The following is a 115,343-nucleotide window of genomic DNA, read 5'->3' on the forward strand; positions in this document are numbered from 1 at the left end:
CCGCCTCCAGCATCTCGCGCGGCAGGTCCTTGACCTCGATGGTCTGCGCCGGCGCCATCACAGTCAGCCAGTTGCACAGGTTTTCGAGCTGGCGCACGTTGCCCGGGAACGGCAGCGTGCTGACATAGGACAGCGCCTCGTCGGACATGCGCTTGGGCTCGACGCCCAGTTCCTTGGCGCTCTTCTGCAGGAAATGGCGGGCCAGCAGCGTGATGTCCTCCGGCCGCTCGCGCAGCGGCGGCAAGCGCAGCCGGATCACGTTCAGGCGGTGGAACAAGTCCTCGCGGAACAGGCCCTCCTTGACGCGGACTTCCAGGTTCTGGTGCGTGGCGGCAATGACCCGCACATTGGCGCGCAATGGGTTATGGCCACCGACGCGATAGAAGTTGCCGTCGGAGAGCACGCGCAGCAACCGGGTCTGCAGGTCGAACGGCATGTCGCCGATTTCATCGAGGAACAGCGTGCCGCCCTCGGCCTGCTCGAAGCGGCCGCGCCGCATGGTCTGCGCGCCGGTGAAGGCGCCGCGCTCGTGGCCGAACAGTTCGGACTCGAGCAGGTCCTTCGGAATGGCCGCGGTGTTGAGCGCGATAAACGGACCGTTGGCGCGCGGGCTGTGCTTGTGCAGCGCGCGTGCAACCAGTTCCTTGCCGGTGCCGGACTCGCCGGTAATCATCACCGTGACGTTCGACTGCGACAGCCGGCCGATGGCGCGGAACACGTCCTGCATCGCCGGCGCCTGGCCGAGGATTTCGGGCGCGTCGACCAGCCGGTCGTCCATCTCCTCTTCGCGCAGGCTTTCTTCCAGCGCACGGCGGATCAGCTCGACCGCCTTGTCGACATCGAACGGCTTGGCCAGGTATTCAAAGGCACCGCCCTGAAACGCCGCCACGGCGCTATCCAGGTCCGAGTAGGCGGTCATCACGATGACCGGCAAACCCGGGTGCCGCGCCTTGAGGGCCTGCAGCAGGTCCAGCCCGGAGCCGCCGGGCATGCGGATATCGGAAATCAGCACCTGCGGCTGGTCTTCTTCCAGCGCGGCCAGCACGTCTCGCACATTGGTGAAGCTGCGCGAGAGCAGGCTTTCACGGGCAAGGGCCTTTTCCAGGACCCAGCGGATTGATTGATCGTCGTCGACTATCCAGATCGGCTTCATGTGCGTCGCTTGTCTGCTCGGTGTCATTTGGTCTTCCGCATGCCCGGCACTGCGGCGCGATCGCTCGCGGACAGCTAGTGCAACGGCAGCAGGATACGGAAGTCGGTACAGCCCGGCCGGCTCTCGCATTCGATCAAGCCCTCGTGCTGCTGCACGAAGGTTTGAGCGAGTGTGAGACCGAGACCGCTGCCGCCATCCCTACCCGATACCAGCGGATAGAAGATGCGCTCGCGAATGTCTTCGGGGATTCCCGGGCCGTTGTCGATCACATGCAAGTCCAATGCCAGCTTGAACAGTCGCTTGGCGATAGTGACCTGCCGCGCCACACGCGTGCGCAGCACGATCTGCGCATCGCCGCGCGCAACGCGATCGGCCAGCGCCTGCGCGGCGTTGTGCACGATGTTGAGCACGGCCTGGATCAACTGCTCCATATCACCCTGCAGCTCGGGCAGGCTGGCGTCGTAGTCGCGCACGATCTCCAGGCCGTTGGGAAACTCCGCCAGCACCACCGAGCGCACGCGCTCCAGCACCTCGTGGATATTCAGGCTCGACACGATGTGCGGATGGCGGTGCGGCTCCAGCAGCCGGTCCACCAGCGTCTGCAGCCGGTCCGACTCCTTGATGATGACCTGCGTGTATTCGCGCAGCGAGCGCTCCGGCAGCTCGAATTCCAGCAACTGCGCCGCGCCCCGGATGCCACCGAGCGGATTCTTGATCTCGTGCGCCAGGTTGCGGATCAGTTCCTTGTTGGCCGCGGTCAGGTCGAGGATGCGCTCCTCGCGGTCGCTGCGAACCTTCTGTTCGTTGGGGAGGATTTCCACCACCACGGTGTCGCCGGCCGCGTCCAAGGCAGCGATCACTACGTGCGCATGGATGGGTTCCTGGAGCGGCGGGTGCAGCACCAGGTCCTGGCGGCGCACGTCGAACTGGCGCGCGACCACGGTGTCGAGCATGCTGTGCAGTTCGTCCGAGCGGCCAAACAGGTCCGGCAGCGACAGCTCCACCATGCCCCGGCGCGACACGCCGAAGGTTGCCTCCGCGGCAGGGTTGGCGTAGACCACGCGCAGGCCGGGCTGCCGCACCAGCAGCACCGGGTTGGCGACCACGTCGAGGCCGGCGTGGAAGGCCACCACGCCCATGGGCAGCACCTGGGCGCTGCCGCCCGATGGCGCCAGGTCAGGCGCGGAGGACTCGCCACGGGCACTGTCGGCACTCCCGACCTTGCGTGACACACCGCGAATCAGGCGACGCATGAGACTTAGTCCTTCAGGTTGCCAAGCTCGCGCCGCAGCGATGCCGCATTGGCCTCGCTGCGCGCGATGTCGTCGCGCAGCGCCGCGGTGCGATCCAGGTATTTCTGATAATTGCGCTCGTTCCCCTGGCGCTCGGGCTGGCCGTTGTTGTACTCGGCGCGCAGCGCCTGCAGCTTGACCTCTTCGGCCTGCAGTTCCTGCGTGAGCACGGTGCGGCGCTCGCTGTCGCGGCTGCGCTGCGTGGCACTGTCCACGCGCGGGAAGCTGGTATTGCTCGCCGTGGGCGCACTGCCCTTGGCCGGTGCCGGCGCGACGCGCCCGCCGGGCACGGTCACCACGTCGGGCAGGTTCAGCTTCTTGCACCCTTTGCCGGCGTTGCCGTTGCGATATTCGGGTACGCCGTTGGGGCCGGTGCAAACGTAGACGTCGGAAGACGACTGCGCCTGCGACAGCCCGGCCCAGGCACCCAGCGTCAACGCCACGGCACTCACCAGAACAGGGAATCGAACACGAATATGGTGCGGCGACGCGGCCCGGCCGGCCTTGCGCGAAGAAGCGTCCATGGACATGGCGTTAGGTTTGAACAGGGATGGATCGGGATGGGATCGGATTCCCCATTCTAGCGAGCAAAGCAAAAAGGGACAGCCGAAGCCGCCCCTTTCTGGTGCCACTGTTGCCCGGTCACAACCTGCGTCATTCCCGGGCAAGGGCCGCTTACAGCGAGTAGTACATTTCGAACTCGACCGGGTGCGTGGTCATGCGGAAACGCGTGACTTCTTCCATCTTCAGTTCGATGTAGGCATCGATCATCGAATTCGAGAACACGCCGCCGCGGGTCAGGAACTCGCGGTCGTTGTCCAGGTACTCCAGCGACTGGTCGAGGCTCGAGCAGACGGTCGGGATCTTTGCGTCCTCTTCCGGCGGCAGGTCGTACAGGTTCTTGTCGGCGGCTTCGCCCGGGTGGATCTTGTTCATCACGCCGTCCAGGCCGGCCATCAGCAGCGCCGAGAAGCCCAGGTACGGGTTCATCAGCGGATCCGGGAAGCGGGTCTCGATGCGGCGGCCCTTCGGGTTGGCCACATACGGGATACGGATCGAAGCCGAACGGTTGCGGGCCGAGTAGGCCAGCTTGACCGGCGCTTCGAAGCCCGGCACCAGGCGCTTGTACGAGTTCGTGCCCGGGTTGGTGATGGCGTTCAGCGCGCGGGCGTGCTTGATGATGCCGCCGATGTAGTACAGCGCGAATTCCGACAGGCCGGCGTAGCCGTTGCCAGCGAACAGGTTCTGGCCGTCCTTCCACACGGACTGGTGCACGTGCATGCCCGAACCGTTGTCGCCAACGACCGGCTTCGGCATGAAGGTGGCGGTCTTGCCGTAGGTGTGCGCGACGTTCTGGATCACGTACTTCTGCAGCTGGGTCCAGTCGGCGCGCTGCACCAGCGTGCTGAAGCGGGTGCCGATTTCATTCTGGCCCTGGCCAGCCACTTCGTGGTGGTGGACTTCAACGGGAATGCCCAGCGATTCCAGGATCAGGCACATTTCCGAACGCATGTCCTGGAAGGTGTCGATCGGGGCAACCGGGAAATAGCCGCCCTTCTTGCCCGGACGGTGGCCGGCGTTGCCGTGCTCGAATTCCTTGCCCGACGACCACGGGGCTTCTTCGGAATGGATCTTCACGAAGCAGCCTTGCATGTCGACGTTCCAGGTCACGCCGTCGAAAATGAAGAACTCGGGTTCCGGACCGAAGAAGGCGGTGTCGCCCAGGCCGGTGCTCTTCAGGTAGGCTTCGGCGCGCTTGGCGATGGAACGCGGGTCGCGGTCATAGCCCTTGCCATCCGACGGCTCGATCACGTCGCACGACAGCACCAGCGTCGGCTCTTCATAGAACGGGTCGATGTGAGCCGTGTTCGAATCCGGCATCAGCAGCATGTCCGAAGCTTCGATACCCTTCCAGCCGGCGATCGACGAACCGTCGAAAGCGTGGCCGCTTTCGAACTTGTCTTCGTCAAAGTGCGACACGGGCACGGACACGTGTTGCTCCTTGCCTTTGGTATCGGTGAAACGGAAGTCGACGAACTTGACGTCGTTTTCCTTCACCAGCTTCATCACGTCTGCAACGCTGTGGGCCATGCCAATCTCCTGGGTATTCGGCAAATGTCTGAGAAAGCCAATTCTTGGGCCTGTCGCCGGCTGCGCCGCTGCATGTTGCCGCGCTTGCCGACCCCGCCACGAAAGGACGAGAAATGTTAGCAGAAAGCGTGCCAAGCAAACGCCCCTCTGCCCTCCCCGGCCCGAAAAATGTGCAACTCCGGCGAACCGCGCACCGTCGCGGGGTAGGCGCCCTGCGGATCGTCACACCTTGGCACGACCGGGTGGCGCACCATCGACATGCACGCTCGCGGAGCGTCCACCAATAAAACACCACAATGGTGCAATGAGCAAGTTATCGCACCGCATTAGTGCGGTGGCACCAAAATCGGTCATTGCGTGCCCGGTCGTGGCGCCATCGCGCCAGCGCAACGCGCGTTGCGGCCGCCGGATTGCCGCGGCGCTATAGAATACCGGGTTACGGCCTTCGTGCCTCTATTCCATCCATTTCATTTGTCACGCAGATGACCACCCGAGACGATCTCCTCCAGGCCGCCCAGCAGCGCCAGCAACAGAACCAGCTCCCGTACTTCGGCGCGCTGTCGCCGCAGGAAGCCTATGCCCTGCTGCAGAACGACCCCGCCGCGGTGCTGGTCGACGTGCGCACGCAGGCCGAGCTGGACTGGGTCGGCGGCGTTGACGTGCCGGACGCGCAGTTCGCCCATGTCGAGTGGATGTCCTACCCGGGCGGCGCGCAGAACGCCCGCTTTGTCGAGGAACTGAAGGCGCGCGTGCCGGCCGACGTGCCGGTGCTGTTCCTGTGCCGCAGCGCGGCCCGCTCCAAGCACGCCGCGCGCGTGGCGACCGAAGCCGGCTACCACTTCGCCATGGACGTGCTTGAAGGCTTCGAGGGCAACCGCGACGAGCATCACCACCGCAAGATGGTCGAAGGCTGGTGCGTGCGCGGCCTGCCGTGGCACGGCGCCTGAGCGCCTGCGCGCCAGCATGACGAAAGGGGCAGCCTGGCTGCCCCTTTTTGTCTGTTCCGCCGCCGCGGACGTTCAGGCCTGCGCGGATTCCCGCGCAGGCTGCTCGACGACTTCAAATCCCATCGCGCGCACCCCGTCCAGCAGCATGGCATAGGCGGGCGCCACCAGGTCGGCTGGCCCCTTGACCCCCAGGTCGATATGCCGGCGCGCGAAGCGGTCGCCGCGCTGCACGTCGCCGACCGACGGCAGGCTGAACACGCGGATGCCGGCAAAGGCGGCTTCGACTTTCTCCATCAGCGGTGTCAGCGTGGACTCCGGCGCCTCAAACACATAGAAGGCGCGTTCCTGGTGCTGCACCTGATGGAACAGGTGCGCGTACTCATGGCCGAGCACCCATTCCATCATCGGCCATGCCATCACCGGGAAGCCGGGCATGAAGTGGTGATTTCCTACCGAAAAGCCCGGGATGCGGTTGTAGCTGTTGGGAATGATGCGCGCGCCTTCGGGAAACTCGCCCATCTTGAATCGGTGCTGGTTCTCCGGCTGGTTCAGGTCGGCCTTGACGGGGTCGCCGCCGGCGGTCTCCGCAATGCGCAATGCGATCTGCTCACGCGCCTCGGGATGCAGTTGCAGCGGCACGCCCAGTGCCGCTGCCGCGCACTGGCGCGTATGGTCGTCTGGCGTTGCGCCGATGCCTCCGGTGCAGAACACCACGTCAGGCCCGGCAAAGGTGCGCTTGAGCGTGGCGGTGATGCGGTCGCGGTCGTCGCCAACATACTGCGCCCAGTCCAGCACCAGGCCGCGCGCGCCCAGCAGTTCGATGGTGCGGCGCAGGTGCTTGTCTTCGCGCCGCCCCGACAGAATCTCGTCGCCGATGATGATCAGGCCGAAACCCATGTTGCCCTCGCTTCAGGAATGTTCGATGCGCCGCACGTCAGAGGGCGCCAGGTCGATGATGTCGCCGCCCGCGGACGGGCCGGCGGGCTGCTGTGCCGGCGGCGGTGCGGCGCGTTCGGCGCGCAGCTGCGCGAGCGCGCGCAGGCAGAAGTGGCCGAACCACAGTGCCGAGAAGATAAAGATCAGCACGTACAGCCATAGCGTGCCGGCCAGCACGAACGGGAACAGGAAGATCACCGCCGCGGACGACACCCACAGCAGTGTCGGCGCCGAGCCCAGCAGACCTACCGCCACGCCGATCACCAGGAGCGGCGTGCGATGGCGCTGCATCAGCGTCTTGCGTTCTTCCGCACTGGCATGGTCGGACAGCGCGTCATAGGTCATCACCCGGTAAGTCAGCCAGCCCCACAACACCGGCGGGATCAGCGCGAAGAACGGCGGCACCAGCCACAGTGGCAGCGTCACCAGCACCAGCAGCAGGAACACGACGGTGCTGCCCAGCGACTGGAACACGCTGCCGAGCAGGCTGCCCCCGTGGGACTTGGCCAGGTCCGGGTAGCTGCGCTCCAGGTGGCGCACCACCGCCGGCACCGAGAACACGCCGATGAACATCAGCATCGATGCGATCACCAGCGGGACCGCCAGCGCGGCGACAAACAGCGGCGCCACCACGGCCCGCATCGATTGCAGGCTGAACCAGTCCAGTGCGCTGTAGATCCAGCTGGTCAGCACCGAGGTTTCGAGAAAACCGCGCGTGGCGGTCATGATGGGATCCCAGCCCCACCAGAGCAGCCCACCCCAGAAGAGCGTGGCCAGGACGAAAGGCAGCACGGTCAGCATCAGCATGCGGGGATGCAGCTGGCTGACGAGCGCGCGGCCAAACGAGCGAAAGATATCGTTCATGCAGCGTGGTTTCGAGCGTGGGCTCGGCGTTTATGCAATGGATGGCGGATAGCGGCCGGGAGCCCCCGCAGGAGCCGGCCGCAACCCGGAACACTAGCATACGCCACTTGCCGCCGCCGCGCGGACTGCGGCGTCAGCGGTAGAGGTGCGCTTCAGCGCAGCCGCAGCAGGCGCTTGATGCCGTACCACTGGTGGGCGAGGAAGCCCGTGCCGTAGTCGTGGCCCTTGCCCAGCGGCGGCGGCAGCTGGTCGCGGATACCGGTGGGGTGGTAGGTCTCGGTGTAGACCGCAGTGCCGAACAGCATGTCCCACCACGGAAAGATCACCCCGTAGTTGCAGCCGCCCAGCCGCGCCGGGGCGCCGTCGGCTTCATGGCCGATGCCAACCGCATGGTGGGTACGATGGAAGCGCGGCGAGATCAGCAGGCGCTCGCCGATCACGCCGAAATGCAGCCGCACATTGGCATGCTGCAAGCTCTGCAGAAGCTGCGACAGCGCCACCAGCAACACATATTGCGATGGCTCGACGCCGACGCCCAGTGCCACCAGCGCGAACACCAGGTCGCGCAGCATATCGTCGAGCAGGTGGTTGCGGTTGTCGCTCCACAGCGTCATCTGGCGCTGGCTGTGGTGCACCGCGTGCAGGTGCCACCACCATCGGAACGTATGCGACAGGCGGTGGTACCAGTAGTCGAGCAGGTCGAACAGCAGCAGGTAGACGAAGAAGCTGACCAGCGGCACGGAAGTCACGCCCGGCCACCAGTCCTCGACGTTGATCCGGTGCCAGCCCATCAGGCGCAGGTGCCCTTCGAGCGAGTCGGTCAGCGGCGCCAGCAGGAAGAACATGGCGAGCCGGAACAGCCCGAGGCGGTGGATCGCCGTGTAAAGCATGTCGGTGCGGATCGCAGCGCGGTCGGCCACCGGCTCGACCGGACGCCATTTTTCCAGCGGGCCCAGGATCAGGAACATCACGGCGATCTGCACCAGCCCTACCAGCAGCCACTCCGTGCCGGTGAAGGCCTCTTCGGCATAGCGGCCAAACCCGAGGTCATAGACCACCGGCAGCACCACGTCCTGGAACAGCGTGCCTTCGACCTGTCCGATCCAGCCGTTGAGCGACTCCCACATTACCGCCTGCCCTCCTGTTGTCCGATGGCATGCCGGGCGATCCAATCGCGGTAGGCCGGATGCTCGCGCAGCGTCGCGAAGCAAAAGCCCTTGCGTTCCAGCCCGGACAGCAGCGGCTCCAGCACGCCCGGCGCCCATGGATCCTTGCGCGACCAGATACCCAGGTGCGCCATGGCGATGTCGCCATCGCGCAGCTTGTCGAGCGCGCGCTCCAGCAGCATTGCATTCGGGTAGCGGTCCGACGCCAGCTCATCGCCCAGGAAGCCGGCCGGCGCCCAGCCGACGTGGCGGAAGCCGCACTGCTCGGCCCATTGCAGCGTCTGCGGCGCGGTGCGCCCGCCCGGGGCGCGCCAAAGCGGCATCATCTCGGCACCAACCATGTCGCGGAAGGCGTCCACGCTGCGGCGCAGTTCGCGGCAGAAACCAGCCGCGTCCATCACCATGTCCTTGCCAGCCTGCCCGCCAAACTGCGGCCGCATGGTCACCTGTCCGGCGCGCACGCCGCGCAGGTAGACGTGGTCGAACGTATGCGTGCCGAAGGCATGGCCGTCGGCGGCCAGCGACTTCCAGTACGGCGCCCAGGACGGGTCGAGCGAACTGTCCTGCCGCACCGTGGGTTCATTGGCCAGGAAGAAGGTTGCGCGGATCTTGTGGCGGCGCAGCGTGTCGGCGATCAGCTGTGCCTGGCTCATGCTGCCGGTATCGAAGGTCAGGTAGAGCGTGCCGGCCGGGCAGGCTTTTGCCGCGGCCCGGGTAGCATCCGCGGCCTGCAGCGCGGAGGGCAAGACGCAGGCAAGCGCCAGCACTGCCAGCAGCTTGCCGAATCGCTTGAAACGCGAAGTCCTGGTATCGCGCATGATCCTGCCCCGATTCCGATCAGTACAGCGGCGCGCGCGTACGGAAATAGATGCCGTGCGGCGAGCGGCCGACGCGCACGGTCTTGACCAGCTTGCGGCTCGGCACGTCGATCAGCCCGACCGAGCGCGCCCAGCGGAACGTCACCCACAGCGTCTTGCCGTCGGCGGTCAGTTCCATGTCGTCCGGTCCCGGCGGCAGGCCCGTGATGTCGCCGATCTTGGTCAGCGTCTGCTGGTCGATGATGCTGATGCTGCCGGTCACGCGATTGCTCAGGAACAGGTGGCGCTTGTCGCCCACCGCGCGGAAGTTATGCGCGCCCTTGCCGGTCTGGATCTGCTTGACCACGGTGCGGGTGCGCCAGTCGATCACGGCAATATAGTCCGCGCCGGTCATGCCGACCAGCAGGTATTTCTGGTCCGGCGTCACCCAGATGCCCGCCGGCGCCGAGCCGGTCTCCATGCGCCACAACACGTTCTGCGTAATGAGGTCGATCGCGGCAACCTCATTGGAATCCTGCAGCGTGATAAAGGCGATGCGGCTGTCGGCGGTAAAGGCGATATGGCTGGGCGTCTTGGCCAGCGGGTATTGCTTGGCCAGCTTCAGCGCCTTGCCGTCCCAGCGGTAGACATCGACGCGGTCGAGCCGGTTGCCGGTGGCGACAAACCACTTCTGGTCGGGCGAGAAGCCGATCTGGTATGGGTCGTCGATATTGGGAACGCGCTGCTGTACCTTGCCGGTCACCGGGTCCAGGAACACCAGGTCGTTGCCGACCGCGTTGGCGACGATCAGCGACTTGTCGTCCGGCGTCGCGATCAGGTGGTGAGGCTCCTTGCCAATCGGGAAGGTTTCCAGAATCTTCTGCGTGTCCTTGTCGATCAGCGTGACGGTTGCATCACCCGAGTTGAGGATCACCACCACTTCCGCCGCTGCCGGCGCAGCCATCAGGCCCAGCGCGAGCGCGCCCACCGTGATCCCACCAGCCACCCACCGACGCAATGCGAACATAAGACCCGCTACAAGAAGAACTGAATCGGCGATTCTAACGTTTGGGCGGCTAAATCCGCTGACGTCGCGACTGACGGCAGACAATAATTTGGCAGATTGTTGCGCCGGCACGACCATTTGCGGCCGTAACGGCGCCCTCGCGTCAGCGCTGCATCGATTCCCACACTTTCTGCAGCCGCTTTACCGACATCGGCACGGGGGTGCGCAGCTCCTGCGCGAACAGCGCAATGCGCAGTTCCTCCAGCATCCAGCGAAACTCTTCCAGCCGCGCGTCCTCGCCGCCCCGCCCTTGCGTGCGCAGCTGCTTTTCGGCGCGCTGCCATTGCTGCACCAGCGGCGCCATTTCCTGCATGCGCTGGGTATCGCGCGCCGGGTCGCCCTTGAGCTTGTCGATGCGCATGGCGATGCCCTTCAGGTAGCGCGGGAAGTGGACCAGCTGCGTGTATGGGGTCTCGTCGATAAAGCGCTTGCTCATCACCCGGCCAAGCTGGCCTTCCATGTCGGCGTAGGTGGTGGCGAACGGCTTGGCCTGCAGCAGCTTGCGCGGCAGCCCGGCGTATTCGGCAAGGATGGCGCCGGCCAGCCGTGCGATCTCCTGCGCCAACAGCGACAGCCGCGTGCGGCCTTCGTCCTTGCGGGCGTTGAACTCGGCCTCGTTGCGTGGCAGCGGCGACTGCATGCAGGCGCGCTCCAGCGCCAGCATCACGATCTGGTCGCGCAGCATTTCCTGCGTGCCCAGCGTCATGTACTGCATGGCCATCTGCTGGAGCCCGGGGATGTTCTTTTCGATGAACTTGACCTGCTCGCGCAACTGCAGCGCGAACAGCCGGCGCAGCCCCAGGTGGTGGATGCGCGCGGCTTCCTGCGGATCGTCGAAGACCTCGACGTCGCAGTGCGTGCCGCGGTCGACCAGCGCCGGGTAGCCGAACAGCGTCTGGCTGCCCTTGCGGATCTCCAGCAGCTCGGGCAGTTCGCCGAAGGTCCATGCCGTCAGGTTCTCGTACTGGCCCGGCTCGGCCGCCGGTAGTTGCGCGGCCTGATCCGGCGAGCCGGCTTGCGCTGCCGCCTGCGCGGCAACGCGCTGGAACGATTGCTGCGCCTGGCCGCCCAGCTCGGCGCGCAGCTGCGCCAGGTTGCGGCCCATGTCGAGCTGGCGGCCGTGCTCGTCGATGACCTTGAAGTTCATCGTATGGTGCGCCGGCAGCGTCTCCAGCTTGAAGTCGGCGCGCTTTACCATGGTGCCGGTCTGTTCGCGGATATCGGCGATCAGCACGTCCAGCAACTCACCCTCGCCAAACGGCTGGCGCGAGACAAAGCCGGCGGCAAAGTCCGGCAGCGGTACGCAATGGCGGCGCAGCTTCTGCGGCAGCGACTTCAGCAGCAGGTGGACCTTTTCCTTGATCATGCCGGGCACCAGCCAGTCGGCACGCTCCTGCCGCACCTGGTTGAGCGCGTACAGCGGCACGGTCAGCGTCACGCCGTCGCGGTGGCTGCCCGGCTCGAAGTGGTACGTCAGCCCCATGTCCACCCCGGCCACGTTCATGGCCTTGGGGAACAGGTCGGTGGTGATGCCGGCCGCCTCGTGCCGCATCAGCTCGTCGCGGTTCAGGTAGAGCAGCTTGCGGTCCCTGGCGCTTTCGGCCTGATACCACTGCTCGAATGTCGTTTGCTGGTTGATCTCCGCCGGGATGGCGCGATCGTAGAAGGCATAGATCAGCTCGTCATCGACCAGCACGTCCTGCCGGCGCGACTTGTGCTCCAGGTTTTCGATCTCGCGCACCAGGCGCTGGTTGTGCGCGAAGAACGGCAGGCGCGTATCGAATTCGCCCTCGACCAGCGCGCGGCGGATAAAGAGCTCGCGCGCTTCCTGCGGGTTCATCGGCCCGTAGTGGACGCGGCGATGCTGGTAGACCACCAGCCCATACAGCGTGGCCCGCTCCAGCGCCAGCACCTGGCCGGCCTTCTTTTCCCAGTGCGGATCGCTCCAGCTCACCTTGAGCAGGTGGCCGCCGATCTGCTCCAGCCACTCCGGCTCGATCCGCGCCAGCGTGCGCGCGAACAGGCGGCTGGTCTCGACCAGCTCGGCCGCCACGATCCAGCGGCCGACCTTGCGCGCGATCAGCGAGCCCGGCCACAGGTGGAACTTGATGCCACGCGCGCCCAGGTACTCGCGGCCCTTGCCGTCGCCATCCTCGATGCGCACGCCGACATTGCCGAGCAGGCCGGTCAGCAGCGCCTTGTGCACCTGCTCGTAGGTCGGCTCGCTCTCGTTCAGGCGCCAGCCCTGCTCGGCCACCGTGGTCAGCAGTTGGGAATGGACGTCGCGCCATTCGCGCAGGCGCAGGTGCGACAGGAAGCTGGCACGGCACTGGTCCTGCAGCTGGCGGTTGGACTTCTTGTGCGCGACCGCGTCCTCGAACCACTTCCACAGCTTGACCCAGCCCAGGAACTCCGACTTCTCGTCCATGAACTTGCGGTGCGCCTGGTCGGCGGCTTCCTGTGCTTCCTGCGGGCGGTCGCGCGGATCCTGCACCGACAGCGCGCTGGCGATGACCAGCACCTCGCGCAGGCACTGGTGCTCGCGCGCGGCCAGGATCATGCGGCCCACGCGCGGATCGAGCGGCAGCTTCGCCAGCTGTCGCCCGGTCGGCGTGAGCTGGTTGGCGTCGTCGACCGCGCCCAGCTCCTGCAGCAGCTGGTAGCCATCGGCGACGGCGCGGCCCAGCGGCGGCTCGATGAACGGGAACGATTCGATATCGGTCAGCCGCAGCGCCTTCATGCGCAGGATCACCGCCGCCAGCGACGAGCGCAGGATTTCGGGATCGGTAAAGCGCGGGCGGCCGGTGAAATCCGACTCTTCATACAGCCGGATGCAGACACCATCGGCCACGCGGCCGCAGCGGCCGGCGCGCTGGTTGGCGGCGGCCTGCGCGATCGACTCGACCTGCAGCTGCTCGACCTTGTTGCGGTACGAGTAGCGCTTGACGCGCGCCATCCCGGTATCGACCACGTAGCGGATGCCCGGCACCGTCAGCGAGGTCTCGGCGACGTTGGTCGCCAGCACGATGCGACGCGCGTTGGACGGCTTGAACACCCGCTCCTGCTCCTGCACCGAAAGCCGCGCGAACAGCGGCAGGATCTCGGTATGCGGCGGATGGTGCTTGCGCAGCGCCTCGGCGGCCTCGCGGATCTCGCGCTCGCCGGGCAGGAACACCAGCACGTCACCCGGGCCGACGCGGCACAGTTCATCGACGGCATCGACGATGCCGTCGTAGAGGTCGCGCTCGCGCGCCTGCGCGCTGCGCGGCGCGGCCCCCGGCGGCGCGTCGTCGGTGATCGGGCGGTAGCGCACTTCCACCGGGTACAGCCGGCCGCTGACCTCGATCACCGGCGCGGGCCTGCCGTTGAGCGTGAAATGCTCGGCAAAGCGCTGCGCATCGATGGTGGCCGAGGTGATGATCACCTTCAGGTCGGGCCGCTTCGGCAGGATCTGGCGCAGGTAGCCGATCAGGAAGTCGATGTTCAGGCTACGCTCGTGCGCCTCGTCGATGATGAGGGTGTCATACGCGCGCAGCAGCGGATCGTTCTGCGTCTCGGCCAGCAGGATGCCGTCGGTCATCAGCTTGACCGAGGCCCCGGCCGACATGGTGTCGTTGAAGCGCACCTGGTAGCCGACATGCTCGCCCACCGGCGACCCCAGCTCCTGCGCGATGCGCTTGGCGGTAGAGGTGGCGGCGATGCGGCGCGGCTGGGTGTGGCCGATCAGTCCCCCGCCCTCTCGCCCCGGCCCGCGCCCGATCGACAGGCAGATCTTGGGCAGCTGCGTGGTCTTGCCCGAGCCGGTCTCGCCGGACACGATCACCACCTGGTTGGCCAGCAGCGCCGCGGCGATCTCATCGCGGCGGGCCGAGACCGGCAGGGCCTCGGGGAATGTGATCGGCGGCAGCGGGTTGACCGCCCGTGGTGGCCTTGGCGGCCGCGGCGGGCGCTCCTCGCGCGGGCCGCGCGGCGGACGCTGGCCGGGTTCGCTGGCCGGACGGGCGGCAGCGGGTTCCGGACGGCCGGACGGCGGCCGAGCCTGGCCCGTGGGCGGCCCTTTTGGTGGTCGGGGCGGTCGGGGCGGCCGGGACGGATTGGATGGCGTGGACTGGCCGGCACCGGCCGGCGTCTGCGGCGCGGCGTGTTGACCTGGCCTGGCAGGCTTTGCAGCCTTGAAGGGGCGTTGTTCTGACATTGGCCGGGATTATAATCCGCGGGATGAACGCAAGAACCGATACGCCGCAGCCGGCGACCTCGACCGACACCGCAGCCGCCACGGCGGCGGAGCCGCCCGCCACGGCCGAGCTCCCCCCGCCTGCCCCGCCTTCCACCGAGCCCGCCACCGCACCGGTGCCGGCGGGCGCCGACGCCATCGAGCGCGGCGGCCCCGACCACCAGCAGTTCGTCGACTGGCTGCGCATGGTGGCGCCGTATATCCATGCCTTCCGCGGCAGGACCTTCGTGATCGCCTTCGCGGGCGAACTGGTCAAGTCGGGCGTGCTCAACGCACTGGTCAACGACGTGGCGCTGCTGCATGCAATGGGCATGCAGATCGTGCTGGTGCACGGTTCGCGTCCGCAGGTGGAAGAACAACTGGCGCTGCGCCATGTCGAGTCGCAATTCGTTGACGGCGTGCGCATCACCGATAACGCCGCGCTCGAATGCGCCAAGGAAGCCGCCGGCGAGCTGCGCCTGGACATCGAGGCCGCATTCAGCCAGGGCTTGCCCAATACGCCGATGGCCGGCGCGCAGCTGTCGGTGATTTCCGGCAACTTCGTCACCGCGCGCCCGGTCGGCATCGTCAACGGCACCGACTACCAGCACACCGGGCTGGTGCGCAAGATCGACGCCGAGTCGGTGCGCATGTCGCTGTCGCACGGCAAGGTGGTGCTGCTGTCGCCGCTGGGCTTCTCGCCGACCGGCCAGGCCTTCAACCTCTCGATGGAAGACGTGGCCAGCGCCACCGCCACCGCGCTCAAGGCCGACAAGCTGATCTTCATTACCGAGGTGCCGGGCGTGCCCGACGCGGTCGGCAAGCTGATGCCGGAAATGTCGCTGCGCACGGCCGTGGAGCGCCTGCAGAACAACCACTTGCCGCCCGACGTTGCCGACTACCTGCACCACCTGGTCAAGGCGCTCAAGGGCGGTGTGCCGCGTGCGCATCTGATCCCGTATTCGCTGGATGGCTCGGTGCTGCTGGAGCTGTTCCTGCACGATGGCGTCGGCACCATGCTTTCCGATACCGACCTGGAAAGCCTGCGCGAAGCCACGCTGGACGACGTCGGCGGCATCCTGCAACTGATTGCGCCGCTGGAGCAGGATGGCACGCTGGTGCCGCGCGGACGCCACCTGATCGAGCGCGATATCTCCAATTTCTCGGTGATCGAGCACGATGGCGTGTTGTTCGGCTGCGCCGCGCTCTATGACTACCCGCGCGAGAACATGGGCGAAATGGCCTGCCTGACGGTGTCGTCCGAGGCGCAGGGCACCGGCGACGGCGAGCGCCTGCTCAAGCGCATCGAACGCCGCGCGCGCGCGCTGGGCCTGGACAAGCTGTTCGTGCTCACCACGCGCACCGAACACTGGTTCCTCAAGCGCGGCTTCGTCCACGCCACCGTCGACGACCTGCCCGAAGACAAGCGCAAGCTCTACAACTGGCAGCGCAAGTCGATGGTGCTGATGAAAAAACTGTGACGGCGTAGGGTCAATGGCCGCCTCGCCGCGGCGAGCCGCCTTGCTTGGCTACAATAGCGCCAGCGCCCTGAGCTCAGTCTAACGAACGAACAAGGAGTCCCCCATGGCCCGAATGGTCCATTGCATCAAGCTGAACAAGGAAGCCGAAGGCCTCGACTTCCCGCCGCTGCCCGGCGAACTGGGCAAGAAGATCTGGCAGAGCGTGTCGAAGGAAGCGTGGGCCGGCTGGCTCAAGCACCAGACCATGCTGATCAATGAAAACCGCCTCAACATGGCCGACACACGCGCCCGCCAGTACCTGATCAAGCAAACCGAAAAGTACTTCTTCGGCGAAGGCGCCGACCAGGCGCAGGGCTACGTGCCGCCGCAGTCCTGATTCCGGACCGCGTCAACGAAAAAAGGGGTGCCCGAGGCACCCCTTTTTGCTGGGCCGTTTCAACCGGCCGATGCGTCGGATCAGTAGTCCGTGCGCTGCACACCGTCGCCGGTGCCGAGCAGCAGCACGTCCGCGCCACGTAAGGCAAACAGGCCCACGGTGACCACGCCCGGCACCTGGTTGATGGTCTGCTCAAGCCCGCGCGGATCGTCGATCTTCAGGCCTACGACGTCCAGGATCACATTGCCGTTGTCGGTCGTGTAGATGCCACCTTCCTTCGTCATGCGCAGCTTCGGCTGGCCACCCAGCGCCTGCAGCTTGCGCGCGACCGCCGCACGTGCCATCGGGATCACCTCGACCGGCAGCGGGAAGGCCCCCATGGTGCCGACCAGCTTGCTGCCGTCGGCGATGCAGACAAAGCGCTTCGCCACCGAGGCCACAATCTTCTCGCGCGTCAGCGCGCCGCCGCCGCCCTTGATCATGGCGCCGCTGGCATCGATCTCGTCGGCACCGTCGACATATACCGGAATCTCGTCGACTTCGTTCAGGTCCAGCACCTTGAACCCGTGCTGCTGCAGGCGGCGCGTGGAAGCCTCGGAGCTCGACACGGCACCCGCGAAGCGCTCCTTGAACGCCGCCACGGCGTCAATGAAGAGGTTGGCGGTGGAGCCGGTGCCCACGCCCAGCACGGCGCCTTCGGGAACTTCCTGCTTCACATAGTCGGCGGCGGCCTGCGCCACCAACGCCTTGAGTTCATCCTGAGTCATGACAACAGCCAGATTGCGTTGGGGGAGGGTAGGAGAAGTCCATTACTGGACCCCTCCCCCCTAAGAACCGTACGTGCGAGTTTCCCCGCATACGGCTCAAGCCTTTACAAAGTACTTGAACTTATTCAAGCACCGGTTTCACAGCGATTTTACCGTAGTGATGAACTTGGACATGGCAATCGGGGTGCAGCAATACGCGATTTCCTAGAGCATCTGAACCCCCGAGAATTCGGGGTTCGATGTGATGGTCATCCCATCCAGTCTCGTCGGTCAACGCGCCTTGACACACCGCGCACAAGCCTCGCTGAGAAACGTACAGCTTTGCCCATTGCTTTCGGTACGACATGCGATCTGCCATGCGTTCCTGCCGCAATTTCTCGCCATACATCTCCTGCGCCGGGTCGAACGGATGGTAGTCCGCCCGCACCTTCTTGTGCCTCCGGATGAGCGTACTCGGAATCGAATACAACTCCATCCAGTAGCGTTCACCTGCCTTGTTCACAGCAGTGGTTCCGAACACCCAGTTCCGATCCCCAACTGAGGCGTAATACTTCTTTCGCACCCATTCGGAGTTTTTCCCTCGATGTCGCCGCTTTGCCCACCTCCATAGAGCCCGAAAAATCAGGTTCTCCATTCGGGAGAACGCCGCCTTCGCTACCACCGGGCAGTGGTACTGCGCCCAGCCCCTTAGCATCGGGTTCAGCAGTCGAATCAATTTCTCCTGCTTGACCGTCTTGTTTGCACCGATGACCTCCTTCACCTTGCTGTAGAACGCTTTCACGTTCTTCTTGCCTGGCTTGATGAGCAGCTTTCCCGAATACTTCCGGAAATTCCACCCCAGAAAGTCAAAGCCGTCAGCGATATTGACGATCCGCGTTTTCTCCGTCGATAGCGTCAACCCCCGTACTGCGAGGAACCGTTCTACCCACGGCTTCACTTCGTTTTCTAACACCTCCGGCGTATTGCCGGTGATCACGAAGTCGTCCGCATAGCGCACAACATTCACTTTGAGCTTCTTAGTTTTCGCGACGCCCAGCTTAGTTCGGAAGAACTCCTCCAGTTGTCGCTCCAATCCATTCAGTGCCACATTTGCCAGAGTCGGGGAGATGATGCCTCCCTGCGGTGTTCCAGCGTCGGTCGCCTGAAACTGGCCCTGAAATACCACGCCAGCCTTCAACCACTTCCGAAGGATTGCTTTGTCCATTGGGACATTGCGTTCCAGCCAGTCGTGACTGATATGGTCAAAGCACCCCTTGATATCCGCCTCCAGCACCCATTGGGCCGAAGCCTTCTGGGATAGGGATACGAATAGCTGGACCATGGCATCATGAGTCGAGCGATTGATCCGAAACCCGTAAGAGTTCGGGTCGCTCGTCCCTTCGGACACCGGTTCCAGCGCCAGCAGATACAGCGCTTGCATGGCTCGGTCGTGTAGGGTCGGAATGCCCAAAGGGCGTTTCTTCCCGTTCGACTTGGGGATGTAGACCCGCCGTAAAGGCAGTGGCCTATACCCCCGACGCTTCAACCTCCCGATGGCTTCCCACCGGGTTTCAGACGTTTCCCACTTTACGCGATCGACTCCCGCCGTCCGCGCACCTTGGTTCATCGCCACTCGCCTTACCGCCGATGCCTTGGCGGACCACGAGCGGGTCAAGGACCTTTGCAAGGCTTTCACCCTACGCCAATCCCCTTCCTGTGTTGCCTTCGCAATTCGAATCTGCATCACCCGAACGTTCCGGTCGACGCGGCGCCAATCAATGTCGCCCCATCTCTCTGGTACGCCGGAAGGCGCAGATTCATCCTTGCGGATCAATGCTTCCATGCTGCCCTCCTATCTTGAGGATCCTCCCCAACATCGAAAGACAACATGCCCCTTGAGGGACAGGTTGCCCCTCAAGGGAAGAAAGTTTAAACAAGCGAGTTTAGTCAGCCGTCTTGCGACGAGAAGACCAGTTGGAAGTCTGCCCGCTTTCGCGTGGGATGATGTTTCAACCCCTATCCGGACCGTTACAGCCCGGCATTCGCTTTTTCCAACCTCCCATACCCGCACAGCCGACAGCGTTCCTTACGGTTCGCCTGCCTGAGTCGTACAGCACTCCGGCAACCATACGGGCTTACCACGTTCCCCACGCGTTACAAGACCGGGTTAGGACCTGCCTCTTCGCCGATGGTCTATTGACGACGTATCCCGAGTTTCCAGCGAGATAACCGACCACATACCATTTTGGTTAGTGCCACTTAGTAGCGTAAGCACCGTACTATTCACGACGTTTATCAGCAGTTCACATATGTTGCCCTTACCAGTCAGCCTAGCTCCTCGACCGATGCTACTTCGGTCTGCTACCCAGGGACCTCACGGTCCCTGAGCACCCTTGCGGGGGCTACATTGTCAGAAGAGCTTCACACCTCACCGTTGCCAGTGACGCATGTCTCCCTAGGCTACTACCAGTCGCATGGTAGGTTCTCTATCGAGGCACCCTCACGGGCGTACTCGACCGAACAATAACGCATGGAGCCTTCGGCTCCGGGACCTCACTTCCTTACTCATGTGCTCCCATACGGGCGAGCACTTGACGATGGCCGAGCTCTTGCGAGGGTCAAACACCGTCCCAATGGCGTAGCGCCGGTCCAATCCGGACCGGTTTAAAGCTATGTGGCGTTTACGCAACAAAACTGCCGTTGCATACCGGCCCGCTCCCTCCGTGGAGGGGGCGTTACAGAGAACTCGCCCAAAGGCGAGCGTCCCCGCCCTTGGGCAATGGCTGGAAATTCATCCAGCAAAAGCAAGCTATGCGTCAGCCAGTACACCGGCCTTCGCACAACATATGGACTCCCCCGGCTTTACCGGCCAGGCTTGTCTAAGCAAGTAATGGTTGGGATTGGACGGATCGGGCCGAGGCCCAATCCTTGTCCCAACAAAGGTCGATGCTCCTTACGTTGGAGCTACCCGGACACGAGAGTGCGTGTCGCACGGAAACGCATAGTGTAGCGGATAGAGCGGCATACCCCGCCACCGGCGGTACAATGGATCGGCCGGGGCCAGCGCTTGCCGCCCCGCCACCGCAAACCGAATCGCCAACGATTCAGCGCCAACTCAGCGCCAACTCAGCGTCAACGACAAAGCGACATGAACCAGCTCGAACAACTCAGGCAGTTCACCACGGTAGTGGCCGACACCGGCGACTTCCAGCTGATGAAGCAATACACCCCGCGGGACGCGACCACCAACCCCTCGCTGATCCTGAAGGCCGTGCAGAAACCGGAATACCGGCACCTGCTGGAGAAGGCGGTGCAGGACCATCACGGCAACGGCGGCGTCGATGCGGTGATGGACGAAGTGCTGATCGCCTTCGGCTGCGAGATCCTGGCGATCGTGCCGGGCCGCGTCTCGACCGAAGTCGACGCGCGCCTGTCGTTCGACACCACCGCCACCGTCAACAAGGCCCGCCACCTGATCCAGCTGTACGAGCAGCGCGGCATCGCGCGCGAGCGCGTGCTGATCAAGATCGCGTCCACCTGGGAAGGCATCCGCGCGGCCGAGATCCTGCAGCGCGACGGCATCCGCTGCAACATGACGCTGCTGTTCTCGCTGGTGCAGGCGGTGGCCTGCGCCGAGGCCGGCGCGCAGCTGATCTCGCCCTTCGTCGGCCGCATCTTCGACTGGTACAAGAAGCAGGCCGGCGAGCAATGGGACCCGGTCGCCAACGGTGGTGACAACGACCCGGGCGTGCGCTCGGTGCGGCAGATCTATGACTACTACAAGAAGTTCGGCTACCCGACCGAGGTGATGGGCGCCAGCTTCCGCAGCACCGCGCAGATCTTGTCGCTGGCCGGCTGCGACCTGCTGACCATCAGCCCGGAACTGCTGGAGCAACTGGCTTCCGGCCAGGGCACTGCCGAGCGCAAGCTATCGGTCGACCAGGCTCAGGCCGCCAATATCGCCCGCATCGCGGCGGACGAGGCATCGTTCCGCTGGCAGCTGAATGAAGAGGCAATGGCCACCGAGAAGCTGGCCGAAGGCATCCGCCTGTTCGCGGCGGATGCGGTCAAGCTGGAGAAGCTGATCGGCGAGATTGCCAGATAAGCGCCAGGTAAGCCGACGGGGCCGGCTCAGTCCGGCTCAGTCCGGCTCAGCGCCCGGCTGCGGCCACAGCAGCGGCAGGCAGGCGCCTGCCGCCGCCTGCACCATGAGGTCCGCGGTCTGGTCCAGCGCGGACGGCAGCGGGTTGATCACGATGACGGGCGCGCCGTGCTCCTTCGCCAGCCCCGGCAGCGCGGCAGCGGGATAAACCAATCCCGACGTTCCGACTACCAGGCACAGGTCCGAGGTCTCCGCCGCATGCTCGGCGCGGAAGCGCGCCACGCGCGGCAGGTCTTCGCCGAACCACACCACGCCCGGGCGCATCAGCGCGCCGCACAAGTGGCAGCGAGGCGGCATGCCGGGCAGCGCGCTCGCTTCGTCGCAGCGCCCGCACCCATCCAGCCACTTGTTGGCGAACAGGTTGCCATGCAGCTCGATCACATGCTGGCTGCCTGCGCGCTGGTGCAGGCCATCAACGTTCTGCGTTACCAGCGTGACGTTCTTCTGCGCGGCCAGCGCCACCAGCGCGTGGTGTGCCGGATTGGGATGCGCGGCAGCGACCAGCGCGCGCCGGTGCAAGTACCACTCCCACACCAGTTCGGGCTGGCGCCGGTAGGCCTCTTCGCTGGCCAGTTCCTCCGGATTGAACCGTTCCCACAGGCCCGTCATCGCATCGCGGAAGGTCGGCACGCCCGACTCGGCGGAAATGCCGGCGCCGGTCAGCACGAAGATGCTGCGCGCCTGCGCGATCAGCCGACGCGCCTGCTCCATCCCGGGCCAGGGCTCAGACGTGGGGCGTAGCGGATCGGCCACCATGGCTTCAGCGCGGCAGGCGCCGCTGGCGCACCACTTCGTACAGGCAGACGCCGCTGGCCACCGAAACGTTGAGGCTCTCGACGCCGCCGGCCATCGGGATGCCGACCAGTTCGTCGCAGGTCTCGCGCGTCAGGCGGCGCATGCCCTCGCCTTCCGCTCCCATCACGATCGCCGTCGGGCCCTTGAAGTCGATGTCGTAGAGGGATTTTTCGGTGCCGTCGGCAGTGCCGATCACCCAGATGCCGCGTTCCTGCAGCTCGCGCAGCGTGCGCGCCAGGTTGGTCACGGTGATATACGGCACGGTCTCGGCTGCGCCGCTGGCCACCTTCGCCACGGTTGCATTGAGGCCGACGCTGCGGTCCTTGGGCGCGATCACCGCGTGCGCGCCGGCACCGTCGGCCACGCGCAGGCAAGCGCCCAGGTTGTGCGGGTCGGTGACGCCGTCGAGCACCAGCAGCAGCGGCGTGCCTTCGATGCCATCCAGCAGTTCGTCCAGGTTCAGCGCCAGCGCCACGTCCTCGGCGCGCGCCACCACGCCCTGGTGGCGGTCGGTGCCGGCCATGCCGCGCAGGCGCTCGGCGTCGACCGGATGCAGGCGCACGCCCAGGCTTTCAGCCAGTCGGACAAAGTCTTGCATACGCCGGTCGCGGCGGGCGGATTCGATGTAGATATCCGACACGCCCTTGGGATCTTGCCGCAGGCGCGCGGTCACGGCGTGGAAGCCGATCAGGAGTTTTTGTTTAGCCATGGGCGCGATTGTACTCGCCCGCCCGCCGTCCCCACGCATGCGGGGGGACGGCGGTTGGCCTCAACTCTCCTTAACTCGCCTTAACGCTTGCGCGGAGTGCGCTTGGCGGCCGACTTGCCGGCCGTTTTGGCGGGGTGCGACTTGGAAGCCGGCTTGCGCGGCTTCTCCAGGTGCGCCGGCTTGGGCTTGGCCGCGCGCTTGGCCGGCTTGCCGCCGGTCTTGACGTGCGGCTTGAGCGGCGTGATCACCGCTTCGAAGACCGGCTGCTCTTCGATGACGCGGTCGAGCGTCTCGTCGAACGACTCTTCCGGCTTGGACGATCCGCCCAGCAGCGCCGCCAGCTGGCGGCCCTTCTTGCGCGCCGGCACCGCGTGGGCGGCCGGGACGCGCGGCTGGGTGTCGGTGCCGGTCGCGCGCGCACGCAGCGTCCGGGCCGACGGCTCCTGCACCAGGCGGAAGTCGATCTTGCGTGCATCCAGGTCCACACGCGACACCTGCACGCGCACGCGGTCGGTCAGGCGATAGCGGATGCCGGTGCGCTCGCCGCGCAGCTCGTTGCGGGCCTCGTCGTACTGGAAGTAATCGCTGCCCAGTTCGGTCACGTGGACCAGCCCTTCGACGTACAGTTCGTCGAGCTGGACGAAGATACCAAACGACGTCACGGCGCTGACGGTGCCGGCAAAATCGCTGCCCAGCTTGTCGCGCATGAAGTAGCACTTGAGCCAGGCCTCGACATCGCGCGAAGCCTCGTCGGCACGGCGCTCGTTGGCCGAGCAATGCAGGCCAAGCTCGTCCCAGATGGCCTCGTTGCGCTTCGCGCGCGCGGCGGTCAGCTCCGCCTTCTGCTCGGCGTCCTTGGCCTGCAGCCGGCGTGCCTTGGGCGAGATCGCGGTGTTCAGCTCGGTGCCGTGGGCGAACGCGGGCTGGTACTTGGTATGCGCCAGCACCGCCTTGATCGCGCGGTGCACCAGCAGGTCGGGATAGCGGCGGATCGGGCTGGTGAAGTGCGCGTAGGCTTCGTACGCCAGGCCGAAGTGGCCAATATTGTCGGGGCTGTACACCGCCTGCTGCATCGAGCGTAGCAGCATGGTCTGCAGCATCGGCGCATCGGGGCGGGACTTGATCTTGTCCATCACCTCCGCATAGTCGGACGCCTGCGGCTTGTCGCCGCCGCCCAGCGACAGACCCGAGGTCTTCAGGAACTCGCGCAGGTTTTTCAGCTTCTCTTCGCTCGGGCCGGCGTGGATGCGGTACAGCGCCGGGTGCTTGAAGCGCTCGAGGAAGTCCGCCGCGCACACGTTGGCGGTCAGCATGCATTCCTCGATCAGCCGGTGCGCATCGTTGCGGGTGCGCGGCAGGATCTGCTCGATCTTGCCCTGCGCGTTGCAGACGATATAGGTCTCGGTGGTGTCGAAGTCGATCGCGCCGCGCTCGCGCCGCGCCTTGAGCAGGACCTGGAACAGCTCGTACAGGTTCTGCAGGTGCGGCACCAGTTCGGCGCGCTTGTGCGCCTCGGGACCCTTGGTGTTGGACAGCACCGCCCAGACCTCGTTGTAGGTCAGGCGCGCGGTCGAGTGCATCACCGCGGGATAGAACTGGTAGCCCTTGAGCTCGCCCTTGGCCGTAAGCACCGCATCGCAGACCATGCACAGCCGGTCGACGTTGGGATTGAGCGAGCACAGCCCGTTGGACAGCTTCTCCGGCAGCATCGGGATCACGCGGCGCGGGAAGTACACGGACGTGGCACGGTCCAGCGCATCGCCGTCCAGCGGCGTGCCGGGGCGCACGTAGTGCGACACGTCGGCGATCGCGACGATCAGGCGCCAGCCCTTGGCACGGCCGATCTTGACCGGCTCGCAGTAGACCGCATCGTCGAAATCGCGCGCATCTTCGCCGTCGATGGTAACCAGCGGGATGTCGCGCAGGTCGATGCGGTGGTCCAGGTCGGCCTGGCGCACCTCGTCGGGCAGCGCGGAGGCTTCGTGCGCCGCCGCGGGCGAGAAGGCATGCGGCACGCCGTACTTGCGCACCGCGATCTCGATTTCCATGCCCGGATCGTCGATATCACCGAGCACTTCCACCACGCGGCCCACCGGCTGCACATAGCGGTCGGGATACTCGATCAGCTCGACACTGACCACCTGCCCCACGCGCGCCTTGCCCTGCGCCTTGGGCGGAATCAGGATGTCCTGGCTGATGCGCTTGTCCTCGGGCGCGACCACCAGCACGCCGCCTTCACTGAGCAGCCGCCCGATCACGAAGCGGTTGGCGCGCTCGATGATCTCGACGATTTGCCCTTCGGGCCGGCCACGGCGGTCGTAGCCCACCACGCGCACTTGCGCGCGGTCGTTGTGCATGGCCTTCTGCAGCTCGCGCTCGGGCAGGAAGATATCGTCTTCGCCATCGTCGCGGATCAGGAAGCCGAAACCGTCGCGGTGGCCCTGCACGCGGCCAGTGACAAAGTTGGGCTGGTTGGCCAGTTCATAGCGGCCCTTGCGGTTCAGTTCGATCTGGCCGTCGCGTTCCATCGCCGCCAGGCGCTTCTGGAAGCCGTCATGCTCCTTGCGCGTGACCGACAGGGCCTTGGCGATATCGCCTGCCGACTGCGGAGATCCCGACGTTCTCAGCACGCCCAGGATTTCTTCCCGGCTGGGGATCGGATAGTTGTTCTGATTCAATTTTTTCTGGAAACTATTTGACAAAATTCTCGCGCTCTCTATAATGAGCGCTTCGGTTGTTTCGACACCTGCCCAGGTGGCGGAATTGGTAGACGCACTAGGTTCAGGTCCTAGCGGTGGCAACACTGTGGAGGTTCGAGTCCTCTCCTGGGCACCAGATCACCGGGAAACCCGCAGCGCTTTCGAGCCCTGCGGGTTTTTTGTTTTTGGCGCTTTGTTGGCGTACCAGATCCGGCAACTTCCACTCCTTGCTTGGCGGCAACTTGCCGCAGTGTCATACGTGAGCGTACGGGGTTTTTCCCGTCCTTGAAACCGCGCACAGTGCCATGCGCGGCAACCAAACCACATTGGTCCGGCAATGTCGAGGAGTGTAACAGCTTCAGTGGCGATTCCGGCATTCCGGCGGCCACCATATCGCGTCCCCACCCCGGCGCCATCGACGTTGACAGCGGCCATGATATGTAACTATCATGGTTTCATATTACCCACGACACCATGAGCACGAGCAGCCGGTTCGCCGTAGCGGTCCACATCCTTACCCTGCTGGCCAGTTCCGAGGAACCGGTGCCGTCGTCGATGATCGCCGGCAGCGTCGGCACCAACCCCGCCCTGATCCGTCGGCTCGTAGGCCAGCTTGCCGAAGCCGGCCTGGTCAGCACCACCATGGGCAGCACCGGCGGCGCCACGCTGGCACGTCCGGCCGCATCGATCACGCTGCTCGAAGTGTTCCGCGCGGTGGAAACCACCGCGCTGATCACGCTGCACCAGAGCGCGCCGAACCCGGCCTGCCTGGTCGGCCGCGAAATCACCGGCGCGCTGCGCAAGGTTGCCAACCGTGCCCAGGCGGCCATGGATGACACGCTGGCCGGCATCACCATTGCCGGTATGCTCGCCGATGTCAAAGGCGCCGGCGAAGGCGCCGGCCAGCGCCGCAAGCGCTGATTTTTTTACCCATATGTGTAACCAAATTGGTTTCACATTGACTCTGCCACCCAGTAAAGAAGGAGTGACCATGCATATCGCAATCATCGGCGCCACCGGGCGCGTCGGCACGCGCCTGATCGACGAAGCCCTGCGCCGCGGCCACCAGGTGACCGCCATCTCGCGCCAGGCAAGCCGGTTGCCGGAACGCGCCGGCCTGATCGCCAAAGACGTGGACGGCACGGATGGTGCCGCACTCGCGGCGGCGCTGGCAGGCAATGACGTCGTCATCAGCACGGCGCGCTTCGCGCAACTGAACGCGCAGCAGGTCACCTCGGCCGTGCGCCAGGCCGGCGTGCCTCGACTGCTGGTGGTGGGCGGTGCCGGCAGCCTGTATGTGGCACCGAATGTGCAACTGGTCGACACGCCGGCTTTCCCCGAGGCCTACAAGCCTGAAGCCCTGGCTGGCCGCGACTTCCTCAACGCATTGCGCGGTGAACAACAGATCGACTGGACCTTCCTGTCGCCGTCGGCGCTGTTCGAGCCGGGCGGGCGCACCGGGAAGTTCCGTATTGGCGAGGAAGCCCTGCTGAGCGATGGCGCGGGCAAGAGCTGGATCTCGATGGAGGACTACGCGATTGCGATGCTCGACGAGATCGAAAAGCCAACGCATTCGCGCCAGCGTTACACGGTCGGCTACTGACGCCTTCCGGTCCCGTGCCGCGCGGCGGGCGCCGCGGGCACGGATGGGACGGGGCAGCGCTCAGGCGCTCGCGTCGTCGTCGAGCAGGCTGGCCCGCTTGCCGCGCTTGAGCCAGGCGCCTAGGTTGTGCGGGCGCAGCGTGTCGTACTCTTCGAACGGCTGGTGGATCCAGGGGTTCGACGGCAGGAACGTCACATGGTAGTCAGGCTCGATCTTCGAGCAGGCCTTGTACCACAGCACCGCCGAGCGCACCTCGGTCACCGCCGGATAGCGCTCCTTCAGGTGACGGCCCACGCGTTCCAGCGTAATGCCCGAATCAACCAGGTCGTCGACCAGCAGGATCTTGCCCGACAGGTCGCCGCGCGTCATGGTGATGTATTGCGCGATGTCCAGGTCGCCCTGCTGAGTGCCGGCTGCTTCCCGATAGCTGCTGGTGGCCAGGATCGCCAGGGGCACGTCAAAGATACGCGACATCTGGTCGCCCACGCGCAGGCCACCGCGCGCCAGGCACAGGATCTTGTCAAACTTCCAGCCCGACTCGTGCACGTTCAGCGACAGGCGTGCGATCAGGCGATGGTATTCGTCCCACGAGACCCACAGGTTCTCTTCGTCGTTGGTTGGCAGGTTCATCGTTTTGCTCTTGATATCTTCGTGGCCGGTTGGCCCGGATAGCCAATAAGGCTCGGCCCGCTTGCGCGGGCCGATGGTCTGTCTGCAGGCCGCGGCGTTCGTGGCGCCGCGGCACTACGTCGTGCTGCTGGTTGCCAGGTCAGGCCTTGTACGGGTGACGCAGCAGGATGGTCTCGTCGCGGTCCGGGCCGGTCGAGATCATGTCGATCGGGATGCCGACCACTTCTTCTACGCGCTTCAGGTAGACGCGGGCCGCCTCGGGCAGCGCGTCCCACGACTTCACGCCGAAGGTCGACTCGTTCCAGCCCGGGAATTCCTCGTAGACCGGCTCGCAACGCGCCACGGCGTCGGAGCCGCGCGGCAGGATATCGACCGTCGAGCCGTCGAGCGTGTAGCCGACGCACAGCTTGATGCTGTCCAGGCCATCCAGCACGTCCAGCTTGGTCAGGCACAGGCCCGACACGCCGTTGATCTGCACCGAGCGCTTGAGCGCGGCGGCATCCAGCCAGCCGGTGCGGCGCGGACGGCCAGTGACCGAACCGAATTCCTTGCCGACATTGGCCAGGCGCACACCGACCTGATCCTGGCGCTGCGGGTTGTCGTTGTCGTACAGCTCGCTCGGGAACGGGCCCGAGCCCACGCGCGTGCAGTAGGCCTTGGTGATGCCCAGGATGTAGTTCAGGCGGCCCGGACCCACGCCGGCGCCCGCGGCGGCCGCACCGGCCACGCAGTTGCTCGAGGTCACGTACGGATAGGTGCCGTGGTCCACGTCGAGCAGCGTGCCTTGCGCGCCTTCGAACATCAGGTTGCCGCCGGCGGCGTTGACCGCGTACAGCTCGGCCGAGACGTCGGCCACCATCGGGGCCAGGCGCGGCGCGAAGGCCAGCGCATCGTCCAGCGTCTGCTGGAAGTCCACGGCTTCAGCGCCCAGGTACTGGGTCAGCATGAAGTTGTGGTAGTCAAGGTTCTCGCGCAGGCGCTCGGCGAACTGCTCGGGGTCGAACAGGTCCTGCACGCGCAGCGCGCGGCGGGCAACCTTGTCTTCATAGGCCGGGCCGATGCCGCGGCCGGTGGTGCCGATCTTGGCCGCGCCGCGACGGGCTTCGCGTGCCTTGTCGATGGCCACGTGGTACGGCAGGATCAGCGTTGCCGCTTCGGAGATGCGCAGGCGGCTCTGCACCTGCAGGCCGGCAGCTTCGAGTTCTTCGATTTCACGGAACAGCGCCTCGGGCGACAGCACCACACCATTGCCGATGTAGCAGATCGTGCCTTCGCGCATGATGCCCGACGGGATCAGGCGGAGAATGGTCTTCTTGCCGCCGATGATCAGGGTGTGGCCAGCGTTGTGGCCGCCCTGGAACCGCACCACGCCCTTTGCATGGTCGGTAAGCCAATCGACGATTTTTCCTTTGCCTTCGTCACCCCATTGGGTGCCGATCACGACGACATTGCGTCCCTGGCCTACTGCGGATGCGGACATATTGCTTTGGTCAATAGGTTAAAAACGTATTCTACTCTTGTTGCAGGGCGATTCCCGATTTTTGGCCGGGATTGCTCGCCCGGCGTCAGCGCGGCACCACGGCCCAACCGGAATCCTGGCGCACCAACTGGCGATCGCAGTTGAATTCATCGAGCTCGTGGGTATGGCCCGGCAGCGACTGGATCACGATCTCGCCGGCGGCGCGGAGCGCCGAAATGGCGGCGCGCAGTGCCGGATCCGCGTCCCAGGGCGCGAAAATCGCCTGGGCGCGCACTTCTACCGGTGACAGCGACGCCACTTCGCGCAGGTCGAGCGAAAAACCCGTCGCCGGCCGGGCGCGGCCGAAGGCTTCGCCCACCTTGTCATATCGCCCCCCACGGGCCACGTAGTTGGGCAAGCCCGCCACGTACGCCGCGAACATCACGCCGCTGTGATAGTGATAACCGCGCAGGTCCGACAGGTCGATATTGACGCTGGCACCGCGCACCTGCACCGCCAGCGCGGCCAGTTCGTCCAGCGCGCGGCCGATCGCGGGGCTTGCCGGCAGCGTGGCGCGGGCGCGGTCCAGCACTTCCACCCCGCCGTACAGCGTCGGCAGCGCCAGCAGCGCATCGCGTTCCGTTTGCGGCATGCCCACGGTCAGCTCGCGCAGCGCGGGCACGTCCTTGGTTTCGAGCGCGGCGAAGAGCGCATCCTCGATCTTGCGGATCGACGGCAGCCCGGCCAGCAGCGCTTCCAGGATGCCGGCGTGGCACAGATCGATGCGGATCTCCGACAGCCCTGCCGCCTGCAGCGCCGCCAGCATCAGCTCCTGGATCTCGACGTCGGCTTCAAGGCCGGCGTGGCCGTAGATCTCGGCGCCGATCTGGATCGGCTCGCGCGTGGCATGGAAGCCCGCCGGGCGCGCGTGCAGCACGTTGCCGGCATAGCACAGGCGGGTCACGCCCGGGCGGTTCAGCAGGTGGGCGTCGATGCGCGCGACCTGTGGCGTGATATCGGCGCGCAGGCCCATGGTGCGGCCCGACAGCTGGTCCACCAGCTTGAGCGTGCGCAGGTCCAGGTCATGGCCGGTTCCGGTCAGCAGCGACTCCAGGTACTCCAGCATCGGCGGCATCACCATCTCGTAGCCGTAGGTGCGGAACAGGTCCAGCATGCGGCGGCGCAGTTCTTCAATCTTGCGCGCTTCCGACGGCAGCACGTCGGCAATGTTTTCTGGCAGCAGCCAATGGTTGGACATGGTGAATCTCTTCTCGGTCATTCGGTTACCCCGCGGGCTCGGCGCCCGCGGTGCCGGGCCACGCCCGGGCACATTGTTGCCGCAGTCTTGCCTCGCTGCGCGCCCGGTCCATCACTCGGCAATGATGGCTCCAGCCGGACAAAACCCCGGCAAGCCGGGGTTTCGTCAATTCGCCACACGGACAAGCGACGTTGCTAGCGCTTGCCTCCGGACCCGCCCGCGGCAGCCGCCGCGGCGCCGCCGCTGGAGCGCATATAGCGGAAGAACTCAGAGTTGGGCTCGAGCACCAGCACATCGCGCTTGTCGCGGAAGGTATTGCGATACGCCTCCATGCTGCGCCAGAACTGCGCGAACTGCGGATCACGGCCAAAGGCATCGGCATAGATCTGCGATGCCTTGGCATCGCCATCGCCCTTGATCTTCTGGGCATCGCGATAGGCTTCAGCCAGCACCACTTCGCGCTGGCGGTCGGCGTCGGCGCGGATCTTCTCGCCTTCGGCCGCGCCGGTGGAACGCAGCTCGTTGGCCACGCGCTTGCGCTCGGCTTCCATGCGTCGATACACCGATTCGCTGATCGCGGGCAGCAGGTCGACACGCTTGAGGCGGACGTCCAAGATCTCGACGCCCACCGACTTGGCGTATTCAACCATGCCGTTACGGATGGCCTGCATCACCTGTTCGCGCTCGCCCGCGACCACATCGGCCACGGTACGCCTGCCGAACTCCTCGCGCGCCACGGCGTCGATGCGCTGGGTCATGCGGTCCTGCGCGCCGCGCAGGTTGCCGCCGAAGGCGACAAAGAACTTGCGCGGATCGGTGATGCGCCATTTGACGAACCAGTCCACCACCATGCTTTTCTTCTCGGCGGTCAGGAAGCGCTCGTTGGCGGCCACGTCGATGGTCTGCAGTCGACGGTCCATGAACACTACGTTCTGGAACGGCGGCGGCAACTTGAAATGCAGGCCGGGCTCGCGCACCACCTGCTTGATCTCGCCGAAGGCGAACACCACGGCGTACTGGCGCTGGTCAACCACGAACAGCATGGAGGACAGCACCGCCAGCAGGATGAAAAAGCCGATCGCGAAGGAAATCAGTCGGTTCATGACGGGTCTCCTCAGCGCGAGTCGCGGTCACGGTTGCGCAGCGATTCGCGCGACCGGGTATCCGGCGAAGTCTCTGGAGCCGGTGCCGGCGTACCGGCGCCCGGCTGCCCCGGCGCGGCGGCACGGCCGTCGCCCTGGCCCTGCGCCATCAGCTTGTCCAGCGGCAGGTAGAGGAGATTGTTGCCCTGGCGCGCATCCACCAGCACCTTGGTCGAATTGCTGTAGATCTGCTGCATGGTCTCAAGATAAATCCGGTCGCGCGTCACCTGCGGCGCCTTGGCGTATTCGGTCTGCACCGAGCGGAAGCGCGAGGCATCGCCCTCGGCCTGCGCCACCACGCGGGAGCGATAGGCTTCGGATTCTTCCTTCAGGCGCGCGGCGGTACCCTTGGCGCGCGGAATGATGTCATTGGCATAGGCCTGGCCTTCGCTGATCGCGCGCTCGCGGTCCTGGCTGGCCTTGTTGACGTCGTCGAACGCGGCCTGCACCTGCTCGGGCGGCTGCACGCTCTGCACGTTCACGGAAAGCACGCGAATGCCGGTCTTGTAAGCCGTCAGGATCGCCTGAATCGACTTGGCCAGGCCTTGCGCGATCTGTTCGCGGTTCTCGTACAGCACCGAGTCCATCTTGTTGCGGCCGACGATCTCGCGCACCGAGGTCTCCGCCGCCTGGGTCACCAGTTCTTCGTCGCCGCCGCGGTCGGTCTTGTTGAAGAACAGGAACTCGGTGGCGTCCTGGATGACGTACTGGACGGTGAAGCGGACGTCGATGATGTTCTCATCCTGCGTCAGCATCGACGAGTCCTTCAGGTTGCTGTCCTTGATCGACGTGGAGCGGCCCACCTCGACCGAACGCACCGCCGACAGGTTGACGATCTCCGCCGACTGCACCGGCCAGGGCATGCGCCAGTTGATGCCGGGACCGGTCGAATACTTGAACTTGCCGAACTGCAGGATCACCGCGGTCTGGCCTTCCTGCACCATGAAGAAGCCGCTGGCCAGCCAGATGCCGACCACCGCGGCCACGATCACGCCGACGCCCACGCCTGAGCCCTTGCCCGGCGTGCGCGGGCCGCCGAAGCCCTGGTTGCCGCCACCGCCATTTTCCTTGCGGCCCAGCAGGCCGTTCAGACGGCGGTTGAAGTCGCGCCACAACTCATCCAGGTCCGGCGGACCGCCATCCTGCTGCGGCCGCTGGTTTTGCTGGCGGTTGTCGTCGCGGCCGTCCTTCTTGTCGTCGTCGTCACCGTTGCGACCCCAGCGCGGATCGTTCAGCGAGAAGATGGCGCGCAGGCGCTGCCAGCCCGCGCGTGGCGCGGAGCGGCTGCCTGGTGTCAGGCTCGAATCAGCATTCCGGGGAAACTGGGGCATGAAGTGCACGGGTCCGGGGAAGTTTGTAACAGGGGGATTCTAGCAGTCATCTGCGCCACATTTGCCCAAATCGCCACCAATCCATGGAAAGGCCCTCTGAACCGGGCGGCAGAAGCACCGCCACGGGACCGAAGTCGCGCTGAACTGCCGCGCCACCGCGGCTCAGGACCTGCGTCCGGCCACCGCCTGGGCACCTTCGGCGCCGTCGCCGTCCGAGTCGTCGCTGTCGCTGCCGTCGTCATAAAGGTGGGCCTCGCCCAGCCGCGGATCGTATGGCGCGGGCTCCGGCGGACGGCCGGCCAGCCACTGGGCTACCTCGACCACCGATTCGCGCAGCGCATCCGTGCCGATACCTTCGCGGGCGCTCAGGAACACCCGCGTGGGAATGCCGTCTTCATCGCGCTCGATGCGCGGGCCCTGCTCCAGCAGTTCGGGCGCCGCATCGATCTTGTTCATCACCACGATCTGCGGAATGTCGGAAGCATCGATTTCGGCCAGCACGCGGTTGACCTGTTCGATCTGCTCATGGCGCACCGGGCTGGAAGCGTCGACCACATGGAGCAGCAGGTCGGCGTGAACCGTTTCCTCGAGCGTGGCACGGAACGCCGCCACCAGCTGCGTGGGCAGGTCACGGATGAATCCGACCGTGTCGGACAGCACCACGTTGCCCAGCCCGTCCAGGAACAGCCGGCGCGAGGTGGTATCGAGCGTGGCGAAGAGCTGGTCGGCCGCATAGGCGCGCGCCTTGGTCAGCGCGTTGAACAGCGTCGACTTGCCCGCGTTGGTATAGCCCACCAGCGAAATACTGAGCGTATCGTTGCGCGCGCGCGCGCGCCGCTGCGTGCTGTGCTGGCGCTGCAGCCGCGACAGGTCTGACTTGAGCCGCTTGGCGCGGTCGTCCAGCATCCGCCGGTCCAGTTCGAGCTGGCGCTCGCCGGGGCCGCCGCGCATGCCGATACCGCCCTTCTGCCGCTCCAGGTGGCTCCACGCGCGGACCAGCCGCGAAGCGCGGTACTGCACCTGCGCCAGCTCGACCTGCACCTTGCCGACGTGGCTCTGCGCACGCTGCCCGAAGATGTCCAGGATAAGACCGGTACGGTCGATCACGTGGCGGTTCAGGAAGCGCTCGAGGTTACGCTGCTGCGCCGGGCTGAGTGCGTGGTTGAACACGACCACGTCGGCATCGAGCGCGTCGGCGGCTTCCTTCAGCTCCTCGGCCTTGCCCGAGCCGATGAACAGCGCCGGGTCCGGCCGCGAGCGACGGCCCGTCAGCGTATGCACTGGCAGCGAGCCGGCGGTGGAAGTCAGCAAGGCCAGCTCGCTGAGGCTTTCCTGGAAGTCATGCTTGCCGAAATCGACGCCGACGAGGATGGCGCGCGACGGGGCTGTATTGGAAGTAGCTCTGGGATCCAAGGGATGGCGCGAATGCGCTGGGAATTTGGAAAAGCGGAATGCTTTCCGATGGTTTCAGGGGGATGGCCGACGGAAGTCACGCCCTGCCCTGTCCCCAGCCGGGACGGCTACCCGCACCGGGCGGGAGGCCACGGCGGCGGGATGCGTCGCCGGTCCGGCAGGCACCGGCCGCGCTCGCGCGCCGGTACCGGGCATCGGTGCAGCCCCACGGGGCGCAGGACCGATGCCTTGGGTCAGCGGCCGCAGGTTGGTGCGGCCGCGAGGCAGATCAGTTCTCGGAGGATTCATCCACGCGGAAATTGACCGCGCGCGCCGGAACGACGGTGGAAATCGCATGCTTGTAGACCATCTGCGTCACGGTGTTACGCAGCAGCACGACATACTGGTCGAACGATTCGATATTGCCTTGCAGCTTGATGCCATTGACGAGGTAGATGGACACCGGCACGTGCTCTTTGCGCAGCGCGTTCAGGAACGGGTCTTGTAGCAGTTGCCCTTTGTTGCTCATGGCACACTCCAAATTTATAGGTTTAGTGGTGAATGATGGGGATGGAAATCCCCGGTTCAAGTCAGTCAGCGCAAAAACGCGCCAGAAAAAAGATCAAAAAACGGTACCAAGTCGGCGTCAATGCACAGGGAACCCCCTGCTACCGTGAATTTAGCCGCAGTTCCAAACGAACGCAAACGAAAACTGGCCCCGCCAAGGATCCGATTCCGGACTCAATCCTTCGAGTCCGCGTACGGATTTTTGTTCGTACGAAATTCGATGCGCAGGGGCGTGCCCTTGAGCTTGAAGGCCGCACGGAAACGGTTTTCCAGGTAGCGCCGGTAGGTCTCCGCAACTCCCGACAGCGCATTGCCATGGACCACGATGATCGGCGGGTTCGAGCCACCCTGGTGCGCATAGCGCAGCTTGGGACGCGACGCGCCGACCCGCTTGGGCTGCTGGAATTCGACAGCTTCCTGCAGCACGCGCGTCAGTTGCGGCGTCGGCAGCTTGACCATGGCAGCGGCATAAGCGTCGTCGACGGAACGCATCAGCGCGCCGATGCCCGTGCGCTCGCGCGCCGACACAAAGTGGCAATTCGCAAAACTCAGGAATTGCAGCTTGCGCTCGAGGTCATGCTTGATGCGGTCGCGGGCATGGCCGTCCAGCCCGTCCCATTTATTGACTCCGACCACCAGCGCGCGTCCCGATTCAACGATAAAGCCCGCAATGTGCGCGTCCTGCTCGGAAATGTCCTGCTGCGCATCCAGCAGCAGGATCACGACGTTGGCATCGGCGATCGATTGCAGCGTCTTGACCACTGAAAATTTTTCAATCGCCTCGAACACCTTGCCACGCCGGCGCAGTCCGGCCGTGTCGATCAGCGTATAGGGCTTGCCGCCACGTTCGAATTCCACGTAGATGGCGTCACGGGTCGTGCCCGGCATGTCGAACGCGATCACGCGCTCTTCACCGATCAGCGTGTTGACCAGCGTGGACTTCCCCACATTGGGGCGCCCCACGATGGCGATCTTGACGCCCTTGCCGTCGGCAGGCTCTTCCGCGGCCAGCTCCGGGCGCTCCTGCACTGCCAGCTCGATCGCTTCGTCGACCAGTTCGCGCACACCATCGCCGTGGGCAGCGGAGATCGCGTACGGATCCCCCATGCCGAGCTCGTAGAAATCCGCGGCGACCGACGTGTACTTCATGCCCTCGGCCTTGTTGACCGCCAGCATGATGCGCCGGCCGGTCTTGCGGAGGTAGTCGGCAATGGCGCGGTCCTGCGGCGCCAGGCCCAGGCGGCCGTCGACGATGAAGATCACCACGTCGGCCTCGACCACGGCCTGCTTGGTCTGCTTGGCCATCTCGGCGACGATGCCTTCCTTGACCACGGGCTCGAAGCCGCCGGTATCGATGGCAATGAACGGACGCTCGCCGACGCGCCCCTCGCCATAGTGACGGTCGCGCGTCAGGCCCGGCAGGTCGGCGACAAGGGCGTCGCGCGAACGGGTCATGCGGTTGAATAGCGTCGACTTCCCCACATTGGGGCGGCCGACAAGTGCGATAACTGGTTTCATGCAATAAACGGAAACGGGGGCCGGCACCTGCCGCCCCCCGGTTACTCCGGAGTCAATGGATCCGACGGCACGCGCGCCCGGTGGGCGCGCGTGCCGCTTGTCCTGTCGGGGGCGCGGCGCTGGTCAGCGACCCGCTGCGCAATTTGCCGCACGACCAGGGATCATGCTACCGGATTAGGCGCGCACCGTACCGACAGGTGTACGGCAGCGCGCACTGCTTGCTGGTCAGCCCGGCTGGAACCCGAAGACGTCGCCGTCACGGGTCTGAATCACCAGCGTCTGCCCCGCCACCACCGGCGCGGCGGTGATGGCGCTGCCATCGGTTTTCATACGGGCGACAACCTGGCCGTCCTCGCGCGACAGGAAGTGGACATAGCCTTCGAAGTCGCCCATCACCACCGAGCGACCCAGTGCCAGCGGCGCACCCAGGCGGCGGTTGCGCATCTGGTCGTTCTTCCAGCGCTCGTTGCCGTTCTGGCGGTCGAAGGCATGCACGACCGACTGCTCGTCGCTGGCATAGATCGCATTGTCATCCTGCGCGGGACCGCTCGGCGACGAGAAATCCTTGCCCCACTGTGGCTGGCCGGTGGCCAGTTCCAGGCAGGCCACGCGCCCCTGGAAGGTCGTGGCGCAAACCTGGCGGCCGCTGATCATCGGCTGGCCGGTGACATCGTTCAGCCGTTCGATCTCGGACACGCCCTTGGGATAGGACACCGTGCTTTCCCAGCGCAACACGCCGTTGCCCGGCGTCAGCACGCCCAGCTTGCCGCCTGGGAAGCCCATCACGATACCGTCGCCGGCAAACACCATGCCCATCGAAGCACGCAGGTTCAGCGGCGTCTGCGAGCGCTGGTAGATCCACCGGCGCTCGCCGGTCTCGGCATCGAGGCCGAACACGCGCGTGTCGGTGGTGCGCACCACCACCAGGCCGTTGCCGACCAGCGGCGCGGACAGCACCTCGCCGTTGACCTGCTTCTTCCAGATCTGCTTGCCGCTGGCGTCAAAGGCGTAGATCGCACCCTTCTCGCCAGCGACCGCGGTCACCGAGCCATCGCTGCCCGGCCCCGAGGTCAGGTCCAGGTCCGTCTTGGCCTTCCACAGCACGCGCCCGGAGGCACCTTCCAGCGCCATCACGTTGCCGTTATTGGACGACACGTAGACATTGTTGCCCGCCGCGGCAGGCTGCATCGAATACGGGCCGCTCTTGCCCACATCGGCCTTCCACGCCTGGCGCACCGTCAGCGTGGCCGAAACCGGCTTGAGTTCGGCGGGCGGGTGCTTGTTTTCCTTGCTGAACAGCGAGCAGCCGCCCAGCGCGGCCAGGCAGGCAGCCGCCACCAGCGCACGGGTCATGGTACGGGCGGGCTGGCGATGTACGGCACGGGAAAGCACTGACGTCATAAGGTTACGATCCTGGTTTTGCGTGATGCCACAAAGCGCGTGCGGCCGCATCAGGCCGCGCCCAGCGCATCGAGCTTGAACTGGATGATCTGGCGCGTGGCCGGCTCGGCCTCGCCCAGCTTGTCCAGCGCCTTGCGATAGGCAGCGCGCGCGTCGTCGCGCTTGTCCTGCGCTGCGAGCAGGTCGCCGCGACGGTCGGCATACAGCGACGCGAACGCTGCCGGCGGTTCGTCCTTCAGCAGCGCAAGGCCTTTGTCATAGGCCTTTTCGTCGAGCAGCACGCCGGCCAGGCGCACCCGTGCCAGATGTGCGTATTCTTCGTCGCCGTGGTCGATGGCCCACTGCAACTGGGTCTTGGCGGCGGCCAGGTCACCCGCGTCATACAGCACGCGGCCGGCGACCAGCGCACTCATCTGGCCATAGGCGGTACGCCCGAACTTGTCTTCCAGGTCGGTCGCGGCGCGCTTGATGCGTTCGACATCGCGCGCCTCGGCGGCCTTGAGCACCTGCTCGTACAGCACCGCGGCCTCGCCGGCCTGCTTGCGCTCCCAGTACTTCCAGCCGTTCCAGCCGGCAAATGCCAACAGCGCGATGATAAGTACCCAGGTCAGCGCATTGCCATACTGGCGCCACCAGGCCTTCAGATTCTCAAGCTGTTCCTGTTCTTCTAGATCGTAAGCCATGTCGAGGCAATCACCTGCGTTGGTTGGATACGGGCGTCTTGGATGACGGTGTGGTCAGTGCGCGCTTATTCGCTGGCGCCGACCATGGCGTCGATCAGGTAGTCGACCAGGCCGTCGGCCTGCACGGTGGCTTGTTGCCCACCGCCTTCGGCCTGATCGCGCTGGCGAAGTTCCTTGACCTGGACCACGCCAGCGGCCACTTCGTCGTCGCCAATGATAACGGCATAGGCCGCGCCGCTTGAATCGGCACGCTTCATCTGCGACTTGAAGCTGCCGCCCTTGCCATCGGCGCTGGCATGCAGCACCACGTCGAGGCCGGCGTCGCGCAGCCGCTCGGCCGCGATCATGGCCTGCTGCGCGGCGGCTTCGCCCTGGTGCACGAGGTAGATATCGCAACCGACGGCGTCGGGCACAACGCCCTCTTCGCGAATCAGCTCGATGATGCGCTCGACGCCCATGGCCCAGCCGCAAGCGGGTGCCGGCTTGCCGCCCATCTGCGCGATCAGCGGGTCATAGCGGCCGCCCCCGGCGATGGTGCCCTGCGCGCCGAGCTTGTCGGTGATCCACTCGAATACCGTCAGGTTGTAGTAGTCCAGCCCGCGCACCAGGCGCGGATTGATCTTGAACGGAATGTTGTTGGCCTTGAGGAGGCGCTGCACGCCCTCGAAGTGCGCCAGCGACTCTTCGCCCAGGAAGTCGATCAGCTTGGGTGCGTTGGCGGCCATTTCCTGCAGCGCCGGATTCTTGGTATCCAGCACGCGCAGCGGGTTGGTGTACAGGCGGCGCTTGCTGTCCTCGTCCAGGATGTCCTGGAAGCCTTCCAGGTACTTGATCAGCTCCTCGCGGTGGGCGGCACGCTCATCGGCCTGCCCCAGCGAATTGATTTCCAGGCGCACGCCGACCAGGCCCAGGTCGTCCCACAGGCGCTGGCACATCAGGATGATCTCGGCGTCGACGTCCGGACCGGCGAAGCCCAGTGCCTCGGCGCCCAGCTGGTGGAACTGGCGATAGCGGCCGCGCTGCGGACGCTCATGGCGGAACATCGGGCCGGTGTACCACAGGCGCTTGGGGCCGTCGTACAGCAGGTTGTGTTCGATGGTCGCGCGCACGGCGGCGGCGGTGCCTTCGGGACGCAGCGTCAGTTGCTCGCCGTTGAGCGCATCGGTGAAGGAATACATCTCCTTCTCGACGATGTCGGTCACCTCGCCGATGCCGCGCACGAACAACTGCGTGTGCTCGACGATCGGCGTACGCAACTGCTGGTAGCCGTAGGCGCGCAGCATGGCGCGTGCGGCATTCTCGAAATGCTCCCACAGCGGCGCGTCGGCCGGCAGCATGTCGTTCATGCCCTTCACGCCCTGCAGGGCCTTGGCGGGCTTCACCTTCTGCACGGCCTTCGGTTCAGCCTTCGGTTCGGTATTGGCAGCGCCGGCGGCGGCTGCGTTATCGGATTGCGTCATTCTGTTCTTGTCAGCTTCTCGGGCCTGGCCGGTGCGGCTCAGGCTGCCACTTCTTTATCGGCCCGTGCAGCGCCCGGGCCGTAATGCGTGCGAACGTACTCGTCGACGATCGCCTGGAATTCCTCGGCAATACGCTCGCCACGCAGCGTCTTCACCTTGACGCCATCGACGAACACCGGCGCCGCGGGCGACTCGCCCGAGCCCGGCAGCGAAATGCCGATATTGGCGTGCTTGCTCTCGCCCGGGCCGTTGACGATGCAGCCCATCACGGCCACATCCATCTCCTCGACGCCCGGATAGGCGGTTTTCCAATGCGGCATCTGCTCGCGCAGGTACGTCTGGATGCTTGCCGCAAGCTCCTGGAACACCGTGCTGGTGGTACGGCCACATCCCGGGCATGCAATCACCATCGGGGTGAAGTTGCGCAGGCCCATGGTCTGCAGGATTTCCTGCCCCACATAAACTTCCTTCTCGCGCGGGGCGCCGGGCTCCGGCGTCAGCGAGATGCGGACGGTATCGCCGATGCCTTCCTGCAGCAGCACCGACAGCGCCGCGGTGGAAGCGACGATGCCCTTGCTGCCCATGCCCGCCTCGGTCAGGCCCAGATGCAGCGCGTACTCGCAGCGGCGCGCCAGGTCGCGGTAGACCGCGATCAGCTCCTGCACCTGTGACACCTTGCACGACAGGATGATCTGGTTGCCCGGCAGGCCGATTTCCTCGGCCTTCTTCGCGGACTCGATCGCCGACGTGATCAGCGCCTCGATCATCACGCTCTGCGCCGGCCACGGCTCGGCACGCGAGGCGTTCTCGTCCATGATGCGCGCCAGCAGGTCCTGGTCGAGGCTGCCCCAGTTCACGCCGATGCGCACCGGCTTGTTGTAACGGCACGCCATCTCGATCATCTGCGCGAACTGCGTATCGCGCTTGGCGCCCTGCCCCACGTTGCCCGGGTTGATGCGGTACTTCGACAGCGCCTCGGCGCAGGCCGGATAGTCCTGCAGCAACTTGTGGCCGTTGTAGTGGAAATCGCCCACCAGCGGCACATCGACGCCCATGCGGTCGAGCTGTTCGCGGATCGACGGCACCGCGGCGGCCGCCTCGGGGGTATTCACCGTGATGCGCACGATCTCCGAACCCGCGCGCGCCAGTTCCTTGACCTGGATCGCCGTGCCGATGGCATCGACCGTGTCCGTGTTGGTCATCGACTGCACGCGCACCGGAGCGTCGCCGCCGATGGTCACCACGTTGTCGCCCCACACGACGCGCGCCTGGCGCGTCTGGCGGCGCGGCAGCGAGCCGGGCAGGACCGGGAGACAGAGCTGTTGGTTCATAGCATTACCACCTTGCATAGACGCACTGCGCCGCACCTCTCGCCGGCCCGGATCAGGGCAGCGTCAGGCGCGCCACGTTGTTGCGGTTGGCTGCCTTCAGGTCGACCGCCTCGCCGTTGCGCGTCAAGGACTCGACACCTTTGACGTTGCCGATCACCACCTTGTACGGGGCCTTGCCGCCACCGGCCACGGCCTGGCCGGCCTTGGCCGTGCCGCCCAGCACGATCTTGCCGCTGCTGTCGCGGATTTCATACCAGGTGTCGCCGGCAAAACGCATCTGCAGTTCGCCCTGGCCTGCCGGCGCTGCCGGTGCCGCTGCAGGCGCGGCAGCAGAAGGCGCAACAACAGGCGCAACAGCAGGCGCAACAATCGCGGCCGATGCCGGCTCGGCAGGCGCCGCCACGGCGCTGGCCGGCGTGGTCTCGGCCGACGGCGCCGGCGAGTCGGCGGCGGCCATCACCGGCGGCAGTGCCGCGGTCACCGTGCCGGGTTCGGTCGATTGCGCGGCGGCATGTTCTTCCGTGGCCACGGCCTCGCTCGCGCTGCTGCGCGTCTCGATCCACTGGCGGATGTGGTCCAGGCCAAACCAGCCACCGGCAGCCAGCACCACGGCGACCAGCGCCAGCCAGACCCAGCGGCCGCCCGCGCCGCCGGTGCGGAAGCGCTTGCGGTCGTCGAATGCGGCATTGATGCTGCCCTCGCGCTGGCGTGCAATCTCGGCCACCTGTGCCACCGGCGGCTGGAAGCGCGCCAGCAGCGCGTCGATATCGACATGCAGCATGCGCGCGTAGGCCCGCATCACGCCCTTGGCGAAGGTCACGTCAGGCAGCGCCTGCAGGTCGCCGGCTTCGATCGCGCGCAGCTTCGGCGCCGCCACTTTCAGGCGCGCGCTGACGTCTTCCACCGACAGCCGCTGCGCTTCGCGCTCGCGCGTCAGTGCCGCGCCGATCTCCCGCGCGGCGGCTTCACGGTCCCCTTCGTGCGCGCCACCGCCGACATATTGCGTCGGTACGGCCTGGCCTGCGGCGCGGTCGTGCTCACTCATCCCATGCTCCTTGTTCGTAGGCGGTCAACTCACGCGAATCGGGGAAGCGGCTGCGCAGCTGCGCGACCAGCGCATCCTGCGTGCGGCCATCGCCCTGGCGATGTGCAATGCGCGCTCCCAGCCAGAGGGATTGCGCACTGACAAATTGGCTGCTGTTGACGCGCTGGGCATACTGCCGGGCCTGCGCGAAATCGCCGCGCCGATAGTAGACCAGTGCCAGATTGGTGTTTGCCACCGGATTATTGCGGTCGTAGCCGAGCGCAGCCTTCAGGTTCTTTTCCGCCTCGGCGCTGTTGCCGCGACGCAGCTCGCACGCGCCCAGGCTGATCAGCGGCTTCACCGGCCCACCCGCCGACGGCGCCGACACGGCGCGCTGCAGCATCGGCACGGCGTCGCCATATCGGCCCGACTGGCACAGGAACCAGCCGTAGTTGTTGAGCAGATCGCCGTCGTTGCCGCGCATCGACACCGCAGTGCGGAAGCTGTCGTCGGCCAGCGCCTGCTCGTTCATGTTCATATAGATCAGCGCGCGCACATGGTAGGCATCCGCGAGCGACGGATCGATGGCGATCGCCTGCTTGATCTCGTCAAGCGCGACCGCATTCTGGCCGGCCTCGAGATAGTTGGTGGCCAGCTGCAGCCGGATGCCGGCGCGGCGCCTTGCATCGGTCTGGTCGGAAGCGGTCTGGAGATCCTGCGCCGGCGAGTGCGGCAGCTGGCAGCCGGACAACATCAGCAGCCCGAACAGGGCCGCAGCGATCAGACGGATCATGCAGGGCGAGCCTCCCGAGGCTGGCCGGCGCTGTTGACCGGCACCAGTGGCGTGATCTTGCCGAACTTGCCGCGCTCGGCCAGGCGGGTACGGTCCTTCACTTCCCCGGCCAGTTGCCCGCAAGCCGCGTCGATATCATCGCCGCGCGTCTTGCGAATGGTGGTCACGATGCCCGCGTCCATCAGCACCTGCGCGAAGCGCCGGATCTGCTCGTTGTTGGAACGCTTCAGGCCCGACTCGGGGAACGGGTTGAACGGGATCAGGTTGAACTTGCACGGCACGTCGGCGACAAGCTTCAGCAGTTCCCGCGCATGCTCGACACCGTCGTTGACGCCGTCCAGCATGCAGTATTCAAAAGTAATGAAATCGCGCGGCGCGAATTCCAGGTAGCGGCGGCATGCCGCCATCAGTTCGGCCAGCGGGTACTTCTTGTTCAGCGGCACCAGCACGTCACGCAGCGCGTCGTTGGAGGCGTGCAGCGACACGGCAAGGGCCACCGGCAGGTCCTTCGACAGCCGGTCCATCATCGGCACCACGCCCGAGGTGGACAGCGTCACGCGGCGCCGCGACAGGCCGTAGGCGTTGTCGTCCAGCATCAGCCGCATGGCCGGCACCACGGCATCGTAGTTCAGCAGCGGCTCGCCCATGCCCATCATCACCACGTTGGAGATGACGCGGTCGTCCTTGGGGCCACGGCCCAGTTGCTCGCGCATGGCGAACTCCGCCATCCACAGCTGGCCAATGATCTCGCCCGTGGTCAGGTTGCGAGAGAAGCCCTGCTTGCCGGTCGAGCAGAAGCGGCAGTTGACCGCGCAGCCCGCCTGCGAGGAGACGCACAGCGTGCCACGCGTTTCCTCGGGGATGTACACCGTTTCCACCGCGTTGCCCTGGCCGACGTCGAGCAGCCACTTGCGCGTGCCGTCGGCCGACAGGTTGTCGGTGATGGCGGCAGGCGCGCGGATCTCGGCCCGGGTCGAGAGCTTTTCGCGCAGCGACTTGGCGAGATCCGACATGGCGTCGAAGCGGCTGGCACCGTAGTGGTGGATCCAGCGTTGCAATTGCCGCGCACGGAACGGCTTCTCGCCGAGCTCGCCGCAATAAGCAGTGAGCGCGTCCGCGTCGAGGTCGAGCAGGTTGACGAGATTGTTCATGACGGCAAACTCAGCTTCAGTTCAGTCAGCAGCCAATCAGCGGCTGTAGACGTTCATGCCCGGGAAGAAGAAGGCGATTTCCACGGCAGCGGTTTCCGCGGCGTCCGAGCCGTGCACGGCGTTGGCGTCGATGCTGTCGGCGAAGTCGGCGCGGATGGTGCCCTTGTCGGCCTTCTTCGGGTCGGTGGCGCCCATCAGGTCACGGTGCTTGGCGATAGCGTTTTCGCCTTCCAGTGCCTGGATGATGACCGGGCCCGAAACCATGAAGTCGACCAGGTCCTTGAAGAACGGGCGCTCCTTGTGGACCGCATAGAATTGCTCGGCTTCGCCGCGCGACAGGTGCACCATCTTGGCAGCAACGATCTTCAGGCCGGCGGCCTCGAAACGGGCGTAGATCTGGCCAATGACGTTCTTGGCCACGGCATCCGGCTTGATAATCGACAGGGTGCGTTCGATCGCCATGAAAAACTCCGAAAAATGAAGGGGTTACAAATGGATTAAACGTGCAATTCTAGCACGAAGACGATGACCCTTTCGAGGGTCTGGGCCGCTCTGGCACAGGTGTAACCGGTCGAAAGGCACATCCTCGCCGCAAGTAGCACTGGCTGCACATTACATCCTTGTCATGTCCGGAACGTGGCGCCCCCGCATCCGTCAAACGAAGGCAGCGCTGGATGGGCTGAAACAGGGGCATGGGTGCCCGCGGGATTACCCCGCCCTTGCAATTCGGCCAACCAGATGCCACATTGACGATGGTTCCGTCCGCGGTCGATCCGAAAATTCTCTTTCTTTCGGACAGGCCCGGCGCCTCACCGTTTTGAGACAGGAGTCACCATGGATAACAAGCTGAATACCTACGGTTTCGGCAACAGTGCGTCGACCGTCACTGACGTCGTCGTTCGCAATCGGGTCTTGCGCAACACTTACTGGCTGCTGGCCCTCTCGATGATCCCCACCGTGCTCGGTGCGTGGGTCGGCGTGGCCACCGGCTTCAGCTTCATGGCGGGCAGCCCCGGCTTGTCGCTGATCCTGTTCCTGGCTATCGCGTTCGGGTTCTTCTTCGCCATCGAGAAGACCAAGAACAGCAGCATGGGCGTGGTCCTGTTGCTGGCGTTCACGTTCTTCATGGGGCTGATGCTGTCGCGCCTGATCAGCGCAACGCTAACGTTTTCCAACGGGCCGGCGCTGATCATGTACGCCTTTGGCGGCACGGCGGCAGTGTTCGGCGCGATGGCGACCATCGCCACCGTCAGCAAGCGCGATTTCTCCGGCCTGGGCAAATTCCTGTTCGTCGGCGTGATCCTGCTGATCCTGGCCAGCGTTGCCAATATCTGGCTGCAGCTGCCGGCGCTGATGATCACGGTGTCGGTGATCGCGATCGGTATCTTCTCGGCGTACATCCTGTTCGATGTACAGCGCGTGGTGAATGGCGGCGAGACCAACTACATCACCGCCACGCTGGCGATCTACCTGGACGTGTACAACGTCTTCGCCAACCTGCTGGCGCTGCTGGGCATCTTCAGCGGCAACCGGGAATGACGGTAAACGCCGCGGCATGAAAAAGCCGGCCGGATGGCCGGCTTTTTCTTTGGTGGCACGCCGCAAGATCAGTCGCGGTCGAACACCGCGATCGACTCCACGTGGGACGTGTGCGGGAACATATTGACCACGCCGGCGCCGCTCAGGCGGTAGCCCGCCTCGTGCACCAGCAGGCCTGCATCGCGCGCCAGCGTGGCGGGACTGCACGACACATAGACGATGCGCCGCGGCAGCACGTCGCTGCCCTGCTGCGCCAGTTCGCCGAGCGCCTTGCTCACCGCGAGCGCGCCTTCGCGCGGCGGGTCGACCAGCCAGCGGTCGAAGCGGCCCAGCGCGGCGATGTCGTCGGCCGTGACCTCGAACAGGTTGCGGCACGCGAACTCGGTCCTGGCGGCCAGCCCGTTGTATTCCGCATTGGCCAGCGCGCGCGTGGTCAGCGCCTCGCTGCCTTCGATGCCCATCACCGACCTGCCCTGCGTGGCCAGCGGCAGCGTGAAATTGCCGATGCCGCAGAACAGGTCGAGCAGGCGGTCGCCCGGCTTCACGTCCAGCAGGCGCAGCGCGCGTCCGATCAGCACGCGGTTGATCTGGTGGTTCACCTGCGTGAAGTCGGTCGGCTTGAACGGCATGCGGATGCCGAATTCCGGCAGTGTATAGGCCAGCTCGACGTCGGTCGGGTAGAACGGGTAGACCGTGTCCGGCCCCTTCGGCTGCAGCCAGAACTGCACCTTGTACGCATCGGCAAAGGCGCGCAGCAGGTCCTTGTCGGCGTCGGTCAGGGGCTCGAGGATGCGCAGCACCAGCGCCGTCACTTCCTGCCCGACGGCCAGCTCGATCTGCGGCATGCGATCGCGGATCGACAGCCCGACCACCAGTTCGCGCAGCGGCACCAGCATCGCCGACACATGCGGCGGCAGGATTTCGCAGCGGGTCATGTCGGCGACATAGCTGCTCTTGCGCTCATGGAAGCCCACCAGCACGCCGCCCTTCTTCACCACGTGGCGCACGGTCAGGCGCGCACGGTAGCGGTAGCCCCAGTCCGGACCGGCGATCGGCCTGAACATCACGTCGGGCTTGACCTTGGAGAGGTGCCACAGGTTGTCTTCCAGCACACGCTGCTTGATCGCCAGTTGCGCGCGCGAATCCAGATGCTGCATGGAGCACCCGCCGCAGACGCCGAAATGCTGGCAGCCCGGCTTCACGCGCATCACCGATTCCTGCAGGACTTCGCCAAGGTGCGCCTGCTCGTAGCTGGGCTTGCGGCGATAGCTGCGGTAGCTGACGGTTTCTCCGGGCAGTGCGCCTTCGACAAAGATGACCTTGCCAGGCGTGCCGTCCTCGTTCACCAGGCGGCCGACGCCGCGCGCCTCCATGTCGAGGCTGTCGATAGACACCACGGGGTCGGCGGCGGGAGCATTGCCACTGGCATTGCCACGGCCACGGGCCTCTTTTGCGGCGGGAGCGGCACCCGATGCGGCTGTTTCGGGCACAACGGCGGACGTTTCTTGTGGGGAGGACACGGCTTGGGACACCAGATGAAACCTGACGTATTGTTTTACGAAAGCGCGATTGTATGCCAGACCTGTCGGGTCAACGATGGAGGCTTGCATGGAACTGATTTCGTGGAATATTCAATGGGGCCGCGGCGCGGACGGGCGCGTGGACCTGGCGCGGCAGGTGGACACCCTGCGCGCGATGGCCGATGCCGACGTGATCTGCCTGCAGGAAGTCACACGCGGCTTCGGTGAACTGCGCGGCAAGCCGGGCGACGACCAGGTGGCCGAGCTGACAGCCCTGCTGCCAGGCTACCACTTGCTGTTTGCGTCGGGCGTCGACCGCCGCGACCGCAACGGCGCGCGCAAGCAATTTGGCAACATGGTTGCTACGCGGCTACCGGTACGCGAGGTATTCCGCCATGCATTGCCGTGGCCGGCGGATCCGCAAGTGGCGTCGATGCCGCGCGTGGCGCTGGAAGTCACCGTGGAGGCCGGTACGCAGCGGCTGCGCGTGATCTGCACGCATCTTGAGTATTATTCGGCGCTTCAGCGCGCTGCACAGGCCGAAGCGCTGCGCGACTGGCATGCCCAGGCCTGCGACCATGCGCGACGCCCCGGCCGTAGCGAAAAGTGGCCCGGCCCGTTCACCCCGGAGCCGCGCCCCGCCGAGGCCATCCTCTGCGGCGACTTCAACAGCAAACCCGACGACATTGCCTATCGCCGCATGCTGGAGCCGTTCGAAGATGCCACCACGCCATGGCGCGACGCCTGGCTGCAGGCGCATCCTGGCCAGCCGCACGAACCGACCTGCGCCATCCATGACAAGGAGCAATGGCCCGAGCCACCATTCGCCTGCGATTTCATGCTCGTCACGGACAATCTGGCTGCGCGGATCCGGCGTTGCGAGGTCAACGCGGATACCGCCGACTCGGACCACCAGCCGATCCTGCTGTCGCTGGACCTGTAAGGCCGTGGCGCATGCCGGCGGATGCCGGCGCGATCAGTCCTCGAAGTCGTCGACTTCGGGCGTGAGACGCTGCAGGCGGAAGGCCTGCAGGTATTCCATCCACTGTTCGCCGGGCAGTTCCGCCAGCGATTCCTGGACAAGCGCCATCTCCATGTCGAACTCGCGCGGCGACATGCCCCCGCGCATCAGCTGGAAACGGCAGTACATCAGGTAGGTGTTGACGACGTCGGTCTCGCAATAGGCGCGGATCTCGTCGAGCTGGCCGGCCTGGTAAGCGTGCCAGACCTTGCTGCCATCCATCCCCATCTTGCCCGGGAAACCGCACAGCTTGGCCAGGTCATCCAGCGGCGCGCTGGCGCGCGGCTGGTACATCGCCAGCAGGTCCATCAGGTCCAGGTGCCGCATGTGATAGCGGCTGATGTAGTTGTTCCACTTGAAGTCGCGGCTGTCGTCCTCGCGGCCCTCGCCCATCTCCCAGTAGCGCGGCGCGGTGACGCCGTTGACCAGGCCGCGGTAATGCAGCACGGGCAGGTCGAAGCCGCCACCGTTCCATGAAACCAGTTGCGGGCTGTACCGGGCGATCAGTTCGTAGAACTTCTGGATCAGCGTGGCCTCGTTGTCCTCGGCGGCACCGAGCGAACCCACGTGGAACACCGCCGAGCCATCGCGATGCGTGCGCCGCAGCACGCAGGAAATTGCAGCAACGCGTTGCAGGTAGTGCGGCAGGAAATCGCTGCCGGTTTTCTCGCGGCGGGCGGCGAAGGCGTGTTCGGCGACTTCGCCGTCGCTCATCGCATCGGGGTGGTCATGCAAACGGCGCAGGCCGGCGACATCGGGAATGGTCTCGATGTCGAATACCAGCACAGGGGTCATAAAACGGCGTCCTTCCTGACACCTTGCGAAGCGAAATGCCGCTTGAGCTTGACCAGCGCCTCCTGCTGGATCTGCCGTACGCGCTCGCGCGTGAGGCCCATTTCCTCGGCAAGCTCTTCCAGCGTGGCGGGCTCGATATGGTTGAGGCCGAAGCGGCGCTCTACCACATAGCGATGCTTTTCCGACAAGCGCGCAAGCCAGAGCTTCATCAGCCCTTCCAGCTCGCGGTGCGCCACCTCCTGGTCAGGGGCGGCATTGTGCTCGTCGGAGAGGAAATCCAGGAGGCTCGAGCCGGGATCGAGGTCGAACGGCGTATCGAGCGAGGTGGTATGTTCGTTGAGTGCCAGGACGTCCTGCACTTCGTCCGGCGTCTTGCCCAGCAGGTGGGCGATGTCTTCCAGGCTGGCGTCGCGCCCGTCCGTGCCGCCCTTCTCCAGATGGCGCTTGGCGCGCAGCACCTGGTTCAGTTCGCGGATCACGTGCACCGGCAGGCGAACGGTGCGGGCCTGGTTCATGATGGCGCGCTCGATGCTCTGGCGGATCCACCAGGTTGCATAGGTCGAGAAGCGGAACCCGCGCGACGGATCGAATTTCTCGATTGCGTGCATCAGGCCGAGGTTGCCTTCCTCGATCAGGTCGAGCAGCGGCACGCCGCGATTGAGGTAACCCTTGGCGATGCTGACCACCAGCCGCAGGTTGCGCTCGATCATGACCTGGCGCGCGGCAAAGTCGCCGTCCTTGGCCAGCGTGGAGAAATGCAGTTCCTCCGGCGCGGACAACAGCGGCTTGATGCTGATGCGGTTCAGGTAATGCTGGACGGTGTCGGCGGCCAGCTCGGTATGCAGCACCGTGCGGAAGTCGTCGTGTTCCGCTGCTGCGCCGTCGCTGCCGTTCTCGCCTTCGCTGTCTTCCTCGTCCTCAGACTCGTCATCGTCGTCTTCGCGCAGATGGCGGTCATTGTCGTCGGCGAGCAGGTCCGCTTCGCGCAGGCCCACCGAAGTGGACGTGGCGATCGGCTCGTCGGTCACGGGAATCAGCTCGGCAGCGAGATCCGGCTCGAATGCTTGCGCGTCGGCGTGCTCGTCGGGATGTGCCACACCAGCCTTCACTTCCGGCTGCTTGGGACGGCGAGCCCTGCTGACAGTTGTTCCGGAAGAGACAGTTTTCTGGCGTGGCATGAACCCTCACTGTGGCGGCAGGTACCGCATCGGATCAACCGGTTTTCCGTTCTTGCGAACTTCGAAGTGAAGCTTCACCCGGTCGGTATCACTGTTGCCCATCTCCGCAATCTTCTGGCCCTTGCGAACCGCCGATTGCTCTGTCACGAGCACCTTTTCGTTGTGCCCGTACGCAGTAAGAAATGTCTCGTTGTGTTTGATGATGACAAGATTCCCGTAGCCGCGCAAGGGGCCAACGTGAATCACTCGGCCATCATCGGCGGCCAATACCGCGTCGCCCTTCTTGCCCGCAATATCGATGCCTTTATTACCCTTGTCATCGAATTTGGCAACCATCTGGCCGGTCGCCGGCCAGGCCAGCTTCATCGCCCCATCCGCAACCGGTGCGGCCGAGGTGGCGGCCGCTGCCGCGGGCGTTGCCGGCGCCGGCGCTGCGGCTGCCGGCGGTGGCACAGGCGCGCCCGGCGGGCGCGCCTGGTCGATCGGCTGGGCCTGCACCGTGGCCGGGGCGATCGGCGTAGTGGAAACCCCGGGCGCAGTGTTGACGTCGGCACCTGGCGGCACGATGCGCAACAACTGGCCAACTTCGATCTGGTTCACGTTGGACAGGTTGTTCCAGGTGGCCACATCGCGGTACGACTGGCCGTTTTCCAGGGCGATTCGATAAAGCGTATCGCCTCGCTTGACCCGATAGTATCCCGGCGGGGCTGGTTCCGTCGACGCGGCGGCGGCGCCCGAGATGGAGGTGCGGTCAACGACAGGGGCCGGCATCGGCGAATTGGCGCATGCGGCCAGCAGGGCCGTCAGCGCGGAAGCCGTAAAAAGTTGACCGGCGCGTGCGAAATATTGCGATTTCACGATGTTGTGCATAGTTCGACTCAGATGGTGCCCGATTTTAAGGGCACAAAGAAAACGGCTTCAAGCGCGGTTCTGTGAAAGCGATGGCGGTTGCGCCGCTCGATCAGCAGCAACTGCTGCGTCACGGTCTGGCCGGGCACGCCCGCCGGCGGCACCACGGCCACCGGGGCGATCAGCCGCCCGCCTACTTCCAGTTGCTCCAGCAGCGCCTGTGGCACCTCCATGCCGGCGGCGGCCAGGATGATGGCCGAGAACGGTGCCGCCTGGGGCAGGCCGAGCATGCCGTCGCCATAGTGCAGGCGCAGGTTGGGTACGCGCAGCGGGCGCAGGTTCGCCTTGGCCTGCTCGTGCAACGGCCGGATGCGCTCGATCGAGAAGACTTCGCGCGCTACCTGGCTCAGCACAGCGGCCTGGTAGCCGCAACCGGTGCCGATCTCCAGCACGCGCTCCAGCGGCGTGTCGGCGGCCAGGCCGTCGCGCAGCAGCTCGATCATGCGCGCCACCACCGATGGCTTGGAAATGGTCTGCTGGTGGCCAATCGGCAACGCGGCGTCTTCATACGCCTGCGACGCCAGCCCCGGCTCTACAAACAGGTGGCGCGGCACCGTAGCGATAGCCGACAGCACGCGCTCGTCACGGATGCCGCTGGCGTGCAGCCGGGCCGCCAGCGCGGCGCGCGCGCGCGCGGACGCCATGCCGCCCCCACCGGCCGTGGCCGCCGAGGCGCGCTGCTCCACGGCGCTCGCGGGTGCGGGCGCCGGCGCCGGCGCCGCGGTACGGGGCAGCCTTGCCTTGGCCGGTTTCGGCGGCGCTGCGGACGTTCCCGTGCGCCGGGCGTCTACGGCAGGCATGCCGGCGGTGCGGGCCGGTGCGGGCTTGCGTTCAACGACCGCGTCCAGCGGCAGGGGGAACTTGTTGCGTCGGGGCGTGGAACTCATCGGGGGCGCGACACTGCGAAGCGGCTGCCTATTTCAGCCACTGGTCGAGCGCGTCGAGCTGTCCGCGATGGGTCAGGTCGAGCTGCAACGGCGTCAGCGAGACATAGCCGGCGGCGGTGGCATGGAAGTCCGTGCCTTCGCTGGCATCGCGCGCGTCACCGGCCGGTCCGATCCAGTAGTTGGTGTCGCCGCGCGGATTGACCTGCGTGATCACCGGCTGCGAAGGATGGCGCTTGCCCAGGCGCGTGGCGCGATAGCCCTTGATGTGTTCGAATGGCAGGCTGGGAATATTGACGTTGAGCAGGAAGGGCTCGGCCTGTGGACGCGCGATGATGCGCTCCACCACGGTGCGCGCTACGCGCGCGGCTGCGTCGAGATGCTCCCAGCCCTTGTCGACCTGAGAGAAGGCTACCGACGGGATGCCGAGCAGGTAGCCTTCTATGGCGGCGGCGACGGTGCCGGAATACAGCACGTCCTCGCCCATGTTCTGCCCCTGGTTGATGCCGGACACCACCAGGTCGGGCTTCTCTTCGAGCAGCCCGGTCAGCGCGATATGCACGCAGTCGGTCGGCGTGCCGTTGACGAAGCGGAATCCCTTCTGCACGCCTTCGCGCGCTTCGTAGATCGAGAGCGGGCGCTGCAGCGTCAGCGAGTTGGACGCGCCGCTATGGTTCTGCTCCGGAGCAATGACCGTGATCCGGCCCAGCGGGGCGAGCGCAGCATGCAGAACGGCCAGTCCCGGCGCGAGATAACCGTCATCGTTGGCAAGGAGGATATGCATGGCGCGATTGTACCTGAGCGCGGCCCGCGCAAGCGCCCCGCGCGCCGCGCCGGCGTTGCGTTCCGGTGCGTTCCGCGACCCGGTATGCAGGGCGCAAATAACCGACCCAGCGCCTTCGGCATGGAACAGAACGACCGTGCTATTTGTACGCTACACTTGCCCTGCCCGCCCGCATAAGCTTGACTGGCGCGGAATGCCACACGAATGCCACACATATCGAACGGAGACAAGATGAAAGCCGTACTGTGCAAAGCCTGGGGCCCCCCTGATTCGCTGACCGTCGAAACCCTGCCTGACCTGGTGCCGGGCGCGGGCGAAGTGGTCATCGACGTGAAGGCGGCCGCGGTCAACTTCCCGGATGTGCTCATCATCCAGAACAAATACCAGGCCAAGCCTGCGCTGCCGTTCAGCCCCGGCTCAGAACTGGCCGGCGTGGTCAATGCGGTGGGCGAAGGCGTCACCCACGTCAAGCCGGGCGACAAGGTCATCGCTTACCTGGGCAACGGCGCATTTGCCACGCAGGCCAAGGCGCCCGCCGCTTCGGTGGTGCCGATGCCGCCGGGCATCGACTTCGAGACCGCCGCGGCCTTCACGCTGACCTACGGCACCTCGCACCATGCGGTGATCGACCGCGGCGAGCTGAAGGCGGGCCAGACCATGCTGGTGCTGGGCGCGGCCGGCGGCGTGGGCATCGCGGCGATCGAGATCGGCAAGGCCATCGGCGCGCGCGTGATCGCCGCCGCCTCGACCGACGAAAAGCTGGCGGTGTGCAAGGAACATGGTGCCGATGCGCTGATCAACTACAGCACCGAAGACCTGCGCGAGCGCGTCAAGGCGCTGACCGACGGCAAGGGCCCGGATGTCGTCTACGACCCGGTGGGCGGCATCTATGCCGAGCCGGCGTTCCGCTCGATCGGCTGGCGCGGCCGTTACCTGGTGGTGGGTTTTGCCAATGGCGAGATCCCGAAGCTGCCGCTGAACCTGGCGCTGCTGAAGGGCGCGTCGCTGGTGGGCGTGTTCTGGGGCGATTTCGTGCGCCGCGAGCCCAAGGCCAACCAGGCCAACATGGCGCAGATGCTGGGCTGGATGAAGGAAGGCAAGATCCGCCCGCATATCTCGGCGCGCTATCCGCTGGAACAGGCACCGCAGGCGCTCAAGGATATGGAAGCGCGCAAGGTGACCGGCAAGATCGTGATCGTGCCGTGATCACGTCCTGAGCGTGTCCTGAAGCAGGCACCGGTGGCGGGCGCCCTGCCCCCTCTCCCGCGAGCGGGAGAGGGGAGCAAACCAGCGCGGACTCGGAGGTCAGAGCTTCTCCGTCTCCCCGCTCCTGGGCTGCCACTTCATCAGCCGCTTCTCGCCGATGCCGACCATCCAGTCCAGCATGAGCGCAAACGCCGTCAGCACCACGATGCCGGCGAACACCGTGTTGATGTCGAACGTGCCCTCGGCCTGCAGAATCAGGTAGCCCACGCCGCGAGCGGAGCCCAGGTACTCGCCCACCACCGCGCCGACAAAAGCCAGCCCGACCGAGGTATGGAGCGACGAAAACACCCAGCTGGTCGCGCTCGGCAGGTACACGTGGCGCAACAGCTGATGCCGGTTTGCGCCCAGCATGCGCGCGTTGGCGAGCACCACCGGGCTCACTTCCTTGACGCCCTGGTAGACGTTGAAGAAGACGATGAAGAACACCAGCGTCACCGCCAGCGCCACCTTCGACCAGATCCCGAGGCCGAACCATACCGCGAAGATCGGCGCCAGGATCACGCGCGGCATCGAGTTCATCGCCTTGACGTAGGGATCCAGGATGGCCGAAGTCATCGGGCTCAAGGCCAGCCACAGGCCCACGCCCAGCCCCGCCACCGTGCCGATGCCGAAGGCCAGCACCGTCTCGAGCAGCGTCACGCCAAGGTGCAGGTAGATATCGCGCTCAATGAAGAACCAGTTCCAGATCCGCTGCGCGACCATCAGCGGCTCGCCGAAGAAGAAGGCAACCTGCTGCGAGCGCGTGGCGAAGTGCCAGACGCCCAGGATCACCACCAGCACCAGCAGCTGCCAGACGCGCAGCATGCTTTTGGAGTCGTTACGGAATGCCATCGGGATTCAGGTGTTGTTGTGATGACGTTTTGATGACGTTGCGGTGACCTTGTGAAGGCCGGCCTCAGGCCACCTTGCGCTGTTGCGCATAGCCCTTGAGCACTTCCTCGCGCAGCACGTCCCAGATCGCGGCGTGCAATTCGACAAAGCGCGGATGGTTGCGGATCTCGGCCACGTCGCGCGGGCGCGGCAGGTCGATGGCGAACTCGCCGATGGGATGCGTGGCCGGACCCGCCGACAGCACCACCACGCGGTCGCTCATGGCGATGGCCTCGTCGAGGTCGTGGGTGATGAACAGCACGGCCTTGCGCTTGGCGGCCCACAGGTCCAGCACCTCGTTTTCCATCAGCTGCCGAGTCTGGATATCGAGCGCGGAGAACGGCTCGTCCATCAGGATGATGTCCGGGTCCAGCACCAGGGTCTGCGCCAGCGCCACGCGCTTGCGCATGCCTCCCGAGAGCTGGTGCGGATAACGGTCGCCGAAACCGCCCAGGCCCACGCGGCGCAGCCATTCCTCGCCCTGCCGTACGGCCTCGGCGCGCGCCACGCCGCGGAATTCGAGCCCCGCGACGACGTTGTCGAGCGCGCTGCGCCACGGCATCAGCGCCTCGGTCTGGAACATGTAGCCGGCGCGCCGGTTGATGCCGCGCAGCGGCTCGCCGAACACGCGTACCTCGCCGCTGGAGGGCTCCAGCAGGCCGGCGCCGACATTCAGCAGCGTCGACTTGCCGCAGCCGGTCGGGCCGACCACCGAGACGAACTCGCCAGGCTGGATCGACAGCGTGACGTCCTTGACCGCGGTATAGCGCTGGCTGCGGTCATCGCGCGAGACAAAGGTGCAGGTGACCTTGTCGAGGGAAAGTGCGGGAATGCTCATGGTGCACCGTGTCGTTCGCCGTCCGTGCCGCTGGCGAGTGATGAGGGAATGCCTGCCGCTGCCGCAAAGCAAAGGCCCGCTGCGGGCAGCGGGCCGGTGATCGTGCGCGGCGCGGTCTTACTTGTACTTGGCGTTGGCCTTCTGCACGAAGGCGTTGGTGTAGGTGTCTTCCAGCTTGATCGACTTGCCCTTCAGCTCGGCGTCGAACTGCTGCAGCGTGCTCAGCGCGGTGCGCGGGCCGTCGGCCGGCATGGTGCCATCCGGCGAGATCGCTTCCTTGACCTTGTCCCACGCGGCCAGGTACAGCGCGCGGTCGCCCAGCAAGTAGCTTTCCGGCACGGTCTTGACGATGTCCGACGGGCCCGCCTTCTGCATCCACTTGAGCGCGCGCACCATGGCATTGGTCAGCGCCTGCGTGGTGTTGGGGTTCTGCTGGATAAAGGCCTGCGACGCATACAGGCAGCCCGACGGCATGCTGCCGCCAAACACCGCCTGCGTGTCCTTGAGCGTGCGCGTGTCCGAGGCAATGCGCACCTCGTTCTTCTGCGTCAGCATCGAGATCACCGGGTCGAGGTTGGCCATCGCATCGATCTGGCCCGAGCGCATCGCCGCCACCGCGCCGGCGCTGGCGCCCACCCCGATGAACGACACGTCCGACGGCTTCAGCCCATGCTTGGCCAGCACGAAGTTGGCCATCATGTTGGTCGACGACCCCGGCGCTGTCACCCCGATCTTCTTGCCCTTCAGGTCGGCGATCGACTTGAAGTTGGGCATGGTCTTGTTCGACACCACCAGCACGATCTGCGGCGCACGGCCTTGCAGCACGAATTCCTGGTAGCGCTGGCCCTTGCCCTGCAGGTTGATGGTGTGCTCGTAGGCGCCCGAGACCACGTCGGCGCTGCCGCCCACCACGGCCTGCAGCGCCTTGGCGCCGCCGGCGAAGTCGACGATCTCGACGTCCAGGCCTTCGTCCTTGAAGTAGCCCTGGCGCTCGGCGATGGTCAGCGGCAGGTAGTAGAACAGGTTCTTGCCGCCGACCGCGATGGTGACCTTGGTTTTCTCTGGCTTGCCCTGCGCCTGCGCATGGCCGAAGGTGAACCAGCCGGCCAGGAACAGCGCCAGTGCGATCAGGAACTGCTTCCAGAATTTCTTGTTATACATGCTTGTCTCCTACCCGTTTCCTGTCCGTTTCCTGTCCGTTTGGATCCGGACGGCGATGCGCGAAAGCACGGCGTGCCGCCGTGCGGCAAGTTGCGATGCTACCGGGTGGATCGTGGGTCCGCATCGGTATCTATACCTACGCGGGTTGCCGGTGTGCTCCCCTCTCCCGCATGCGCTTGCCTTTACCCACAACTTGCGGCGGCTTACTCGTCTTTCTGGAAGATCCGATACATTTCGGTGATTTCGTGCAGGGCGAGGAAGCCGCGCCAGAGGACGGTGGCTCCCGGGGGATCGTCGTTTTTGCGACCCAGGTAGCCACCGAGCTTGGCGATCCAAAGGACCGCGTCGCTGAGTTTTGGCGCCTCTTCCGGTGGCTTGGTTGTGCCGTGCGTGCGGCAGTACAAGGCCCGCCATTCGAGCGATTGCAGTAGCGCCGAGCATGGGATATCGGCTTCGAGCCGGCCCAGCATGGTCGCGTACATAATGCGCCAGCCGATCACGGCGAACAGCGCCGTAGCACGTAGGAACCGCTCCAGCGTCCCGAACTGCCGCGCTTCGATCTGGCAGCCACTCTTCAGGACACGATGCCAGGATTCAATGGTCCAGCGCCGGGCATACCAGCTCAGTCGCTCCAGCGCATCTTCCAGCGTTTGGGTAGGCATTGAACTGAGCAACATCCATTCGAGCGGCTCAACGCCTTGGGGCGGCTCGATCTCCAGCGCGTGAATGGCAAACACTTCGAGACTCGGTAGATCCTCTGCACCGCGGCTGCGCGGCGGTCGCAGTTGGACGGGCACACAACGCAAAGCCAGTCGGGCGCTACGCGCCTGCCTGGCGCCGCTCCTGGGCACGTGCAATACGGTCTCCCCAAGTACAGGAGCCGCAGCAACCGTCTCCCACAGATACTTCTCTGGGTGGTCCACGCCTCGATTCCAGGCGGCCCGCACCAACCAGTCCACCCCCGCTGGGCGCGGCGCCAGGAACACGTCGTACACATCGCCCTCGCGATCGCTGACGGCAACAAGGTGCGTGTCCGGACACTGCATCTTGAGCGGCTCAAGGCATTCCAGCCCCTCCAGCCACTTCACGCTTTCCTTGTCACGAATGGACAGCGCCCGGCGCTGCCCGGCCTTGCCCGATGCTTGCGGCGCACGCACCCACGTCTTCATGCTCAACACGCCCAGTGGCAGGCCCTCAGGCGTCACCGCCAGCACGCTGTGCAACATGAATCCGTGCAAATTGCCGCCCGTGCCGTGACCAAGCCTCTCAGTCGCGGGCAAATTTGCCAGATTGAATTCCGTGGTGTCCTGCACCGCCAATACGACAGGTACCTGCTGCATGCGACCCACGGTTTGCGTGACGTGGCTCGCCAGGATTCCGCCCGGATCGACCGCCTCATTGTCAAAGAAGCGATATGCCGCCTTGAGTTGGGCACCACTCAAGGCCTGCGGGAACGAAACATGGGCCTTTTGCGCCAGTCCGCGCGCCAATGCCACAAGGCGCCGCGTGCGACGCGCATCGCCCAATTGTGCGCCACTGAATTCGTCGCTGGCCCAGTCTTCGAGATCTTCCGTATCCGGCAAAATTGCCACCACTGATTGTCAACTTCACACGAAGTTAACACCGTCCAATCCGGTTTACAACCTTTCCAATCGAGATGTGGGTAAAGGCAAGCGCATGCGGGAGAGGGGAGACAACATTGGCAGCCTGGACTGGTCAGCGACCGGAGGCGTCGCTTACTCAGCGTGAATATCCGCAGACTTGATCACCTTGCCCCAGCGCGCCAGTTCCGCCTTCTGGTACTGAGCCAGCTGCTGCGGGTTCATGTACTTGGCCTCGGCGCCCAGTTCCTCGGCCTTCTTGCGGAAGGCTTCGGTACGCATGATCTTCTCGATCTCGCCGGTGAGCTTGTCGACCACGGCCTTGGGCGTGCCGGCCGGCGCATACATCGCGAACCACGACGACACGTCGAGATCGGGGTAGCCGGCCTCGGGTGCCGACGGCACGTCCTTCAGGCTGGGCAGGCGCGTCTTGCTGGTCACCACCAGCGGGCGCAGCTTGCCGGCGGCGATATGGCCCATCAGCGGCGGCGGCGTAGTCATGGTCAGGTCGACCGTGCCGCCCAGCAGGTCGGTGATGGCCGGGCCGGTGCCCTTGTACGGAACGTGCGCGATCTTGGTGCCGGCCATCTGGTTCAGCAGCTCGGTCGAGACATGCTGCAGCGAACCGTTGCCCGACGAGGCGTAGTTGAGCTTGTCCGGGTTGGCCTTGGCGTACGCGACCAGTTCCTTCAGCGACTTGACCGGCAGGTTCTGGCGCACTACCAGCACCTGCGGCGCCGACAGGATATTGGCTACCGGCGCGAAGTCCTTGACCGGATCCCACGACAGGTTCTTCATCAGCAGCGGCGTGATCACGTGGAAGCCCGAGTACTGCAGCATCAGCGTGTAGCCGTCCGGCTTGGCGCGCGCCACCAGCTGCGCGGCGATGCCGCCGTTGCCGCCGGGCTTGTTATCGACCACCACAGGCTGGCCAAGCGCCTTGGATAGCGGCTCCGAGATCATCCGTGCCGCGATGTCGGTGGTGCCGCCTGCCGCGGCGGATACCACCAGCGTGACCGGGCGGTTGGGATAGGCATCCTGCGCGAGCGCGGCAGGCGCCAGCCATGCAGCACCGAGCGCCGCCAGCGTGGCAGCGACGGCCTTGCGCCGGGCGGCAAAGGTAGACGTGGCGGGCCTGGCAACGATGCGTTGAAGGGCTTGTTTCATGAGGGTCTCCATTTGTATTGCCAATGTCTTGTTGTTGTCCGGGTGCGGCGCTAGGCTTGCGCCGCGAAATGCTCCGCCATCCATGCCGGCGGCTGGTGCGTGCGCAGGCGCGGGCCGGCGCTGAGCAACTGGCTGTGGATGTCGCGCCCGACCAGCGCGGGCAGGCCGGCCACCGCGTCGAGCAGCGCACCGAGATTGACGCCGGTCTGCACGCCCATGCAGTCGAACATGTGGACCAGGTCCTCGGTGCTGACGTTGCCGCTGGCACCGGGCGCGTACGGACAGCCGCCCAGGCCGCCGGCGGCCGCGTCGAAGCGGGTCACGCCGGTCTGCCATGCCGCCAGCGCATTGGCCAGGCCCATGCCGCGCGTGTTGTGCAGGTGGATGGTCAGGCCGGTGCCGGGCAGCGCAGCCTGGAACCGCTCGCACAGTGCGGCCACTTGCGTGGGATAGGCCATGCCGGTGGTGTCGCACAGCGTGATGCCCGCCGCGCCGGCTTCGGCGAAGCGCGTGGCCAGCGCCATCACCGCGCCGGCATCGACCTCGCCCTCGAAGGGGCAGCCGAACACCGTCGACAGCGAGATGTTGACCGGCACGCCCGCGGCGCTGGCGGCTTCGATCATCGCCAGCAACTGCGCCTGCGATTGCTCGCGCGTCATGCGCAGGTTGGCGCGGTTATGGGTCTCGCTGGCCGACATCACCAGGTTGACCTCGTCCGGCCGGCACGACAGCGCGCGCTCCAGCCCGCGCAGGTTGGGCACCAGCACGGTGTAGCGCACGCCGGGGTAGCGCTGGACCTGGTGCATCACCGCTTCGGCATCGGCCAGCGCGGGGATGGCCCGTGCCGACGTGAACGAGGTGGCTTCGATGCGGGCAAAGCCGCAGGCCGACAGCGCGTCGACGAAGGCGACCTTGCCGTCGGTAGGCACCACCACCGGCTCGATCTGCAGGCCGTCGCGCGGCGCGACTTCATTGATTTCGACGCGGGCCGGGCCGCGCAGCTGGGCGGCGGCGCTCATGCGATCACCTTGCGCGCGCGCAGGTCGGCAATGGCGGCGTCATCGAAGCCCGCCTGCTTCAGCACGGCATCGGTGTGCTCGCCCAGCGCGGGCGCGCGGTCATGGATGCCGCCCGGACTGGCCGACAGCTTGGGCACCACGCCCGGCACTTCCACGGTGAGTCCGCCGGCCGAGGTCACCGACTCGATCACGCCGCGGGCGCGGTAGTGCGGGTCTTCGGCAATGTCCTTGACGGTATAAATGCGGCCCGACGGCACCTGCGCCTCGCGCAGTACCGCCAGCACCGATTCCACGGTCTGCGTGCGGGTCCAGTCGGCGATGGCGGCATCGATCTCGTCGACACGCTTCACGCGGCCGTCGTTCTGCGCCAGCGCCGGATCCTCGGCCAGGTCAGGCCGGCCGATGGCCAGCATCATGCGCTTGAAGATGGCATCGCCGTTGGCCGCCACCAGCACGTATTCGCCGCTGCTGCAGGGATAGGCGTTGGACGGGGCGATGCCGGGCAGCGCGCCGCCGGCGGGCTGGCGCACCGCGCCGAAGGCAGAGTATTCCGGCAGCAGGCTTTCGCTCAGGTTGAACAGCGATTCATACAGCGCCACGTCGATCACCTGGCCCTCGCCGCCACGCGCATCGCGCTGGTACAGCGCGAGCAGCACGCCCATGGCGCCGTGCAGGCCGGCGATGGTGTCGCCCAGCGACAAGCCGGCACGCACCGGCGCGCGGCCCGGTTCGCCGGTCAGGTGACGCAGTCCCGCCATGGCCTCGGCCACCGCGGCAAAGCCCGGCTCGTCCTTCTTGGGGCCGGTCTGGCCGTAGCCCGACACGCGCAGCATGATCAGGCGCGGGTTGTCGGCATGCAGCACGTCCCAGCCCAGGCCCCACTTCTCCATGGTGCCGGGGCGGAAGTTCTCGATCAGCACATCGGCCTCGGCGGCCAGCTTGCGCACCAGCGCCTGCCCTTCCGGCTGGCGCAGGTCGATGCAGATCGATTCCTTGTTGCGCGACTGTGCTTCCCACCACACCGACGTGCCCTCATGCAGCATTCGCCATTTGCGCAGCGGATCGCCCTGCCCCGGCGGCTCTACCTTGATGATGTGTGCGCCGAAGTCGGCCAGGGTTTTCGCGGCAAAGGGGCCGGCGATAAGTTGTCCGAGTTCGAGAACGCGGATGCCCTCGAGGATCTGTTGCGCCATGGCGTGTCTCCGTGCAATGCGGGGGATTTGTTGCGCCGCGGAAATCCGATCCGTTGATCGATCCCGCCGCGTCTGTCATTGGCACGGAGTGTGCCCCAGCGAGGGGCGAGCCAGGAATCGGCAATCGGAGAAGCGGGTTTTCTCGGAACGCGAAAGGCTCCGGGGGCGCTTGGCGCCCAAGGCGTCAGAACGGCGCCTTGTCCCCGCACAGGTGAGTGATCAGCAGCCGCGCCGACACCGTCAGCCCGGCCGGATCGCGCAGGCCGATCAGCAGCGAGCGGCGCGCCCACGCATCCTGCAGCGACACCAGCGACAAACCCATCGACTTGACGTGCGGCTCGGCCGCGATGCGCGGCAGCACGCCCACGCCCAGGCCGGCCATCACCATGCGGCACATGGCATCGAAGCTGCGCACCTGGATGCGCAGGCGGAACGGCCGGTCGAGCCGGCTGCTTTCCTCGAGCAGCCGCGCCGCCAGCGAGGTTTCCTGCGGCAGGCTGACAAAGTCGAACTCGAGCGTATCGGCGTAGCGCACCGGGCCGCGCGCAGCCAGCGGATGGTTGGGCGGCGTGATGATGACCAGCTCGTCCTGGCGGTACTCGACCGTCATCAGCCCCGCCGCCGGCGTGCGGTCGGCAAAGATGCCGACGTCGGCGCGGTTCTCCACCAGCGCGGCGACGATGTCGCGGCTGTTCTGCTCTTCCAGCTCGATGCGGATGGTTGGATGCCGCTGCATGAACGACGCCAGGTCGTCCGGCAGGAACTGCGTGATCGCCGACGTGTTGGCGCAGACGCGCACCTGCCCGCGCACGCCGGACGCATAGTCGGACATCACCCCGGCCATGCGCTCGACATCCTGCAGGATGGTCAGCGCATGGTGGAAGCAAGCCTGTCCGGCTTCTGTCAGTTGCACGCCGGCGGCATGGCGGAAAAACAGCGGCGCACCCACCGCGGTCTCCAGGTCCGAAATGCGCTTGCTGGCGGCCGCAATGGCCAGGTGCGACTGACGCGCGCCGGCAGATATGCTGCCCTGCCGTGCCACGGCGACGAACAAGCCAAGCGTGACGAGATCGAAGCGGGCCAGGTTCATGGGGCAGGCAGGGACGCGGAAGAATCCGGGAAGCGGCGTGCGGGCATGCAGCGCCGCGCGGCCGGGATCAGAGGTTGCGGCGGTCCATCACCGCGCGCGCGATGGTGCCGGCATCGACGTACTCCAGCTCGCCGCCGACCGGCACGCCGCGCGCCAGGCGCGACACCTTGAGGCCGCGCGCCTTCAGCATTTCGCCGATATAGTGGGCGGTGGCCTCGCCTTCGCTGGTGAAGTTGGTGGCGACGATGACTTCGCCGACCGGGCCGCCCAGCTCCGGCTCGGTGGCGCGCGCCAGCAGCCGGTCCAGGTGGATCTCGCGCGGGCCGATACCGTCCAGCGGCGACAGCCGGCCCATCAGCACGAAGTACTTGCCGCGGTAAGTCAGCGTCTGCTCGATCATGACCTGGTCGGCCGGCGTTTCCACCACGCACAGCAGCGCGGCGTCGCGGCGGTCATCCAGGCAGGTCTCGCAGATCTCCTGCTCGGTGAAGGTGTTGCAGCGCTGGCAGTGGCGGATATGGTCCGCCGCGCCGCGCAGCGCGTCGCCCAGCTTGCGCGCGCCCTCGCGGTCGTGCTGCAGCAGGTGGTAGGCCATGCGCTGGGCGGACTTGGGCCCGACGCCCGGCAGCACCCGCAGCGCCTCGACCAGCGCCTGCAGCGAAGTCGGCGCGGAACCCTTCACACCCGCTTTCACGCTTGCCTTCAGAACGGCAGCTTGAAGCCCGGGGGCAGCGGCAGGCCCGAGGTCATCGAGCCCATCTTTTCCTGCGTGGTGGCCTCGGCCTTGCGCACGGCGTCGTTGAAGGCGGCGGCGACCAGGTCCTCCAGCAGGTCCTTGTCCTCGCCCTCGGCCAGCAGGCTGGGGTCGATGGTGACGCGCTTGACGTCGTTCTTGCAGGTCATGACCACCTTGACGAGACCGGCGCCGGACTGGCCCTCGACCTCGATCTGGGCCAGCTGCTCCTGCATCTTCTTCATGTTTTCCTGCATCTGCTGGGCTTGCTTCATCAGCCCGGCGAGTTGACCTTTCATCATGATGGAACGCTCCTGGATTCGGTAGGAAATTCGGTGGTGGAAATTCGTGGCGGATGGTGCGGACCGGGCCGTCAGGCCGCGCGCGGCTGGATCGAGCCTGGCACGATCTGGCCGCCAAAGTCGCGCAGCAGCCCTTGCACGAAGGGATCGGCCTCGATCACGGCCTCGGCTTCGCGCTGGCGCTCGGCACGTGCCTGGGCATCGGCCGCCGCGGCGGTGACCGCGACCGCGCCGACTTCGCACAGCACGCGCACCGGCTGGCCGAAGTGGTCGCACAGTGCCTGCTGCACGCGTTCGGCGACGCCGTTCTCGCCGAGGGCGGCCACCGGGATGCGCAGGTTGAAGGTGGTGCCGACCACCTGCGTCAGTTCGCTCTGGTATGCAAGTTGTTGCGCCAGGCCCTTGAGCGGCAGGCCAGCAGCCAACACCGGCCAGTCGCCGGTGAAGACCGGCGGCGAGCCGTCTTCGCCCGCTGCGGGCGGGCGTGGGGCGACGTACCTGGCGCCCTCGGCCGGTGCAGTTGGCGCCGCGGTCTCGCGCGCGGGCTCGGCTTCGCGCACGGGCGCGCTGGCGGGCCTGGGGGCGACGTTCCGTGCGCCGTTGCCTGGATTGGCACGTGCCGGCGGCTCGCCGAAACCGTTGTCGCTGAAACCGTTGTCGCTGAAACCGTTGTCGCTGAAACCGTTGTCACGCTCGTCCGCACGGAAACCCGGGTCGCTGTCATAGGGGCCGATGACCGGCAAGTCCGGCGGCAGGTCTTCCCATGGCGGCACATCGCTGCCGCCGGAAATCTCCCACGGCGGCACCGATTCGGGTTCAGGCTGGCGCGCGGCCGGAGCCGGCCTGGCGGGCGCCGCCGAGGGCTGCGGCACAGCGCGCTGCGCCGGTGCCTGGGCTTGCGCGGGCGGCTGCGGAGCCGGCCGGGCCGGAGCCGCGGCAGGACGGCTCACGGCAGCGGCACCCGGCGCGCGCAAAGGCTGTGCCGGCGGACGCTGCGCGGGAGCCGCTGCGGCGGCGGGCGCGGCAGGCGGCGGGGCATTCCGCGAGCCACCGCGCGCGGATGCGGCACGTGCGGCCGCCAGCGCGGCACGGGCCGGCGACATGGCAGCGTCTGGCGCGGAGCGCGCTGGTGCGGCGGCCGCAGCCGGTACAGCCGATACAGCCGGCGCGGCGGACCTGGCCACGGGTTCGGATACGGGTGCCGGCGCGGCCGGCTTTGCCGCCGCCGGCATCGGCGCCGCTATAGCGGCAGGGGCGGCTGCCACCGCGGGCGCAGCCGCCACCGCGGCATGCCGGGGCGTGGCCGGATCGGCTGCCAGCGCCGCATTGCGCGGGCGCGACGGCGCGGCGCCGCCACCCTGCCCTTGCGCGACGGTCGGGGGCGTCGGCTCCGGCGACGCCGACGGCCGGAACGCCAGCATGCGCAGCAGCGTCATGGTAAAGCCGGCATACTCGTCCGGCGCCAGCGCCAGCTCATTGCGGCCGAGGTTGGCAATCTGGTAGAACAGCTGCACTTCCTGCGCGTCGAACACGCCGGCGAGGCGGCGCACATCGTCCGCCTCCGGCCATTCGTCCTGCACCGAAGCCGGCACGGCCTGCGCCAGCGCCACCTTGTGCAGCAGCGAACCCAGGTCCTGCAGCGCGCCGGCGAACGACAGGCTGCGGTCGGCCATGGCATCGGCAATGCCCAGCATGGCGGCGCCGTCCTCGGCGGCGAGCGCATCGAGCAGCTGCACCAGGTAGCCCTGGTCGATCGCGCCCAGCATGCCGCGCACCGCTTCCTCGGAGACCTCACCCGCGCTGTAGGCGATCGCCTGGTCGGTCAGCGACAGCGCATCGCGCATCGAGCCATGCGCGGCCTGCGCCAGCAGCCGCAGCGCGTTGCCGTCATGGCCGATGCCTTCCTGCGCCAGGATATGGTCCAGGTGCGAGACGATATGCCCCGGGGGCATCTGCTTGAGGTTGAACTGCAGGCAGCGCGACAGCACCGTGACCGGGATCTTCTGCGGATCGGTGGTGGCGAGGATGAACTTGACGTGCCCGGGCGGCTCTTCCAGCGTCTTCAGCATGGCGTTGAAGGCGTGGTTGGTGAGCATGTGCACTTCGTCGATCATGTAGACCTTGAAGCGCCCGGTGCCTGGGGCATAGACCGCCTTGTCGAGCAACTGCGCCATCTCGTCGACGCCGCGGTTGGAGGCGGCGTCCATCTCGATGTAGTCGACGAAGCGGCCGCTGTCGATCTCGGTGCAGGCCTTGCACACCCCGCATGGCTGGGCGGTGATGCCGCCGTTGCCGTCAGCGCCGGTGCAGTTCAGGGCCTTGGCCAGGATCCGCGACAGCGTGGTCTTGCCGACCCCGCGCGTGCCGGTGAAGAGGTAGGCGTGGTGCAGCCGCTGCTGTTCCAGCGCGTGCGTGAGCGCGCGGACCACGTGCTCCTGGCCGACCAGCGTGGTGAAATCCCTGGGGCGCCATTTGCGCGCTAGAACTTGATAACTCATGGCGGCGATTGTAGCAAATGGCGACCGCCCGCTGCCCGCCGCCGGGCCGGAGTTTGCGGCCTGGAGCGCAGGCCCGCCGGCGGCGCCGCGCCGCTGGCGGGTTTCAGGCGCGGGGCGACTTCAGCCGCATTCGCCCACGTAGCCGCAATTCGCGCATTTCGCACAGCCATCGACCTTGTGCAGGGCGTGCGCGCCACACTCCGGGCAAGGCTTGCCGGTACCCACCCCGGGGGTGACCACGCCCGCGCCGGCCTGGACGGCGGACCCGGCATCCGCGGCCAGCGCCGCCCCGCCGCTCTCGCGCTGCGCCAGCCGGGCCGCCAGCGCCGCCACCGGCACCTGCCCGCCTTCGGCATCGAGGAAGCCGCGCTTGATCAGGATGCGCTGCAGCGCGTAGCCCAGCGCCGCCACCTCCGAGTCATGGAAGCGCGGCACCTCGGTGCCGTCCTGCCGCACCAGCGCGCCGTAGCGCACGGTGCCCTTGTCCCACACCACGTTGCGCATGTCGGCCAGCGCCTTGGCGACCGAGCCGCCCGAGCGCGCCACCATCGACAGCAGCCGCATGGTCGAGGTGATCCACTGCTGGCCCTCGCTGCGCTGCCCGGCCGGCATGAAGAATTCCACCGGCCGCTCGATCGCCACCGGGCTGCCGTCGATGACGCCGGCCACGCGCATGAAATTGACGGTCAGGTAGACGGTCTTGTGGCCCTCGTAGGTCAGGTACTCGACCTTGGAGGTCACGCCCTCCAGATCGCCGACTGGCCGGCTGTTGAACGGGCGCACCAGCGGGTTGTCATCAGCCACCGTTGCAGACGCTGCCGCCGGCGCGTCGACCGACAGCACTGCGCCAAGCACCGAATTGGGGCGATAGGTCGCCAGCCCTTTCAGCCCCGCCTGCCACGCCTCCAGGTACAGGTGGCGGAAGGCCTCGTACGGATAGTCCTCTGGCACGTTGACGGTCTTGCTGATGCTGGTGTCGATATACGGCTGCACCGCCTCCAGCATGCGCATATGATCCAGCGCCGACATCTGCAGCGCCGTGACGAAGCTGTCCGGCAACTGCGCCATGTCGGCGCCCATGTGACGGTAGAGGCGCCAGGCGTGGTCCGCCACCTCGAACGAGCGGTAGCTGTTGTCCGGCATCCGCTTGCGGCGGTTATAGGTCCAGGAGAAGGCCGGCTCGATGCCGTTGGAGGCATTGTCGGCAAACGCCAGCGTGATCGTGCCGGTCGGCGCGATCGACAGCAGGTGCGAGTTGCGCAGGCCGTTGCGCGCAATGGCATCGCGCACGGCCTGTGGCAACCGGCTGGCGAAGCCGCTGCTCAGGTAGGCGTCGACATCCAGCAGCGGGAAGGCACCCTTCTGTGCCGCCAGTTCGGTCGAGGCCAGGTAGGCCTCGTCACGCATGCGTTCGGCAATGCGCGCCGCCAGTTGCCGCGCCGGCTCGGTGTCGTAGCGCAGGCCCAGCATCACCAGCGCGCTGCCCAGCCCCAGGAAGCCCAGCCCCACGCGGCGCTTGGCATGAGCCTCGGCCTGCTGCGCCGGCAACGGCCAGAAGGTCACGTCGAGCACATTGTCGAGCATGCGCGTGGCCACGCGCACCACCTCGGCAAAGGCATCGAAATCGAATTCAGCCTGCGCCGAGAACGGCTGGCGCACGAAGCGCGTCAGGTCGATCGAGCCCAGGCAGCAGCAGCCATACGGCGGCAGCGGCTGCTCCGCGCAGGGATTGGTGGCCTCGATGCGCTCGCAGTAATAGAGGTTGTTGTCGGCGTTGATGCGCGACAGGAACAGGATGCCGGGCTCGGCGTGGTCGTAGGTGGCCTGCATCACCTGGTCCCACAATTGCCGCGCCGGCAAGCGGCGGTACACCCACTGGTCGTCGTCGCGGCGGTAAGCGCCGGCGGCAATCATGTCGACGCCGGGCTCGGCTTCATGGATCAGCTCGATCTCGCCATCGTCCTGCACCGCGCGCATGAATTCGTCGGTCACGCCGATCGAGATATTGAAGTTGGTCAGGTCGCCCTTGTCCTTGGCGTGGATAAAGCTTTCGACATCCGGATGGTCGCAGCGCAGCACGCCCATCTGCGCGCCGCGGCGCGCGCCAGCGGATTCCACGGTCGCGCACGAGGCATCGAACACCTTCATGAACGACACCGGCCCAGACGCGCGCGAATGCGTCGCGCGCACCAGCGCGCCCGCCGGCCGGATCGCCGAAAAGTCATAGCCGACGCCGCCACCGCGACGCATGGTCTCGGCCGCCTGCGCCACCGCGGTGTAAATGCTGGGCCGCCCGTCCCGCGCTTCCGACACCGAATCACCCACCGGCTGCACGAAACAGTTGATCAGCGTGGCCTGGATGCCGGTTCCCGCAGCGGAATTGATGCGCCCGGCGGGCACGAAGCCGTTTTCCTGCGCCCACAGGAAGCGCGCGCTCCAGGCCTCGCGCTCGTCCTCGGGCTCGGCCTGTGCCAGCGCGCGCGCCACGCGCTGCCTGACCTCGGCAATGCTGTGCTCTTCGCCCTTGGCGTATTTTTCGATCAGGACTTCGGTGGAGATTTCCTGCGGCGCCATGGCACCGCGAATGATCTGGTCGTTTGCGTTCATGTCTGGGCTCACCACGCTCCGAAGGTTGGTGATTCAGTGGGTCCGGGACGCACCGCCGGTGCGCCGCGCCGCGAAAGTGCGGCGGCCTGCCATGGTCGGGCCCGCGCGGCTGGCATCGCCTGCGCCAGATCAAGCCGCGGCGTTGCCAAACGCAATGACCCGCGCGTGGTGAGGCAATTCGACGCGATCGCCCAGACTAGGTTACAATGCCGCTCGGACGGGCCTCCTCGCATGGTGGCGCGGTCAACCTGGTCAGGTCGGGAACGAAGCAGCCACAGCCGTTTTCCGCCAGTGCCGAGGGTCAGGCTCGTCCACCTCTATCTCCCTCCTGCTGTACCCTTCCACCGCTTCAGCCCCTTCGCCGCTTCAGCCTGCGCTCGCGCGAACAGCTCATCGGGATCCGCACGCCGCTTGCAGCGCCGTCCCTGTCACTTTAGTACAGCGGGCCCGCAGGCGTGCGCCCCACACGGCGCACCCAGGGCCATTCTGCGCCGATTCTCCGGAGCTGTCCGGCGCGCGCGCCACTCAGAACAACGAACCCTGTTGCGTCAGCATCGGCGGTGCCAGGCGCTCGGCGGGAATCCACTCGCCGTCCGCGGTGGCCACGCCGGCCTCGATCCGCTTGCCGGGGAACAGCGGCGCGACCGCAGCCACGTAGCGCCCCAGCTGCGCACGATAGGCCGCGTGCTCCTGGGGCAGCAGCCGCAGCTTGTAGTCGACGATGACGACCCGATCTTCGAACTCCACCAGCCGGTCGATGCGCAACAGCCGGCCACGCGCGTCATACAGCTCGACTTCATTGCGCGCGCTGCCGGACTCATCCGCCGACAGCAGCGGTGCCAGTGCCGGCGCGCCCAGCATCACACGCACCGCCGCCAGCGCTTCTTCCACCTGCTCGCGCCACGCTTGCCGCGCCCCGGGAGTGTGCGCGCCGGTCAGCGGGAACCAGCGCAGCACCGTGTCGATGTCCGGAATGCCGGCGAAGGTTTCCGGATAGCGCGTCAGCCGCTCCAGCAAGGCATGCACCAGCTCGCCATGGCGGGCCGCCGCGGCGTTGAAGACGATGCCGTCGTGTTCCGTCGGCTCTTCCTCGGCCTGCGCGTCGTCCTCGAACGATGGCAGCGCACCGGCGTCGCGGTAGCGCAGGCGGAAGTCGGTAAAGCGCACCGGCTCGCTCAGGCGCGCCGGCACGGGCGCATCGCCGCCGCCCGCGGGCGCAAGTTGCCCGGGGTACGCGGGCAACAATTCGCCCACGCCCGCGGCCTGCAGCCGCACGTACCAGCTGCCGGCAATCTCGGCGTTGTTCTCGCCGGCGGCGGCGCGGCTGGTGCGGCCCTTCACGCCGCTGACCAGCAGGCCTTGCTGCGCCCGCGTCATGGCGACGTACAGCAGGTTCCAGTTCTCACGCTCGCCCAGCGCGGCCTCGGCCTCGAACATCGGCGCGCGCGCCAGGCCGCGCTCGCTGCGCTTGCCGTACGCCGAGAAATGCCGCGGCACCGGCGATGACGGCGGCCAGTCGACCAGGATCCCGCCCTTGTCCGCGGCAGGATCGCTGTGGTTGGCATCGAGCAGCACCACGAACGGCGCCTCCAGGCCCTTGGCCGCATGCACCGTCAGGATGTGGACCGCATCGAGGCCGGCGAAGGCGGCATCGTCCTCGGCCGGTTCGATGTCTTCGGCGCTGTCGCCCATGCCGCCTTCGTCAGGGCTCTCGCCCTCGTCGCCACGGCGGATTTCCTGCAACTCGTCGATGAACTTGGGCAGGCTCGGATAACGGCCGCCGTCGAGGTCGAGCGACAGTTTCAGGAAGGCGTCGAGATTGGCCAGCACCTGCTCGCGGATATCAGGCGGCGCGGCTTCGGCATAACGGCGCCGGACTTCGCCGCCGTGGAAGATCTGGTCGATCAGGTCGTGCACCGGCTGGTGCGGCGCGATGCGCAGCCACTGGCGCAGCCGCGGCACGCCGTCGCGCAATGCGTCCGAGACGTGCTCGGGCAGGCCGTTGGTTTCGATACGCGCCCACCAGCCGCCCTCGCCTTCCAGCTGCGCCAGGGCCAGCAGGTCATCGTCGGTCGCGCCGACCAGCGGGCTCTTGAGCACATGCGCGAGATCCAGATCGGACTCCGGTGTCATCAGGAAGGCCAGCAACGCCGACAGGTCCAGCGCTTCCAGCGTGGCCAGCAGGCCGCCGCGGCGCGGGCTCAGGCATGGGATGCCCGCTTCGCGCAGCGCGCGCTCATAGTCCGCGAGGTGGGTCTTGCGGCGCACCAGCAGGTGCATGTCGCTCCAGCGCGCGGGGCGCGTGCCGCCGTTCTCGTGGACCGGCACGGTGTCGCGCACATGGCGCAGCCAGGCGGCCACACGCCTGCCCTCTTCCAGACGCAGCGAATCGCCGGCCTGCCGGCGTGGCTGGAGCAGCGTGTCGCGGTGCGTGTCGCCGTGCGTGTCGGTGCCTTCCGCGTCTTCTGCCCGCGCGTCCTTGTCGCTCGCCTCGCGGCTGTTATCAGCCTTGTCATCAGCCTTGTCGGCCTCCACCATCGGCAGCAGCCACACCGGCCCGCCGCCTTCGGCAAGCGCCGAGGTCTGCGTCTCGTACAGCGGGTAGCGGCCTTCGGCACGCGCCGCGTCGAACACGGCATTGACCCAGTCCAGCACCTCGGCACGGTTGCGCCGCGTGCGGTTGGTACGCAGCACCGTCGCCCCGAACGCGTCGCGCAGCATCTCGCCGGCTGCGCCGAACAGGCGTGCATCGGCGCGGCGGAAGCGGTAGATCGACTGTTTGGGATCGCCCACCAGGAACACGGTCGGGCGCTCCCCCAAACCCGCGTAGCCGGCCAGCCAGCCCTGCAGGATGCGCCACTGCAGCGGGTTGGTGTCCTGGAACTCGTCGAGCAGCAGGTGGCGGTAGCGTGCGTCGAGCCGCACCTGCAGGTACGTCGCAGTCTCTTCGTCGGACATCAGCTGCGCGGCCTGCCATTCCAGGTCGGCGAAGTCCATCGCGCGCTGTTCCTGCTTGTGCTGCTGGTAACGCGCCAGCAACGCGTCGCCGATGCAGAACAGCGCCTGGTTGATGGCAAGCACCGCGGCCTCGCAGCAGCGGGCGGCGATCTCGTCGAGCATCGCGCAGATGGACGCGTGCTGGTCGAGCAGCGTGTCGACCATGCCCTCGCCGCCGGCTGCCTTGACCAGCGCGTTGGTCCGGCGCAGCGAGCGCGGCTCGCCCGTGGTGGTGAAGAAGGCCGCGCGCAACTGCCCGAACACGCGATCGGCGGGCTTGCCCGGCGCGGCGCCGGCTTCGCGCCACGCTGTGATGGCCATCAGCCCGTCAGTGATGCGCGTGGCATGGGCCTGTTCGGTCTTGCCGCCGGCGCCCAGGCGCAGCGCCAGCGTCTCGCACGCATCGCGCCAGCCTTCGTCGGCCAGCGCCTGCAGCAGCACGTCGCCCTGCGCGTCTTCGCCCAGGCAGTCGCCCAGCGCCTGCAGCGGGCTGCCGCCCTCCTGCATCGCCCACCATTCACTGCGCGCATGGAACATGGCGTCGAGCAGCGCGCGCGCCTGGAAGTCGCCCACGGTGTCGACCAGCGTTTCCCAGGCGGCACGCAGGTCTTCGTACTGCGGCGTGGCCAGCGCGCGCCATACCGGCGCCCACGCTTCACGCTTCATGCGCAAGGCATCTTCGCGCAGCGACGCGCCGGGCACGATGCCCGACGCCAGCGGCGCGCCGCGCAGCAGCGTGCCGAACCAGCCGTGGAAGGTGTCGATGGCCATGCGCCCGGGTGCGGCCAGCACCTGCGCATGCAGGCGGCGCGCGCGCGGCAGCGCCTCGCGCGCTGCCTCCGGCGTCAGGCCACGCTGCATCAGCGCAGCGATGACGTCCTCGTCGGGATCGCGCGACAGTTGCGCCAGCACTTCCAGCAGGCGGTCGCGCATTTCTTCAGCAGCCTTGCGCGTGAAGGTGATCGCGAGGATCTCGTGCGGCGCGGCGCCGGCCAGCAGCAGGCGCACCAGGCGCGCCACCAGCAGCCAGGTCTTGCCGCTGCCGGCACAGGCCTCGACCACGACGGAGCGCGCGGGATCGCAGGCCGCGCGGGTGAAATCGGCCTCCGACACCGGATGGCCATCGCGCTGGTAAGGCTGGACCTGGGTATTGAGTGGATCGTGGACCATCATGTTTTCAGCACCGGCACGGCGGTAGATTCCCAGAAGCCCTTGCGGCACAGGCCGCGGGCGGTGCAATACACGCAGGCCGAGGCATCGCCAAATGCTGGAAGCTTAGCCCCCTGGCGCAGGCGCATCACGTCATGGCGCATCTGCCGTTCGAGCCAGGTGACGGCGGCCTGGAAGTCGGGCAGGCCGACCTCGCGTTGCGCCGCCGCCGAGGTGTCGCGCGCGCTCTCCTTCGCGCCTTCGAGCGACACCCAGCTGCCATCCACCGCATCGGCGCGCAATAGCCCGTAGAACGGCAGCTGGCAATCTTCCTCGACCTCGGCCAGCTTGCGCTTGAGCCGCGTGGCACTCTGCGTCTTGTAGTCCAGCACCGCATGCGCGCCGTCCGGCCCCTGGTCGAGGCGGTCGATGCGTCCGGTCAGCCGCAGCGGCTGGCCGTCGGGCATGGGCAGGTCGATGCCGGCATCGAGTTCGCCGCCGCGCCAGAACCAGCCCTCGGCCTCGCGCGCCGACTGCCAGGCGACATACGAGGGCAGCACCTCGCACCAGCGGCGGTAGTAGGCGATGGCATTGCCGTCCTCGGCCATCAGCGCGCCGAACACATCGTCGGAGATCTCGCGCAGCCGCGCCAGGCGCTGGTCCTGCACCAGCGTCTCGCCACGCTCGCGGCGCGTGTGCAGGTCCTTGTGGTAGCGCAGCAGCACTCGGTGCAGGTGCTCGCCGATCTCGCGCTTTTCCAGTTCGTCGCTGACAGTCTCCAGCCCGGCCAGGCCGAGCATGCGGCCGGCGAAGAACTGATACGGGCAGCGGCGCAGCATGTTGTAGGCCTGCGCGCTCCAGCGCTGCGGCACCAGTTCCGGCAACGCGGACGGCGCGGGCATGCCTTGCGGTTCGGCGAAGGTTTCGTAGGCCTGCGGCACGGCGTTGCTGTCGATGATGACGCCGCTACGGGCGCAGCATGCCGCCAGCCGCTCGATCCAGCCCGACACGTGGTGCGGTTCGCCGCGGCCGCCGTAGCGCTGCCAGGTCATCACCACATCGGCATTGTTCAGCAGCACTTCGGCCAGGTCGCGCGCCTGCTGGGCGAAGCGCGCCTCGCGGTCCTCCAGGTCCAGCTCGCGCCGCATCTGGTTGGAGAAAAACATCAGCTCGGCCGCGCTCGATGGCAGCTGCGCGTCGTCGCAACCCACGATCACCACGCCCTCGAAACGGCGCATGCGCGCGCCGTTCAGCGGCAGGATGGTGATGCGCGCCGGGCCGCTGGCGGATGGCTCCTTGTAGGCCACTGATTCGAGCAGCGCCGACAGCATGGCGCGGAATTCGCCCTGCGAAAGCGTGGCATGGCCGCCGGTTTCGTCCAGCGGCAGCTCGTGCAGCCGCGCCAGTGCATCGAGCAGCTGGTTGCCCGCATCGTCGCTTGCCAGCGCGGCGCGCATGCCGAGGCCGTCGAGCATGCCGTCGAGCCGCTCCAGCCACGTTGCCAGGGGATGCTGCGCAAGTCCGCGCGGCCAGCGTGCCGCCTCGTCGGCCAGCACGGCAACCAGCGCCCGCGCGGCGCGGCGCGGCGCTTCGGCTGCCTCCTCCTCGTCGCTGCCAGGTTCGGGCGCGCTGGTCGGTGCGGTGCCGAACAGTTGCCGCAGGCGCGGCCAGCCGCCGGTAATGCCTTCGCGCCGCACCTGGCGCTCCAGCAGCGCGATGGCCGCACCGCGCTCGGCGAAATCGGGCAGGCAGAACGGGCTTTTCAAAAGGTCGAGCAGCGCCGCGGTATCGCCGTCGCGCACCAGCAGGTCGAACCAGCGCATCAGCGCGGCGGCCGCGCGGGTGGTCGACAGCTTCCAGCCGGTCTCGTCGCGTACCGGTGCGCCGGCACGGGCCAACAGGGCTCGCGCACGCCGCGCCACCACGCGGTCGTGGGCTACCAGCGCGACCTGGCGGCGTCCCTCATTGAGCCATTGCACCAGTTGCGCCGCTGCGGCCGCGGCTTCGTCCTCGAAGCGCGCGCTGCCGATCACGCGGATGGCCGGGCGTTGCTCGGGCAGTGCCGGCGTGGCGGGCGGCGGCGCAATGGCGTCTTCGGTCTCGGCAATCCGTGCTTCGGGCCACAGCGAGAGCAGCGTCTGGTACCAGTCGGCGTCGGCGTGCGCTTCGCCCTGCCCCGACCAGTCATAGCCGACCTGTAGCACCGGCACCAGTTCGGCGGCATCGCGCAGGAACGCGGCTTCAAGCGGCGTGGGCGGAGTCGGCGCGATCCAGATCACCGGGCCGCGCAATGGCTGCGACAGTTCGCGCAGCGCGCGGCGCCGTGCCGGGAGTGGATCATCCGGCCCGGACAGTGCCTGCCAGAATGCCAGCACGATGCGCGCCTCTTCGCCGAGGAAGCGTTCGGACAGGTGCGAGTAGGTGCGTTCCAGCGCCCCCTGCAGCAGCGCGGCGCGGTCGTCGCCGTCGATGTCGTCGTCATCGCGGATGGCAGCGTCCTCGAGCCAGCGCGCATTCAGCTCGTCGCAAATCGCAAGCAGCGTCTGCGACAGGCCCCACGCCGCGGTCTCGTTCTGCGCGCCAAAGGCGCGGCGCAGCCAGTCCTGCCCGCGCACTGCCTGCTGCACCGCCAGCAGCCGTGCAGCGTGGCTGCGCACCGGCGTGCCGTCGGGGGGCAGGTCGAGCAGCCAGTGCCCCAGCGTCAGCACGCGCGGCAACAGGCGCGGCCGCCCGGCAGCACGCGCGGCGGCGTCGAGCGCCTCGCGCACACCTGGAATCTGCGCGGCGGTCGGCACCACCACGTGCGCGGCGGCTTCGGGCGCGCCGCAGCGGTCCATGAAAAACCAGGCAGCGGTGGCCGCCTGCTCGAGGAAATCAGGGCCAGGGCGAAAACTTAGCGACGTCATGGGCTCATGGGCCGCAGCGCGGCGTGGCTGCGGTAACTGCGTCGGTCGGGGAAGACGTCGGGGAACAAGGCAATGAAAATACCGGACGCCGCCGGCCAGCATGGCGGGCGGCGATTTTCAGGCAACGGCATCGGCGCCAAGGGCCCGGCGCCGCCGGCGGGGGTCGGACCGCTCAGTGCGTGCCGCCCTCCAGCCGGGCGCGGATCTCGCGCGCGGTTTCGAGCAAGCCCTCATAGCCGGAGCGCGCGTGTTCGGGCAGGTCCGGGTCGCCCACCAGGGTACCCAGCGTTTCGATGATGCTGTAGACCAGGCCCTTGGCGGCGCCGCTGGCAATGCTGTTGGTCTCGACCGCGCTGCTGATATGGTCCAGCGCATCGCTCAGGTGGTCCACGTCCGGCGCCTGGCCGGACTCGGGCTGGGTAGGCTTGCGGGGATCGGTGTTCATGTCGATGACCTTGTCGATGACCTTCTCGATGACCTTCTCGGAAGAGCAGGGTACGTGAGGGCCGGCGGGCCGGTGCGCGGCCCGCCGACCGCTTTCTATTCTACGCGCACGCAATGCGGATCCGGCACTGCGCCGCGCCCGCATGTGCACGCCATGGCACCCACGCCGATTGCCGGAATCTCTTGGCGCCATTGAAAATAAGCATTTCTACTAATCACCCGATTGCAGCAGAATCATTACCGTTGCCGGCGACGTTTTCAGCCCAGTCCCAGGGCCGGTCTTGAAAATCGGCAAACTGGTAACATATCGCCAGCAACGGGCGCGGCTGCGGCCGCCAGAGCCAGCCGGCAGGCGGCAAAGGCGTCCCCGGCGGGTCCGCGCAATCTCGTGTAAGGTTACGGTTCTGCCCTACCCAGTTTCCCAGCCTTCAACATAAACAGAGCGAAACCAGAGGTTTTCCGCCATGAGCGAACAAATCAAGTATGTGAGCGACGCCTCCTTCGACGCCGACGTCCTCCAGTCCGACAAGCCCGTCCTGCTCGATTTCTGGGCGGAATGGTGCGGCCCCTGCAAGATGATCGCCCCGATCCTGGACGAAGTCGCCAAGGACTATGGCGACAAGCTGCAGGTCGCCAAGATCAACGTCGATGAAAACCAGCAAGTGCCGGCCAAGTTCGGCATCCGCGGCATCCCGACGCTGATCCTGTTCAAGAACGGCGCAGTCGCGGCCCAGAAGGTCGGCGCGCTGTCCAAGTCGCAACTGACCGCGTTCCTCGACGGCAACCTGTAAGCTGCGCGCCGGAGCGAAACCAACCGCTCCGGTTTTGTCACGATCCGACGTGCGTGCACCACACCCTGGCGCACCGGTCGGATTGTGCTAAGATGCCACCAACAACTCCCCGAGCGTTCGCTCATTTTTCCCCCTTCTCTTTCAGTCTCGCCCGTCCGGGCAAATCTGTACCCCTCGTCTATGCACCTGACAGAACTCAAATCGCTTCACGTGTCTGCGCTTCTCGAAATGGCGGCAACGCTCGAGATCGACAACGCACAGCGGATGCGCAAACAAGAACTGATGTTTGCGATCCTGAAGAAGCGCGCCAAGATGGGCGAAACCATCTTCGGAGACGGCACGCTGGAAGTTCTGCCCGACGGCTTCGGCTTCCTGCGCTCGCCGGAGACTTCGTACCTGGCCAGCACGGACGATATCTATATCAGCCCGTCGCAGATCCGCCGCTTCAACCTGCATACCGGCGATTCGATCGAAGGCGAGGTACGCACGCCCAAGGACGGCGAGCGCTACTTTGCGCTGGTGAAGGTGGACAAGGTCAACGGGCAGCCGCCCGAAGCGGTCAAGAACCGCATCATGTTCGAAAACCTGACGCCGCTGCACCCGAACCGGCCGCTCACGCTCGAACGCGACATCAAGGCTGAAGAGAACATCACCGGCCGCATCATCGACATGATCGCGCCGATCGGCCGCGGCCAGCGCGCGCTGCTGGTGGCATCGCCCAAGTCCGGCAAGACCGTGATGCTGCAACACATTGCGCACGCGATTGCCAACAATCATCCGGAAGCCGACCTGTTCGTGCTGCTGATCGATGAGCGCCCGGAAGAAGTGACCGAGATGCAGCGCTCGGTGCGCGGCGAAGTCGTGGCATCAACCTTCGACGAACCGGCCATCCGCCACGTGCAGGTCGCCGAAATGGTGATCGAGAAGGCCAAGCGCCTGGTCGAACTGAAGCGCGACGTGGTGATCCTGCTGGACTCGATCACCCGCCTGGCGCGCGCCTACAACACGGTGGTGCCGGCCTCGGGCAAGGTGCTGACGGGTGGTGTCGACGCCAACGCGCTGCAGCGCCCGAAGCGTTTCTTCGGTGCCGCGCGCAACCTGGAAGAAGGCGGTTCGCTGACCATCATCGCCACCGCGCTGATCGAAACCGGCAGCCGCATGGACGACGTGATCTATGAAGAGTTCAAGGGCACCGGCAACATGGAAGTGCACCTGGAACGCCGCCTGGCGGAAAAGCGCGTCTACCCGTCGATCAACCTGAACAAGTCGGGCACGCGCCGCGAAGAACTGCTGATCAAGCCGGAAATCCTGCAGAAAATCTGGGTGCTCCGCAAGTTCATCTCCGACATGGACGAAGTGCAGGCGATGGAATTCATCATGGACAAGATGAAGGCCACGAAGAACAACGCAGAGTTTTTCGATATGATGCGCAGAGGCGGCTAAGCCTCGCTGCGGCGTACTGCACCAGGACGCGCCGCAAGATGGACAGGAAGGCGTGCCACGGCACGCCTTTTTTGTGTCCGATGGGTTTCTATGCTCGGCAAACTGACTACATTCCTGCGCACCCGCTCCAGGGCCCGCAAGCTGGAGCACTATGCGATCCCCGATGACCTGTGGGAGCGCACCGTCGCCACGCTGCCTTTCGTGCAGCGCTACGGCAGCGAAGACCTGGCCGCGCTGCGCGAACTGGCCACCCTGTTTATCGCCGAGAAGGAATACTCGACGGCGCATGAGCTGCCGCTGGCCGACGACATGGTCGTCAGCGTCGCTGTTCAGGCGTGCGTACCGATCCTGAAGCTGGGGCTGGCGTGGTATCGGGGCTGGCGCGGCATCGTGCTCTATCCGGGCGAATTCATCATCCGCCGGACCGTGCAGGACGAGATCGGCCTGGTGCACGGCGTGGTCGAGGAAGCCAGCGGCGAAGCCTGGGAGCACGGGCCGGTGATCCTGTCCTGGCCTGACGTGCACACTCCGGGCGCGGGCATCGACAGCGACCATGAGTTGCCGGCCGACACCTACAACGTGGTCGTCCACGAGTTTGCCCACAAGCTGGACATGCTCGACGGGGAGCCGGACGGGGTGCCGCCTTTCTCGCGCGTGCTGCACCCGGATATCGATGCTGCAGCTTGGGCCGAGACCTTCCTGACCGAGTACGACCGGTTTGCCGAGGCCTGGGACGCGCGCGATGAGTCGGATTGGGAGCATCCGGAACGGCTGCCGCCGGCGTTGCGCATCATCGACCCTTACGGCAGCGAGGCACCCAGCGAGTTCTTTGCGGTGACGTCCGAGGCATTTTTTGTCGAGCCTGGCGGGCTGGCCCGGCATTGGCCGGTTGTTTACCAGTCGCTGGCCTCCTTTTACCGTCAGGATCCCGCCGCGATGTGAATAAAAAGGCATGGCCGGCCAACCAGCAGACAGCGCGCGATATGCCTTCCCCCCTTCCCCAAGTTATTGTTTTTCTGCCATAATCCCGTTTTGCCCGTTACCGGCAAGTGGTTCGTTCGTCGACGCGTCGTGTTTTCAGCGGTAAAGCGGATCGCAACGGACTGGCTACCCAACCAGAAAGGACTCACCATGAAAGAAGGCATTCACCCGAATTACCGCGAAGTCGTGTTCCAGGACATGTCCAGCGACTTCAGCTTCATCACCCGCTCGACTATCCAGACCAAGGACAAGATCGTGAAGGACGGCAAGGAATACCCGCTGGCCAAGATCGAAGTCTCGTCGGAATCGCACCCGTTCTACACCGGCACCCAGAAGATCATGGACACGGCCGGCCGCGTCGAGAAGTTCCGCCAGAAGTTCGGCAGCAAGCTGGGCAAGGCGGCTGCGAAGTAATCGCTTTCGGCGAACCCCGCTTCGCGCGGCCCGCGGACAGATGCTCCGGGCCGACGCGAACCAGCAAAGAGGCAGCATCGGCTGCCTCTTTTCTTTTGTGCCCGCCGTTTGCGCGCCCCTGGCCAGCCGGCGCCGGCACTGTTGTATCCACCGGAATCCCTCACCTGCGTGAGGCTTCAACGGCATGTCACGGCCCTCGCGGCCGCCGCATGCGCGATACTGTGGCCTTCGCGCCATTGCGCCACGGCCCGACCTGAGCATCGATGCGTCAAGCCAATACCTCACCCGTCCAGTTGACCGCTGCCGCGACCGGCGCCCTGCCGCGCGCCCTGCTGCTGGCGATCTGCATCATCTATGGCCTGGTCGGCCTGTTCGGCCGCGATCCGTGGAAGAACGAGGACGCCGCCGGCTTCGGCGTGATGTGGCAACTGGCCACCGGCGGCCTGCACGACTGGCTGATGCCGAACATCGTCGGCCGTCCGTTTACCGAGGACGGCCCGCTGGTGTTCTGGATTGGCGCCATCATGATCCGCGGCTTCGGCAGCTGGCTGGGCCCCACCGACGCCGCGCGCCTGGCCACCGCCCTGTTCTTTTTTTCGACCTGCGCCTGCATCTGGTACACAACCTACCTGCTGGGCCGGCGTGACGAGGTCCAGCCGTACGCCTACGCGTTCGGCGGACAGCCCAATGCGCGCGACTATGGCCGTACGCTGGCCGACGGCGCGCTGCTGATCTTCCTCGCCTGCGTAGGCCTGGCCATGCGCGGGCATGAAACGACGCCACAGGTCGGCCAGGTGGCCTTTATCGCGCTGGCTCTGTACGCGCTGGTGCGCAGCCTCGACAAGCCGCTGATGGGCAGCCTGGTCTATGGCGCCGCGCTCGGCGGCCTGGCGCTGGCCAGCGGCCCCATCCTGCCCCTGGCGCTGCTGTTTGGCACCGCCGTCTGCGTGCTGGTGTGCAAGCCGCTGCCGTGGCGGCGCCTGGCTGCCATCGGCATCCCGCTGGCGCTGCTGATCGTGCTGGCCTGGCTGGTCGCGGCCTACTTCGGCGCGGCGGACCGCACCGAGGCGGTCACCTACATCCGCGAATGGGCACGCTACGACCGGCGCAACTATGGGTCGCCGAATACGCAGACGTTCGGCTTCAACATGCGCAACCTGTTCCTGTACACGTGGCCGGTGTGGCCGATCGCGGCATGGGCCTGGGTTGCCTGGGCCGGCATGCGCCGCGCCGCCCATGTGGCGATGCCGCTGGCGGTGCTGTTGCCGGTGGTTGTGCTGCTGTTCCTGCAACGCAGCGGTGGCGATGTGCAGTTCATCCTGCTGCTGCCGCCCATGGCCGTGCTGGCGGCCTTCGCGCTGCCTACGCTGGCGCGCGGCGTGATCAACGCAATCGACTGGTTCGCGCTGCTGTTCTTCACCATCTTCGGCGGCACGGTCTGGTTCATGTGGATCGCCAAGACCACCGGCTGGCCGCCGCGCGTCGCGCGCAACGTGTTCCGCCAGCTGCCCGGCTACCAGCATGAGTTCACCATCACCGCGGTGCTGATCGCGCTGGCGGCGACCATTGCCTGGGTGCTGATCGTGCGCTGGCGGCTGTCGCGCGCGCCCAAGCAGATCTGGCGGCCGGTGGTGATTTCCGCGGCCGGCACCACGCTGATGTGGGTGATGGCGATGACGCTGTGGCTGCCGTCGATCAACTATGGCAAGACCTACCGCGACGTGGCCCAGGCCGCGGCAATGGCGCTGCCGCCCGCGTACCGTTGCGTGCAGCCGATCCGCATGGGCGATGCGCAGCTGGCTTCGTTCGCCTACTTCGGGCATGTCCGTTTCGGTGGCCCGAGCGACGGCTGCGACGTGCTGCTGCGCCACGATGCGGTCGACTACGGCGAGCCGGGCAATATCTCGCACTTCGAGTGGCGGCTGATCTGGGAAGGCCGTCGCCCGGCGGACCGCGACGAGCGCTTCCGCATGTACCGGCTGGTCGATACCGCGCGCGCCGTGCACCCGCGCCCTGACCTGCCGCGCCGCCGCCTGCCGCGGCAGCCCTGACCCACCACCGGCACGAGCCCCGCAGCGCACCGCAGCGCCATCGAACCATTCCGGCCGCAGGCGGCTGCGGGCATCGTGCCCGGTCAACGCCCCTGACATTGCCCCTGAGGCCTGAATGACCCTGTTCCAAGACCTTCGTCGCATCTTCGGCCTGGCCGCGCCGGTACTGGCCGGCCAGTTGGCCGTGATCGCCTTCGGCGTCATCGACACTGTGATGGCTGGCCGCGCCTCCGCCACCGACCTCGCCGCCGTCGGCCTGGGTGGCTCGATCTACATCACCGTCTATATCAGCCTGATGGGCGTGCTGCAGGCACTGGCGCCTGTCGCCGGCCAGCTCTATGGCGCCGGCCGCGTCGAGGCGATCGGCGCCGAGGTGCGGCAGGCCGCGTGGCTCGGTGCCGCGCTGGCAATCCCCGGCGTGCTGTTGCTGGCCTTCCCGGCGCCGCTGCTGGCTTTCGCCAAGGCGCCGCCCGAACTGGTCGTCAAGGCCACCGCCTACCTGCATTTCGGCGCGTTCGGTCTGCCCGCGGCGCTCGGCTTCCGTATCTATTCGGCGCTCAACAATGCGCTGTCGCGTCCGATCATGGTCACGGTGCTGCAGGTCGGCGGGCTGGCGCTGAAGATTCCGCTCAACGCCTGGTTTATCCACGGCGGCCTGGGCGTCCCTGCCATGGGCGGGCCCGGATGCGGGCTGGCCTCGACGCTGATCAGCTGGACGTGGTGCATCGCCGGGCTGCTGATCCTGCGCTACAGCGCCGCCTACCAGCCGCTGCGGATCTTCGCCACCTGGAGCTGGCCGGCAGCCGCGCCGCTGCGTGCGCTGCTGCGCCTGGGCGTGCCGATGGGGCTGACGTACCTGATCGAGATCACCTCGTTCACGCTGATGTCGATCTTTATCACGCGGCTGGGCACGGTCACGCTCGCGGGGCACCAGATCATCGCCAATCTGGGCGCAGTCGCCTATATGCTGCCGTTGTCGCTGGGCATCGCCACATCGACGCTGGTCGCGCAGCATATCGGGGCACGCGATCTCACCGGCGCAAGCCGCATTGCCTGGCGCGGCATCCGCGCGGCCGTGGCACTGGCGATGCTGACCGGCGTGCTGCTGTGGCTGCTGCGCGAACCCATCCTGCACGCCTATGCGAGCGATCCCGCCGTGGTGGCGGCCGCGCTGCCGCTGGTGCTGTTCGTGGCCTTCTACCAGGCGTTCGATGCCGTGCAGGTGATGACGGCGTTTATCCTGCGGGCCTACAAGATCGCGGTGATTCCGACGCTGATCTATGCGGGGTCGCTTTGGGGCATCGGGCTGGGCGGCGGCTATGTGCTGGGGTTCGGTCTGGTCGAAGGCCTTCCGGCATTCACGCATGGCGCCAGCGGGTTCTGGCTCGCAAACAGTGCAAGCCTCGCCATTGCCGGCGGATTGCTGGTGCGGTATTTCGCGCGGGTAAGTGCCGAAGTCAAAGACTGAGCCGGCCGCATGCTTCGATCACGCGCCTGCGCTTGCCGCAGGCGTGCATCCGGACCGATGCGTGAGGAAAAACCTGGAGCTGAAAAGAAAAACGCCCGCTTGCGCGGGCGTTTAATTTGGCGGAGTGGACGGGACTCGAACCCGCGACCCCCGGCGTGACAGGCCGGTATTCTAACCGACTGAACTACCACTCCTTAGTCGGCGTCGTTTCAGGCATGTGGCTTGAAACGACTGCTGGACGTCTGATTACGCCCGGCTGTTTTGGCGTCCCCTAGGGGATTCGAACCCCTGTACTCACCGTGAAAGGGTGATGTCCTAGGCCTCTAGACGAAGGGGACAGAAACTTGTTTTACAACGCGTTTTCTGTCTTGCGCTGGAAAGTCCAATATTCTAACAGACTTTTTCGCGCCTGGGAAGCATCTTTTTATGCTTCCCGAATCCTTGGTGGAGCTAAGCGGGATCGAACCGCTGACCTCTTGCATGCCATGCAAGCGCTCTCCCAGCTGAGCTATAGCCCCATACGGGTAACTGCCTGGATACTGCTTTCGCCGCTCTCACAAACTGCTGTGTTTGCAGCGAAGTCAGGATTATATATCGATTTCCGCAACGATTGCAACATTTTTTACTGTTGCCGTGGCGATTATCAACATAATCCCTCACCCTAAAAGAAAAACCCGCATGGCGATTAACCATGCGGGTTTAGATTTGGCGGAGTGGACGGGACTCGAACCCGCGACCCCCGGCGTGACAGGCCGGTATTCTAACCAACTGAACTACCACTCCTTAGTCGGCTGCCACCTCGAGCAAAGCTCTTGGTGACGCGCTGGACGTCTGGTTACGTCCGACTGTTATGGCGTCCCCTAGGGGATTCGAACCCCTGTACTCACCGTGAAAGGGTGATGTCCTAGGCCTCTAGACGAAGGGGACAGAAACTTGTTTTTCAACTTGTTCCGTCTGGCGCCATCCGATACTGACTGGATGCCACCCAAATCTTGGTGGAGCTAAGCGGGATCGAACCGCTGACCTCTTGCATGCCATGCAAGCGCTCTCCCAGCTGAGCTATAGCCCCATGGTACTGCTAATTTACTGCAACTTGCGTTGTTTTCGCTTGATTTAACTGCCGTTTCAAGCGAAGCCAAGATTATATATCAACTACTAATCTTTGCAAGCTCCCGTTTTAACTTTTTCGCTTTTCTCTTTGCTTTCTAAAAAGCTCCGAGATCGCGTGGATCCTTTCGGATCCATCAGCCCGCTTGGTCAGGGACCGCGCTGCAGGGAGAACGAGATTATGCGCAACTCCGTGCCGGAGCGCAAGCCCCCGGCACGGTGTTTTGCGAGATTTTTTACGCTGCGATGCCGGCGCCCAGGCGGCGCAGCACCATGTCGCGGCCGAACAGTTCGAGCACGGCGTCAATGCTCGGCGTTTGCAGCTGGCCGGCCACCAGCAGGCGCACCGGCATGGCCAGCTTAGGCATCTTCAGGCCGAACTCACCAAGCACCGCCTTGAAGGTCGCGTTGATAGCCTCGCGCTTCCACTCCGGCAGCGCGGCCAGCTGGCTGGACAGCGCGGCAAGCGCGGGCTGGATCTCCGGCGTCAGGTGCTCGGCCTTGAGCGCGGCATCCGCCTGCGGCTCGCCGCGATAGAACAGCAGCGCGGCCTGCGCGACTTCCTTCAGCGTGTTGGCGCGATCCTTCACCAGGGCCACCACGCCGACCAGGTCGGCGCCTTCCACCTTGCCGCCGAGCGCTTCGATGAACGGCTGCGTCAGCCCGGCCAGGCGCTGGTTGTCGCCAACCTTGATGTAGTGGTTGTTCAGCCAGGCCAGCTTTTCGGGGTTGTACTGCGCCGGCGACTTGCCCAGGTGTTCCAGGTCGAACCACTCGACGAACTGCTCGCGCGAAAAGATCTCGGCATCGCCATGGGCCCAGCCCAGGCGCGCCAGGTAGTTCAGCACGGCTTCGGGCAGGTAGCCTTCGTCGCGGTAGCCGGTCACGGCCATGGCACCGTGGCGCTTGCTCATCTTCTCGCCCTGCTCGTTCAGCACGGTCGGCAGGTGCGCGTACACCGGCGCGGTGCCGCCCAGCGCGCGGATGATGTTGATCTGGCGCGGGGTGTTGTTGACGTGGTCGTCGCCGCGGATCACGTGCGTGATCTTCATGTCGAGGTCGTCCACCACCACGCAGAAGTTGTACGTAGGCGTGCCGTCCGGGCGCGCAATCACCAGGTCATCGAGTTCGTCGTTGGAGATCTCGATGCGGCCCTTGACCGCGTCGTCCCACACCACGCTGCCGCCGATCGGGTTCTTGAAGCGGATCACCGGATCCACGCCGGCCGGCGGCTCGGGCAGGACCTTGCCCTCCTCGGGGCGCCAGAAGCCGTTGTAGCGCGGCTTCTCGCCACGCTCGCGCTGGGCCTCGCGCAGGGCGTCGAGCTCCGCGGTGCTCATGTAGCAGCGGTAGGCCAGGCCGGCGTCTACCATCTGCGCCACCACCTCGCGATAGCGGTCCATCCGCTGCATCTGGTAGAACGGGCCCTCGTCGATGTCCATGTCCAGCCAGGCCATGCTCTCCAGGATCACGTCGACTGCTTCCTGCGACGAACGCTCGACGTCGGTGTCTTCGATGCGCAGGATGAAGTCGCCCTTCATGCGGCGGGCGAAGGCCCAGGGATAGAGCGCGGAGCGGATGTTGCCGAGGTGGATGAAGCCGGTCGGGCTCGGCGCAAAGCGGGTGCGGACGCGTTGGGTCATGGTCAGGGGCAGAAACAAGAAAGCCCGCGCGCAGGGGCGCGCGGGCTGGTATGTGCAGGCTTTGCATTATACCCATGCGTACTGCCGCGCCCCGGGTCCGAACGTGCCGCGGCGCCCGGCGCGCGCGGAATCATTTATGCTTGCGGCGGTCTGAAATCCAGCCGGTCGCCAGGCATTGAGTAATGTCGACATCACATGCCGCCGCAATACCGGCCACCACACCTGATTTACTGATCCCGCTTCATGCAACGACGTCATTTCCTCGGCCTCTCCGCAGCTGCCCTGCTCGCGGGCTGCGCGTTCGGCCCGCGCCCCGCGCCGCCGGTGGCACTCACGCCCGCCACCCCGCCCGGGCCGCGCCCGATCAAGATCGGCCTGGCGCTCGGCGGCGGTGCCGCGCGCGGCTTTGCCCATATCGGCGTGATCAAGGCGCTCGAGGCGCAAGGCATCCATGCCGACCTGGTGACCGGCACCAGCGCCGGCGCGGTAGTGGCCGCGCTGTACGCGAGCGGCCTGGATGGCTTCAGGCTGAACAAGCTGGCGCTGACCATGGACGAGGCGTCGATCGCTGACTGGGCCCTGCCCTTCGGCACCCGCTTCGGCGGCTGGCTCAAGGGCGAGGCGCTGCAGAACTATGTCAACCGCCAGGTGCAGAACCGCCCGATCGAAGCGATGAAACTGCCGCTGGGCATCGTCGCCACCGACCTGAAGACCGGCGAGAAGATCCTGTTTCGCCGCGGCAATACCGGGCAGGCGGTGCGCGCGTCGAGCAGCGTGCCGGGCGTGTTCCAGCCGGTGTCGATCCAGGGACATGACTATGTCGATGGCGGCCTGGTCGAGCCGGTGCCGGTCGACTCGGCGCGCAGCATGGGCGCCGACTTCGTCATCGCAGTGAATATCTCCGCCGAGCCGTCGGCGCAGAAAAACGCCGGCCAGAGCGGTGTGCTGCTGCAGACCACCGCGATCATGGGCCAGTCGATCAACAAGATAGCGCTGTCGCGCGCCGACGTGGTGATCCGCCCGGAACTGCCCGACATGGGCGGGAGCGATTTCAATGCCCGCAACCGCGCGGTGCTGGCGGGCGAACAGGCAACCGCCGCGGTAATGGCCGCGCTGCGGCAGAAGCTGGAGCAGGCGCGGCTGCAGCCGGCCAGTACGGTCGCCACGCAATAGCGGCGCCCGGCGCGAAAAAACAAAAGGACTGCCGCGGCAGTCCTTTTTGCTGGTGGCGATGCGATGTAGCTCAGCCGCCGTACATGGTGGCGCGTACGGCTTTGGGGTCGTAGCGCTTGAGCGTTTCGACCATGTCGCCGAGGCTTTCGCTGCGGCGGCCGCCATCGTCCTCGATGCGGCGCGCGCCGTTGTAGCGCGTTACCCAGTAGGCGGCGCGCATGTCGTCGACACGAATCTTGCTGCCCGTGGACGGGGCATGCACGAACTTGTTGTCGCCGATATAGATGCCGACGTGCGAGAAGGTCTGGCGCATGGTGTTGAAGAACACCAGGTCACCCGGACGCAGGTCGCTTGTCGCCACATTGGTGCCGACACGGCTGATTTCGACAGAGCGGCGCGGCAGCATGAAGCCGAAGGTGTCTTGGAACACGTAGCGGACGAAGCCGCTGCAGTCCAGGCCGGATTCGGGGCTGTTGCCGCCGAAGCGGTAACGCACGCCAATCAGGCCCAGCGCATTCATGACCAGGTCGCCAGCCTTGCTGGCAACGTGGCTGGTGGAATTCACCACCGACGACAGCAAGCCACGCTTGCCTTCCGCATGCGAGTCCGCGGCCGAAGCCGTGGCATCGATACGGGTGTCGGCATCCTTGAACACCGTGTCCGCCAGCACTCCATTCGACACAGTCGCACCGCAGGCAATGGCAATTCCGACGGCGGCGCGCGCCAGGGAATGAAGTACCGATCGCTGCATTGGTTCTCCCGTTGATCGTTTCCAAAGCAAGCCCCGGCACAAAGTCCGGGGCGGCTGGGTATTTGCGTACGGCGTGTGCACCACGCCGGTACTACAGGGAGGACGTTACGCAACATCCGCGCCAGGCAACGATGACACTATTGCGTCATGATCGCGCCGACGACCGCACCGTCAACGTGCACTGCACGATTCAATGCGTCGGACACACCACCCCCGAAAGTAGTACTCGCGGGATGGTAAAGGGTTGTCATTCACATGTCAAAGTTCGTTACAAATTCGCCGGATTTGACTTGCGAATCAACGATATAGGCCGAATTTCGCATCTTGTTTATCGGATTGCGCATATGAAAACGCCGCCAGTCCGGCGGCGTGAAAAGCAATGCTGCAAGGCAGCCTGGTCAGGCGGCACCAACCTGCGCCGCTGCCATCAGCTTGCGGGTATAGGGATGCTGCGGCGCACCGAGCACCGCCTCGGTTTCCCCGGTCTCGACCACCTCCCCCGCCTTCATCACGATCACCCGGTGCGCCATGGCGCGGATCACCGCCAGGTCGTGGCTGATAAAGAGGTAGCTGAGGTTGTACTTGTGCTGAAGCTGGGACAGCAGCGCCAGCACCTGCTGCTGGATCGAGACGTCAAGCGCCGAGGTCGGCTCGTCCAGCACCAGCACCTGGGGCTTGAGGATCAGCACCCGGGCGATCGCGATGCGCTGGCGCTGCCCGCCGGAGAACTCGTGCGGATAGCGCCCCAGCGCGGTGCGGTCCAGCCCCACTTCGCGCAGGGCGTCGATCACGCGCTCGCGCGTGGCCTCGCGCGACAGGCCGGCCTGGTGCAGCGCCAGGCCTTCGCCGACGATCTGCTCGATGGTCATTCGCGGCGACAAGGAGCCGAACGGATCCTGGAACACTACCTGCATGCGCGAGCGCAGCTGGCAGCGATCCTTGCGCGTGGCGCCGTCGAAGCTGCGGCCGAGGAAATGGATGGTGCCCGCGCCCTTGCGCTGCAGCGCCAGCACGGTATGCGCCAGCGTGGTCTTGCCCGAGCCGGATTCGCCGACGATGCCGATGGTCTCGCCCTCGCGCAGCTGGAAGTCGACATCCTTGACCGCCGCGAACTGGTCCTTGCCGAACCAGCCAGCCACGCCGCGGCGCTTGCGCGCGTAATTGACGCTCAGGTTGCGCGCCTCCAGCAGCACCGGCGCCAGCGGCACCAGCGGCAACACCTCGCGCTTGGGGCGGCTGTCGATCAGCTTGCGCGTGTACGGGTGCTGGGGCGCGGCAAACACCTTGGCAGTCTCGCCGGTCTCGACCAGCACACCCTTCTCCATCACGCCCACGCGCTGGGCAAAGGAACGCACCAGGTTCAGGTCGTGGGTGATCAGCATCACCGCCATGCCGAACTCTGCCTGCAGGTCGCGCAGCAAGTCCATGATCTGGGCGCGGATGGTCACGTCCAGCGCCGTGGTGGGCTCGTCGGCGAGCAGCAGCTTGGGCCGGCACGCCAGCGCCATGGCAATCATGGCGCGCTGGCGCTGGCCGCCCGAAAGCTGGTGCGGGAAGCTGTCGAAACGGTGCGCGGCGTCGCTGATGCCGGTGCGCTCCAGCAGCGCGATGGCACGGTCGCGCGCGGCGCGGCGGTCCAGGCCTTCGTGCAGCGCCAGCGTTTCGACGATCTGGTTGCCGATGGTGTACAGCGGGTTCAGCGCCGTCATCGGTTCCTGGAAGATCATCGCGATCTCGGCGCCGCGGATCCCCCGCATTTCGCGGTCGGAGACGTCGAGCAGGTTCTTGCCTTCGAAGCGGATCGCGCCGTCGTAGTAAGCGTCTTCCACCAGCCGCAGCATGGCCAGCGCGGTCACGGTCTTGCCCGAGCCGGATTCGCCGACCAGCGCGTAGCGCTCGCCGGCGCGCAGGTCGAAGCTGACCTCGCGCACCGCGCGGGTGGCATGATCGCCATGGCCGAAGGTGACGGACAGCTTGTCCACGCACATCAGCGTAGAGCCGGGTGCCGGGGCCGCAGCCTGCGCGGCGCCAGCGTCGGCCTGAAAGACTGGGGACAAGGCGCTCATGGCGTCACCCCCGGTGCCGTCCCCGCCGGCGCGCCGGCCGGGACCTTGGGTTCGACCCGGCCGCGCAGCGCGGCCAGGCCCAGGCGGGTGTCGAAGGCATCGCGCAGCGCATCGCCCATGAAAGTCAGGAGCATCAGCGTCACTACCAGCACGGTGAAGGTCGACAGCGAAATCCACCAGGCGTCGAGGTTGCCCTTGCCTTGCGCCAGCAGCTCGCCCAGGCTGGGCGTGGTCGGCGGCACGCCCAGGCCTAGGAAGTCCAGGCTGGTCAGCGCCAGGATCGCCGCGCTCATGCGGAACGGCAGGAAGGTGATCACCGGGGTCAGGCTGTTGGGCAGGATATGGCGCCACATGATCTGCACGTTGGACAAGCCCAGCGCCCGCGCCGCCTTGACGTAGTCGAGCGAGCGGTTGCGGTAGAACTCGGCGCGCACGTAGTCGGACAGCCCCATCCAGCCGAACAGCGACAGCAGGATGATCAGCAGCGCCAGGCTGGGCTCGAAGATCGACGCGAAGATGATCAGCAGGTACAGCTCCGGCATCGAACTCCAGATCTCGATGGCACGCTGCGAGAACAGGTCGAAGCGGCCGCCGAAGAAGCCCATCAGCGCCCCGGTCAGCGTGCCGATCACGACGCCGATCACGGTCAGTGCCAGGCTGAACAGCACCGACACGCGGAAGCCGTACAGCAGCCGCGCCAGGATGTCGCGGCCGCGGTCATCGGTGCCGAGCCAGTTTTCGGCCGAAGGCGGCGCCGGGTTGGGCTCCTTGGCGAAGTAGTTCAGCGAATCGTACGAATACCGGTTCAGCGGGAACACCGCGAAGTTGCCGTCGGTGGTGATGCGGTCGCGGATAAACGGGTCGAGGTAATCGGCCTGCGTCGGGAAGTCGCCGCCGAAGGTCGTCTCCGGGTAGGTCTTGACGATCGGGAAGTAGTAGTCGCCCTTGTACCGCACCATCAGCGGGCGGTTGCTGGACAACACCTCGGCGCCCAGGCTCAGCACGAAGATGGCGACGAAGATCACCAGGCTCCAGTAGCCGCGGCGGTTGCGCCGGAAGCGCTGCCAGGCGCGCTGGCGCGGCGAGGGCGAATGCGGCAGGCCGTTGGGCACTGCGTGCGAGAACGGTTTCATCGGTGCAGGCCCTCGAAATGGATGCGGGGATCGACCAGCACGTAGCAGACATCGGAAATCAGGCGCGTGACCAGCCCGATCAGCGTGAACAGGTAGAGCGTGCCGAGCACCACCGGGTAGTCGCGCCGCAGCACGGCCTCGTAAGACAGCAGGCCCAGCCCGTCGAGCGAGAACAGCGTCTCGATCAGCAGCGAGCCGGTAAAGAAGGCGCCGATGAAGGCCGCCGGAAAACCGGTGACGAGCGGGATCAGCGCGTTGCGGAACACATGCTTCCACAGCACGCGACGCTCGCCCAGTCCCTTGGCGCGCGCGGTCAGCACGTACTGCTTGCGGATTTCCTCGAGGAAGGCGTTCTTGGTCAGCATGGTCACCACGGCAAAGCTGCCTACCACCGAGGCGGTGATCGGCAGCACCAGGTGCCACAGGTAGTCCATCACCTTGCCCATCAGCGACAACTGCTCCCAGTTGTCGGAGGTGAGCCCGCGCAGCGGGAACCACTGCACGAAGGTGCCGCCGCCGAACAGCACCAGCAGCAGCACGCCCAGCACGAAGCCGGGAATCGCATAGCCGATCAGCACGATGATGCTGGTGACCACGTCGAATCGGCTGCCCGCCCGGATCGCCTTGGAGATGCCGAGCGGCACCGATATCAGGTAGGTCAGGAAAAACGTCCACAAACCCAGGCTGACCGACACCGGCAGCTTGGACTTGACCAGCTCCCACACGCTGCGGTGCTGGAAATAACTCTGGCCCAGGTCGAACTGGGCAAAGCGCTTGAGCATCAGGAAGTAGCGCTCCAGCGGCGGCTTGTCGAAGCCGTACAGGGCCTGGATCTCCTTGATCTTCTCGGGGTCGACGCCGCGGCGGCCGCGGTACTCGGCGCCGCCGCCGCTGGCTTCGCCGGCGCCGCCCCGCCCTTTCAGTTCCATCATCATCTGCTCGACCGGTCCGCCCGGAACGAACTGGATGACGACAAAGGTCAGCGTGATGACGCCGATCAGCGTCGGGATCATCAGCAGGATGCGCTTGAGCAGGTAGGCAAGCATCGGCCGGTCCTCATTCTTTAGCTAATCTGCACTGACCGCGTCAGCGCGCTTGCGGCTTGAGGTCCTTGCGCCACCACTGGCTCAGGATCCAGCCTTCGGCCGTGTAGAAATAGGGAAGCCGCTCCGGGTACCCGAGTTCCTTGCGGTAAGACACCCGGTGTGACGCACTGTACCAGTTGGGCACGATGTAGTAGCCGTGCATCAGCACCCGGTCGAGCGCGCGCCCGGCGGTGATCAGCTCCTCGCGGGTGTGGGCATGCAGCACGTTGTCGACCAGCTTGTCGATGACCGGCGACTTCACCCCGAACAGGTTGTCCGAGCCGGGCGTGGTGGCGGCCTCGCTGGCGAAGCGGTCGCGCAGCTCATTGCCGGGGCTCTGCGAGTCGGGGAAACGGATCGACACCATGTCGAAGTCGAAGTCCTCCAGCCGCTTCTGGTACAGCGCAAAGTCGGTGGTGCGCTGGTGTACCTGGATGCCGAGCTTTTCCAGGTTGCGCACATAGGTGGTGATGACCCGGCTCATGGCGCCGCCGTCGTCCAGGAACTCGAACACCAGCGGTTCGCCCTTGGCGTTGCGCAGCGCGCCGTCGCCGTAGGTCCAGCCGGCCTGCGCCAGCAGGCGCCGGGCCAGGCGCAGGTTGTCGCGCAGCGAGCGGGGCGCCGCGGTGCTGGGCTGCACCACCTCGGGGCCGAAGACCTCGGGCGGCAACTCGGCACGCAGCGGCTCCAGCAGCGCCATCTCGCCAGGGCCGGGCCGGCCGTCGAAGGTGGCGCTGGCGGCCAGCTCGCTGTTGGAGAACCAGCTGTCCAGGCGCTTGTAGGCGCCATAGAACAGCTGCCGGTTCAGCCATTCGAAGTCCAGCGCCAGGATCAGCGCCTGGCGCACCCGCACATCCTGGAACACCGGCTTGCGCATGTTCATCACGAAGCCCTGCATGCCGGCGCCGTTGCGGTGCGGGAATTCGGTCTTGATCAGCTCGCCGTTGCGGAAGCGCGTGCCCTGGTAGCTCTTGGCCCAGTTCTTGGCGCGGTATTCGACGATGGCGTCGAACTCGCCGGCCTTGTAGGCCTCCAGCTTGGCGGTCTCGTCCTTGTACAGCCGGTAGACCACGCGCGCGAAGTTGAAGGTGCCGCGCCGCACCGCCTGGTTCTTGCCCCAGTAGTTGGGATCGCGCTTGAAGATGATGCCGCGGCCGGCGTCGTAGCGCTCGATCAGGTAGGGACCGCTGGTAATGGGCGGCTCGAAGGTCAGCTTGTCGAACGGCACCTTGGCGGTCCACTTCTTCGAGAACACCGGCAACGCGCCGACGATCAGCGGCAACTCGCGGTTGCGCTGCTTGAAGTCGTAGCGCAGCGTGCGCTCGCCAGTCACCACCACCGCCTTCACGTCGGTGCACATGCTGCGATAGCCGGGGCTCGACGCCTTGCTCATCAGCATGTCATAAGAATGTTTGACATCCGATGCCAGCACCGGGTCGCCGTTGGAGAAGCGCGCCTGCGGGCGGATGCGGAACGTGACCGACAGTTCGTCCGGCGCGACCGTGACGTCCTCGGCCAGCAGGCCGTAGGCGCTGGCGGTTTCGTCGGCGCTGCTGACCAGCAGCGACTCGAACATCAGCGCATTGAGCCCGGGCGCCGAGGTGCCCTTCAGCGTGAACGGGTTGAACTTGTCGAAACTGGTGCGCCGGTCCGGATTGGCGAGCGTGAGCGTGCCACCAACCGGGGCGTTGGGATTGACATAATCGAAGTGCGAGAAATTCTCGGTGTACTTCAGGTCCCCGTGCAGCGCAAAGCCATGCGCCGCCATGGCCGGAGATGGGACCAGAGTGGCCAGGGAGCTCCCCGCCGCCAGCATCGTCGCCAGCCCGAACCGCAGTACCGCATCCCGCCGGAAGCACTGCCATGCCGCCTGAAGCGGCCAACGTGCTTGAATAGGCATCCCGTTGGATTCCTCCACTATGACCTCTGGGGTCCCGGCGTTCTGCGGCCGGGCCAAGTATGAGACAATTTTACATGCGTCCGGGGTAGCGCCAGCCATCCGGACATTCCCTCTGCGCGGCGCAATAAAACGGCCGCAGAACAGCCAAGGCACGCGCACGGCCGCACGGCGGACGCAGGAAGCGTGCCTGATACACCACCTTGGAGAACTTATGGGATTTCTGGCAGGTAAGCGGATCCTCATCACGGGCTTGCTCTCGAACCGCTCGATCGCCTATGGCATTGCGTCCGCGTGCAAGCGCGAAGGCGCCGAACTCGCCTTCACCTATGTCGGCGAACGGTTCAAGGACCGGATCAGCGACTTTGCCAAGGAATTCGGCACCGACATGGTGTTCGAGTGCGACGTCGGCAGCGACGAGCAGATCGCCTCGACCTTCGCCGCGCTGGGCCAGCGCTGGGAGAAGTTCGACGGGCTGGTGCACTCGATCGGCTTCGCGCCGCGCGAGGCCATCTCCGGCGATTTCCTCGAGGGCCTGTCGCGCGAAGGCTTCCGCATCGCCCACGACATTTCCGCCTACAGCTTCCCGGCGCTGGCCAAGGCCGCGCTGCCGCTGCTGTCGGACAAGGCCTCGCTGCTGACGCTGACCTACCTGGGCGCCGAGCGCGTGGTCCCCAACTACAACACCATGGGCCTGGCCAAGGCCGCGCTGGAAGCCAGCGTGCGCTACCTGGCTTCGTCGGTCGGCCCGCGCGGCATCCGCGCCAACGGCATCTCGGCCGGCCCGATCAAGACACTGGCCGCCTCCGGCATCAAGGACTTCGGCAAGCTGCTGGGCCACTTCGAGCAAGCCGCCCCGCTGCGCCGCAACGTGACCATCGAAGAAGTCGGCAACGTGGCCGCCTTCCTGCTGTCCGACCTGGCCAGCGGCGTAACCGGTGAGATCACCTACGTCGACGGCGGCTTCAATATCGTCGGCGCGAGCGTCGCGGACGCCTGACGGCAGGACTGCCGGCGCCTGCGCCGGGATCGACAAGGGGCGCCAGCGATGGCGCCCTTTTTTCTTGGCAGGTTTTCCTTTCTCGCGCGTCGGCCGGGAGCAGAGATCAAGCCGCCGCGGTAGCGCCGCGGCGGTCCATGTCGAGCACCGACCAGGCATAGATCGCCAGGCCGCCCAGCGCCAGCAGCAGGCCAACCCAGCCGGTCGAGGTCCAGCCATAGCCGGCGGCGATGGTCACGCCGCCCAGCCACGCGCCCAGCGCATTGGCCATGTTGAACGCCGAATGGTTGAGCGCTGCCGCCAGCGCCTGCGCGTCGCCGGCCACGTCCATCAGCCGGATCTGCAGCGCCGGGCCGAGCGCGACCACGGTGCCGATCAACAGCACATTCGCTGCCGCCAGCCACGGATGCGGCGCGGTGAAGGTGAAGGCGCCCAGCACCAGTGCGGTCCACACCAGCACGCCGCCGATGGTCGGCATCAGCGCCTTGTCGGCCAGCCGCGCACCGGCGAGATTGCCCACCACCATGCCGACGCCGAACAGCGCCAGCACCACGGGGATGCCCGCGGCAGGCATGTGCGCCAGTTCTAGCATGGTCGGCTTGATGTAGCTGAACACGGAGAACATGCCGCCAAACCCGATCGCGCCGATACCCAGCGTCAGCCATACCTGCTTGCGCTTGAGCGCCGACAGTTCGCGCAGCGGGCTGGCATGCCGGTCGGCCGGCACAAACGGCACGAAACGCCACACCAGCAGCGCCGTCAGCGCGCCGAGCGCGCCGACGATCACGAAGGCCGATCGCCAGCCCAGCCAGGTGCCGACCGTGGCGGCGATCGGTACGCCGACCAGCGTCGCGGTGGTCAGGCCCAGCATCACCAGCCCCACCGCCTGCGCACGCCGCTCGCGCGGCACCAGCCCGGCGGCGACCAGCGCCGCCACGCCAAAGTACGTGCCGTGCGGGAAGCCGGTCAGCAGCCGCGCCACCAGCATCGACAGGTAGGCCGGCGCCATCGCGCTGGCGAGATTGCCCGCCGCGAACACCGCCATCAGCGCCACCAGCAGGTTGCGCCGCGGCCAGCGCGCGCCCAGCACCGCCAGCAGCGGCGCGCCAATGACCACGCCCAGCGCATAGGCACTGATCAGGTGTCCGGCTTCTGGGATAGAGATAGCGAGGTCGCGCGCGGCATCGGGCAGCAGGCCCATGATGACGAATTCGCCGGTGCCGATGGCGAAGCTGCCGACGCCGAGTGCCAGCAGCGCAAGGCGGCCGGAGCGGGCTGGCGGTTCAGCGGACCTGGCAGGAGAGTGGGACGTGCTCGCATCGCGCGAGACGCCGGAAGGCGGTACGCCGCGGACGGCGTCCGCGGCGGCGTGTGCATGTGGGGCGGCCATGTACAGGATTGCAGAGGGTTCTACGGAAATGCCGCCCGCTGCCGGGCGGGTCGATGACCCCGCCTCTGGTGATCCAGCGTGCTCCTGTGCGGCGCGCAAGGCGTTATTGTGAGGCAAAACGCGGAAACGTGCCGGGGCGCCGGCACGTTTGCCATGCGCTCAGGCCTGCAGCTGGTAGCGCTCGAGCCAGTGCGCGTAAGGCGCGGGCAGCACCCACGACGGCTTCTGCACCTGCAGGCGCTGGGCGGCCTGGTAAGGCCAGTGCGGATTGGCCAGCAGCGCGCGGCCGACCATGACGAGGTCCATCTGGCCGGCAGCGACGGCACGGTCGGCCAGCACCGGGTTGTCGATGCCCCACGACGAGGCCACCGGCAGCTTCGCCTCGCTGCGCACGCGCTCGGCGATCGGCGCGAGGAAGGCCGGCCCCCAGGGAATCTTTGCGTCCGGCGTGGAGAAGCCGACGCTGACGTTGAGCAGGTCCAGCCCGCCCTCGCGCATGGCGCGCGCCAGTTCGATCGAATCGGCCAGCGTCTCTTCGTCGTTGCCGTCGAACTCGATCACGCCGAAGCGCGCGGTCAGCGGCAGGTTGGCGGGCCACACTTCGCGCACCGCGGCCAGCGTTTCCAGCAGGAAACGGCTGCGGCCGGCCAGGTCGCCACCATACGCATCGTCGCGCTGGTTGGCATGGCGCGAGAAGAAGCTCTGCGCAAGGTAGCCATGGGCGAAATGCAGTTCAAGCCATTCAAAGCCGGCATCGCGCGCACGGCGTGCCGCGGCGACGAAATCGCGCTGAACGCGCGCAATGTCGTCAAGCGTCATGGCCTTGGGGACCTTGGGCAGGTGCGCGCCGAACGGCACCGCTGACGGCGACAGCGTCTGCCAGCCGCGCGGATCGTCTGCGCCGATATGGTCGTCGCCTTCCCACGGGCGGTTGGCGCTGGCCTTGCGGCCGGCATGCGCGATCTGGATGCCCGGCACCGCGCCGCCGGCCTTGATCGCCGTGGCAATGCGCGCCATGCCGGCTTGCTGCGCATCGTTCCACAACCCGGTGCAGCCGGGGGTGATGCGGCCTTCGGGCGACACGGCAGTCGCTTCGACGATCACCAGGCCGGCGCCGCCACGCGCCAGGCCGGCGTAATGCGTCTGGTGCCAGTCATTGACCATGCCGTCGACGGCGCTGTACTGGCACATCGGCGGGATCGCGACGCGGTTGCGCAGCGTGACATCTTTCAGTTCAAACGGGGAAAACAGGGCAGACATGCTGGTTGGGTTCCTGCGTCATTGCATGAGCCCAGATGGTATGCGCGCGGCGCTATAATGAAAACCACGTACCAGTTATTGAATCAATAAATATTCATTATGGTGAACCCGCAGTGGCTTCGCTCCTTCGTTACCCTTTCTGAACTGGGCAGCTTTACCCGCACCGCCGACCGCCTCGACCTGACGCAGGCCGCCGTCAGCCAGCATGTGCGCCACCTGGAAGGCCAGTTCGGTCCCCTTCTGATCCGCCGCCCGCGCGCCATCGAGCTGACCCCCGCCGGCTGCGCCCTGCTCGACTACTGTCGCGAGATGGACAAGGCCGGCGAGCGGCTGAACGCCCGGCTCTCCGATGCCGACAGCTCCAACGGCGAGGTCTCGCTGATCACGCCGGGCAGCATCGGCCTGTACCTGTACCCGATCCTGCTGGCCTTCCAGCAGGCCAATCGCGGGCTGATCGTGCGCCATCGCTTCGCGCCCGACCACGAAGTCGTGGAAGCCGTGCTGCAGAATCACTATGAGCTTGGGCTAGTCACGCTGAAGCCAGACGATGCACGGCTCGCGGCGTGCCCGTTTATCGAAGAGCGCCTGGAACTGGTCGTTCCCGCGCACGAAGACGTGCACACCTGGCAGGATCTGGAACGCATCGGCTTTATCGACCACCCCGACGGCAAGGCGATGGCAAGCCGCTTGTTCGGCAGGCGCTTTCCGGGCAATCCTGGCGTGCGCAGCCTGCCCTGCCGTGGCTTCAGCAACCAGGTTGGCCTGATCCTGGAGCCGGTGGCACGCGGGCTGGGCTTCACCGTGATCCACCAATACGCGCGCAAGGCCTTCGCGCATGCGGAGGCGGTCAAGGTGGTCGACTGTGGCCCGCCGGCGGTCGATACGCTCTGGCTGGTCCATCGTGCAGAGTGGCCGCTGTCGCCGCGCGCCGCGCGGGTGCTGGAGCATCTGCGGCAGGAAGTCGCGCACTGACGGCACGCACGCGCGTCGGCCGCCCCAGCGCGGAAGCTGAGCCAGGCCCTGCTCGCCGGCCTGAATGACTCCGCCAACGCCAAGAAATATGCCCGGTGTCGTGGCAAAATGCAGTGCAAACCCACTACGCTGCGTCGGCCGGCTAGCCGCCCACGGCACGGCCCCGCCGCTTTGCCCCGACCATGAACCTGTCCCAACTGCAAGCCCGCGTCGCCCGCGAAATCGTTGCGCTTGCCCGCCTCGACACCCTGCGCGCCGGCGACCACCTTGCCGAAAGCGTGCTGGCGGATCGGATCGGGGTGTCCCGCTCCCCCGTCAACGTCGCCTTGCGCTACCTGGTCGAAATGGGCGCCGTGGTCCACGACCACAATCGCGGCTATTTCCTGGCCGAAGATGCGTCAGCGCTGTCGGCGATCGCCGAGGCCTTGTCCGCGGAACCTGACGACCCCCTGTACCTGAAGATTGCCGAGGACCGGCTGAACAAGACGCTGCCGGACCTGGTGAACGAGGCCGACATGATGCGCCAGTACGACGTGTCGCGCAGCGCGTTGCGCAAGGCGCTGTCGCGCATCCAGGAAGAAGGCTGGGTCGAGCGCTCGATCGGGCATGGCTGGACCTTCCTGCCGATGATCGATTCGGCGCAGGCCTATGAAGAAAGCTACCTGTACCGCACGGCGCTGGAGCCGACCGGCTTGCTGAGCCCCTGGTTCAAGTCCGATCCGGTCGAACTGGCCTCATTGCGCCGGCAGCAGCGCGCGATCGTGGAAGGCGGCTACAAGTCGATGACGCCGATCGAGCTGTTTGAATCGAACAGCCGCTTCCACGAGATCCTGGCGAAGTGGTCGGGCAACCGCTTCATCATGCAGTCGGTCAAGCGCATGGATTCACTGCGCCGGCTGGTCGAGTACGGCCAGGCCAGGAACCGCAAGCCGCGCCAGGAGCAGGCGATCGAGCATCTCGCCATCCTCGACGCGATCGCCGCGCAAGACATGCTGAAGGCCGCCTCACTGATGCGCGAGCACCTGGAAGGCGCGCGCCGGCGGAAGGTCCATACCACCAACGTGTTCAAGAGCGCAGCTTAGAGGGCGGCAGGCCGCGGTCCTGATGACGGCGGCCGCCCTGCCCGCGTCGCATTCATTCGCCACATAACTCATTCCGACCCACCACCTCGGCGGATCGCGAAAGGGGCCTTACTTGGGCGCCACCGCCCAGAAAGTGCGGGCGTTGGTGAACTCGCGGATACCCGCCGCGGCGAGTTCGCGGCCATAGCCGGACTTCTTGGTGCCGCCGAACGGGATGCGGGCATCGGACGCGGTGACGGCGTTGATGAACGCCGCGCCGCTGGTCACGTTGCGGGCCACATTGAGCGCGCGCTCGGCCGAACCCGACCACACGCTCACCGACAGGCCGAATGGCGTGGCATTGGCAAGGCGCGCGGCATCCGCATCGTCACGGGCCACCGCAATGGCGGCCAGCGGGCCGAACGTCTCCTCGTCGAACGCCGCCATGCCGGGCTTCATGCCGCCCAGCACCGTCGGCTCGTAGAAGCTGCCAGCACCGTCGACCGGCTTGCCGCCGGCGAGCAGCACCGCGCCGGCCTCGATCGACTGGCGCACCTGCCGGTCGAGCGCGTCGCGCAGGTCGCCCCGCGCCAGCGGCCCCATCTGCGTCGCCGGCGCGGCCGGGTCGCCTACCACCAGCGCGCGGGCGCCATCGACGAAGCGTCGGGTGAACGCCTCGGCAATCGCTTCCGAGACAATGAATCGCTTGGCGCAGACGCAGCTCTGGCCGGCATTGTGGTAGCGCGCCTTCAGCGCCGCGGCCACGGCGGCGGGCAGGTCGGCGTCGTCCAGCACGATGAAAGCGTCGGAGCCGCCCAGCTCCAGCACTGACTTCTTCGACGCGCGGCCCGCCGCCGCACCCACCGCCGCGCCGGCGCGGTTGGAACCGGTCAGCGTGACCGCGGCGATGCGGTCGTCGTCGATCAGCCGGTCGATGGTTTGCGGCACATCCGGCTCGGCGATGACCATGGTCGTCACCAGGTGCTTGGGCAACCCCGCATCCAGGAACAGTTGCTCCAGCGCCAGCGCGCAGCCGGTGACATTGGGCGAATGCTTCAGCAGCACGCCATTGCCCGCGGTAATCGCCGGGATGGCAAAACGCATGACCTGCCACACCGGGAAATTCCACGGCATCACCGCCAGCACCAGGCCGATCGGCTCGTACGCGACCCAGGCATCGACGCCGTCGATGCTGACCCGCTCGTCGGCCAGGATCCGGTCGGCGTTGTCAGCGTAGTACAGGGCCGTGACGGCGGACTTCTCCATCTCGCCCGCGGCCTCTGCCAGCACCTTGCCCATTTCGGCAGTGACCAGCGCGGCAAACTTGTCGCGCTGGTTGCGCAACTCGGCGGCCAGGCGCCGCACGGCGTCGACGCGCACCGCGAGCGGCTGGCGGCCCCATGCCGCCGCCGCGGCATGTCCGGCGGCGACGGCGTCTTCGATCTGCTGCGCCGACCATGCATCGTAGGTCTGCAGCGGGTTTCCGTTGAACGGATTGATGGTGGTGATGGTTCTGGTCATGACGGTTGCTTCCTGCCGTGGATCTTTCGGGGCCAGCGCGCCGGCTTTCGGGCGGCTGGCCAATGCGCCTGCTAGGCGTGATGGAACAGTCGGGTGCACAGGGTATTGACCTGGCTGCCCTTGACGACGCATACGCCGGCGGCCTCGCGCCACTTCGCGAAATGCGGTGCGGCGCGATGGGCGTCGATGGCGGCCTCGTCTTCGTACAGCTCGTAGAAGACGAACCGGTGCGGGTTCTTCAGGTCGCGCGTGACATCGAAATACTTGCAGCCGGCTTCGTCGTTGAAGGTGCGCGCGGCGTTCTCTTCGATGGCGGCCAGGAACTGCTCCAGGCGCTCCGGATAGACTTCCAGGGTGACAATGAGTGCGATCATGCAAGGCTCCGAAATCAGGCAATGGTCAGGCAATGGTCGAGGGCGGCAGTGCCGCGCCGGTATCGGCGGCGAGCTTTGCCATGCTCTGCCAGGTGTTGTCTGCAATGGTGATGCCGGCTTCCCTGAGCTGGCTGGTGCTGCGGTCTTCCAGCTCGCCCGGGAAGAAGATTTCCTGCACGCCTTGCGCGGTCGGCACGTTCTTCACTTCATCGATCAGCGTCTCCATGCGCCGCTCGAACTCCTCGGGCACCATCATCGATTCGATATCGATGGTCAGCAGCAGGTGCCCGCAGCCGCTCTGGCGATTGGCCTCGTACGGCCCGGCCACGTTCGCGCCGAAGTGGCTGCCGGTCAGCACGCCGGCCAGCACGTCCATCATGAAGGAGATGACATAGCCCTTGTGCCCCGCCATCGGCAGGATCAGCCCATGGATCGCGTCATTCGCGTCCGTGGTCGGCACGCCGTTCTCATCGGCGGCCCAGCCGTCGGGAATCGGCACGCCACGCTCGGCGGCCAGGTAGATCTTGCCGCGCGCCACCGCCGTGTTGGCGATGTCCATCACGGCAACGCCGCGGCGGCCGGCGGGCGCGGCGATCGACCAGGGGTTGGTGCCGATGCTCTTGGCACGGCCGCCCCAAGGCGCCATCGCGGGACTGGCATTGGTGGCGAGCATCGCGACGCACCCTGCCTCGGCGGCCATGCGCGTGAAATACGCCGCCGTGCCGAAGTGGTTGGAATTGCGCACGGCCACGGCGCTGATGCCATGCTGGCGGGCGCGCTCGATGCCCAGCGCCACGGCCTTCGCCGTCAGCACCTGCCCGATCCCGTGGTTGCCGTCGATGACCGCAATCGCGCCGGCATCGACCGCCAGCGAGGTCGCCGCCACCGGCGACATCACGCCGCTGCGCAGGCGTTCCACGTACCAGGGCAGCCGCAGCATGCCGTGCGACGAATGCCCCCACAGTTCCGCGGCGACCAGGCTGTCTGCAAGCAGGTGCGCATCGGCGGCGGGAACGTGCAGGGATTCCAGCACAGCCGTGCCGAAGCGGGTTAGATCATTTGCCTGAGCGATCTGCGGCATTTCAAGACTCCTAAAGACTTCAGATATCGATGCGTAGTGTCCGTGCGGCGCTGAACTAGACCGCGAAGGCGCCGGTCAGGCCGCCTGCCGCGAGCATCACCAGGCCGACCAGCACCGCACGCCAGATGGTCTTGCGTGCGTGTTCGCCGATCTCGACCTTGGCCAGGCCTGCCAGCAGCAGGAACGAAGCCACCAGCGGGCTCGACTGGTGCAGCGGCTGGCCGACGATCGCGGCGCGCGCCATCTCCTCCGGGGGGATGCCGAAGTGCGATGCGGTCTGCGCCAGGATCGGCAGCACGCCGAAGAAAAAGGCATCGTTGCTGGTAAAGAAGGTCATCGGGATGCTGACCAGCCCCGTCACCAGCGCCATGTGCGGACCCCACGATTGCGGAATCACGTTGACCAGCCAGCGGGCCATGGCATCGACCATGCCGCTGCCGCTCAGCACGCCGGTCAGGACGGTGGCGGCGAACACCATGCCGACCACGCCGACTATGCTCGATGCGTGCGACTTGATCTGGTCCGACTGTTCGGCGACCTTGGGGAAATTGATGACCAGCGCGATCGCCACGCCAAGCAGGAACACCACCGGCGACGGGATCACGTCGACCACCAGCAGCGTCATCAGCCCGAGCGTGAGCAGTGCGTTCAGCCAGGTCAGGTGCGGCTTGGCATGCGGACGGTGCAGCACCAGCCCGCCGTCGGAGATCGGCACCGAGAAGTCATCGCCCGTGCCGCCCGTCACCGCCGGCTGCGCGGCATGGCGCTCCAGCGCTATCGGTCCGGCACCGCCGGCCCCTGCCATGGCCATGCCGACCGTCGCCGCGCCCCCCGTTGCGAGTACCGGCTCGGGACTCAACGTGCGTGCCGGGGCGCTTGCCTGCTGCTGCCGCGGCTTCCACGCGATCGTCCCGATACGTGCCCGCTCCTGGCGGCCCAGCACATAGGCCAGCACCAGCAAGGCACCGATCGCCGCGGCAATGGCCGGGATCATCGGCACGAAGATATCGACCGGGTTGAGCTTGAGCGCCGCAGCCGCGCGCGCGGTGGAACCGCCCCAGGGCACCGTGTTGAGGATCCCGTTCGCGGTCGCCGCGATGAAGGTCAGCACCCACGGGCTCATGCCGAGGCGGAGGTAGATCGGCAGGAACGCGGACGTGACGATGATGAACGTGGTCGACCCGTCGCCATCCAGCGAAACGATCGTCGTCAGCAGCGCCGTGCCGATGGTCAGCCGCACCGGATCGTGATGCACAAAGCGCAGGATCAGCCGGATCAGCGGGTCGAACATGCCCACGTCGATCATCATGCCGAAATAGATGATTGCGAAGAACAGCAGGCAGGCCGTCGGCGCCGCGGTCTTGATGGACGCGACGATGGCCTTGCCAAGGTCCAGTCCGCCACCGGCGATCAGGCCGAATACGATCGGCACGATGATCAGCGCTGCGACCGGCGTGATCCGCTTTGCCATGATCAGGTACATGAACGTGGCAATCATGCCGAAGCCGAGGAGTACCAGCATTTTCTGTCTCGCGTCGTTGTAATCGGGGCGTGGATGTCGGTCGCCAGGGCGGCTTATCGAACCCCGCCCTCTTGCAGCAAGGCACTGCTGCGCCGACTGCCCGTTTGTCATGAAGCGCAACGCGTTGGACCCTGCTGATGCAGCCGGCCCAGACCTGCGCAATGCCCGTTGGAAACGGATGGAATGCACGCCTCTCGCGCGTTAAGCCGCGGAAGGCGTGCCGCTTGCTGCGGCGCGATGCCTCAGCGCTTGCCGTGTTCCGCGGCAACGGGGTTGGTTGCCCCGGTTTCCGTCAGCGTCCGCGTTGCATCGACCGTCGCATAGATCCACAGGATCTTCATCGGCCGGGTCGCCGAGACATTGCGGAACCGGTGGTTCACGTTCGGCGGGATGAAGGTGACGTCGTGCGGCTTGAGGGGGTACTCGAGTCCGTCGATGTCCAGGATCGCCTCGCCTTCCATCAGCACGACGCTCTCCTGGCAGTTGTGGCTGTGGAAAGGGATTTCCACGCCAGGATCGAACGAGGTGTAGCCGGTGATAAAGCTGCTGGTGCCGAGTTCGCGTGACACCAGCGGCGTCGTGCGTGCGCCACCGCCACGCTCGTGGACCGGCAGCGTCTCCGGCTTCAGCAGAACGGCGCCTGAAGGGGTCTTGTTGCTCATGCTACATCTCCATGCAAGGGGGTTGGGCGAACCCGACGCGGTGTCGCCCGATGAATCGAGTATAGTTTTTTATGATCATATAATGCAATAAGATCGGCCCGGGCGTAAACCCTTGTTACGAAATTCAAGCTAACAATAGCAGGATCTCGCGGCACCTCCCCATGGCGGCTTTTTGCACTATGAAGCTATATTGCGCACTTTACTGCGACGATGCCCCGCTCGCGCAAGGATCGCCAGCTCAATCCGCCGAAACGTTTGCGGTCTTCACGACGGTCGACCACCTTGCCGACTCGCCGCGCATGAAGCGCGCAAAATCCTCCGGCGTGCCACCTGACGGCTCGGCGCCCAGCTGCGCCAGCCGTTGCCGGGTGCCCGGCTCTTTCAGGATTTCATTGATCTGCGCATTGAGGAACTGCACGGCCTGCTTCGGGGTGCCAGCCGGCGCCAGCAGGCCGTACCAGGCCGGCGCATCGAACCCCGGCAGGCCAGCCTCGGCGAAGGTCGGCACGTCCGGCAGCTCGGGCAGCCGATGCGTCCCTGTGACAGCGATCGCGCGCAGCTTGCCGCCCTTGAGCTGCGGCAGCGCCGATGCCGCGGTGTCGAACATCATCTGCACCTGCCCGCCGATCAGGTCGGTCACGGCGGGACCGCTGCCCTTGTAAGGCACATGGACCATGTCCGCATGGATCATGCTGCGGAACAGCTCGCCGGCAAGGTGGACCGACGTACCCTTGCCGCCCGAGGCGAAGTTGACCTTGCCGGGGTTCGCCTTGATATGGCGGATCACCCCTTTCAGGTCCTTCTCGGGAAACTCCCTGGTCACCACCAGCACGGTCGGCGACGTCGCGATCTGCACCACCGGGACGAAGTCCTTCTCGGTGTCATAGCGCAGCTTCTTGTAGACGAAGGGATTGATCGACAGCGCAACCTGCCCGAACAGCAGGGTCTGCCCGTCGGGCGTGGACCGTGCCGCAACCTCGTTGCCGATATTGGTGCCGGCGCCCGGCCGGTTGTCGATCACGAACTGCGCCTTGGTGCGGTCCGACAACCGCGTGGCGATATAGCGCGAGACATTGTCGCTGCCGCCGCCCGGCGCAAAGGGAACGATGATGCTGACCGGCTTGGACGGGTAACCGTTGGTTGCGCCAGCGCTGCCGATGACCGATACGCTGGCGAGCGCGACCGCCAGCCATGACTTGAACGCGTTCATGCTGTCTCCGTTGTGTTCTATTGGAAGGCGGGCGCAGCGGGCTGCTCCGCTGCGCCGAAAAGAGATGCGGCCGCTCAGGCCGCCGCCACGCCCTTGGCCACCTCGCGGCCGAAGGCCGCGCAGCCCATGGTGCCGCCCAGGTCCGCCGTGCGCGTCGCCGGGTTGGCCAACACCTTGTCGACCGCCGCCTCGATGGCGTCCGCCGCGTTAATGAAGTTCGCCTTCATGTGGCGCTCGCCGAGCCAGCGCACCAGCATGCCGACCGACAGGATCATCGACGTGGGATTCGCCTTGTCCTGCCCCTGGATGTCGGGGGCCGAGCCATGCTGCGCCTGCGCGCAGCACAGCGCATCGCCCGCCATCATCGACCCGCCCAGGCCCAGGCTGCCCGACAGCTCGCTGGCCAGGTCGGAGAGGATGTCGCCGTAGAAGTTGGTGGCCACGATGACGTCGAAGCGGGACGGGTCGCGCACCAGGTACGCGGTCGATGCATCCACCAGCAGGTCGTCGAACTTCACTTCGGGGAATTCGGCCGCCACCTTGCGCACTTCGCGCAGGAACAGGCCGTCGGTCATATGGAAGCTGTTCGCCTTGTGGATGGCGGTCACATGCTTCTTGCGCTTCATCGCCAGCTCGAACGAGCGCCGGGCAATGCGCTCGGAGCAATGCGCGGTGATCTTGCGCACCGAGATCGCCATGTCCTTCGACGGCATCATCTCGCCCCAGCCCTCGTACATGTTGCGGTCGGGATAGAAGCCCTCGGTCGCTTCGCGCATGATCACCAGGTCCATGTTGCGCACGCCCTTGCCCAGAAACTCGCGCGAGCGCGAGGGGCGCACGTTGGCGTACAGGTCCAGGTCGCAGCGGAACGCCGCGGAGATATTGCGCCCGCCCTGGTCGGGCGGCGGATAGTCGGCGTGGGATTGCGTACCCAGGATGACGCCGTCGTAGGTGGTGGCCTTGTCCAGGACTTCCTGGCGCAGCGTGGTGCCGTGTTTTTCGAGGCTGGCGAAGCCGACATCTTCGTAGTCGAACTGCAGGCCGAGGTCGCAGGCCTTGTCGGCCTGCCTGAGTACGTCGATCGAGGCGGCCACGATTTCGGGGCCGATGCCGTCGCCGGGGAGAACAAGGATTCGCATGATGTAGCTCAGTCAGATGGCGGGGTGGGTGAAGCCGTACAACCGTGCGGGGTTGTCGACAAGAATGCGTTGCTTCAGGTCCGGCGCCGGCGCCCAGCTGGCAAGCTGATCGAGGGCGCGGCCGGCGTTTTCCTTGCGGAAAGGCTCGACCTGGTCGAGGTTGCCCGTGCGGTTGCCGGAGCTGCCCGTATGGGGCCAGTCCGACGCCCACACCATGCGGTCCGCGCGGGCCTGGATCAGCGCCGCGCCGAATGCGCTGACATCGTCGAAGTCGGGCACGCTGCGCGATGCGCGGTATGGCGCGGACAGCTTGACGTACACGTTGCCGCCCTTCACCAGCGCGAGCACCTGCCCGAACGCGGCCTTCTGCTCGTCCTTGCGGTACGCCTTGACGCCGGCGAAATGGTCGAGCACGACCGGCACCTTCAGTGCCGCCATCCCGGGCGCCAGTTCGGCGATGACATCGACATCGGCATAGACCTGCACCGCCCAGCCCAGCGGCCCGACCACCTGCTCGGCGCGCCTGAGCTGCGCCAGCGCGAAATCATGGTTGCGCTGGCCGCTCACTTCGAGGTTGAGGCGGATGCCGCGCACGCCTTGCCGGTGCATGGCCGCCAGCTCGGCGTGGCCGGTCTTCTCCAGGTCGATCACGGCGACACCGCGCGCCCGGCCGCCCAACCGCGACAGCGCGTCAAGCATGGCGGAATTGTCGAAGCCATAGACGCTCGGCTGGACCAGCACGATGCGGTCGATGCCGATGCGCTGCTCGAAAGCCGCCAGGTCCTCGACCCGTGCCGGGCCGGGCGTGTAGGAACGCTTTGCCGCGAACGGAAACCTGGCGCCATCGAATACATGGACATGGCAGTCGCAGCTTCCCGCCGGGGGCGCGACAGCCGGGGCACTGACGCCGCGAATGAGGTCTGGATTCACCTGCCCTCCTTGCGACCCTCCCGGCGGCGTGCCGGCGGCGATGGCGTTGAGAAAAGGAAAGCCACCCATGACTGACAGGCCGGCCTGTAGCAGTTGTCTCCGATGCACATGTATCTCCAGGGAAGTATGGCGCCTGGTCCAGCGGCGCGATGGATGGCATTTTATTTGATCAAACTACCATGCAAAGGGTTTTTTAACGAAACAAAAGACCAAGCGACAGGAAACAGGGCGCGAACCGTTGACGGACAAGGACAAGCGCCATTCCGCTATCGTTTACACCTAACGGGAAGGTCGGATCGGAGAATTGGAAAAAAAGTGGCGCATCGCCTGCATAGGCACGCACAAGAATCAGGTCTTTTGCAATATCAAAGACCCAATCGCAGGATGTGATAGCATCAGGCAGTCAGATCCCGACCCAGCGCCATATGGCCCGCCAGCTCGCCGACGTTCTCGCGGCAAACATTCACCAGCACATTGCAAGCACCGGCATTGCGCCGGGCACGCGCCTGCCCGAGCGGGCGCTGGCAGAACAGTTCAGGGTGTCGCGCTCGCCGGTGCGCGAGGCATTGCGCCGCCTGGCGACGCAGTCGGTAGTGACGCCCCACCCGGACGGCGGTTATGCCGTGGCGGAAGGCGGCGTTGCGCCGCCCGCGAACGACACGCACGCCGGCAGGGATGATGGCGACGACAGCGAAGCCACATACCTGCGGATCGCAGAGGAACGGCTGAACGGCCAGTTGCCGGACCGCTTTACCGAAAACGAGATGATGCGCCGGTACGGCATCACGCGCGGCCAGCTCGGCGCGATCCTGCGGCGCATGGCGCAGGAGGGCTGGGTCGAGCGGCTACCCGGCCACGGCTGGACGTTCCTGCCCGTGCTGACCTCGGCCGAGACCTACAAGCAGGGCTACCGGTACCGGCTGCTGATCGAGGCCGCCGGCATCCTGGAGCCGACCTTCAAGCTCGATCGCGAAGCCTTGCTGAAATGCCGGACCGAGCAGGAAGCGCTCGCCGACGGCGGCGTCCGCACCGCATCGCCCGCCGCGCTGTTCGATGCCAACAGCCGGCTGCACGAGACGATTGCCGCATGCTCGGGGAACGCTTTTATTTTGGAAGGATTGCGCCGCCTCGACCGACTGCGCCGGCTGATGGAGTACCGCAAGGCGGTCGACCGGGACCAGGCGGAGCGCCGTTGCCGCGAACACCTGGAGCTCATCGATTTATTGCTGGCGGGACAACAGGAGGCGGCTGCCGACTTCCTGCGGCTGCACCTGCGCAACGCGGCGCGGGAGAAATCTGAAGGTCACGCGTAACCGCATTGCGCATCGGGGGGTGCGAGAAAAAGGCGCGGTTTCCTTAGCCCCTAGCGATCCTGCCCTTCACGCCACGCCTCATAGAGGTCGGGGCCCTCGTCGCGCGCCGGCACGTAGACGACCTTCATCTCGCGCTGTTCGATCGGCCGCGCCAGTTCGACATAGCCGCGTTCCGCGGAGAGGTCGTAGGGGGCGCCATCATCGTTGGAATAGGCGTAGTAGACCGCCCCGACGCCGGCCAGGTACATCGCGGTCAGGCACATCGGGCATGGGTAGCCGCTGGCGTAGACCGTGCAGCCGCTCAGGTCGGGCTTGCCCAGCGCCCGGCTCGCGGCGCGCACTGCCTGCATTTCGGCGTGCGCGCTGGGATCGCAGGTCGCCTCCACCTCGTTGACCGCGCGCGCCAGCACCTTGCCATCCCTGACCACAACGGCGCCGAAGGGCCAGGTATTGCGCTCCCGCACGTTTTCCATGGCGAGGCGGATGGATTCGATCAGATAGGTTTCCGTGGTCGACACGCGTTGTCTCCGGTGAGGCTCGGCCCAGCGCGGGCCGATGAGGTTGCAGGCCGACAGACTATAGGCCAGCGTGCGTGCGCGGCGTGCTGCAAGTTGTTATACGGCGTATTTGAATCCAGGCCCTGGCCGCACGTGCCCCCTACAGGACGGCTTTCTCTAACCCCTCGACATCCCGCACAGCGAGATCGGTGGCCGCAGACTGCTGTACCTGCCAGCCGCGCGGGCCAACCGCCGCTTGCGCAAAAATGCAACGTCAAGGGTGTGCGGCGCTACCATCGGTGTGAATCCTTGCCTACAGTAAAGGCGGCGGCACCTGCCCAATCCGGCGGCGCCGCTTTCGTTGTCCGGTCTCGCCCAGGCACCTGCCCGCCCGGGATCCGCAGGAACGATGCCCTGGCACCGGCCAGCCAGGCCGGGCATCGTCGCAGACCTCCACCGTGGGCAGGCCTGCCTGGGGCGCGCCAGTGTCGACCACTTCCCTCGATTCCCAATCCGCCGAAGTGCGGCCGCGCCTGCTCGACACTGTCGACCGGGTGTGCGAGGTGTGCTTTGGCCTGTTCATGGCCCTGACCTTCGTCGGGGCGGTGTCGGCCATCGACGCGCCGGCGGATGCCCCGCGTACGATGTTCTACACGGCGCTGGGCTGCAACCTGGCCTGGGGGCTGGCCGATGCCGTGATGTACCTGGTGCGCACGCTGACCGAGCGCGGGCGCAGGCTTTCGCTGATCAAGGCGGTGAGCAATGCCAGCGACCCGGCTGACGCCATCGGCCGCCTGCGCGACGCGCTCTCGCCGGCCCTGCGCACGCTGGTCGACGACGCCGAGCTGGAATCGATACGAAGTCGTATCGCACGGAACACCAACGTGGCCGGGCGCCCTACGCTAGGCCCGGAAGATTTCCTTGCGGCCGCCGGGATCTTCCTGTTGGTGGTGATTGCCACCTTCCCGGTGGCCTTGCCCTTCATCGTCTTCGCTGACTTATCCACGGCGCTGCTGGTTTCGCGCGTGCTGACCATCCTGATGCTGTTCGGGGCCGGCATCGCCCTGGGGCGCCATGCGGGCTTCGGCGGGTGGATAGCGGGCGTGGTCATGACGCTGGTGGGTATTGCGCTGACCATGGCCATCATCGCGCTTGGGGGCTGAGCATGCGCGCCAAGGGCACGGCTTTACGACTGGCTGCCACCTGGCTGGTGCTGGCCGCGGCAACCGCGCCGCTGCCGTCGCGCGCGGCCGATGACAGCGCCCCCTCCACGACCGCGGAGGCGCCGGCATGGAGCGGCGGGGTCTCGGCATATCTCAACCTGCCGAAGGGCAGCGAAGCCTATGTCACCGGCATCGCCATCGCCAAGCGCGGCGCCTTGCACCTGGAGGCGCGCAGCAACTACGAAGGCATGGACGCGTACTCGTTTTTCGTCGGCTATAACCTGGGTTGGGGAGACGCCTTGCGCCTTGATTTCACGCCGATCCTGGGCGTGGTCACCGGCAGCACCCACAGCGTCGTGGGCGGGTTCGAGGCCACGCTGACAGGGCGCTATGCCGATGCCTATATCGAATTCGAGTACGTGCCGGACGCCGAGCCGTCCGGGTATGTCTACGCATGGACCGAGCTGGCCTGGCGCCCGCGAGACTGGCTGCGGCTGGGCCTGGCGGCCCAGCGCACGCGCGTGCCTGACAACGATCGGAATTTGCAGCGTGGCGTCTTTGCGCAGGTGAAGGGCAAGCACGTCTCCTGCGCGGTGTACTGGTTTAACCCTGCAGCGCACGACCAGATCGGAGTCGTCTCGGTGGCGCTCAGCTTCTGACGGGAAAACGGTCGCGAATGACGCTGCAATCCCGGCAGCGCTCTGTCCATGTTTTCTATGCGGACCATCGCTCTCCCGTGCCCACCGCGGCAAACCGTTCGCGCATCACCTTCTTGTTGAGCCTGCCAATACTCGTCTTGGGCAGCGCCTCGACCAAACGAACGGCCTGGAGGTGACACTATTCTGGACGGTGCGCTGGCATTTCGTTTATCCTTCCGTCACACCGTCAAATACTGATGACACACCAGGGAAAACCCTGAGCGCATGAAGCCAGAGACTCGCTCCGTCCCCATTGGTACGCTTGCGCGCCTGGTCGAGGCGCTGGAGTCAATCGGCACGGCTCCGTGGCCGATCCTCAGGCGCCATGGCGTGACACCTGGCGCGCTGGAAGAGCCCATGGCCCCGGTAGCGCTGTCGATCTGCGCCCGCATCCTCGCGGATGCCGCGGAAGCGGCCGCCTGCCCGCACCTCGGCATACTGGTCGGCGCCCGCGCCAATATGGAAAATGCCGGGCCGTTGCGCCTGCTGCTGCTGTCGTCCCGCACGCTGCAAGACGCGGCAGACGGCATCCTTCGCTATGGCCGTATCTGGTATCGGGGCATCGATACTGCACTCACCACGCGAGAGGGATTCGCCTCGTTCTCGGTAGAGATTCCTGGCTTGTTTGCCGGACGCGACGACCTCGTCAGCGCGTATCTGGCGGCCAATGTGCAAATGTTTCGGATGCTGCTTGGAAAGTCATGGGCGCCGGCAGCGGTTCACCTGTCCCGCCCGTCACCAACGCGCATCGGGCCATACACGGCACACTTCAAGACGCATGTCCTGTTCGACCAGCCCCGCGATGAGTTCCTCTTCCCGGCCGACACGCTCGACGCGCTCTGCGGCGCAACGGACAAGGCGCTGGAGTCGTCCGTGGTTCGCTACCTTGGCGAACTGGAATCGCACGTCAGGCCGGATTTCCTAGGCCAGGTCCGCCAGGCGATACGGGACCTGATGCTGCTGGGCGAATGCACGGCACCGCGGCTGGCGTCATTGTTTGCCGTCCATCGGTTCACACTGCACCGTCACCTGCAGGACCACGGAACGTCCTTCGCCCTGCTGCTGGACGAGGAGCGGGACGCGATTGCCCGGCGGCTGCTGACGAGCACCGACATGCCGCTGGGCGATATCGCGCGTGTGCTGGGATTCAAGTCGCAGGCGGGATTCAACAAGGCATTCATGCGCTGGCACGGCGTGTCGCCCGGTACGCTGCGCACCGGCCAGCGCCGGCGCCCCACGCTGACGGTGCGCCGCACCTGAGGTTCCCCCGCGCCGGAGGCTACCGGCAAACCTCTTGCGGCTGCCCTCCTCTACTGCGACATCAACCGTCACGGTATCGCCGGCAATAGCGGTCGGATATACCGTGACCATGAAATCCGGATCAGAAAAAGGTCCCTAACGGCCTCTTTGATGGCGGGCTGACCACCCCGTATGGCCTGAGCGCTTCGTCCCACAAATTTCACTTTCTAAATTTCCATGTTTCGACTATATTCGAAACATGGAAGCCGATAATGCCTTGAAGGCTGGGTCACCTCACGGAAAACTGCTGTAGCGCATTCCGAGCCGCGCCCCAACCATTTCGTACGCCCCATGACCACCAACGTACTGATTTTGTGTACCCACAACTCGGCTCGCAGTGTGCTGAGCGAAGGAATGTTGAACCATCTGGCCAATCAGTTTGGCCGCGATGTGCGCGCCTATAGCGCCGGAAGCTCGCCCAGCGGGCGCATCAATCCGTTCGCCATCGAGGTGCTTGGCAATGCCGGCGTCGACGTCAGCGACTTCCGCAGCAAGAGCTGGGATGAATTTGTCGGCGAGAACGTCCCTGAGATGCGGGTGGTTATCACGGTGTGCGACAGTGCCGCCGAAGAGGCGTGCCCGTATTGGCCGGGCAGCCCGGTGACGGTGCATTGGGGCTACCCTGACCCGTCGAACGCGGAAGGCGGCGACGAAAAGAAGCGGCAGGCTTTCGAGCTGACCCGCCAGGCCATCGGCTACCGCATGCTGCAACTGCTGACGCTGCCGCTCGACACGCTGAGCAATGCGGAACTGCAGGACCACCTCAACCGTATCTCGCAAAGCTGAGCGTCATGGTCGATCTGCGTAACAGACTGGGCGCCGAAGCCTTGGGAACGGCGCTGCTGCTGGCCATCGTCATCGGCTCCGGCATCATGGCCGAGCGGCTTGCCGGCGGCAATGTCGCAATCGCCCTGCTGGCCAACACGGCCGCCACGGTCGGTGGTCTGTATATCCTGATCGAGGTCTTCGGCCCGATCAGCGGTGCGCACTTCAATCCAGCCGTCAGCGCGGTGATGGTGGCGCGGGGTGAGCTGCCTGGCGCGGCGCTGCTGCCGTACATCGGCGCCCAGCTCGCGGGTGCGGTACTCGGAGCGTGGCTCGCCCATGCAATGTTCGACATGACGATCCTGCAGCTTTCCACCAAGGTCCGCAGCGGTCCTGGGCAATGGATTGCTGAAACCGTTGCGACCGCCGGACTGCTACTGGTGATTCTGCGCGCGCCGAACGGGCGCGCCTCCGCCATGGTGGCGGCCTATATCGGCTCGGCATACTGGTTCACCGCATCCACATCGTTTGCCAATCCCGCCGCCGCGTTCGGGCGCATGTTCAGCGACAGCTTTGCCGGCATCGCACCGGCGAGCGTGCCGGGCTTCATGCTGGCGCAGTGTCTCGGCGCGGCCATCGGACTGGGGCTGCACCGGCTGCTGGAACCGCGTGCGCTACCACACGGCCACCCCAACGTCATCGAGGCATCCGGCGAGCACCAGGCGGACTGACGCAAACGGGAGCCTGGGCGCCACGCTTGCCGCCTTGGTTGGAAT

At 66.2% G+C, this 115,343-nt stretch carries 94 protein-coding genes, 7 tRNA genes and 1 other RNA gene (1 of these 102 running past the window's edge); 27 read left to right on the plus strand and 75 right to left on the minus strand.

All coding sequences use genetic code 11. The features are described from left to right. The 4 genes from ntrC to CTP10_RS10160 all read right to left on the minus strand — a co-directional run. On the minus strand, window positions 1-1,153 hold the 5' portion of the coding sequence (gene ntrC / locus CTP10_RS10145) for a nitrogen regulation protein NR(I) (RefSeq protein WP_116320417.1). It extends 395 nt beyond the left edge of the window; only the first 1,153 of its 1,548 coding nucleotides appear in the window; it begins with the start codon at window positions 1,151-1,153; the stop codon falls past the left edge of the window. A 74-nt stretch (window positions 1,154-1,227) separates the two neighbouring features. After that, window positions 1,228-2,406 carry a nitrogen regulation protein NR(II) gene (gene glnL / locus CTP10_RS10150; RefSeq protein WP_116320416.1) on the minus strand — a complete coding sequence of 393 codons (1,179 nt, stop codon included), beginning with the start codon at window positions 2,404-2,406 and terminating at the stop codon, window positions 1,228-1,230. Between the two features lie 5 nt (window positions 2,407-2,411). Then, on the minus strand, window positions 2,412-2,969 hold the full coding sequence (locus CTP10_RS10155; RefSeq protein ID WP_116320546.1) for a DUF4124 domain-containing protein: 558 nt from the start codon (window positions 2,967-2,969) through the stop codon (window positions 2,412-2,414). A 151-nt stretch (window positions 2,970-3,120) separates the two neighbouring features. Continuing rightward, entirely contained in the window at window positions 3,121-4,536 is a 1,416-nt protein-coding gene (locus CTP10_RS10160; protein WP_116320415.1) for a 3-hydroxylaminophenol mutase, read from the minus strand. Between the two features lie 482 nt (window positions 4,537-5,018). Here CTP10_RS10160 and CTP10_RS10165 point away from each other — a divergent pair, with 482 nt between their 5' ends. Next, the gene (locus CTP10_RS10165) at window positions 5,019-5,483 is read left to right on the plus strand and encodes a rhodanese-like domain-containing protein (protein WP_116320414.1); all 465 of its coding nucleotides are present in this window, start codon (window positions 5,019-5,021) and stop codon (window positions 5,481-5,483) included. A 72-nt stretch (window positions 5,484-5,555) separates the two neighbouring features. On the opposite strand, the gene CTP10_RS10170 is transcribed toward CTP10_RS10165, so the two are convergent. From CTP10_RS10170 to hrpA, 6 genes are all read right to left on the minus strand, one after another. Further along, on the minus strand, window positions 5,556-6,380 hold the full coding sequence (locus CTP10_RS10170; protein ID WP_116320413.1) for a competence/damage-inducible protein A: 825 nt from the start codon (window positions 6,378-6,380) through the stop codon (window positions 5,556-5,558). Between the two features lie 12 nt (window positions 6,381-6,392). Then, window positions 6,393-7,283 carry an EI24 domain-containing protein gene (locus tag CTP10_RS10175; RefSeq protein WP_116320412.1) on the minus strand — a complete coding sequence of 297 codons (891 nt, stop codon included), beginning with the start codon at window positions 7,281-7,283 and terminating at the stop codon, window positions 6,393-6,395. Between the two features lie 152 nt (window positions 7,284-7,435). Continuing rightward, window positions 7,436-8,410, minus strand: coding sequence for a sterol desaturase family protein (locus CTP10_RS10180; protein ID WP_116320411.1), 975 nt, complete (start codon window positions 8,408-8,410; stop codon window positions 7,436-7,438). Further along, window positions 8,410-9,267 carry a polysaccharide deacetylase family protein gene (locus CTP10_RS10185; RefSeq protein WP_116320410.1) on the minus strand — a complete coding sequence of 286 codons (858 nt, stop codon included), beginning with the start codon at window positions 9,265-9,267 and terminating at the stop codon, window positions 8,410-8,412. Before CTP10_RS10185 ends, CTP10_RS10180 begins: the two co-directional genes overlap by 1 nt. Before the next feature lie 19 nt (window positions 9,268-9,286). After that, complete coding sequence (locus tag CTP10_RS10190; RefSeq protein WP_116320409.1) at window positions 9,287-10,273, minus strand: YVTN family beta-propeller repeat protein; 987 nt, start codon at window positions 10,271-10,273, stop codon at window positions 9,287-9,289. 142 nt (window positions 10,274-10,415) lie between these two features. Beyond that, complete coding sequence (gene hrpA / locus CTP10_RS10195) at window positions 10,416-14,507, minus strand: ATP-dependent RNA helicase HrpA (protein ID WP_116320408.1); 4,092 nt, start codon at window positions 14,505-14,507, stop codon at window positions 10,416-10,418. A gap of 23 nt (window positions 14,508-14,530) precedes the next feature. Here hrpA and argA point away from each other — a divergent pair, with 23 nt between their 5' ends. Continuing rightward, on the plus strand, window positions 14,531-16,006 hold the full coding sequence (gene argA, locus CTP10_RS10200; protein WP_116320407.1) for an amino-acid N-acetyltransferase: 1,476 nt from the start codon (window positions 14,531-14,533) through the stop codon (window positions 16,004-16,006). 103 nt (window positions 16,007-16,109) lie between these two features. Further along, window positions 16,110-16,382, plus strand: a complete 273-nt coding sequence (locus CTP10_RS10205; protein WP_029046163.1) for an oxidative damage protection protein — start codon at window positions 16,110-16,112, stop codon at window positions 16,380-16,382. An 80-nt stretch (window positions 16,383-16,462) separates the two neighbouring features. On the opposite strand, the gene rpiA is transcribed toward CTP10_RS10205, so the two are convergent. After that, a complete protein-coding gene (rpiA, locus tag CTP10_RS10210; RefSeq protein ID WP_116320406.1) occupies window positions 16,463-17,149 on the minus strand; it encodes a ribose-5-phosphate isomerase RpiA in 687 nt (228 codons plus the stop codon). Between the two features lie 121 nt (window positions 17,150-17,270). Next, window positions 17,271-18,971: a group II intron reverse transcriptase/maturase gene (gene ltrA, locus CTP10_RS10215; protein WP_116320405.1), complete on the minus strand. Its 1,701-nt coding sequence runs from the start codon at window positions 18,969-18,971 to the stop codon at window positions 17,271-17,273. A 1,305-nt stretch (window positions 18,972-20,276) separates the two neighbouring features. Here ltrA and tal point away from each other — a divergent pair. Continuing rightward, window positions 20,277-21,233, plus strand: a complete 957-nt coding sequence (gene tal, locus CTP10_RS10220) for a transaldolase (protein ID WP_116320404.1) — start codon at window positions 20,277-20,279, stop codon at window positions 21,231-21,233. 36 nt (window positions 21,234-21,269) lie between these two features. Here the strand turns inward: tal and CTP10_RS10225 are convergent, their stop codons facing one another. From CTP10_RS10225 to rnr, 3 genes are all read right to left on the minus strand, one after another. Further along, window positions 21,270-22,046 (minus strand): SIR2 family NAD-dependent protein deacylase, encoded by a 777-nt coding sequence (locus CTP10_RS10225; protein WP_116320403.1) that lies wholly within the window; start codon window positions 22,044-22,046, stop codon window positions 21,270-21,272. Between the two features lie 4 nt (window positions 22,047-22,050). Further along, on the minus strand, window positions 22,051-22,794 hold the full coding sequence (gene rlmB / locus CTP10_RS10230) for a 23S rRNA (guanosine(2251)-2'-O)-methyltransferase RlmB (protein WP_116320402.1): 744 nt from the start codon (window positions 22,792-22,794) through the stop codon (window positions 22,051-22,053). An 80-nt stretch (window positions 22,795-22,874) separates the two neighbouring features. Further along, the gene (gene rnr, locus CTP10_RS10235; RefSeq protein ID WP_116320401.1) at window positions 22,875-25,472 is read right to left on the minus strand and encodes a ribonuclease R; all 2,598 of its coding nucleotides are present in this window, start codon (window positions 25,470-25,472) and stop codon (window positions 22,875-22,877) included. Window positions 25,473-25,542: 70 nt separating this feature from the next. Here rnr and CTP10_RS10240 point away from each other — a divergent pair. From CTP10_RS10240 to CTP10_RS10250, 3 genes are all read left to right on the plus strand, one after another. Beyond that, window positions 25,543-25,629, plus strand: a tRNA-Leu gene (locus tag CTP10_RS10240). 338 nt (window positions 25,630-25,967) lie between these two features. Further along, window positions 25,968-26,414, plus strand: a complete 447-nt coding sequence (locus CTP10_RS10245) for an Rrf2 family transcriptional regulator (protein WP_116320400.1) — start codon at window positions 25,968-25,970, stop codon at window positions 26,412-26,414. Between the two features lie 70 nt (window positions 26,415-26,484). Then, a complete protein-coding gene (locus CTP10_RS10250; RefSeq protein WP_116320399.1) occupies window positions 26,485-27,096 on the plus strand; it encodes an NAD(P)-dependent oxidoreductase in 612 nt (203 codons plus the stop codon). Window positions 27,097-27,156: 60 nt separating this feature from the next. Here CTP10_RS10250 and CTP10_RS10255 read toward each other — a convergent pair whose 3' ends face one another. The 16 genes from CTP10_RS10255 to ndk all read right to left on the minus strand — a co-directional run bounded on the left by CTP10_RS10255 (window position 27,157) and on the right by ndk (window position 44,698). Beyond that, window positions 27,157-27,726, minus strand: a complete 570-nt coding sequence (locus CTP10_RS10255) for a phosphoribosyltransferase (RefSeq protein ID WP_116320398.1) — start codon at window positions 27,724-27,726, stop codon at window positions 27,157-27,159. Window positions 27,727-27,865: 139 nt separating this feature from the next. Then, complete coding sequence (locus CTP10_RS10260; protein ID WP_116320397.1) at window positions 27,866-29,206, minus strand: adenylosuccinate synthase; 1,341 nt, start codon at window positions 29,204-29,206, stop codon at window positions 27,866-27,868. An 85-nt stretch (window positions 29,207-29,291) separates the two neighbouring features. Next, window positions 29,292-30,443 (minus strand): ATP phosphoribosyltransferase regulatory subunit, encoded by a 1,152-nt coding sequence (locus CTP10_RS10265; protein ID WP_116320545.1) that lies wholly within the window; start codon window positions 30,441-30,443, stop codon window positions 29,292-29,294. Between the two features lie 194 nt (window positions 30,444-30,637). Continuing rightward, window positions 30,638-31,546: a protease modulator HflC gene (gene hflC / locus CTP10_RS10270; RefSeq protein ID WP_116320396.1), complete on the minus strand. Its 909-nt coding sequence runs from the start codon at window positions 31,544-31,546 to the stop codon at window positions 30,638-30,640. 11 nt (window positions 31,547-31,557) lie between these two features. Then, window positions 31,558-32,916, minus strand: coding sequence for an FtsH protease activity modulator HflK (gene hflK / locus CTP10_RS10275; RefSeq protein ID WP_116320395.1), 1,359 nt, complete (start codon window positions 32,914-32,916; stop codon window positions 31,558-31,560). A gap of 162 nt (window positions 32,917-33,078) precedes the next feature. Then, window positions 33,079-34,329 (minus strand): GTPase HflX, encoded by a 1,251-nt coding sequence (gene hflX, locus CTP10_RS10280; protein ID WP_116320394.1) that lies wholly within the window; start codon window positions 34,327-34,329, stop codon window positions 33,079-33,081. 268 nt (window positions 34,330-34,597) lie between these two features. Continuing rightward, window positions 34,598-34,837 carry an RNA chaperone Hfq gene (gene hfq / locus CTP10_RS10285; RefSeq protein ID WP_116320393.1) on the minus strand — a complete coding sequence of 80 codons (240 nt, stop codon included), beginning with the start codon at window positions 34,835-34,837 and terminating at the stop codon, window positions 34,598-34,600. A 212-nt stretch (window positions 34,838-35,049) separates the two neighbouring features. Continuing rightward, window positions 35,050-36,393 carry a ribosome biogenesis GTPase Der gene (gene der, locus CTP10_RS10290; protein ID WP_116320392.1) on the minus strand — a complete coding sequence of 448 codons (1,344 nt, stop codon included), beginning with the start codon at window positions 36,391-36,393 and terminating at the stop codon, window positions 35,050-35,052. Window positions 36,394-36,618: 225 nt separating this feature from the next. Continuing rightward, complete coding sequence (gene bamB, locus CTP10_RS10295) at window positions 36,619-37,794, minus strand: outer membrane protein assembly factor BamB (RefSeq protein WP_116320391.1); 1,176 nt, start codon at window positions 37,792-37,794, stop codon at window positions 36,619-36,621. 50 nt (window positions 37,795-37,844) lie between these two features. Next, on the minus strand, window positions 37,845-38,477 hold the full coding sequence (locus CTP10_RS10300; protein WP_116320390.1) for a YfgM family protein: 633 nt from the start codon (window positions 38,475-38,477) through the stop codon (window positions 37,845-37,847). Between the two features lie 65 nt (window positions 38,478-38,542). Further along, window positions 38,543-39,937 carry a histidine--tRNA ligase gene (gene hisS, locus CTP10_RS10305; protein ID WP_116320389.1) on the minus strand — a complete coding sequence of 465 codons (1,395 nt, stop codon included), beginning with the start codon at window positions 39,935-39,937 and terminating at the stop codon, window positions 38,543-38,545. Between the two features lie 38 nt (window positions 39,938-39,975). Further along, a complete protein-coding gene (gene ispG, locus CTP10_RS10310; RefSeq protein WP_116320388.1) occupies window positions 39,976-41,268 on the minus strand; it encodes a flavodoxin-dependent (E)-4-hydroxy-3-methylbut-2-enyl-diphosphate synthase in 1,293 nt (430 codons plus the stop codon). A gap of 52 nt (window positions 41,269-41,320) precedes the next feature. Beyond that, window positions 41,321-42,313, minus strand: a complete 993-nt coding sequence (locus CTP10_RS10315) for a RodZ domain-containing protein (protein WP_116320387.1) — start codon at window positions 42,311-42,313, stop codon at window positions 41,321-41,323. Beyond that, window positions 42,306-43,085, minus strand: a complete 780-nt coding sequence (pilW, locus tag CTP10_RS10320) for a type IV pilus biogenesis/stability protein PilW (protein ID WP_116320386.1) — start codon at window positions 43,083-43,085, stop codon at window positions 42,306-42,308. Before pilW ends, CTP10_RS10315 begins: the two co-directional genes overlap by 8 nt. Beyond that, window positions 43,082-44,236 carry a 23S rRNA (adenine(2503)-C(2))-methyltransferase RlmN gene (gene rlmN / locus CTP10_RS10325; protein WP_116320385.1) on the minus strand — a complete coding sequence of 385 codons (1,155 nt, stop codon included), beginning with the start codon at window positions 44,234-44,236 and terminating at the stop codon, window positions 43,082-43,084. The genes pilW and rlmN overlap by 4 nt, the downstream gene beginning before the upstream one ends. A gap of 36 nt (window positions 44,237-44,272) precedes the next feature. Beyond that, window positions 44,273-44,698: a nucleoside-diphosphate kinase gene (ndk, locus tag CTP10_RS10330; RefSeq protein ID WP_116320384.1), complete on the minus strand. Its 426-nt coding sequence runs from the start codon at window positions 44,696-44,698 to the stop codon at window positions 44,273-44,275. 372 nt (window positions 44,699-45,070) lie between these two features. Here ndk and CTP10_RS10335 point away from each other — a divergent pair, with 372 nt between their 5' ends. Beyond that, on the plus strand, window positions 45,071-45,775 hold the full coding sequence (locus CTP10_RS10335; RefSeq protein ID WP_116320383.1) for a Bax inhibitor-1/YccA family protein: 705 nt from the start codon (window positions 45,071-45,073) through the stop codon (window positions 45,773-45,775). Between the two features lie 68 nt (window positions 45,776-45,843). Here the strand turns inward: CTP10_RS10335 and rlmD are convergent, their stop codons facing one another. Continuing rightward, window positions 45,844-47,148, minus strand: coding sequence for a 23S rRNA (uracil(1939)-C(5))-methyltransferase RlmD (gene rlmD, locus CTP10_RS10340; protein WP_233528179.1), 1,305 nt, complete (start codon window positions 47,146-47,148; stop codon window positions 45,844-45,846). A gap of 235 nt (window positions 47,149-47,383) precedes the next feature. Between rlmD and CTP10_RS10345 the strand changes: the two genes are divergently transcribed. Next, complete coding sequence (locus CTP10_RS10345) at window positions 47,384-48,238, plus strand: endonuclease/exonuclease/phosphatase family protein (RefSeq protein ID WP_116320381.1); 855 nt, start codon at window positions 47,384-47,386, stop codon at window positions 48,236-48,238. A 33-nt stretch (window positions 48,239-48,271) separates the two neighbouring features. Here the strand turns inward: CTP10_RS10345 and CTP10_RS10350 are convergent, their stop codons facing one another. The 5 genes from CTP10_RS10350 to surE are packed head-to-tail and all read right to left on the minus strand — an operon-like array spanning window position 48,272 to window position 52,866. Next, window positions 48,272-49,111 carry a 3'-5' exonuclease gene (locus CTP10_RS10350; RefSeq protein WP_116320380.1) on the minus strand — a complete coding sequence of 280 codons (840 nt, stop codon included), beginning with the start codon at window positions 49,109-49,111 and terminating at the stop codon, window positions 48,272-48,274. Further along, window positions 49,108-50,289, minus strand: a complete 1,182-nt coding sequence (gene rpoS, locus CTP10_RS10355; RefSeq protein WP_116320379.1) for an RNA polymerase sigma factor RpoS — start codon at window positions 50,287-50,289, stop codon at window positions 49,108-49,110. The genes CTP10_RS10350 and rpoS overlap by 4 nt, the downstream gene beginning before the upstream one ends. A gap of 6 nt (window positions 50,290-50,295) precedes the next feature. Continuing rightward, complete coding sequence (locus CTP10_RS10360) at window positions 50,296-51,159, minus strand: peptidoglycan DD-metalloendopeptidase family protein (protein ID WP_116320378.1); 864 nt, start codon at window positions 51,157-51,159, stop codon at window positions 50,296-50,298. A gap of 8 nt (window positions 51,160-51,167) precedes the next feature. After that, window positions 51,168-52,085: a protein-L-isoaspartate(D-aspartate) O-methyltransferase gene (locus CTP10_RS10365; RefSeq protein WP_116320377.1), complete on the minus strand. Its 918-nt coding sequence runs from the start codon at window positions 52,083-52,085 to the stop codon at window positions 51,168-51,170. A gap of 28 nt (window positions 52,086-52,113) precedes the next feature. Continuing rightward, on the minus strand, window positions 52,114-52,866 hold the full coding sequence (gene surE / locus CTP10_RS10370; RefSeq protein ID WP_116320376.1) for a 5'/3'-nucleotidase SurE: 753 nt from the start codon (window positions 52,864-52,866) through the stop codon (window positions 52,114-52,116). Window positions 52,867-53,097: 231 nt separating this feature from the next. Between surE and CTP10_RS10375 the strand changes: the two genes are divergently transcribed. Further along, window positions 53,098-54,072 (plus strand): NADPH:quinone oxidoreductase family protein, encoded by a 975-nt coding sequence (locus CTP10_RS10375; protein WP_116320375.1) that lies wholly within the window; start codon window positions 53,098-53,100, stop codon window positions 54,070-54,072. Window positions 54,073-54,171: 99 nt separating this feature from the next. On the opposite strand, the gene CTP10_RS10380 is transcribed toward CTP10_RS10375, so the two are convergent. The 12 genes from CTP10_RS10380 to CTP10_RS10435 form a co-directional block, all read right to left on the minus strand. Continuing rightward, the gene (locus CTP10_RS10380; protein WP_116320374.1) at window positions 54,172-54,963 is read right to left on the minus strand and encodes an ABC transporter permease; all 792 of its coding nucleotides are present in this window, start codon (window positions 54,961-54,963) and stop codon (window positions 54,172-54,174) included. A gap of 64 nt (window positions 54,964-55,027) precedes the next feature. Then, window positions 55,028-55,840: an ABC transporter ATP-binding protein gene (locus CTP10_RS10385; protein WP_116320373.1), complete on the minus strand. Its 813-nt coding sequence runs from the start codon at window positions 55,838-55,840 to the stop codon at window positions 55,028-55,030. Between the two features lie 117 nt (window positions 55,841-55,957). After that, window positions 55,958-57,001 (minus strand): ABC transporter substrate-binding protein, encoded by a 1,044-nt coding sequence (locus CTP10_RS10390; RefSeq protein WP_116320372.1) that lies wholly within the window; start codon window positions 56,999-57,001, stop codon window positions 55,958-55,960. Window positions 57,002-57,204: 203 nt separating this feature from the next. Beyond that, complete coding sequence (locus tag CTP10_RS10395; RefSeq protein WP_271815163.1) at window positions 57,205-58,596, minus strand: IS4 family transposase; 1,392 nt, start codon at window positions 58,594-58,596, stop codon at window positions 57,205-57,207. Window positions 58,597-58,737: 141 nt separating this feature from the next. Beyond that, on the minus strand, window positions 58,738-59,769 hold the full coding sequence (locus tag CTP10_RS10400) for a Bug family tripartite tricarboxylate transporter substrate binding protein (protein ID WP_116322043.1): 1,032 nt from the start codon (window positions 59,767-59,769) through the stop codon (window positions 58,738-58,740). Window positions 59,770-59,819: 50 nt separating this feature from the next. Beyond that, a complete protein-coding gene (locus CTP10_RS10405) occupies window positions 59,820-60,788 on the minus strand; it encodes a hydroxymethylglutaryl-CoA lyase (RefSeq protein ID WP_116322042.1) in 969 nt (322 codons plus the stop codon). After that, a complete protein-coding gene (locus tag CTP10_RS10410; protein ID WP_116322041.1) occupies window positions 60,785-61,981 on the minus strand; it encodes a CaiB/BaiF CoA transferase family protein in 1,197 nt (398 codons plus the stop codon). Before CTP10_RS10410 ends, CTP10_RS10405 begins: the two co-directional genes overlap by 4 nt. Window positions 61,982-62,165: 184 nt before the next feature. Continuing rightward, on the minus strand, window positions 62,166-63,071 hold the full coding sequence (locus CTP10_RS10415) for a LysR substrate-binding domain-containing protein (RefSeq protein ID WP_116322040.1): 906 nt from the start codon (window positions 63,069-63,071) through the stop codon (window positions 62,166-62,168). Between the two features lie 67 nt (window positions 63,072-63,138). Beyond that, window positions 63,139-63,753 carry a recombination mediator RecR gene (recR, locus tag CTP10_RS10420; protein WP_116322039.1) on the minus strand — a complete coding sequence of 205 codons (615 nt, stop codon included), beginning with the start codon at window positions 63,751-63,753 and terminating at the stop codon, window positions 63,139-63,141. 20 nt (window positions 63,754-63,773) lie between these two features. After that, a complete protein-coding gene (locus tag CTP10_RS10425) occupies window positions 63,774-64,106 on the minus strand; it encodes a YbaB/EbfC family nucleoid-associated protein (protein WP_012353187.1) in 333 nt (110 codons plus the stop codon). 71 nt (window positions 64,107-64,177) lie between these two features. Beyond that, window positions 64,178-66,604 (minus strand): DNA polymerase III subunit gamma/tau, encoded by a 2,427-nt coding sequence (locus CTP10_RS10430; protein WP_116322038.1) that lies wholly within the window; start codon window positions 66,602-66,604, stop codon window positions 64,178-64,180. Window positions 66,605-66,724: 120 nt separating this feature from the next. Beyond that, window positions 66,725-69,211, minus strand: coding sequence for an adenosylcobalamin-dependent ribonucleoside-diphosphate reductase (locus tag CTP10_RS10435; protein ID WP_116322037.1), 2,487 nt, complete (start codon window positions 69,209-69,211; stop codon window positions 66,725-66,727). A gap of 216 nt (window positions 69,212-69,427) precedes the next feature. Here CTP10_RS10435 and ffs point away from each other — a divergent pair. Further along, window positions 69,428-69,526: signal recognition particle sRNA small type (gene ffs / locus CTP10_RS10440), an RNA gene on the plus strand. A gap of 210 nt (window positions 69,527-69,736) precedes the next feature. Here ffs and CTP10_RS10445 read toward each other — a convergent pair. The 3 genes from CTP10_RS10445 to CTP10_RS10455 all read right to left on the minus strand — a co-directional run bounded on the left by CTP10_RS10445 (window position 69,737) and on the right by CTP10_RS10455 (window position 76,708). Further along, complete coding sequence (locus CTP10_RS10445; protein ID WP_233528289.1) at window positions 69,737-73,381, minus strand: UvrD-helicase domain-containing protein; 3,645 nt, start codon at window positions 73,379-73,381, stop codon at window positions 69,737-69,739. Further along, window positions 73,378-76,263: a PD-(D/E)XK nuclease family protein gene (locus CTP10_RS10450; RefSeq protein WP_116322036.1), complete on the minus strand. Its 2,886-nt coding sequence runs from the start codon at window positions 76,261-76,263 to the stop codon at window positions 73,378-73,380. Before CTP10_RS10450 ends, CTP10_RS10445 begins: the two co-directional genes overlap by 4 nt. Window positions 76,264-76,435: 172 nt before the next feature. After that, window positions 76,436-76,708, minus strand: coding sequence for a hypothetical protein (locus CTP10_RS10455; protein WP_116322035.1), 273 nt, complete (start codon window positions 76,706-76,708; stop codon window positions 76,436-76,438). Window positions 76,709-77,171: 463 nt separating this feature from the next. Between CTP10_RS10455 and trxA the strand changes: the two genes are divergently transcribed. The 6 genes from trxA to CTP10_RS10485 all read left to right on the plus strand — a co-directional run bounded on the left by trxA (window position 77,172) and on the right by CTP10_RS10485 (window position 83,855). After that, window positions 77,172-77,498 (plus strand): thioredoxin TrxA, encoded by a 327-nt coding sequence (trxA, locus tag CTP10_RS10460; RefSeq protein ID WP_029046118.1) that lies wholly within the window; start codon window positions 77,172-77,174, stop codon window positions 77,496-77,498. A 180-nt stretch (window positions 77,499-77,678) separates the two neighbouring features. After that, a complete protein-coding gene (rho, locus tag CTP10_RS10465) occupies window positions 77,679-78,941 on the plus strand; it encodes a transcription termination factor Rho (protein WP_042886485.1) in 1,263 nt (420 codons plus the stop codon). 90 nt (window positions 78,942-79,031) lie between these two features. Then, entirely contained in the window at window positions 79,032-79,883 is an 852-nt protein-coding gene (locus tag CTP10_RS10470; protein WP_116322034.1) for a M90 family metallopeptidase, read from the plus strand. 189 nt (window positions 79,884-80,072) lie between these two features. After that, on the plus strand, window positions 80,073-80,336 hold the full coding sequence (locus tag CTP10_RS10475) for a type B 50S ribosomal protein L31 (protein WP_116322033.1): 264 nt from the start codon (window positions 80,073-80,075) through the stop codon (window positions 80,334-80,336). Between the two features lie 263 nt (window positions 80,337-80,599). Continuing rightward, on the plus strand, window positions 80,600-82,387 hold the full coding sequence (locus tag CTP10_RS10480; RefSeq protein ID WP_116322032.1) for an ArnT family glycosyltransferase: 1,788 nt from the start codon (window positions 80,600-80,602) through the stop codon (window positions 82,385-82,387). Window positions 82,388-82,502: 115 nt separating this feature from the next. Next, window positions 82,503-83,855: an MATE family efflux transporter gene (locus CTP10_RS10485; protein ID WP_116322031.1), complete on the plus strand. Its 1,353-nt coding sequence runs from the start codon at window positions 82,503-82,505 to the stop codon at window positions 83,853-83,855. A gap of 117 nt (window positions 83,856-83,972) precedes the next feature. Here CTP10_RS10485 and CTP10_RS10490 read toward each other — a convergent pair. The 7 genes from CTP10_RS10490 to gltX form a co-directional block, all read right to left on the minus strand. Then, window positions 83,973-84,049 (minus strand) — tRNA-Asp (locus CTP10_RS10490). Window positions 84,050-84,117: 68 nt separating this feature from the next. Next, window positions 84,118-84,193: transfer RNA gene (locus CTP10_RS10495), tRNA-Glu, on the minus strand. A 104-nt stretch (window positions 84,194-84,297) separates the two neighbouring features. Beyond that, window positions 84,298-84,373 (minus strand) — tRNA-Ala (locus CTP10_RS10500). A gap of 188 nt (window positions 84,374-84,561) precedes the next feature. Then, a tRNA-Asp gene (locus CTP10_RS10505) sits at window positions 84,562-84,638 on the minus strand. A 68-nt stretch (window positions 84,639-84,706) separates the two neighbouring features. Beyond that, window positions 84,707-84,782 (minus strand) — tRNA-Glu (locus tag CTP10_RS10510). 66 nt (window positions 84,783-84,848) lie between these two features. After that, window positions 84,849-84,924 (minus strand) — tRNA-Ala (locus CTP10_RS10515). Window positions 84,925-85,198: 274 nt separating this feature from the next. Continuing rightward, on the minus strand, window positions 85,199-86,605 hold the full coding sequence (gltX, locus tag CTP10_RS10520; RefSeq protein ID WP_116322030.1) for a glutamate--tRNA ligase: 1,407 nt from the start codon (window positions 86,603-86,605) through the stop codon (window positions 85,199-85,201). Window positions 86,606-86,848: 243 nt separating this feature from the next. Between gltX and CTP10_RS10525 the strand changes: the two genes are divergently transcribed. Then, window positions 86,849-87,778 (plus strand): patatin-like phospholipase family protein, encoded by a 930-nt coding sequence (locus CTP10_RS10525; RefSeq protein ID WP_116322029.1) that lies wholly within the window; start codon window positions 86,849-86,851, stop codon window positions 87,776-87,778. A 70-nt stretch (window positions 87,779-87,848) separates the two neighbouring features. Here the strand turns inward: CTP10_RS10525 and CTP10_RS10530 are convergent, their stop codons facing one another. The 5 genes from CTP10_RS10530 to CTP10_RS10550 all read right to left on the minus strand — a co-directional run bounded on the left by CTP10_RS10530 (window position 87,849) and on the right by CTP10_RS10550 (window position 94,713). Further along, on the minus strand, window positions 87,849-88,529 hold the full coding sequence (locus CTP10_RS10530; protein ID WP_116322028.1) for a C40 family peptidase: 681 nt from the start codon (window positions 88,527-88,529) through the stop codon (window positions 87,849-87,851). A 398-nt stretch (window positions 88,530-88,927) separates the two neighbouring features. Next, window positions 88,928-90,595, minus strand: coding sequence for an ABC transporter ATP-binding protein (locus CTP10_RS10535; protein ID WP_116322027.1), 1,668 nt, complete (start codon window positions 90,593-90,595; stop codon window positions 88,928-88,930). Further along, on the minus strand, window positions 90,592-91,728 hold the full coding sequence (locus CTP10_RS10540) for an ABC transporter permease (protein ID WP_116322026.1): 1,137 nt from the start codon (window positions 91,726-91,728) through the stop codon (window positions 90,592-90,594). Before CTP10_RS10540 ends, CTP10_RS10535 begins: the two co-directional genes overlap by 4 nt. Then, window positions 91,725-92,774: a microcin C ABC transporter permease YejB gene (locus CTP10_RS10545; protein ID WP_116322025.1), complete on the minus strand. Its 1,050-nt coding sequence runs from the start codon at window positions 92,772-92,774 to the stop codon at window positions 91,725-91,727. Before CTP10_RS10545 ends, CTP10_RS10540 begins: the two co-directional genes overlap by 4 nt. Window positions 92,775-92,814: 40 nt before the next feature. Next, window positions 92,815-94,713, minus strand: coding sequence for an extracellular solute-binding protein (locus CTP10_RS10550; protein ID WP_116322024.1), 1,899 nt, complete (start codon window positions 94,711-94,713; stop codon window positions 92,815-92,817). Window positions 94,714-94,924: 211 nt separating this feature from the next. Here CTP10_RS10550 and fabI point away from each other — a divergent pair, with 211 nt between their 5' ends. Continuing rightward, window positions 94,925-95,710, plus strand: coding sequence for an enoyl-ACP reductase FabI (fabI, locus tag CTP10_RS10555; protein ID WP_116322023.1), 786 nt, complete (start codon window positions 94,925-94,927; stop codon window positions 95,708-95,710). A gap of 106 nt (window positions 95,711-95,816) precedes the next feature. On the opposite strand, the gene CTP10_RS10560 is transcribed toward fabI, so the two are convergent. Continuing rightward, window positions 95,817-97,100, minus strand: a complete 1,284-nt coding sequence (locus tag CTP10_RS10560) for an MFS transporter (RefSeq protein WP_116322022.1) — start codon at window positions 97,098-97,100, stop codon at window positions 95,817-95,819. Window positions 97,101-97,259: 159 nt separating this feature from the next. Further along, complete coding sequence (locus CTP10_RS10565; RefSeq protein ID WP_116322021.1) at window positions 97,260-98,360, minus strand: NADH:flavin oxidoreductase/NADH oxidase; 1,101 nt, start codon at window positions 98,358-98,360, stop codon at window positions 97,260-97,262. A 99-nt stretch (window positions 98,361-98,459) separates the two neighbouring features. Between CTP10_RS10565 and CTP10_RS10570 the strand changes: the two genes are divergently transcribed. Both CTP10_RS10570 and CTP10_RS10575 read left to right on the plus strand, forming a co-directional pair. Continuing rightward, on the plus strand, window positions 98,460-99,332 hold the full coding sequence (locus CTP10_RS10570) for a LysR family transcriptional regulator (protein ID WP_116322020.1): 873 nt from the start codon (window positions 98,460-98,462) through the stop codon (window positions 99,330-99,332). Window positions 99,333-99,514: 182 nt separating this feature from the next. After that, complete coding sequence (locus CTP10_RS10575) at window positions 99,515-100,414, plus strand: GntR family transcriptional regulator (protein WP_116322019.1); 900 nt, start codon at window positions 99,515-99,517, stop codon at window positions 100,412-100,414. Between the two features lie 108 nt (window positions 100,415-100,522). On the opposite strand, the gene CTP10_RS10580 is transcribed toward CTP10_RS10575, so the two are convergent. From CTP10_RS10580 to CTP10_RS10615, 8 genes are all read right to left on the minus strand, one after another. Continuing rightward, the gene (locus tag CTP10_RS10580; protein ID WP_116322018.1) at window positions 100,523-101,914 is read right to left on the minus strand and encodes an aldehyde dehydrogenase family protein; all 1,392 of its coding nucleotides are present in this window, start codon (window positions 101,912-101,914) and stop codon (window positions 100,523-100,525) included. Between the two features lie 71 nt (window positions 101,915-101,985). Then, complete coding sequence (locus tag CTP10_RS10585) at window positions 101,986-102,288, minus strand: putative quinol monooxygenase (protein ID WP_116322017.1); 303 nt, start codon at window positions 102,286-102,288, stop codon at window positions 101,986-101,988. 25 nt (window positions 102,289-102,313) lie between these two features. Further along, a complete protein-coding gene (locus CTP10_RS10590; protein ID WP_116322016.1) occupies window positions 102,314-103,369 on the minus strand; it encodes an Ldh family oxidoreductase in 1,056 nt (351 codons plus the stop codon). A gap of 55 nt (window positions 103,370-103,424) precedes the next feature. Further along, window positions 103,425-104,891, minus strand: a complete 1,467-nt coding sequence (locus CTP10_RS10595; protein ID WP_116322015.1) for a CitMHS family transporter — start codon at window positions 104,889-104,891, stop codon at window positions 103,425-103,427. Window positions 104,892-105,133: 242 nt separating this feature from the next. Beyond that, window positions 105,134-105,553 carry a cupin domain-containing protein gene (locus tag CTP10_RS10600; protein WP_116322014.1) on the minus strand — a complete coding sequence of 140 codons (420 nt, stop codon included), beginning with the start codon at window positions 105,551-105,553 and terminating at the stop codon, window positions 105,134-105,136. Window positions 105,554-105,791: 238 nt separating this feature from the next. After that, the gene (locus tag CTP10_RS10605) at window positions 105,792-106,763 is read right to left on the minus strand and encodes a Bug family tripartite tricarboxylate transporter substrate binding protein (protein ID WP_116322013.1); all 972 of its coding nucleotides are present in this window, start codon (window positions 106,761-106,763) and stop codon (window positions 105,792-105,794) included. Window positions 106,764-106,837: 74 nt separating this feature from the next. Beyond that, window positions 106,838-107,902 carry an isocitrate/isopropylmalate dehydrogenase family protein gene (locus CTP10_RS10610; RefSeq protein ID WP_116322012.1) on the minus strand — a complete coding sequence of 355 codons (1,065 nt, stop codon included), beginning with the start codon at window positions 107,900-107,902 and terminating at the stop codon, window positions 106,838-106,840. Between the two features lie 12 nt (window positions 107,903-107,914). Continuing rightward, window positions 107,915-108,832: an amidohydrolase family protein gene (locus CTP10_RS10615; RefSeq protein ID WP_158577717.1), complete on the minus strand. Its 918-nt coding sequence runs from the start codon at window positions 108,830-108,832 to the stop codon at window positions 107,915-107,917. A gap of 425 nt (window positions 108,833-109,257) precedes the next feature. Here CTP10_RS10615 and CTP10_RS10620 point away from each other — a divergent pair, with 425 nt between their 5' ends. Continuing rightward, window positions 109,258-110,145 carry a GntR family transcriptional regulator gene (locus CTP10_RS10620; protein WP_116322010.1) on the plus strand — a complete coding sequence of 296 codons (888 nt, stop codon included), beginning with the start codon at window positions 109,258-109,260 and terminating at the stop codon, window positions 110,143-110,145. A 50-nt stretch (window positions 110,146-110,195) separates the two neighbouring features. Here CTP10_RS10620 and CTP10_RS10625 read toward each other — a convergent pair whose 3' ends face one another. After that, on the minus strand, window positions 110,196-110,663 hold the full coding sequence (locus CTP10_RS10625; RefSeq protein ID WP_116322009.1) for a nucleoside deaminase: 468 nt from the start codon (window positions 110,661-110,663) through the stop codon (window positions 110,196-110,198). A gap of 464 nt (window positions 110,664-111,127) precedes the next feature. Between CTP10_RS10625 and CTP10_RS10630 the strand changes: the two genes are divergently transcribed. From CTP10_RS10630 to CTP10_RS10650, 5 genes are all read left to right on the plus strand, one after another. Then, window positions 111,128-111,805 carry a hypothetical protein gene (locus CTP10_RS10630; RefSeq protein ID WP_116322051.1) on the plus strand — a complete coding sequence of 226 codons (678 nt, stop codon included), beginning with the start codon at window positions 111,128-111,130 and terminating at the stop codon, window positions 111,803-111,805. A 2-nt stretch (window positions 111,806-111,807) separates the two neighbouring features. Beyond that, complete coding sequence (locus CTP10_RS10635; RefSeq protein ID WP_233528288.1) at window positions 111,808-112,464, plus strand: hypothetical protein; 657 nt, start codon at window positions 111,808-111,810, stop codon at window positions 112,462-112,464. Window positions 112,465-112,728: 264 nt separating this feature from the next. Next, window positions 112,729-113,763 (plus strand): AraC family transcriptional regulator, encoded by a 1,035-nt coding sequence (locus tag CTP10_RS10640; protein ID WP_116322008.1) that lies wholly within the window; start codon window positions 112,729-112,731, stop codon window positions 113,761-113,763. Window positions 113,764-114,093: 330 nt separating this feature from the next. Beyond that, window positions 114,094-114,588, plus strand: a complete 495-nt coding sequence (locus CTP10_RS10645) for an arsenate reductase ArsC (protein ID WP_116322007.1) — start codon at window positions 114,094-114,096, stop codon at window positions 114,586-114,588. A 5-nt stretch (window positions 114,589-114,593) separates the two neighbouring features. Beyond that, window positions 114,594-115,298 (plus strand): aquaporin, encoded by a 705-nt coding sequence (locus tag CTP10_RS10650; RefSeq protein ID WP_116322006.1) that lies wholly within the window; start codon window positions 114,594-114,596, stop codon window positions 115,296-115,298. The last annotated feature ends 45 nt before the right edge of the window (window positions 115,299-115,343 follow it).

Source organism: Cupriavidus sp. P-10, assembly GCF_003402535.2.
In the GTDB taxonomy this organism is placed as follows: domain Bacteria; phylum Pseudomonadota; class Gammaproteobacteria; order Burkholderiales; family Burkholderiaceae; genus Cupriavidus.

Coding starts and splice junctions, on each gene's coding strand:
- rlmD (WP_233528179.1), bottom strand. CDS start 47,148: ATGGAGGCGCGCGGCGTCGGCCGCCTGGTGAACGAGGACGGCACGCCT.
- CTP10_RS10410 (WP_116322041.1), bottom strand. CDS start 61,981: ATGGCGCAACAGATCCTCGAGGGCATCCGCGTTCTCGAACTCGGACAA.
- CTP10_RS10640 (WP_116322008.1), top strand. CDS start 112,729: ATGAAGCCAGAGACTCGCTCCGTCCCCATTGGTACGCTTGCGCGCCTG.
- CTP10_RS10610 (WP_116322012.1), bottom strand. CDS start 107,902: ATGCGAATCCTTGTTCTCCCCGGCGACGGCATCGGCCCCGAAATCGTG.
- rlmB (WP_116320402.1), bottom strand. CDS start 22,794: ATGGCTAAACAAAAACTCCTGATCGGCTTCCACGCCGTGACCGCGCGC.
- der (WP_116320392.1), bottom strand. CDS start 36,393: ATGAAACCAGTTATCGCACTTGTCGGCCGCCCCAATGTGGGGAAGTCG.
- pilW (WP_116320386.1), bottom strand. CDS start 43,085: ATGATCCGTCTGATCGCTGCGGCCCTGTTCGGGCTGCTGATGTTGTCC.
- CTP10_RS10455 (WP_116322035.1), bottom strand. CDS start 76,708: ATGAACACCGATCCCCGCAAGCCTACCCAGCCCGAGTCCGGCCAGGCG.
- hisS (WP_116320389.1), bottom strand. CDS start 39,937: ATGACGCAATCCGATAACGCAGCCGCCGCCGGCGCTGCCAATACCGAA.
- CTP10_RS10360 (WP_116320378.1), bottom strand. CDS start 51,159: ATGCACAACATCGTGAAATCGCAATATTTCGCACGCGCCGGTCAACTT.
- CTP10_RS10165 (WP_116320414.1), top strand. CDS start 5,019: ATGACCACCCGAGACGATCTCCTCCAGGCCGCCCAGCAGCGCCAGCAA.
- CTP10_RS10445 (WP_233528289.1), bottom strand. CDS start 73,381: ATGATGGTCCACGATCCACTCAATACCCAGGTCCAGCCTTACCAGCGC.
- CTP10_RS10590 (WP_116322016.1), bottom strand. CDS start 103,369: ATGCCGCAGATCGCTCAGGCAAATGATCTAACCCGCTTCGGCACGGCT.
- surE (WP_116320376.1), bottom strand. CDS start 52,866: ATGCATATCCTCCTTGCCAACGATGACGGTTATCTCGCGCCGGGACTG.
- hrpA (WP_116320408.1), bottom strand. CDS start 14,507: ATGTCAGAACAACGCCCCTTCAAGGCTGCAAAGCCTGCCAGGCCAGGT.
- rlmN (WP_116320385.1), bottom strand. CDS start 44,236: ATGAACAATCTCGTCAACCTGCTCGACCTCGACGCGGACGCGCTCACT.
- CTP10_RS10265 (WP_116320545.1), bottom strand. CDS start 30,443: ATGTCCAACCATTGGCTGCTGCCAGAAAACATTGCCGACGTGCTGCCG.
- CTP10_RS10180 (WP_116320411.1), bottom strand. CDS start 8,410: ATGTGGGAGTCGCTCAACGGCTGGATCGGACAGGTCGAAGGCACGCTG.
- CTP10_RS10205 (WP_029046163.1), top strand. CDS start 16,110: ATGGCCCGAATGGTCCATTGCATCAAGCTGAACAAGGAAGCCGAAGGC.
- gltX (WP_116322030.1), bottom strand. CDS start 86,605: ATGACCCAACGCGTCCGCACCCGCTTTGCGCCGAGCCCGACCGGCTTC.
- CTP10_RS10155 (WP_116320546.1), bottom strand. CDS start 2,969: ATGGACGCTTCTTCGCGCAAGGCCGGCCGGGCCGCGTCGCCGCACCAT.
- CTP10_RS10190 (WP_116320409.1), bottom strand. CDS start 10,273: ATGTTCGCATTGCGTCGGTGGGTGGCTGGTGGGATCACGGTGGGCGCG.
- CTP10_RS10300 (WP_116320390.1), bottom strand. CDS start 38,477: ATGGCTTACGATCTAGAAGAACAGGAACAGCTTGAGAATCTGAAGGCC.
- CTP10_RS10450 (WP_116322036.1), bottom strand. CDS start 76,263: ATGACGTCGCTAAGTTTTCGCCCTGGCCCTGATTTCCTCGAGCAGGCG.
- CTP10_RS10335 (WP_116320383.1), top strand. CDS start 45,071: ATGGATAACAAGCTGAATACCTACGGTTTCGGCAACAGTGCGTCGACC.
- trxA (WP_029046118.1), top strand. CDS start 77,172: ATGAGCGAACAAATCAAGTATGTGAGCGACGCCTCCTTCGACGCCGAC.
- rpiA (WP_116320406.1), bottom strand. CDS start 17,149: ATGACTCAGGATGAACTCAAGGCGTTGGTGGCGCAGGCCGCCGCCGAC.
- ndk (WP_116320384.1), bottom strand. CDS start 44,698: ATGGCGATCGAACGCACCCTGTCGATTATCAAGCCGGATGCCGTGGCC.
- CTP10_RS10595 (WP_116322015.1), bottom strand. CDS start 104,891: ATGCTGGTACTCCTCGGCTTCGGCATGATTGCCACGTTCATGTACCTG.
- CTP10_RS10475 (WP_116322033.1), top strand. CDS start 80,073: ATGAAAGAAGGCATTCACCCGAATTACCGCGAAGTCGTGTTCCAGGAC.
- CTP10_RS10525 (WP_116322029.1), top strand. CDS start 86,849: ATGCAACGACGTCATTTCCTCGGCCTCTCCGCAGCTGCCCTGCTCGCG.
- CTP10_RS10425 (WP_012353187.1), bottom strand. CDS start 64,106: ATGATGAAAGGTCAACTCGCCGGGCTGATGAAGCAAGCCCAGCAGATG.
- CTP10_RS10250 (WP_116320399.1), top strand. CDS start 26,485: ATGCATATCGCAATCATCGGCGCCACCGGGCGCGTCGGCACGCGCCTG.
- CTP10_RS10570 (WP_116322020.1), top strand. CDS start 98,460: ATGGTGAACCCGCAGTGGCTTCGCTCCTTCGTTACCCTTTCTGAACTG.
- hflK (WP_116320395.1), bottom strand. CDS start 32,916: ATGCCCCAGTTTCCCCGGAATGCTGATTCGAGCCTGACACCAGGCAGC.
- ltrA (WP_116320405.1), bottom strand. CDS start 18,971: ATGGAAGCATTGATCCGCAAGGATGAATCTGCGCCTTCCGGCGTACCA.
- CTP10_RS10170 (WP_116320413.1), bottom strand. CDS start 6,380: ATGGGTTTCGGCCTGATCATCATCGGCGACGAGATTCTGTCGGGGCGG.
- rho (WP_042886485.1), top strand. CDS start 77,679: ATGCACCTGACAGAACTCAAATCGCTTCACGTGTCTGCGCTTCTCGAA.
- CTP10_RS10365 (WP_116320377.1), bottom strand. CDS start 52,085: ATGAGTTCCACGCCCCGACGCAACAAGTTCCCCCTGCCGCTGGACGCG.
- CTP10_RS10645 (WP_116322007.1), top strand. CDS start 114,094: ATGACCACCAACGTACTGATTTTGTGTACCCACAACTCGGCTCGCAGT.
- CTP10_RS10350 (WP_116320380.1), bottom strand. CDS start 49,111: ATGACCCCTGTGCTGGTATTCGACATCGAGACCATTCCCGATGTCGCC.
- bamB (WP_116320391.1), bottom strand. CDS start 37,794: ATGACGTCAGTGCTTTCCCGTGCCGTACATCGCCAGCCCGCCCGTACC.
- CTP10_RS10650 (WP_116322006.1), top strand. CDS start 114,594: ATGGTCGATCTGCGTAACAGACTGGGCGCCGAAGCCTTGGGAACGGCG.
- rpoS (WP_116320379.1), bottom strand. CDS start 50,289: ATGCCACGCCAGAAAACTGTCTCTTCCGGAACAACTGTCAGCAGGGCT.
- CTP10_RS10375 (WP_116320375.1), top strand. CDS start 53,098: ATGAAAGCCGTACTGTGCAAAGCCTGGGGCCCCCCTGATTCGCTGACC.
- fabI (WP_116322023.1), top strand. CDS start 94,925: ATGGGATTTCTGGCAGGTAAGCGGATCCTCATCACGGGCTTGCTCTCG.
- CTP10_RS10400 (WP_116322043.1), bottom strand. CDS start 59,769: ATGAAACAAGCCCTTCAACGCATCGTTGCCAGGCCCGCCACGTCTACC.
- argA (WP_116320407.1), top strand. CDS start 14,531: ATGAACGCAAGAACCGATACGCCGCAGCCGGCGACCTCGACCGACACC.
- CTP10_RS10575 (WP_116322019.1), top strand. CDS start 99,515: ATGAACCTGTCCCAACTGCAAGCCCGCGTCGCCCGCGAAATCGTTGCG.
- CTP10_RS10225 (WP_116320403.1), bottom strand. CDS start 22,046: ATGGTGGCCGATCCGCTACGCCCCACGTCTGAGCCCTGGCCCGGGATG.
- CTP10_RS10545 (WP_116322025.1), bottom strand. CDS start 92,774: ATGCTTGCCTACCTGCTCAAGCGCATCCTGCTGATGATCCCGACGCTG.
- CTP10_RS10600 (WP_116322014.1), bottom strand. CDS start 105,553: ATGAGCAACAAGACCCCTTCAGGCGCCGTTCTGCTGAAGCCGGAGACG.
- CTP10_RS10550 (WP_116322024.1), bottom strand. CDS start 94,713: ATGCCTATTCAAGCACGTTGGCCGCTTCAGGCGGCATGGCAGTGCTTC.
- CTP10_RS10530 (WP_116322028.1), bottom strand. CDS start 88,529: ATGCAGCGATCGGTACTTCATTCCCTGGCGCGCGCCGCCGTCGGAATT.
- CTP10_RS10255 (WP_116320398.1), bottom strand. CDS start 27,726: ATGAACCTGCCAACCAACGACGAAGAGAACCTGTGGGTCTCGTGGGAC.
- CTP10_RS10185 (WP_116320410.1), bottom strand. CDS start 9,267: ATGCGCGATACCAGGACTTCGCGTTTCAAGCGATTCGGCAAGCTGCTG.
- CTP10_RS10405 (WP_116322042.1), bottom strand. CDS start 60,788: ATGAGCGCCGCCGCCCAGCTGCGCGGCCCGGCCCGCGTCGAAATCAAT.
- CTP10_RS10245 (WP_116320400.1), top strand. CDS start 25,968: ATGAGCACGAGCAGCCGGTTCGCCGTAGCGGTCCACATCCTTACCCTG.
- CTP10_RS10580 (WP_116322018.1), bottom strand. CDS start 101,914: ATGACCAGAACCATCACCACCATCAATCCGTTCAACGGAAACCCGCTG.
- CTP10_RS10380 (WP_116320374.1), bottom strand. CDS start 54,963: ATGGCATTCCGTAACGACTCCAAAAGCATGCTGCGCGTCTGGCAGCTG.
- CTP10_RS10430 (WP_116322038.1), bottom strand. CDS start 66,604: ATGAGTTATCAAGTTCTAGCGCGCAAATGGCGCCCCAGGGATTTCACC.
- CTP10_RS10435 (WP_116322037.1), bottom strand. CDS start 69,211: ATGAACGCAAACGACCAGATCATTCGCGGTGCCATGGCGCCGCAGGAA.
- CTP10_RS10480 (WP_116322032.1), top strand. CDS start 80,600: ATGCGTCAAGCCAATACCTCACCCGTCCAGTTGACCGCTGCCGCGACC.
- CTP10_RS10540 (WP_116322026.1), bottom strand. CDS start 91,728: ATGAAACCGTTCTCGCACGCAGTGCCCAACGGCCTGCCGCATTCGCCC.
- tal (WP_116320404.1), top strand. CDS start 20,277: ATGAACCAGCTCGAACAACTCAGGCAGTTCACCACGGTAGTGGCCGAC.
- hfq (WP_116320393.1), bottom strand. CDS start 34,837: ATGAGCAACAAAGGGCAACTGCTACAAGACCCGTTCCTGAACGCGCTG.
- CTP10_RS10585 (WP_116322017.1), bottom strand. CDS start 102,288: ATGATCGCACTCATTGTCACCCTGGAAGTCTATCCGGAGCGCCTGGAG.
- CTP10_RS10635 (WP_233528288.1), top strand. CDS start 111,808: ATGCGCGCCAAGGGCACGGCTTTACGACTGGCTGCCACCTGGCTGGTG.
- CTP10_RS10620 (WP_116322010.1), top strand. CDS start 109,258: ATGGCCCGCCAGCTCGCCGACGTTCTCGCGGCAAACATTCACCAGCAC.
- CTP10_RS10605 (WP_116322013.1), bottom strand. CDS start 106,763: ATGAACGCGTTCAAGTCATGGCTGGCGGTCGCGCTCGCCAGCGTATCG.
- CTP10_RS10390 (WP_116320372.1), bottom strand. CDS start 57,001: ATGTATAACAAGAAATTCTGGAAGCAGTTCCTGATCGCACTGGCGCTG.
- CTP10_RS10560 (WP_116322022.1), bottom strand. CDS start 97,100: ATGGCCGCCCCACATGCACACGCCGCCGCGGACGCCGTCCGCGGCGTA.
- CTP10_RS10415 (WP_116322040.1), bottom strand. CDS start 63,071: ATGAACCTGGCCCGCTTCGATCTCGTCACGCTTGGCTTGTTCGTCGCC.
- hflC (WP_116320396.1), bottom strand. CDS start 31,546: ATGAACCGACTGATTTCCTTCGCGATCGGCTTTTTCATCCTGCTGGCG.
- CTP10_RS10385 (WP_116320373.1), bottom strand. CDS start 55,840: ATGAGCATTCCCGCACTTTCCCTCGACAAGGTCACCTGCACCTTTGTC.
- CTP10_RS10175 (WP_116320412.1), bottom strand. CDS start 7,283: ATGAACGATATCTTTCGCTCGTTTGGCCGCGCGCTCGTCAGCCAGCTG.
- CTP10_RS10485 (WP_116322031.1), top strand. CDS start 82,503: ATGACCCTGTTCCAAGACCTTCGTCGCATCTTCGGCCTGGCCGCGCCG.
- CTP10_RS10470 (WP_116322034.1), top strand. CDS start 79,032: ATGCTCGGCAAACTGACTACATTCCTGCGCACCCGCTCCAGGGCCCGC.
- CTP10_RS10260 (WP_116320397.1), bottom strand. CDS start 29,206: ATGTCCGCATCCGCAGTAGGCCAGGGACGCAATGTCGTCGTGATCGGC.
- CTP10_RS10315 (WP_116320387.1), bottom strand. CDS start 42,313: ATGAGTGAGCACGACCGCGCCGCAGGCCAGGCCGTACCGACGCAATAT.
- CTP10_RS10535 (WP_116322027.1), bottom strand. CDS start 90,595: ATGAGCGCCTTGTCCCCAGTCTTTCAGGCCGACGCTGGCGCCGCGCAG.
- CTP10_RS10345 (WP_116320381.1), top strand. CDS start 47,384: ATGGAACTGATTTCGTGGAATATTCAATGGGGCCGCGGCGCGGACGGG.
- CTP10_RS10160 (WP_116320415.1), bottom strand. CDS start 4,536: ATGGCCCACAGCGTTGCAGACGTGATGAAGCTGGTGAAGGAAAACGAC.
- ispG (WP_116320388.1), bottom strand. CDS start 41,268: ATGAACCAACAGCTCTGTCTCCCGGTCCTGCCCGGCTCGCTGCCGCGC.
- glnL (WP_116320416.1), bottom strand. CDS start 2,406: ATGCGTCGCCTGATTCGCGGTGTGTCACGCAAGGTCGGGAGTGCCGAC.
- CTP10_RS10565 (WP_116322021.1), bottom strand. CDS start 98,360: ATGTCTGCCCTGTTTTCCCCGTTTGAACTGAAAGATGTCACGCTGCGC.